This is a genomic window from Bradyrhizobium sp. HKCCYLRH1034 (assembly GCF_051168375.1).
GTDB lineage: Bacteria > Pseudomonadota > Alphaproteobacteria > Rhizobiales > Xanthobacteraceae > Bradyrhizobium.
Genome location: NZ_JBNPUW010000009.1, coordinates 54,665 through 167,047, shown reverse-complemented (window position 1 = coordinate 167,047; position 112,383 = coordinate 54,665). Strand labels below are relative to the sequence as shown.

Below are 112,383 nucleotides of genomic sequence, written 5' to 3'. Positions count from 1 at the left end.
GCCGAACACTTCATCGACTGCTTGCGCGCGGAGATGCGCGCGCTGGAGCCCGGCCGACGTCAGGTGGCCAAACCGGCGAAATCCGGTGGCGGCAAAAAATAACATGATGTTAGGTTCAGCCGATATTTGAGTAATTGTGTTAGCGAGCGGACGCGCTATCGTCTGCAACGAAATCCGCGCGTGCGGCGCTCGCACGTCACAGCAGCAAGAGACAAAAGCGAACGTGCCTGATCTTTCCGCGCTCAAAGCCCGAAAATTCCTGACCGGCTTGATCGGTGCCCCGATCGCGCATTCGGCCTCTCCCGCCATGCACGAGCACGCCGCGGCGGCGCTCGGCGTGCGCTGCCATTATCAGCTGATCGAGGTCGCCGGCGCGGATCGTGCCGGACTGGCGATGCTGCTGGAGGGCGTGCGCCGGCTCGGCTTTGCCGGCGTCAACGTGACCTATCCCTACAAGGAAGCCGTGGTCGAGCTGCTCGACGAGTTGGCGCCGAAGGCGGCGGCGATGGGCGCCGTGAATACCGTCGTCGTCCGCGACGGCCGGCTGATCGGCCACAACACCGATACCACCGGCTTCGAGCGCGCGGTGGCGCCGCTGGTCAGCCAGAGCCATCGCGGCGTCGTGGCGCTGATCGGGGCCGGCGGAGTCGGCAAGGCGATTGCCTTCGCACTTGCGAACCTCAAAGTCGCTGGGCTGCGAATCTATGACACCGAGCGGGCGCGCGCCGCGAAGCTCGCGAGCCTGCTGCCTGCCGGCACCACGGTGACTGTCGTCGACAGCGTCGAAGACGCGCTTCAGGGAGCGGTGGCTGTCGTCAACGGCACACCGATCGGGATGCTGCCGAACCGCGGTACGCCGGTGCCGGATCACTTGCTGCGTGCCGACCTCTGGGTCGCCGACGCGGTCTATTCTCCGCTCTGGACTCCGCTGCTGAAAGCCGCCAGGGCCAAGGGCGCTCAGGTCCTGCTCGGCCGCGAGCTCGCGATCTACCAGGCCGCGGACGCCTTCGAATTGTTCACCGGCCTTGTGCCTTCGACCGAGGCGATGGGGGCGGCCTTCGACAATCACATGGCGGAGAGATATCCGGCGGTTGACGCCGCCTGAGCCGACCGCCAATACGCGGCGGAACAAGTCGTTCAAGCAAGAAACGCAAACAAGCGTTTAGAGCAGAGGAGGAAACAACGTGAGATCGATCATCCTGGCCGGACTGTGCTCGGCCGTGCTGCTGTCCGGAGCCGCCTACGCGCAGTCCGGTGCCCCCATCAAGATCGCCAACGTCGCCGAGCTGTCCGGCGGTGGCGCGACCGTCGGCACCAACTGGAAGAACGGCATCGACCTCGCGGTCGAGGAGATCAACGCCAAGGGCGGCATTCTCGGCCGCAAGATCGAGGTGAGCCACGCCGACTCGCAGTCGAACCCCGGCGTCGCCCGTGCCCAGGTGCAGAAGGCGCTCGACGCCGAGCCCTATGTGCTGCTCGGGCCCGGCTATTCCGGATCGGTGAAGGTGACGGCGCCGCTGGCGGCCGAAGCCGGCATCACGCAGATCATGGGCGGCGAGGCGGCCGAGCTGACGCAGGCCGGCAACAAGTTCCTGTTCCGCACCTCGTTCGGCCAGCAATCGTCGATGCCGAAGGTCGCCAAGTACATCAACGACGAGATCAAGGCGAAGTCGGTGGCGGTGGTCTGGGTCAACAACGACTTCGGCCGCGGCGGACGCGACGTCATCACCAAGGAGTTCAACCGCCTTGGCATCAAGGTCGCGGCCGACCTGTCGACCGAAGCCGGCCAGGCCGACTTCGCCGCCGACGTCAGCAAGATCAAGGCGGCCGCGCCGGATGCCGTCTTCATCTATGTCAACGAGGAAGAGAGCGCGCGCATCCTCAAGGAGATCAAGCGCCAGGGCGTGACGGCGCCGCTGATCGGCGAGACCACGCTGGTCGGCCAGAAGGTCATCGAGCTCGCCGGTGATGCGGCCAACGGGGCTCGCGGCCATGTCGGCCTCACCACCGATGCGCCGGTCGAGGCCATCAAGGCGTTCCGCGACCGCTTCGTGAAGAAGTACAACTACGTGCCCGACCATAACGGCCTGAAGGGCTATCTCGCCATCTACATGGTCAAGGCCACGACCGAGAAGATGGGCAAGGTCGACTCCAAGGCGTTTGCCGATACGCTGCACGGCCTGACCATCAAGACATCGGCCGAGCCGAACATCCTGATGGACGTCACCTTCGACCAGAATGGCGACATCGATCGCCAGGGCTTCCTGGTCGAGGTGGTCGAAGGCAAGCAGGTCGTCAAGCAGGTGCTGCCGAAGCTCAACTGAGAACAACGGTCGACCGGCGGCGCCGGAGGGGATGCCAGTGCCGCCGTCACCCAAAGGCTTAGGGGGAAACGATGTCCAATCTGCTCGATCTGATCGTGGCGGGTCTCGCCACCGGCGCCATCTACGCGCTCGTTGCCGTCGGCTTCACCTTGCTGTGGCAGACCTCGCAGACCATCAACTTCGCCCAGGGCGAGTTCGTGATGCTGCCGGCCTTCCTGATGCTCGCGGTGATGCATCTCGGCGCGCCGTTCTGGCTCGCGGTTCTCGTCGGCATCCTGTTGTCGGCACTTCTGCTCGGTCTCGCCTTCAAGATGCTGCTGGTCGATCCGATGCTGCGGCATGGCGTGCTGCCGCTGGCGATCGCCACCATGGCGCTGGCGGTCGGGATCAAGGAGGCGGTGAAGCAGTTCTTCAGCGCCGAGGCCTCGCCTTTCCCTTCGATCGTGCCGGTAGGTGACGTCACCGTCCTGGGCCGGGCGATTTCGCTGCAGAGCCTCGGCGTGCTCGCCGTCGCGATCCTCGCGGTCATCGGATTGACCACGCTGTTGAACCGCACCTCGCTCGGCCATCAGATGCAGGCGGCCGCGCAGAATCCCACGGTGGCGCGCATCATCGGCGTGCCCGTCGAGCGTATGATCCTCCTGACCTTCCTGATCAATGCCGTGCTGGTCGCGCTGGCGTCGCTGCTGATCACGCCGATCTATCTCGCGAAGTTCTCTAGCGGCGAGGTGCTCGGGCAGGCGGCGTTCATCGCCGCGATCGTTGGCGGCTTCAACCAGGTGCGCGGTGCCATCGCCGGCGGTCTCCTGATCGGCGTCGTTGACAACCTCGCCGCGGCCTACGTCTCCACCCAGTATCGCGCCGCCGTTCCGATGGTGCTGCTGATCCTTGTCATCCTGTTCCGGCCGCAGGGCCTGCTCGGACGCGCCGAGGAGCGTACGGTATGAGCAAGCACAGCAGACTGCTTCTCGTCGCGCTGGCCGTCGTGGTCATTGCGGGTCTGATCATCATCCCGATGAACTTCAACCGCTACGGCCTGTACATCCTGAGCCAGTGGGCGGTGATGACCATCGCAGCGATGGGATTGAACCTTACGCTTGGCTACGCCGGGCAGGTGTCGCTGGCGCAGGGCGCCTTCGTCGGCATTGGCGCCTATGGGGCGGCGATCCTGACCACGCATGGCTGGCCGCTGATTGCCGCGCTCGGCCTCGTCATCGTGATCTGCTTCATCGTCGGCTGGCTCCTCGGCTATCCGGCGCTGCGCGTTCAGCATCACTATCTCGCCTTCGTCACGCTCGCGTTTTCGACGCTGGCGTTCCTGGTGTTCCGCAACGAGAGCTGGCTCACCAACGGCATCTACGGCATCAGCAACATTCCACGTCCCGACATCTTCGGCTTCCCGACCCGCAAGCCGCTGCCGTTCTACTATCTCTGTCTCGGCTCCCTCGGCCTCGTGACGCTCGCGATGTGGTGGCTGATCCGCTCGCCCTGGGGCCGCGCCTTCATGGCGCTGCGCGAAAATCCGATCCGGGCGCAATCGCTCGGCATCGACACGCGCCGCTATACGCTGATGGCGTTCGCGATCGGCTCGGTGCTCGGCGGCATCTCCGGCGTGCTCTATGCGCCGCTGACGCAATATGTCGATCCCGTACCGTTTAACCTGCAGCTCTCGCTCGACCTCCTGATGATGGTCATCGTCGGCGGGGCCGGCTTCATGCTGGGACCGTTCCTCGGCGCCATGATCGCGGTGCTGCTGCCGGAGTGGCTGCGCTTCGCGGAAGGCTATTATCTGATGCTCTATGCGGCCGCCGTGATCGTGCTGCTGATCTATTCGCCGAGCGGCATTCTCGGCATCCTCGACCGCTATCTCAGCTCACGGCGAACCCAGGCGGCGTCCGCGTTGCGGGCCGCGGCTCAGTCCAAGCTGGAGGCCGTGCGATGACCGCAGTTCTCGACGTACGCGACGTCAAGAAGAGCTTCGGCGGAATCACCGCCGTCAACGGCGTCAGCTTCGACGTGCACGAGGGCGAAATCCTCGGTCTCATCGGCCCCAACGGCTGCGGCAAGTCGACCTTGTTCAACTGCATCCTCGGCCAGCTGGTGCCGAGCGCGGGCGAGGTCAGGGTCGACGGCAAGCTCGTCACCGGCCAGCGCCCGTCCGAGCTGAACCGCCTCGGCGTCAGCCGCACATTTCAGCTGCTGCAGGTGTTCCCGAAACTGTCGGTGCGCGACAATCTGATCCTCGCGGGCCAGGAGCATCGCGGCGGCATGCTGTCGCGCCTGTTCGGCCCGTCGGATGCGGGGCTCACGGAGGCGGCCGATCAGATGATCGGCTTCTTCAAGCTTGAGCATCTCGCCAACGAGCCGGCCGGTGGCTTGTCCTATGGTCAGCAGAAGCTGCTCGATGCCGCCATGGCCTTCATGGGCGGCCCGCGGCTGGTGCTGCTCGACGAGCCTGCAGGCGGCGTCAACCCGACCATGCTGGGCGACCTCAAGGAGCGGCTGATCGCGATCAACCGCGAACGCCGCGCCACCTTCGTGGTGATCGAGCACAACATGGAGTTCGTGATGTCGCTGTGCTCGCGCGTCATGGTGATGGCGGAGGGCAAGGTGCTGGCGATCGGCAAGCCCGACGAGATCAGGGCCAACCCGGCCGTGATCGAAGCCTATCTCGGACATTGAGGAGACGGCGATGAGCGATCCCATTCTCGACGTCCAGAACCTCGTCGGCGGCTACGGCAAGATGACGATCCTCAACGGCACGACCTTCTCGGTGCCGGCGGGCTCGATCACCACCGTCATCGGTCCGAACGGCGCCGGCAAGTCGACCGTGTTCAAGGCGATCTTCGGCCTGCTCAAGCTGCGCGAAGGCAAGGTGGTCTTCAAGGGCCGCGACGTCACCGGCTTGAGCCAGCGCGCGCTGCTCGGCGCCGGCATCTGCTACATCCCGCAGGGCCGCAACATTTTCGGCGAGCTGTCGGTCCGTCACAATATCGAGCTCGGCGGCGTGGCCGCACCGCGCGAGTTCGATCTGGCCGCCCGTGTCGAGGCGGCGCTCGACGTCTTTCCCGTGCTGCGCAGGAAGGCGGACCGGCAGGCCTCGACCCTGTCAGGCGGCGAGCAGAAGCAGCTCGAAATCGCGCGCGGGCTTCTGCTCGAGCCGCAGCTCGTGCTGATCGACGAGCCCTCCATCGGCCTGTCGCCCTTGATGGTGCAGCAGACCTTCGACATGCTAAAACAATTGCGCGACCGCGGCGTCTCGGTGCTCCTGATCGAGCAGAATGCGCGCTCGGCGCTGGAGATCTCCGACTACGGCATCGTGCTCGAGCTCGGCCGCACCCGCATCATCGACAAGGCCGACCGCGTGCTGGCCGATCCGCGCATCGGCCAGCTGTTCCTGGGCGGCGCGATGGAGGAGACGGCGGCATGAACCAGCGCTCGATCGCAACGGTCTCCATCTCAGGCGCGCTCGACGAGAAGCTCAAGGCGATCGCCGCCGCCGGCTTCGATACGGTCGAGATCTTCGAGAACGATCTCGTCGCGTTCGGGATGCGGCCGCGCGAGATCGGGCAGATGTGCCGCGACCTCGGACTTGCGATCTGCGCCTATCAGCCGTTCCGCGATTTCGAGGGCATGCCGGAGCCGCAGCGCGCGCGCAACTTCATCCGCGCCGAGCGCAAGTTCGACCTGATGCAGGAACTCGGCACCGATCTGCTACTGATCTGCAGCAGCGTGTCGCCGGCCTCGCTCGGCGGCATCGACCGGGCCGCCGCCGATTTCCACGAGCTCGGCGAGCGCGCCGCGAAGCGCGGCTTGCGCGTCGGCTACGAGGCGCTGGCCTGGGGCCGCCACGTCCATGACTATCGCGATGCCTGGGAAATCGTCCGCCGCGCCGATCACAAGGCGATCGGCGTCATCCTCGACAGCTTTCATGCGCTGGCGCCGGCGCTGCCGACCAACGCGATCCGCGCGATTCCGGCCGACAAGATTTTCCTGGTGCAGCTTGCCGATGCGCCGAAGCTCGAACTGGATGTGCTGTCCTGGAGCCGGCATTTTCGCAGTTTTCCGGGGCAGGGCGATCTGCCGGTAGGCGCGTTCATGGAGGCGGTCGCCGCGACCGGCTATTTCGGGCCGCTGTCGCTGGAGATCTTCAACGATCAGTTCCGCGCCGGCTCGGCGCCGCGCACCGCGCTCGATGGCATGCGCTCGCTGCTGCTGTTGCAGGACGACCTCGCTGGAAAGACGCCGGCGTCATCGGCCGCGCGCTTCGAGCCTCGGGTCAAGAGCCACGGCATCGGCTTCGTCGAATTCGCGGTCAGCGAGGACAAAGCGGAGTCTCTGGCGAGACTGTTCGGACAGCTTGGCTTCCGCAAGACGGGGCGTCATCGCAGCAAGGCGGTGCAGCGCTGGTCCCAGGGCGCAATCGAGTTGGTGATCAACTGCGAGCCGGCCAGTTTTGCGCATTCACACTACGTCACGCATGGGGCTGGTGTCTGCGCGTTGGCGCTGGACGTCGACAGTGCCGCTCGTGCCATGGCGCGGGCGCAGTCCTTGAAGACGCGCACCTTCACCCAGCCGGTCGGGCCGGGCGAGCTGGAGATCCCGGCGATCCATGGTGTCGGCGGCAGCCTGCTGTACTTCCTGGATACCCACGGGCGGCACTGGGACGTCGATTTCGAAGCCGTCGCCAGCGACAAGAGCACCGACCGTCTCGTCGCGGTCGATCACATCGCCCAGTCGATGCCGCATGAGGAGATGCTGTCCTGGCTGCTGTTCTATGCCGGGCTGATCGACTTCTCCCGCCTGCCGCAGATGGAGATCGCCGATCCCAGAGGCCTCGTGCAGAGCCAGGCGATCGTCAACGGCGATCGCAGCCTGCGCTTCATCCTCAACGGCTCCACGGCGACGCGCACCTTGTCGTCGCGCTTCATCTCCGAGTTCTTCGGCTCCGGCGTCCAGCACATCGCGTTCTCCTGCGACGACATCTTCGCGGCCGTGGCCGAGATGCGCGCCCGTGGTGCCGGCTTCCTCGACATTCCCGACAACTATTACGACGATCTCGAAGCCAAGTATGATCTTGCGCCCGAGACGATCGCAGCGCTCCGTGCCAACGAGATCCTGTACGACCGCGACGGCGACGCCGAGTTCTTCCAAGTCTACACCCATATCTTCGAGGAGCGCTTCTTCTTCGAGATCGTGCAGCGGCGCAACTATCAGGGCTTCGGTGCGGCCAATGCCGCGATCCGGCTGGCCGCGCAGGCCCGCGAGGTACGGCCGGACGCGATGCCGCGGCTTTAGCTCAGGGCTCGGGCCGGATGCCGGGCAGGCCGACGATCTCCTCGGCGAGATAGTCGATCAGCAGCCGCACGCGCGCGATGCCGGCGCGCTCCGGGACGATCAGCATGTTGAGGGGAGTCGATGGCAGACGGTGGTCGGGCAGGATGACCGTCAGCCTGCCAGCCGCGATGAGGTCGTCGACCAGCCACGCATGGCTCCCGCCGATTCCGCGCCCGGACAGCACGGCCTCTCGAACCGCGAGTCCGTGATTGGTGCGGAAGCAGCCTCTGAACGGCACCTCATGGCGTTCTCCGTCGGGTCCCATGACGACGAGCGACTCGCTGCCCGCGACGTTGGTCATGCGGATGCCGTCATGCCCGATCAGCTCCTGCGGCGTGCGCGGCGTGCCGCGTTTCGCCAGATAGTCCGGCGAGGCGACAAGAAGCCGGTGCGAGTAGCCGAGCGACCGCAGCTTCAGAGAACTGTCGGTGAGCGGAGCGAGACGCAGTGCGATGTCGACACCCTCCCGCACGAGGTCGATGCGCTCGTCGGTCAAATTGAGATCGATCGCGATGTCCGGGTAGCGATCCTGGAACGCGAAGACGAGCCGCGTGATGTGCAGGATCCCGAAGGCCGCCGTACAGGAGATCCGGATCGTGCCGGCGGCGGCGCCACGCGCACCGCGTGCCTCGTCGCCGGCCTGGTCGATCAGGCGGAGGATCTGGACGCAGTTCGCGTAATAGCGGCTGCCTTCGTCGGTCAAGGTGACGCGCCGGGTGGTGCGGCTGAGCAGCGGCACGCCGATCGCATCCTCCAATTCCTGAAGGTGACGCGAGATGGTGGATTGGCCCAGCCCGAGCTCGCGCGCCACGGCCGACAGGCTGCCGCGCTCGGCAACCCGGACGAAGCTGCGCATGTTGATGAGGCTGATGCCTGACTTATCCATAAATCAGCATAATGTTATCGATATATGCCATATAGTGGATAGGTGGGCGCGCGTCTATGTTCCGGCTGTTCCAGCAAAGGGATCAAGGCCATGAATGTGCTGCTCGTCTCCGCCCACCCCGAACCCCGCTCGCTCAACGGCGCCCTACGCGACGTCGCGGTCGCCGAGCTCGAATCTCAAGGCCATCAGGTCAGGGTCTCGGATCTCTATGCGATCGGCTGGAAGGCGGCTGCGGATCGCGCCGACTTTCCGCAACTGCCGCCGGATGCGCGCCTCAACGTTGCCACCGCGTCGGGCGAGGCCTTCAAGACGCACACGCTCACTGACGACGTCAGGGCCGAGCAAGAGAAGCTCTTGTGGGCCGACGCGGTCATCCTGCAGTTCCCGCTGTGGTGGTTCACGATGCCCGCGATTCTCAAGGGCTGGGTCGACCGGGTGTATTCCTACGGCTTCACCTATGGCGTCGGCGAGCACAGCGACAAGCGCTGGGGCAACCGCTACGGCGAGGGTGTGTTTGCCGGCAAGCGCGCGATGCTGGTCGTGACCACCGGCGGCTGGGAGGAGCACTATTCGGCGCGCGGCATCAACGGGCCGATCGACGATCTGCTGTTTCCGATCAACCATGGCATCCTGTTCTATCCCGGCTTCGACGTGCTGCCGGCCTTCGTGGCGCACAAGGCAAGCCGGATCGACGAGGCCGGATTTGTTGAGATCGCTGACCGACTGCGCGCGCGGATGCGGACGCTGTTCACGGATCAGCCGATTCCGTACCGGCGGCAGAACCACGGCGACTATCTGATCCCGTCGATGCAGCTTCGTCCTGAGCTCGGCGCGCCGGACGCGCGCGGCTTCGCGCTGCATGTCGACGCCGCGCGCTGACGCGATGTGGTAGGTCGCGAACGCCGCCGCATAGGCCAGCGCGAACATGTAGAAGAAGGTGACAGCCATCCAGCGCCAGCTGCCGGTTTCTCGGCGGATGACGGCGAGCGTCGAGGCGCATTGCGGGGCGAAAATGTACCAGGCGAGCAGCGCCAGCGCCGTGGCGAGGCTCCATTTGCTGGCCAGCACCTGTCCGATCTGCTCGGCGGCCTCCTTGCCGCCTTCGATCGCATAGACGGTGCCGAGCGCGGCGACTGCGACTTCGCGGGCGGCCATGCCGGGTACCAGCGCCACCGCGATCTGCCAGTTGAAGCCGACCGGCGAGAGCAGGGGGGCGATCGCCTGGCCGATCATCGCCGCGAGGCTGTAATTGATCGCGGGCTCGGTCGCGCCCTCCGGCGGCTGCGGGAACGACGCCAGGAACCAGATCAGCACCATCATCGAGAAGATCGTGGTGCCGGCGCGCTGCAAGAACATCTTGGCGCGGGTGTAGACGCCGATCGCGATGCTGCGCAACCGCGGCATCTTGTAGTCCGGCAGCTCCAGCATGAACGGCGCCGGCTGGTAGTCGCGCATCAGGAAGAACTTGACCAGGAACGACACCAGCAGCGCGCTGATGATCCCGGCGGCGTAGAGCCCGAACATCACCAGGCCCTGCAGGTTGACCAGGCCCCAGATCTTGGTCGGCGGGATGAAGGCCGAAATGATCAGCGTATAGACCGGGATCCGCGCCGAGCAGGTCATCAGCGGCGCGATCAGGATCGTGGTGAGCCGGTCGCGCCGGTTGTCGATCACGCGCGTCGCCATGATGCCGGGAATGGCGCAGGCAAAGCTCGAGAGCAGCGGGATGAAGGCGCGGCCATGCAGCCCGGCGCCGCCCATGATGCGGTCCATCAGGAACGCCGCGCGCGCCATGTAGCCGAAATCTTCCAGGAGCAGGATGAACAGGAAGATGATGATGATCTGCGGCAGGAAGACGATGACGCTGCCGACGCCGGAGATCACCCCGTTCTGCAGGAAGCTCTGCAGCAGGCCTTCGGGAAGCTCGTCGTGAACGAGCTGGCCGAGCGCATCAAAAGCCGCCGATAGCACCTGCATCAGCGGCTGGGCCCAGGCGAACACCCCCTGAAACATCACGAACAGGATCGCCAGCAGGATCAGCAGGCCGCCGACCGGATGCAGCGCGATGGCATCGATCCGGGCGGTCCAGGTATCGGGCCGCTCGGGCAGGCTGACCGTCTCCGCGATGATACGGTCGGCCTCGCGCTGGGTGGCGCGCAGCTCCGGGACCGTGAGGGGACGCCAGGTGTTGGCGCGCTCTCCGGTGGCCGCGGCCGCCTGGGCCAGGAGCTCGTCGGTCAGCCGCAGCAGGTCGTCGGTGCCGCCCTTGCGCACGGCGATCGACGTCACGACCGGCACGCCCAGCGCCTGCGACAGCGCGGAGACGTCGACCGTTACGCCGCGCCGCTTGGCGATGTCGAACATGTTGAGCACGAGCGCCAGCGGCCGGCCGGTGCTCTTGAGCTCGAGCAGCAGCCGGATCGTCAACCTGAGGTTGGTGGAGTCGGCAACGCACAACACCAGGTCGGGCAGGACCTCGCCGGTGGCACGTCCCAGCACGAAATCCCTGGTGATTTCCTCGTCAGGGCTGCGACCGCGCAAGGAATAGGTGCCGGGCAGGTCGACCAGCGAGACCTGGCGGCCCTGCGGGGTGACGAAGGCGCCCTCTTTGCGCTCGACCGTGACCCCGGGATAGTTCGCGACCTTCTGGCGGCTTCCCGTCAGCGCGTTGAACAGCGAGGTCTTGCCGCTGTTGGGCGTACCCACCAGGGCCAGATGCAGCAGAGGGCTTTCCATGACGACGCTTTCCGCGCGGCCTATGCCACGATGACGGCCATGGCCTCGCGCCGGCGGACCGCGACGGTGATGTTGTCGACACGCACGGCGATCGGATCGCGCCCGACGATCCCCTCATGCAGGATTTCGACCCGGGCGCCCTCGACGAAGCCCAGTTCGATCAGCCGGCTCTCCAATTCGACGTCCGGCAGGGACGAGCTCGCGCCGCCCGCAGCCAGATGCTGGATTGTTCCGGTATAGCCTCGCCGGGCGAGACCGAGCGGCTGAGGCGGCCTTGTATCGCAAATTTCGCTCATAGCCTGTATTTTCAATCGCGTGCCAAGAGGTCAAGCGCGGCATGTTAAATGCCGCGGCATCTTAGAGCGATTTTAAACAGGCCGGGCGGATCGCCGTCTGATCTGCCTCAAGGAGCCGCGGCGGCTGCCGTGTGCCGGGTGTCCACCGCCGCCTTCGGCTCGAGGCCTGAAGACGCTGCGGCGCGGCTCTTGAAGTGGTCGAGCACGAACAGCCGGATCGCCGAGGACAGGTTGCCCTGCTGGCGATTGTTGTCGATCTCTCCGACCAGCTCGGACAGGGTCATGTTACGGAGACCCGAAATCTCCTTCATGCCGTTCCAGAAGGCCTCTTCGAGGCTGACGCTGGTCTTGTGGCCTGCGACCACGATTGAACGTTTTACGACGGGCGACTTCATCACGCGTCCTCGCCATTGATACGATGTTGATCGAGTAATTCGTTCGCGCGCTTGTCGCGTTGGGCGTCAGTTGCGCGTTCGGACTTCGTCCTGCCGAAGCGAGCGCGGTTGCTTTCGGCGACCTTCGCTTCCTGATCGCGCTCCACGCGCTTTCTGAAACGCTTCAAGTTGATGACATCACCCATGCTTGCTCCAATCATCTAAGCCATCGAACGTCGCGACGAGAGCATGCGCATTGCGCGGATGAGCCCAGGCGTTCTCCAGACAATCATGTCATCGCTCCCTGATAGTTCGATGGCCATTCGCGTCGTTGCGAGCGGGATTTGTTTACTCAACAAACGCAGCAGAACTTGTAGTCGAGAGTATCCTTTAGGGGTTAACAGCGAGAATTGCATCACCCCCCGTAGTACTACGGGGCTACCGCTACGCTCGCCCCGGCCTTGTCATCCTCTCGGGTTGAACGAGGCGGTCGAATTCGTCCTCGGAGACGAGACCGAGCCGCAAGGCCTCTTGTTTCAGCGTGGTGCCGCGCTGATGCGCTGATTTCGCGACCTTGGCAGCGTTGTCGTAGCCGATCTTCGGCGCAAGCGCTGTCACCAGCATCAGCGAGCGCTCCATCAGCTCGCGAATGCGAGCAGCGTCGGCCTGAATACCGGTTACGCAATGTTCGCTGAATGAACGTGCTGAATCACCTAGTAATTGTATGGACTGCATCATGCAATGTGAAAGCAATGGTTTGTAGACGTTCAGTTCGAAATGACCCTGACTGCCGCCCATGGTGATCGCCGTGTGATTGCCGAACACCTGGCAACACACCATCGTGAGCGCTTCGCACTGCGTCGGGTTCACCTTGCCCGGCATGATCGAGGAGCCCGGCTCGTTCTCCGGCAGGATCAATTCTCCCAATCCGGAGCGCGGGCCTGAGCCGAGGAAGCGGATGTCGTTAGCGATCTTGAACAGGCCGGCGGCCGCCGCATTCAGCGCACCATGGGTGTACACATAGGCGTCGTTGGACGCGAGCGCCTCGAATTTGTTGGCCGCGCTGGTGAAGGGCAGGCCGGTGATGTCGGCAACATGCTTGGCGAACAGCTTTGCGAACTTCGGATCCGCGTTCAGGCCGGTGCCCACGGCGGTGCCGCCCTGCGCCAGCGGCAGGAGATCCCGCGCCGCAATCTCGATTCTTGCGATCGCGCTCTCGACCTGCGCGGCGTAGCCGGAGAACTCCTGCCCCAGCGTGAGCGGCGTGGCGTCCTGGGTGTGGGTGCGGCCGATCTTGACGATGTCCGCGAACGCCTCCTGCTTGGCGCGCAATGCCGCCAGCAGCTCCGACAGCGCCGGCACCAGATGGCCCGAGATCGCGCGCGCTGCGGCGATGTGCATCGCGGTCGGGAACGAGTCGTTGGACGACTGGCTCATGTTGACGTGGTCGTTCGGATGAACGGGCTTCTTGGTGCCGCGCTCGCCCCCCAGCAGCTCGCTGGCGCGATTGGCGATCACCTCGTTGAGGTTCATGTTGCTCTGGGTGCCCGAGCCGGTCTGCCAGACGACCAGCGGAAAGTGGTCGTCGAGCTTGCCGTCGATGACCTCCTGCGCCGCTTGGACGATGGCGTCCGCCATGCGCGGCTCGAGCTGGCCGAGCTCGCGGTTGGTCTGGGCCGCGGCCATCTTCACCAGCGCAAGCGCGTGCACGATGCCGATCGGCATGCGGTCGTGGCCGATGCGGAAATTCTGACGGCTGCGCTCGGTCTGCGCGCCCCAATAGCGATCGGCGGCGACCTCGATCGGGCCGAAGCTGTCGGTCTCCGTGCGCGTCGCTCCGTGCGATGATGGATTTGCTGAATGTGCCATGAAGCATGCCCATGATTGGTGGTGAACCGGCGTCGACCGGTTCAAGCATGCTTCAATCTCGTGGTCCAACCGGCGTTCCGCGCGCGGCGAATGCGCCTACTTCTTGCGGAAACGGTCCAGGCGCACGACCTCGGCGCCTTCTCCCGGCGAGGCTGGCGGGAGCGGCTTGTCGTCGCTGGTCTCGGCCGGTGTCGCAGGCTGCGGACCGGCGATGGCCGATGGCGCCGGTGCGGCCGGCAGCTTCGGAGCTGGCGGCGTCTCGGCAATCGCCTCCGACGGCTCGAACTGCAGTCCGAATTGCACCGACGGATCGAAGAAGCTCTTGATCGCGTGGAACGGCACCACGAGGCGCTCAGGGATGCCGCCGAACGACAGGCCGACCTCGAACCGATCCTCCGAAACCACCAGATCCCAGAACTGGTGTTGCAGGATGATCGTCATCTCCTCCGGATATTGCGCGAGCAGCCGCGGCGACAGCTTCACGCCCTCGGCCTTGGACACGAAGGTGATGAAGAAATGATGCTCGCCCGGGAGACCATGGGCAGCAGCGTCGGTCAGCACCCGGCGCAGCACCCCGCGCAACGCGTCGCGCGCCAGCACATCGTATCGAATATGATCCGTCGCCATGATCGGTCCTGTATCGTGAGGGCTGCGCCCGACGTGTCGAGCGGCCGCGCCCGGCAGGCAGCAGCATTCCCGACTCGCGTCAGTCACATCGTACCCGGCATCGGTGCCGAGGTCAGCAGCCATGCCGGTCGATCGCCAGATATGGGAACGGGTAGAAGCTGGCGGAAGTCCGGTCAACGGAGGAATGAACGGATGACGCGCCAAAAAACTGGGGACAGCACGGCCCGCGACGGGGAGACCGGCCAAAGCGGGGCAAGTGAAAGTGGAGGCTTCTGTTGCCAGGTGCCTCCGAACCCCGCCTAACGGAGCTTAACCCGTTAGGACTTTAAGGTGGTCTTTCAAACTGCGTTACGCAGCCTGAGCAACCGGAGCAAAGTTGTCGTTGGCAACTATTGCAGTAGCCCGATAACGGCGGAACAATACCGGGAAAAAGCTCGCCCTTTACGCCCTCGTCGATCCTATTTCGCCCCCGCCAAAACCCATCCGTCGGTGGGCTTTGGTGGAGGCGCCGGGTACCGCCCCCGGGTCCGAATGGTTTATTTCGACGGCGATTTATTTCCATAGCCGGCAAGCCGGCACCCCCTATATAGGCCGCCGGCCGGCGGATGCACAGGGCCGAAACGCCGCGGCGCGCGACAAAAATGTGGGCGGCTGCTGGGAACCTCTGGTTCGACCTTGGCAGTCTGGTTTTCGTCCTCCTACAGTGCGGCATGCCTCCCGAAGCTGCGCAGGTTGCCTCTCCCGCTGCCGACATCGCCAGACACCCGCCCAGCCTCCGCACGCTCTTCTTCGCATTCGCGAAAATGTCGCTGTCGGGCTTCGGCGGCGTGCTGGTGTTCGCGCGGCGTGCGATCGTCGATGAGCATCACTGGATGACGGCGGAGGAGTTCAACGCGACCTTCGCGCTCTGTCATTTCCTGCCCGGACCGAACATCGTGAATTTCTCCGTGGTGTTCGGCGCGCGATTGCGCGGTGTCGCGGGTGGAATCGCTGCCTTTGCAGGCCTGCTCGGACCACCGATGCTGCTGATTACCTCTCTCGGTGCCATCTACGGTCATTTTGGACAAGCCGACACGTGGCGACGGGCGCTTGCAGGCGTGTCCTGCGTGGCCGTGGGTCTGCTGGCGTCGGTGGTGTTTCGCATGATCTCGCCGCTCCTGAAGAAGAGCGACGTGGCGGGCGTTGCCGTCGTGGCTGGCGTGTTCGTGGCGATCGGGCTGGCGCGCCTGCCGCTTCAGGAGGTTCTGCTGGTGGCCGTGCCGCTCAGCCTAGCCGTCACCTATGCCAAGACGCGGTCGGCACGATGAGCGGGGACGACAATCCGTTGTTCCAGCTGTTCTGGACCTTTGCGTTGATCTCGCTGTTTGCGGTTGGCGGCGCAGTGGCGGCGATTCCCGAACTGCAACGTGTTGCAGTCGAGGCCCGGCACTGGATGACGGACAAACAGTTCGCCGATCTGTTCGCACTCTCGCAATTGTCGCCCGGGCCCAACGTTCTGATCGTCACCCTGATCGGCTATTCGGTCGCAGGCGTGGCAGGTGCGGCGGTCGCGACGATCGCGATGTGCGGTCCCACCGCCGTGCTCTCCTATTTTGTCAGCCGCTGGCTCTCGAATGCGCGGGATGCGCGCTGGCCCGCCATGCTGCAGGCGACGCTGGTGCCGTTGTCGATCGGCTTGATGGCGGCGAGCGCATGGATTCTCGGTCAGGCTTCCGACCAGACGTGGCGGGCGTTCGCGCTGACGGTCCTTGCCGCAGTCGTTGCATCTATGACGCGACTCAATCCGCTCTGGCTGCTCGCCGCGGGCGGCTGTCTTGGTTTTGCTGGCCTTCTCTAGGGAAAGTCGCTAGGCAAAATAGAAGCGCGACCGGTTTGCTCCGGGCCGCCGAACGAAAACAGTGGCGGCCATCAAGGCCGATCGGGGAGGGCGAGGCATGGCCGAGACCACGGGCCAATTGTCGGGCGAAACGGCGGGCATGTCGGCCGCCCGCAGCGTGACCGGCGCATCGATCATTCTGGTCCTTGCCTTCGCGCCACAGATCATCGAACTGCTGATCGCCTTGGCCGGTCTTGTAGGTCCACTCTCCGGACGCGGTCCGCTGCAGGTCATTGGAGCCCATGCGTCGGCCTTGTCAATGGCGATCCCGAGCCTGGCGCAGCAATATGCCGCAAGCGGCAAGACCTCGCTGTCTTCCGATGTTCTGCTGGCTCTCATCTACACCTATCCGCTGATCGCGGTCGCGGTGTTCACATTCATGGTACGTCCACGCGCGCCGCAGGACTATTTCGGCGGCGTCGTGCTGATGGCGATCGCGCTGTTCGCGTTGTGGGCCTCCAGCGACCTGCAGGGCATGCGCGGCTTCTCGTTCGGTGCCGGAACTGCGCCGCGGATGTTCGGTCTGCTGCTGCTAGGGCTCGGAGCTGCCGTGGCCGTGATCGGCGTCGTGAGTGAAGGCGCGCAGCTTGCGACCTATCACTGGCGCGGACCGCTGTTCGTCTCGCTCGCGATCCTGACCTTCGCCGTCTCCATTCGCCCGCTCGGACTATTGGTCACGGGGCTTGCAAGCTTCCTGATCGCGGCGATCGGCAGCCCCGAGACGCGCTGGCGCGAGGCCCTGATCGTCGGCATCTGCCTGACCGGCGGCTGCGCGCTGCTGTTCCCCTACGTGCTGGGGTTGCCGATGCCGCTGTTGCCGCGTTTCCTTTTGCAGTGAGGGCGTGATGGATCTGTTTGCAAATCTCGCCCACGGTTTCGCCGTCGCGTTGTCGCCAATCAATCTGCTGATGTGCCTGATCGGCGCGCTGGTCGGCACGCTGGTCGGCGTTCTCCCGGGCATCGGGACCATCGCCACCGTCGCGATGTTGCTGCCGATCACCTTCGGCCTGCCGCCGGTCGGCGCGCTGATCATGCTGGCCGGCATCTACTACGGCGCCCAGTATGGCGGCTCGACGACGTCCATCCTGGTCAACATTCCCGGCGAGGCGACGTCGGTGGTGACCGCGCTCGACGGCTTCCAGATGGCGAAGCAGGGCCGTGCCGGTCCAGCGCTGGCGATTGCCGCGATCGGCTCATTCTTCGCCGGCTGCGTTGCCACCGTGCTGATTGCGATCCTCGGCGCGCCGTTGACCAAGCTCGCGCTGGCGTTCGGCCCGGCCGAGTATTTCTCGCTGATGGTGCTGGGCCTGATCTTCGCAGTCGTGCTGGCGAAGGGCTCGGTGCTGAAGGCGATCGCAATGATCGTGCTCGGCCTGCTGCTGTCGACGGTCGGCTCGGACATCGAGACCGGCGTCTCGCGCATGGCCTTCAATATTCCCGAGCTCGCCGACGGCCTGGGCTTTGCCACCGTCGCGATGGGCGTGTTCGGCTTTGCCGAGATCATTCGCAATCTCGATGCCGGCGCGGAGATGGACCGCGACCTCGTGCAGAAGAAGATCACCGGCCTGATGCCAACCAGGAAGGATCTTAAGGACTCCGCGCCGGCGATCCTGCGCGGCACGGTGCTCGGTTCAATCCTAGGCATCCTGCCGGGCGGAGGTGCGGTGATCGCCTCGTTCGCGGCCTATACGCTGGAGAAGAAGATCGCGCGAGATCCGTCGCGGTTCGGTCGCGGTGCGATCGAGGGCGTCGCGGCGCCGGAGAGCGCCAATAATGCGGCGGCGCAGACCTCTTTCATTCCGCTGCTGACGCTCGGCATTCCGCCGAATGCGGTCATGGCGCTGATGGTCGGCGCGATGACCATCCACGGCATCGTGCCGGGCCCGCAGGTGATGCAGAAGCAGCCCGATCTGGTCTGGGGCATGATCGCCTCGATGTGGATCGGTAATCTCATGCTGATCATCATCAACCTGCCGCTGGTCGGCATCTGGGTGCGGCTCTTGCGCGTGCCATACCGGCTGATGTTCCCGTCGATCGTGATCTTCTGCGCGATCGGCATCTATTCGGTCAACAACGCGCCGGTCGACGTCGTCCTGGCGGGCGCGTTCGGCCTCGTCGGCTACTGGCTGATCAAGCATGATTTCGAGCCGGCGCCGCTGTTGCTCGGCATGGTGCTGGGCCCGTTGATGGAGGAGAACCTGCGCCGGGCGCTGCTGATCTCGCGCGGCGACTGGTCGGTGTTCCTGACGCGGCCGCTGTCGGCCGTGCTGCTCGCGATCGCGGCGGGGCTGTTGGTGCTGGCGGTGCTGCCGACGTTGCGCCGCAAGCGCGACGAGGTCTTCGTGGAGAGCGAAGGCTGACCTGCGTCGGCGGACCGGACGCCGGAGGCGCTCGGGACGCTGGTGAAGGGCGAGATCGTCAAATGGTCCGCGGTCCTCAAGCACGCGAGCTGGGTACGGAACGGCCATGGATCGGGAGGGGGGGGGCGGAACGTGCGGTTCCGCCCTTGTCGTTTGCAGCGGTGGCCGACATTTTTCAGGGTATAATTAGCGGCCGGGCCGAGTCGAGGCTAGGGCCGGGCGATCCCTGTCGTTAAATTCGCCGCCTTCTGCGAAAGGCCGCCAGCGCGCACCATGCACCAGTATCACGACCTGCTCGAACGCATCCTGTCCGACGGCGCCGAGAAGCACGACCGCACCGGCACCGGCACGCTGTCGGTGTTCGGCCACCAGATGCGCTTCAACCTTGCGGCCGGCTTTCCGCTGGTGACCACCAAGCGGCTGCCGCTCAAGGCGATCGTGCACGAACTGCTGTGGTTCCTGAAGGGCGACACCAACATCAAATATCTGCACGACAACGGCGTCACCATCTGGGACGAGTGGGCCGACGCCAATGGCGATCTCGGCCCCGTCTACGGCTATCAGTGGCGCTCGTGGCCGACGCCGGACGGCGGTCATATCGACCAGATCACGAACGTGATCGACATGATCAGGCGCAATCCGGATTCGCGCCGGCTGATCGTGACGGCCTGGAACCCGGCCGACGTCGAGAAGATGGCGCTGCCGCCGTGCCACTGCCTGTTCCAGTTCTATGTCGTGAACGGCAGATTGTCGTGCCAGCTCTACCAGCGCTCGGCCGACGTCTTCCTCGGCGTGCCCTTCAACATCGCATCCTATGCGCTGCTGACGATGATGGCGGCGCAGGTGACGGGATTGAAGCCCGGCGAATTCGTGCACTCCTTCGGCGACGTGCATCTCTATTCCAACCATATCGAGCAGGCGCGGCTGCAGCTCACGCGCGCGCCCCGTCCGCTGCCGACCATGACGCTCAATCCGGACGTCAAGGACATCTTCGGCTTCCGCTACGAGGACTTCGCGCTCGCCGGCTACGATCCGCATCCGCATATCAAGGCCGAGGTCGCGGTCTGACGCATGCCGGTTTCGATCCGTAGCGCCCGGCCTGACGACATCGGAAGCGTATTCGCGCTGATCCGGGAGCTCGCCGACTACGAGAAGCTATCGCACGAGGTCGACGCGAGCGAGGCCGACATCGCCGGCGCGCTGTTCTGTGAGCACCCGACGCTGTTCTGCGATCTCGCCGAATGGAACGGCGCGGTGGCGGGCTTCGCGGTCTGGTTCGTCAACTTCTCCACGTTTGCCGGCAGGCCAGGGATCTATATCGAAGACCTGTTCGTGCGGCCGGCGTTTCGCCGCAATGGCATCGGCCAGGCCTTGCTCGGTCACCTCGCGCGGACCTGCGTCGAAAAGGGCTGGGCGCGGCTGCAATGGTCGGTGCTCGACTGGAATGCTCCTTCCATCACTTTCTACAAATCGCTCGGCGCCGAGCTCATGGACGAGTGGACGCTATGCAAGGTGACCGGCGAAGCTCTGGCTCAACTGGCGGAGAGGGCGCCGTGATCGAGATCGTGCTGATCGTCGCGGTCGCCGACAACGGCATCATCGGCGCCGCCGGTGCGATCCCGTGGCGGCAGAAGAGCGACATGCAGCGCTTCAAGGCGATGACCATGGGCCGCCCGATCGTGATGGGCCGCAAGACCTTCGTCTCGTTTCCGCGCCGGCCGCTGCCGGGCCGCACCAACATCGTCGTCACCCGCGATGCCGAGTTTCGCGCGCCGGGCGCGATCGTGACCCATACCGTCGATGAAGCGCTCGGCATCGCGCGTGGTGATGCGCTGCGGCGTTCAGCCGCGGAGATCGCGGTCATCGGAGGCACCGAGCTCTTTGCTGCGACGATGCCGGTCGCCGACCGGCTGGAGATCACCGAGGTGCATGCGAGCCCGCCTGGCGATACCGTGTTTCCGGCGATCGACCCGGCCCAATGGGAAGAGGTGGCGCGGGAGCGCCATGCCTCGGGGCCCGACGATCAGGCCGAATTCTCCTACGTCACCTATCGCCGGCGGCGGTGAGCGTTTCGCCGGTCGGATCGACGCGCCGGCCCCCTCAAGACCATCCGTTAATGATGAAGTCGCGCAGTTTGGCCGCGTGGCGGAGCTGAGGCCGCGGCAAACCGGCGCTTCCGGCCCTGTTTACATTGACAAAACCCGGTTCGGGCTTAGCTGGAGCGCTACGTTGTAAGGGGCGGGGCCGTCCCTTATAACCCGGCGACCGTCGGGGCCGGCGTTGGTGTACACTCAGCCTCTCGGAGGAGATCGATCGATGGCGTGGAAGAATCAGGGCGGAGGCCCGTGGGGTCAGGGTCCGAAGGGGCCCTGGGGCTCGGGACCGCAACCGGTCGGTCCAAGGCCGCCCGACCTGGAAGATCTTCTGCGGCGCGGCCAGGACCGGCTGCAGCAGTTCGTGCCGGGCGGCGGTTTCGGCACCGCGGGCGTGCTCCTGATCGTGCTCGGCGCCATCATCATCTGGCTCGCCTCCGGCATCTACCGCGTGCAGTCCGAGGAGCTCGGCGTCGTGCTGCGCTTCGGCAAATATGTCCGTGATGAGCAGCCGGGCCTGCGCTATCACCTGCCTTACCCGATCGAGACCGTGCTGCTGCCCAAGGCGCTGCGCGTCAACTCGATCTCGATCGGCATCACCGCCAATGACGATCCCGGCCGGCGCGGCCGCGGCGGTCGCGATGTCCCCGAGGAAAGCCTGATGCTGACCGGCGACGAGAACATCGTCGACGTCGACGTCACCGTGCTCTGGCGCATCAAGCCGAAGGGCGCGGCCGACTTCCTGTTCAACATCCAGAACCCCGAGGGCACCGTGAAGGCGGTGGCCGAGAGCGCGATGCGCGAGGTGATCGGCCGCTCCAACATCCAGCCGATCCTCACCGGTGCCCGCACCGTGATCGAGCAGAACGTGCAGGAACTGATGCAGAAGACGCTCGACAATTACGGCTCCGGAATCCAGATCACCCAGGTGCAGATGCAGAAGGTCGATCCGCCGGCCCAGGTGATCGAGGCATTCCGCGACGTCCAGGCGGCGCGTGCCGACCTCGAGCGTCTCCAGAACGAAGCCCAGACCTACGCCAACAAGGTGGTGCCGGATGCGCGCGGTCGTGCCGCGCAGATCCTGCAGGTCGCCGAGGGCTACAAGGAGCAGGCGATCGCCGAGGCCAAGGGCCAGAGCGCGCGCTTCCTCAAGGTCTATGACGAGTACAAGAAGGCGCCCGACGTGACCCGCGAACGGATCTATCTCGAGACCATGGAGCGCGTGCTCGGTGGCTCGGAGAAGCTCGTGCTCGACAGCGGCGCCACCGGCGGCCCCGTGCCGCTGCTGCCGCTCGGCGATCTCTTGCCGCGCCGTCCGGCGCCGGCCGCTCAGCAGGGAGGCGTCCGATGAGGTCCCCCGTTGCAGGCATCGTCGCGCTCGTCGCCGTGCTCGTGCTCGTCGTCATCGGCTACAGCTCGCTGTTCACCGTGAACCAGACCGAGCAGGCGCTGGTGGTGCGGTTCGGCAAGCCGGTCGACGTCGTCACGGAGCCCGGTCTGAACTTCAAGGCACCGTTCATCGACAACGTGATCTCGATCGACAAGCGCATCCTCGACCTCGAGAACCCCTCGCAGGAGGTGATCGCGTTCGACCAGAAGCGACTCGTGGTCGACGCCTTCGCGCGCTACAAGATCAAGAACGCGCTGCAGTTCTACCAGAGCGTCGGTTCGATCCAGACCGCCAACGTCCAGCTCGGCACGCTGCTGAACGCCGCGCTGCGCCGCGTGCTCGGCGAGGTCACCTTCACGCAAGTCGTGCGCGACGAGCGCGAGGCGCTGATGCGCAAGATCCGCGATCAGCTCGACAAGGAGGCCGACGCCTATGGCATCCAGGTGGTGGACGTCCGAATCCGTCGCGCCGACCTGCCGGAGGCCAACAGCCAGGCGGTTTACAACCGGATGAAGACCGAGCGGCAGCGCGAGGCCGAGGAGTTCCGGGCGCTCGGCGGCCAGAAGGCCCAGGAGATCAGGTCCAAGGCCGATCGCGAGGCCACCGTGATCGTCGCCGAGGCCAACTCGCAGGCGGAGCAGACCCGCGGCGCCGGCGATGCCGAACGCAACCGGCTGTTCGCCGAGGCCTACAGCAAGGACCGCGACTTCTTCGCTTTCTACCGCTCGATGGCGGCGTATGAGAACGGTCTGAAATCCGGCGACACCCGCTTCCTGCTGCGGCCCGATTCGGAGTTCTTCCGCTACTTCGCCAACCCCTCGGGGAAGCCGGCGGGGGAGACGCCGTCCACCGCCAGCTCGACGGCGGCCGTCGCGGTGCCGGCGCCCAAGCCCTGATGGCGCCTGCCTCGATGCCGGGGCCGTTGATCGGGGCGAATAAGAGTTGACATGGAGGGGGCGAAGCCGTTGCTTCGCCCCGTTACATATCAAGAAGATCGAACGGGAGGTCCGGGTCCGATGAGGTCCATTGCGTTTTCCGATTTCCTCATCGGATTAGGTATCCTGTTCGTGCTCGAAGGCCTGTTGTTCGCGGCCAGTCCGGAGTGGATGCGGCGGGCCATGAAGACCGCGATGACCACGCCCGACAACGTGCTGCGCGCAGTCGGCATCGGCTCGGCGGTGGCCGGCCTGGTCCTGATCTGGGTGATCCGGCGGCCGATCTGAGCGGTGGATTGTCGTGCGTTTGCGTGCCCCGTCGCACAGGAACGAGGCGCGACCGCTGCAATGACGGTCTGCTGCCCGGCCAACGCCATTGTGAGGCGATGGCTGCGCCATTTTGCCGTATTAGGTCGCCCTCAATGATGAATCTGCGGTCCGATCCGGCGTGCTTGCGTCCCCCGCCGGTTCCGGCGCACTGTAACAGTTGAATTTGCCGACTTTTCTGGAGATCCGCCCGATGACCGCAACCCTTGCTTTCAGCCGTCGACTGCGCCCGATCCTGACCGCGGCGGTCCTTGCCGCGGGCTGGGCGCTCGCGCCGGCCCCGGCCTCGGCGCGGGGGCCGGAGGGGATCGCCGATGTCGCCGAAAAGGTGATCGACGCCGTCGTCAACATCTCGACCTCGCAAACTGTCGAGCCCAAGGGCGGCTCGTCCGAGGGGCGGAACGCCAATCCGCAGGTGCCGCCCGGCTCGCCGTTCGAGGAGTTCTTCGACGATTTCTTCAAGAACCGCCGCGGCGGTCCGGGCGGCCGGGGCGGTGCCGACAACTCGCCGCGCCGCACCAACTCGCTGGGCTCGGGCTTCATCGTCGACGACTCGGGCGTTGTCGTCACCAACAACCACGTCATTGCCGATGCCGATGAGATCAACGTGATCCTCAACGACGGCACCAAGATCAAGGCCGAGCTGGTCGGCGTCGACAAGAAGACCGACCTTGCGGTGCTCAAGTTCAAGCCGCCGCGGCCGCTGACGGTGGTCAAGTTCGGCGACTCCGACAAGCTGCGGCTGGGCGACTGGGTGGTCGCGATCGGCAACCCGTTCAGTCTCGGCGGCACCGTCACCGCCGGCATCGTCTCGGCCAAGAACCGCGACATCTCGTCGGGGCCCTATGACAGCTACATCCAGACCGACGCCGCCATCAACCGCGGTAATTCCGGCGGCCCGCTGTTCAACCTCGAGGGCGAGGTCATCGGCGTCAACACGCTGATCATCTCGCCGTCGGGCGGCTCGATCGGCATCGGCTTCGCGGTGCCCTCGAAGACCGTGGCCGGCGTCGTCGACCAGTTGCGCCAGTTCGGCGAGCTGCGCCGCGGCTGGCTCGGCGTGCGCATCCAGGGCGTCACCGACGAGATCGCGGAGAGCCTCAACATCAAGCCGGCGCGCGGCGCGCTGGTCGCCGGCGTCGACGACAAGGGACCGGCCAAGCCGGCCGGCATCGAGCCGGGCGACGTCGTCGTCAAGTTCGACGGCCATGACATCAAGGAGCCGAAGGACCTGTCGCGCATCGTCGCCGACACCGCCGTCGGCAAGGAGGTCGACGTCATCGTCATCCGCAAGGGCCAGGAGCAGACGCTCAAGGTCAAGCTCGGCCGGCTCGAGGACACCGAGAAGGTGCAGCAGGCGGCGATCAAGAAGGACGAGCCGGCCGAGAAGCCGGTGACCCAGAAGGCGCTCGGGCTCGATCTCGCCGCGTTGTCGAAGGACCTGCGCGCCCGCTACAAGATCAAGGACAGCGTCAAGGGCGTCGTCGTCACCGGTGTTGACCAGGCCTCCGACGCCGCCGAGAAGCGGCTGTCGGCCGGCGACGTCATCGTCGAGGTCGCCCAGGAGGCGGTGACCTCGGGCGCCGATATCAAGAAGCGCGTCGACCAGCTCAAGAAGGACGGCAAGAAGTCGGTGCTGCTGCTCGTCTCCAACGCCGACGGCGAGCTGCGCTTCGTGGCGTTGAGCCTGCAGTAGGGCACGATGCAGTAGGGTGGGCAAAGGCGCGCCGTGAGGTGCGCCTGCTAAGGCGCTCTCTCCCGCGCCGCGCCCACCCATCCGGCTCCGAGCTCGCGGCACGGTGGTGGGCACGCTGCGCCTGCGGGCGCTGCTTTGCCCACCCTGCGGCAGCTCCACACTCCGCTGTCGTCCCGGCCTCGAGCCGGGACCATAGCCCCCAGGGAGCAGTTTGGGGCGGGCTGATCATTGGCTGTTTGCTCGTCACGACGGCCGCGGCGTATGGATCCCGGATCGGCGCCCCGACGCGCTGGCGCGCGCCGTGGCTTGTCCGGGACGACGACGGTTCGCAAGGCGAATTCACGGCTCAAACAGCGATCGACATAGCTTTGCAGTCTCGCGGCGCATCGCGCCCGAGGCCTGCGATCAGTTCGTCCCTCGCGAGAATGCAGAGGGCGCAGGGAATGCCGGGTGAAGGCCTCACCCATGGCCCGCCTGCGAAAAAAAATGCAGGCGGCAGGTACCACAGGCAAAGCCGATTCAACCGGCATTCCCTGCGCGACGGTCTTCACGCTTATACGCAGTCTCCCTGGTGCGCCGGGCTTGTTGGCCACCATTGTCCGCGCGGCGCTTCAGCGCCGTCGCGAACGTGACACCAGCATCGGGGTGTCAGGACGCTGCGACTTCACGTCCGCAAGCGATCGTTCGTCCGCGCCCTCGTGAGAAGACGCTGCGATCTCTCGCGGCCATCGCTCCCCGCCTCGCGTGTCGTGACGATCGCGCGCAACGCCCCTCCGCAGTGAGGCGGGATGCGCGGATACAATCATGAATTCCGTAAATACGCAAGGTAATTATTTTTATCAGAAGTTGGTGGCCGCCATCCGCGAACTCCCGGGAGCGCCGGCTCAGAGCGACCGCTGATTGACCCGCTGCGACAGCGCCTCGGCATTCTCCTTGCGCTCGGAATAGCGGTCGACCAGATAGTCGGCGCGGTCGCGCGTCAGCAGCGTGAACTTGACCAGCTCTTCCATCACGTCGACGAGGCGATCGTAATAGGGGGACGGCTTCATGCGGTCCGCGTCGTCGAACTCCGCGAAGGCCTTGGGCACCGAGGACTGGTTCGGAATGGTGATCAGGCGCATCCAGCGGCCGAGCACCCGAAGCTGATTGACCGCGTTGAACGACTGCGAGCCGCCAGAAACCTGCATCACCGCCAGCGTCTTGCCCTGCGTCGGCCGGACGGCGCCGAGCGACAGCGGGATCCAGTCGATCTGGGTCTTGATCACACCGGTCATCGCGCCGTGCCGCTCCGGCGAGCACCACACCATGCCTTCGCACCAGGTCACGAGATCGCGCAGCTCGCGGACCTTCGGATGGTCCGGCTCGGCGTCGTCGACCAGCGGCAAGCCGCGCGGATCGAAAGTCCGAGTCTCCGCGCCGAAGCGCACGAGAATGCGCGCCGCTTCCTCGGTCAGCAGCCGGCTGAACGAGCGTTGCCGGAGCGATCCGTAGAGCAGCAGGATTCGCGGAGGGTGGGAGGAGAGCGCAGGCTCCAGCAGCTTCGCGCGGTCGATGGCACGGAATGAGGTTTCGTCCAATTGAGGCATCGTGTCAGACAACGCGGTATCCTCCGGCAAAATGATCGGCGTTGGCCGTCCTCGTTCGCGATACGCCGGTACAAGCGCTCAGAACGCGATGTCCGCAGCGACGGCTTCGATGCCGGCCTTCGCGCAGATGTCGTCGTTGTCGCCTCCGGGCGCGCCGGATACGCCGATCGCTCCGACCTGCTGGCCAGCGGCCTCTATTGGCATGCCGCCGCCGACCATGACAACGCCGGGAACGTTGACGATGGCCCGCTCCGCGGCGTCCGGTCGTGCCAGCCGGGCTGCGAGCGTGCTCGTCGCCTCGCGCCAGCTCGCGGCCGTCCTCGCCTTGCCCGTCGCGGCCTCAAGGGTATGCCAGCCGGCGAAACGGTCGCGCAGGGTGACCAGCGCGAGCCCCGACGGATCGCTCACGGTCACGGCAGCCTGCCAGCCGCGTTTGCGGCACTCCGCGAGCGCCGCCTGTGCCGCTTTGAGCGCCGTGTCCGGCGCGATGATGCGCCGCGTCCACGTCGGTTCGTCGGCGCGCGCCACGACAGCCGGGCCGAGCAGGAGGACCGCTGCGAGCAGCGGACGCAACGCCATCACGCCGACAGCCATTTCGCCATGTCCTCGGCCTTCGGCAGCCCGCCCGCATGGACGACTTTGCCGTCGATCACCACGCCCGGCGTCGAGGCGATGCCGAACCGGGCGATGTCGGCGAAGTCCGTGATCTTTTCCAGCTCGATCTCGATGCCGAGCTTGCTTGCTTCAGAGGAGGCCATTGCTGCGGTCTGAACACAGCGCTTGCAGCCGGAGCCGAGAATCTTGACGTTCTTCATGGGGCTTGTCCTTTCATCAGAACAGGGCGTTGAAGAGATAGCCGACGGCGACGATGCCGGCGGCGACGACGCCCGCGAAGACAGCGATCAGCCGGAGCGTCAGCACCTTGCGCAGAATGAGCATCTCGGGAAACGAAAGCGCGATGACGCTCATCATGAAGGCGAGCACCGTTCCCAGCGCCGCACCCTTGCCGAGCAGCGCCTCGACGACCGGAATGATGCCCGCAGCGTTGGCGTACATCGGCACGCCGATCAGCACCACGGCCGGCACGGACCACCATTGGTCCTTGCCCATGATCGAGGCGAGCAGGTCGTTCGGGACATAGCCGTGAATGAATGCGCCCGCCGCGATGCCAATGATGATCCATGCCCAGACGCGGCCGACGATGTCGCGCACCGCATCGATCCCGGCCCGGATCCGATCGGCGGCGGTCGGCGAATCCGGCTGCAGATCCGCCTGTCCCGCGCGCACGTTGCGAACCCATGCCTCGAGCCAGCCTTCGAGATGCAGGCGTCCGATGATCCATCCCGCCACGATCGCGACCGCCAGGCCGAAGGCCAGATAGATCGCGGCGATCCTCCAGCCGACCAGCGCGAACAGCAGGCCGAGCGCGACCTCGTTCACCATTGGCGCCGCGATCAGGAACGAGAAGGTCACGCCGAGTGGGACGCCAGCCGAGACGAAGCCGACGAAGAGCGGCACCGCCGAGCACGAGCAGAAGGGAGTGAATACGCCGAGGATCGCAGCCGCGACATTGCCGAGGCCCTCGCGCTTGCCGGCGAGCAATGCGCGAGTTCGCTCGGCTGAAAAAAAGCTGCGCACGACGCCCATGCCGAACACGACCAGCGTCATCAGCATCAGGACCTTGGGCGCGTCGAACACGAAGAACCGCGCGGCTTCTTCCAGATGGCTGTCGCGGGACACCGGCAGCGACGATACCAGCCATGCCGAGAACGCTTCCAGCTGCCAGTAGACCGCGAACCACAATGCGATCGCAGCTGCCGTCGCGATGATCCAGATCACAGCCGATGCCGACCCGTCAGGATAGGTCGAAGCTTCGGTTTTCATGCTGCACTCCTGTTCGGCTCAGGCATGGCCGCCATGACGGCGTCGAGGATGGCGCGGCGATCGGGCGTCAGGTCAGGGCTCAGCCGATACCGGACCCACTGGGCGTCACGCCGGTCGATGACGAGACCGGCGGCCTTGAGGGCGGACATGTGCCGGCTCATGCGCGATGCGCTGGCTCGGAGCTGCCGCATGAGCTCGCAGACGCAGTGCTCGCCGCCGTCCCAAAGGATGCGCAGGGCGGCGAGACGAGTCGGCTCGGCCAGAGCGGCGAGCAGCGGGACGGGATCGGACATGGCGGCAATATATTCGTATTTTCGTATTTGCGCAATAGCGCATATAATGATTGCGGATGTGCGATTTGACCGGCAATCGGCGCGGCGCGTGGCGTCAGGCTGATAATGGCTGGTGATGCGTGGCCCGCGCGGCGACGCCCTGCGAGATCCCGGTTGGGAAATCGGGCGAGCCGGCTGGCGTCGGGTCAATTCACGCGCAGGATGGTCTTGCCGCCGGCGGCCGGAATGTGACTGTGCGGCTGGGCTCGACGACGCGGCCGCCGCGCCGGGTACGGAGGCGGAGAGCGTTGGCGTCGAAGACCCAATAGGTGCAGCGGGCCGGGCGTCTGGGCTGCCCGGCGCGGATGTCCGGGATCTTTACCACGCGCGACGCCACGCGTTATCTCGAACAGGGAGCGCGGCCTCGCTCGGCGAGACGCGCGCTACCTATCCGACGATGGGTTGCCCGCGTTGCCTAGTTGCGGACGCTGCCCACGGTGATCGGAGCGACGAGCGCAGCGCTGCGGTGGTGCTGGGTGAGCACGGCGAGCTGGTGCGGCGAGGCGGCGCTGTCGGCATTCACCGCAATGGTCTGCTGCGCGGCGGATGCACCGACGACGGAGAGTTGGTGCGGGGTGGCCGGCAGCGCGCCGACTTCGTAGCTCGGCAGCTCGCCGGCAACGGCGGCGCCGCTCAGCAGCGCGAGGGCAAGAAGAGAGCCGGGAATGATGTGCTTGATGGTCATCGGGAGGTCCTTCTGTGACGATGATCGATTGCATGGCCTGCAATCGCTTTCGCTTCCTTGGACACTCCCTAGCGTTGTCAGCTTTATATGCGCTGCAGCATGATTTGACAATTCATGGATTGGTGATGCGGTTAAAATGGCAGTTCGCGTCCCGCCTTGATGCGGAAGGCGAATGATCTGATTTGCGATCTGAAATGAGATTGGAATGGAGTTGCGTGCGAGTGCGCTGGATTGAAACAAAATCCTGATGATGCGCTGATCGAGAGCCGATGAAGGCAGGGCTTTGGTAACGGCTTTGCTTGGGCGGCGATTCGCACAGGAGCAATGCGATTGCGATCTTCGAGCGTTCGCAAAACCGCTGCCCTCGCAATGACGGGACCGCGGCTGCCCATGAACGCGTCCTCTCTCACAACCAGGGGAGGGCGCTGTATTGCGCAAAGGCTCGCGCGGCTATTGGCCTGCCGCGCGGCCGCAGTCTCGTCAGTCGACGAACTGATCGCGCGTGTAGCCCTGGGCATAGAGCAGGGCGGTGAGGTCGCCGTGGTCGATGCGGGCCGAGGCTGCGGCCGAGACCGCAGGCTTGGCGTGATAGGCGACGCCGAGACCGGCCGCCTCGATCATGCCGAGGTCGTTGGCGCCGTCGCCGACCGCCAGGGTGTCGATCTCGTCGAGATCGAACGCCTCGCGCAGCTCGATCAGGGTGGCGAGCTTGGCGTCGCGGCCGATGATCGGCTCGCGCACCTCGCCCGTGAGCTTGCCGCCATCGATGATGAGCTCGTTGGCGCGGTTCTCCTGGAAGCCGATCTTGGCCGCGATGGCGCTGGTGAACAGCGTGAAGCCGCCGGAGATCAGGCAGGTATAGGCGCCGTTGGCGCGCATGGTCATCACCAGATGACGGCCGCCCGGCGTCAGCTTGATGCGCTTGGTCAGGACTTCGTCGACGACGCTCACCGGCAGGTCCTTCAGCAATGCGACGCGTTCGCGCAACGCCGGCTCGAACGCGATCTCGCCGCGCATGGCGCGCTCGGTGATGGCGGCGACGCGCGGCTTCAGCCCGGCGAAATCGGCGAGTTCGTCGATGCATTCCTGCCCGATCATGGTGCTGTCCATGTCGGCGAGGAAAAGCTTCTTGCGCCTGACGGCTTCCGCCTGCACGACGATGTCGATCGGCATGTCGCCGCGCAGGTCGCGCAGACGCGCCTCGAGCTTGTGGACCTCGCCGTCGTGGGCGAAGGGGATGTCGATCGCGACCTCGTCGAACAGCCAGCGCGGCGTGCCCGGCGAGGGCAGAACGGCCAGGAAGGCCTCCACGATCGTGGTATCAAGCGCGGGATCGGCGGGATTGCAGATGAAGGTGGCGACGAGAGACATCAGGTGACTTTGCCAGGGATCAACAAAGCGGTGCTTATCGCAGGGCCGACCGCCAGCGGCAAGTCGGCGCTGGCGATGGAACTTGCGCAAAAAGCGGGCGGGGTCGTCATCAACACCGATTCCATGCAGGTCTACCGCGATCTGAGGGTGCTGACGGCAAGGCCGACCTGCGACGAAGAGGCCACCGTGCCGCACCGGCTCTACGGCCATGTCGATGCCAGCGTGAACTACTCGGCCGGCCATTATGTCCGGGATGCCGCGGAGATCCTGGGCGAGGTGCAACGGGCCGGGCGGCTGCCGATCTTTATCGGTGGCACTGGCCTGTATTTCAAGGCGCTGACATCAGGGCTGTCCGCGGTGCCGCCCGTGCCGGATGAGGTGCGCGACGCGGTGCGTCTCAGGCTCGATCGCGACGGCGTCGAGGCCTTGCATGCCGAGCTGGCGCGACGCGATCCGGCGGCGGCCGCGCGGCTGAACGTCCGCGACCGCGCCCGCGTGGCCCGGGCGCTGGAGGTGATCGAGGCGACGGGTCGGCCATTGGCCGACTGGCATGCCGAGGCCACTCCGCCGCTGCTGCCGGAGGGCAGCTATCGGGCGCTGTTCATCGCTCCGGAGCGCGAGGCGCTGTATGCGCGGATCGATGCACGGTTCGATCTGATGCTGGAGCGCGGCGCGGTGCAGGAGGTCGAGCGGCTGGCCGCGCGCGGCCTCGATCCGCTGCTGCCGGCGATGAAGGCCCACGGCGTGCCGGCGCTGATCCGCTATATCAGAGGGGAGATCACGCGGGAGGAGGCGGCCGCCATCGGCAAGGCCGACACCCGCCATTATGCCAAGCGGCAGTTCACCTGGTTTCGGCACCAACTGCCGGAGTTCGAGTGGATGAGCCCGGAGGCGGCGCGGGAGGGGATGGCAGCATTGAAAGATTTTTGATATCGTGATATCAATTAGATGGAGGCTCTTCTGATGGCTGACATCCTGATCCGCAAAGTGGACGACGCGACCAAGGAGCTGTTGCGACTTCGCGCCGAACGCCGTGGCAAGAGCTTGGAGGCTGACCTGAGGGAGACGTTGGAAAAGCTTGCTCGTGAGGAAGCGGAGTCGCCCGACGATATAGCGCCGTTTGGCAGCTGGCTCTTTGCCATCACGAGGCCGGGCGTCGACCTTGATGAGGAGCTCAAACTGCTCCGCGCCGCTCCGATCCGGTCGGTCGATTTCGAATGATCCTGCTCGATACCAACGTCATCTCAGAGGTGTTGAAGCTGGCGCCAGCGATGCAAGTGATCCGCTGGCTCGACGTCAACTTTGCGAATGCCGCGATATCGAGCATCACCATTCTCGAACTCGGCGCGGGTGTTGCGATGCTCGACGACGGACGGCGGAAAGACAGCCTCCAGAACGCGATCAGCCGGACGATCCGTCGCTTCGGAAGCCGGGTTTATGCATTCGACGCTGCCGCCGCCCAAGCCGCTGTTCAGCTGGTTGCAATAGCGCGAGCGCGCGGGTTGCCGCTGCAACAGATCCCGACGAAGCTCGCTGATCTGCAGATCGCCGGTATCGCGTCCGCCTATGGTCTTGACCTCGCAACGCGAAATGCTGGCGATTTCGCTGGGCTCGGGCTCTCGCTGATCAACCCTTGGAACCCCTAAGTCCGCGCGAGCGGTAGGCCCTTTGCGGCAGCGCTGGCCAAATTACCGCTCGCCGAACGGAAAATTCCGCGTTAACATCGCAAAATCGCGCTGACGGGCCGGCTTTGCCTTGACATTGGGGCATCGCCGGCTATGTTTCGCGCAACCTTTGGGAAGTTCGCTCGGCATCATGCGCAACTTTATTTCCATCCTCCTTATCGCCGTCGTACCCAGGCGCACCGCCGGGGATGGCTAGCGGCCATCCAAATTCCGAGCGGTGCGCAGGGCCTTCCAGGGCCCTTTTTTATTGCCTGGAAGCCAGCGATCCGACCGAAACGACCCTGACCCAAGTGATCAAAACCGACTGACCAAGACCGACTGACCAAGACCGACCAGCCGCTGACAGAAGCGATCCGGAGCCCACCATGACCGACAAGAGCCACGATCCGAACCAGATGACCGGCGCCGCGATGATCGTGCGCGCGCTCATCGACCACGGCGTGCAGCACCTCTTCGGCTATCCTGGCGGCGCGGTGCTTCCGATCTATGACGAGATCTTCCAGCAGAGCGAGGTCGAGCACATCCTGGTCCGCCACGAGCAGGGCGCTGGCCACGCCGCCGAAGGCTATGCGCGCTCGACCGGCAGGCCGGGCGTCGTGCTGGTGACCTCGGGCCCCGGCGCCACCAACATGGTGACGCCGCTGGCCGACGCGCTGATGGACTCGATCCCGCTGGTCTGCATCACCGGCCAGGTGCCGACGCATCTGATCGGCAACGACGCGTTCCAGGAGTGCGACACCGTCGGCATCACCCGGCCCTGCACCAAGCACAACTGGCTGGTCCGCAACGTCAACGATCTCGCCAAGGTGCTGCACGAGGCGTTCTATGTCGCGACCACGGGCCGTCCGGGACCGGTCGTCGTCGACGTGCCGAAGGACGTGCAGTTCGCGACCGGCACCTATCATCCGCCACGCAAGTCCGACGTCCACATCTCCTATTCGCCGCGCGTGAAGGGCGACGCGATGCAGATCCGCAAAGCCGTGGCGCTGCTGGCGGGCGCCAAGCGGCCGGTGATCTATTCCGGCGGCGGCGTCATCAATTCGGGGCCGGAGGCCTCGCGGCTGCTGCGCGAGCTGGTCGAGGTCACGGGCTTCCCGATCACCTCGACGCTGATGGGATTGGGCGCCTATCCGGCGTCGGGCACCAATTGGCTCGGCATGCTCGGCATGCACGGCACCTACGAGGCCAACATGGCGATGCATGATTGCGACGTCATGCTGTGCGTCGGCGCGCGCTTCGATGACCGCATCACCGGGCGCACCGATGCGTTCTCGCCCGGCTCGAAGAAGATCCACATCGACATCGATCCGTCCTCGATCAACAAGAACATCCGCGTCGACGTGCCGATCATCGGCGATTGCGGCGACGTGCTCGCCGACATCCTGCAGGTGTTCAGGGCCGAGGCGAAGAAGCCCGACATCAAGTCGTGGTGGCAGGAGATCGCCGTCTGGCGCGCGCGCAACTCGCTGGCCTACCGGCCGAACCGCGACGTCATCATGCCGCAATATGCGATCCAGCGGCTGTTCGAGCTGACGCGCGGCCGCGACACCTACATCACGACCGAGGTCGGCCAGCACCAGATGTGGGCGGCGCAGTTCTACGGCTTCGAGGAACCGCACCGCTGGATGACCTCGGGCGGTCTCGGCACCATGGGCTACGGCCTGCCGGCCGCGATCGGCGTCCAGGTCGCCCATCCCGACAGCCTCGTCATCGACATCGGCGGCGACGCCTCGGTGCAGATGACGATGCAGGAGATGTCGACGGCCGTGCAGTACGAGCTGCCGGTCAAGATCTTCATCCTCAACAACCAGTACATGGGCATGGTGCGGCAGTGGCAGCAGCTGCTGCACGGCAACCGCCTGTCGCACTCCTACTCGGAGGCGCTGCCGGATTTCGTCAAGCTCGCCGAGGCCTATGGCGGCGTCGGATTGCAGGTGAGCAAGCCCGGCGATCTCGACGGCGCGATCAAGGAGATGATCTCGGTCAAGAAGCCGGTGCTGTTCGACTGCCGCGTCGCGGCGCTCGAAAACTGCTTCCCGATGATTCCGTCGGGCAAGGCGCATAACGAGATGATCCTGCCGGCGGAGGCGAGCGATCCGGCCGCCGCGTTCGCGGGCGGCAAGGCGCTGGTGTGAGTCTGATAGGTTTGATGGTGCGGTGATGGCACGCGCGTCCGGCAGTCTCTCTCTTAACCTCTCCCCGCTTGCGGGGAGAGGTCGACGCGCAGCGTCGGGTGAGGGGGCCTCTCCACGCAGTCGGCCTCGCGGAGAATCTCCCTCTCCCCGCAAGCGGGGCGAGGGAGCTCATCTGCTTGCGCGGCCGCATTGTGCCCATGCGTCAGGGAGTTCTCATGTTCACCCTCGCTGAGCTCGAAGCCGCCCATGCCATCGTCGGCGCCGCGGTGCCGGCGACGCCGGCGCATGCGTGGCCGTTGCTGGCGGCGCGGCTGGGGACCGGGGTCGTCGTGAAGCACGAGAACCACACGCCGGTCGGCGCCTTCAAGGTGCGCGGCGGGCTGGTCTATGTCGACAACCTCAAGCGCACGCGGCCGGACGTCCGCGGCCTGATCACCGCGACGCGCGGCAATCATGGGCAGAGCGTCGCGTTTGCCGGCCGTCGCAACGGCCTGCCGGTGACGATCTACGTGCCGCGTGGCAACTCGGCCGAGAAGAACCGCGCGATGGCGGCGTTCGGCGCCGAGCTGATCGAGCACGGCAGCGACTTCCAAGAGGCGCGCGAGGAGGCCGGCCGCCATGCGGCGCGCGACGGCCTGCACATGGTGCCGTCGTTCCATCGCGATCTCGTGCGCGGCGTCGCGACCTACGCGCTGGAGCTGTTCCGCACGGCGCCCGACCTCGATGTGCTCTACGTCTCGATCGGGCAGGGCTCCGGCATCTGCGGCTGCATCCTGGCGCGCGATCTCTTGGGCTTGAAGACCGAGATCGTCGGCGTGCAGTCGACCGAGGCGCCGTCCTACGCGCTGTCGTTCGCCGCGCGGACGGTGGTGACGACCAACAGCGCCGACACCCATGCCGATGGTCTCGCGACGCGCAGCCCGGATGCGGATGCGCTCGCCATCATCCTGAAAGGCGCCTCGCGCATCGTGCAGGTCGGCGACGCCGAGATCGCCGAGGCCGTGCGCATTCTCTGGACCGACACCCACAATCTCGCCGAAGGTGCCGGCGCGGCACCGCTTGCGGCGGCCTTGCAGGAAAAGGGCAGGCTCGCCGGCAAGCGAGTCGGCCTGGTGCTCACGGGCGGCAACATCGATCTCGACCTGTTCAGGCGCTGGGTGCTGCCGGCGGCCACGCATGCCGAAGCGGGGGCCGCATGAGGAGCTCGCAACTCGCCACAAACACCGCTGTCATGCCCGGGCTTGACCCGCCTGCGCGGCCGAAGCCGCTTCGGCGCGGCAAAGGCCCGGGCATCCACGAACCGCGCGCTCGACGCTCGACGTGGAGGGCCGGGAGCGCAGACAAGTTTACGCAGTCTGCGCAAGGCAGACTGCTATGCCCGGCCATGACGGTTGAACTATCACGAGGACACCAATGAACCAGCCAGCGTCAGCCTATTTCCTCGAAGACCGTCACGATCCGAACGAGACGCACACGCTGGCGGTGCTGGTGCAGAACGAGCCGGGCGTGCTCGCGCGCGTCATCGGCCTGTTCTCGGGCCGCGGCTACAACATCGAGAGCCTCACCGTCTCCGAGACCGAGAGCCAGAAGCACCTCTCGCGCATCACCATCGTCACCACCGGCACGCCGATGGTGATCCAGCAGATCAAGCACCAGCTCGACCGCATGATCCCGGTCTACCGCGTCGTCGACATGACGCTGACCAAGCGCGCGATCGAGCGCGAGCTCGCGATGGTCAAGGTGCGCGGCACCGGCGAGCCGCGGGTCGAGGCGCTGCGGCTGGCGGATGCGTTCCGCGCCCGGGTGATCGACGCCACGACGGAAAGCTTCGTGTTCGAGATCACAGGCAATACCGACAAGATCACGCAATTCATCGATCTGATGCGTCCGCTCGGCCTGGTGGAAGTCGCCAGGACCGGCATTGCGGCGATCGGGCGGGGATCGGAAGGGATGTGAGCCATGCTGGCGCGCGACTGGTACTACAACGAACGCAACCGGATCGGGCTCGATCATGCCGTCGCCTCGATCTACGGCTCGGGCGATGATGCCGACGAGCGCGCGCGCGCTGCTCTGAAGATGCTCGGCGTCAAGCCGGGCTGGCGGGTGGCGGACATCGGCTGCGGCAACGGCGTGCTGGCGACCGAGGCGGCGCTGATGGGCGCCGTCGTCGACGCCATCGACATCTCGCCGGCGATGCTGGCGCTGACCCGGATCTACACCCGCGACCGCCGTACCGCGGTGCGGATGCATTCGGCGGGGCTGCTGTCGTTCGCCTATGAGCCGAACTCGTATGACCTGATCGCCAGCGAGTTCACGCTGCATCATCTGCCGGACTTCTGGAAGGCGGTGGCGCTGGCGCGCATCTTCGCGGCGCTGAAGCCGGGCGCACAGTTCTTCCTGCGCGACATCGTCTATGTCAGCATGCCCGACGGTGTCGAGCGCTCGGTCGAGCAGTGGGCGGATTTCAACATCAAGAACCACGACCTCGCCCGCGACAGCGTCATCACCCACATGCGCGACGAGAACTCGACCTTCGCCTGGGTGATGGAGCGCATGCTGGCCGAGGTCGGCTTCGTCACGGTCTCCGCCGACTACCATGCGCCGATGCACGCGACGTATGTGCTGCAGAAGCCGGCGGGGCAGGGCTAGGCGCTGATGTTCTTGTACGACGGTGAGGTGGCCACGCTGCCACCCTCCCCTGGAGGGGGAGGGTCGATCGCGCATGCAATGCGCGATCGGGGTGGGGTGGGCCGCCGCAAAAGCTCGCGCGTGGAGAGATCACCCCACCCCGCCTCACATCGTTGCTTCGCACGATGTGAGGCGACCCTCCCCCTCCAGGGGAGGTTGAAAAGTCGTCGTGTGGCAGGAGCTCATTAGATGTCCCAGCAGCTCCTCATCGCCTTTGTCACCTTCGCCTTCGTGATGGCGTTCACGCCCGGGCCGAACAACATCATGCTGCTGTCGTCGGGCGTGACCCATGGCTTCCGCCGCACGGTGCCGCACATGATGGGCGTCAGCTTCGGCTTCGCCTTCATGGTCGGCGCGGTCGGCTTCGGCCTCGCGACGGTGTTCATCCGCTATCCCCTGCTGCAGGACGTGCTGAAATATCTCGGCGCGGCCTATCTGATCTACCTCGCGGTCGCCATCGCCTTGTCAGGATCGGCCGAGCCTGGCGATGCCAAGCCGCGCGGCCCGATGTCGTTCTGGGGCGCGGCGCTGTTCCAATGGGTCAACGCCAAGGGCTGGGTGATGGTGATCAGCACCATCACCGCCTATGCCGCGATCGCCAGCTTTCCGGCCAACGTGGCGCTGCAGGTCGCGATCAGCTTCGTGATGGCGGTCGCCTCGACCATCACCTGGACCTTATTCGGCACCGCGCTGCGGCCGCTGCTCAGCTCCGAGCGCGCGGTCCGCGCCTTCAACATCCTGATGGCGGTGCTGCTCCTGGCCTCGCTCTATCCCGTGTTCATGGACGCATGAGGGAGACTGCCGCCATGCGAGATCGGGGTTTCCAAGCAGGGCCAAAATGCTCTAGACACGGGCCGGATTTCGTCCGGGCGCAGCCGCCCGTGCCTCACCCAAGCGTCTGACTTTCCAGCCAATTCCGGCCATCTCAAAGAGGAAACGACAATGCGTGTCTACTACGATCGCGACGCCGATCTGAACCTGATCAAGGGCAAGAAGGTCGTCATCGTCGGCTATGGCAGCCAGGGCCACGCCCACGCGCTCAACCTGAAGGATTCCGGCGTCAAGGACGTCGCGATCGCGCTGCGCAAGGGCTCGGCCTCCGCCAAGAAGGCCGAAGGCGCCGGCTTCAAGGTGATGGAAGTCGCCGAGGCCGCGAAGTGGGCCGACCTCGTGATGATGCTGACCCCGGACGAGCTGCAGGGCGACATCTACCGCGAGCACCTGCACGACAACATGAAGCAGGGCGCCGCGCTGGTGTTCGCGCACGGCCTCAACGTCCACTTCAACCTGCTCGATCCGCGCGCCGATCTCGACGTGCTGATGATCGCGCCGAAGGGCCCCGGCCACACCGTCCGCTCGGAGTACCAGCGCGGCGGCGGCGTGCCCTGCCTGATCGCGATCGCCAAGGACTCCTCGGGCAATGCCCATGACCTCGGCCTGTCCTACGCCTCGGCGATCGGCGGCGGCCGCGCCGGCATCATCGAGACCACGTTCAAGGAAGAGTGCGAGACCGACCTGTTCGGCGAACAGGCGGTGCTGTGCGGCGGCCTGGTCGAGCTGATCAAGGCCGGCTACGAGACGCTGACCGAGGCCGGCTACGCGCCGGAGATGGCCTATTTCGAGTGCCTGCACGAGGTCAAGCTGATCGTCGACCTGATCTATGAAGGCGGCATCGCCAACATGAACTACTCGATCTCCAACACCGCCGAATACGGCGAGTACGTCACCGGCCCGCGCATCATCACGCCGGAGACCAAGGCCGAGATGAAGCGCGTGCTCGACGACATCCAGTCAGGCCGCTTCGCGCGCGACTGGATGCTGGAGAACAAGGTCAACCAGACCTCGTTCAAGGCGACCCGCGCCAAGCTTGCCCAGCACCCGATCGAGGAAGTCGGCGCCCGCCTGCGCGACATGATGCCCTGGATCAAGAAGGGCGCGCTGGTCGACAAGTCGAAGAACTGAGGTCTTGCGGCGAAACCGAGAAATGAAAACGGCGGGCAGAGGCCCGCCGTTTCTGTTTGGGGTCGTTGAAGGCCCGCCGGCGCGTTCAGGACGCCGCGCGGCGCGACGCCACCGGCGTCAGCAGGCGGACGATCTCGCTGACGGCGACGAGGCCGACGAGCCAGGCGGCGCTGGTCAGGCCGAGGCGGGCGACGATCGGGAGCGCGAAGCTCGCGGCGCCGCCGAGTGCCGGCGTGGCGGCCAGCAGCACCAGCTCATAGGCGGCGTAGGCACTGAGGAGCGCGACAGCAAGCGCAACCGTCGCTGGTGCTGTGCGCAAGGTCGCCAGGGCCATGCGGGCCACAACGGTGGCGCTGAGCGCCGCGACGCCGATCATGGCGCCCCAGGCCAGGGTGTTGGCATCGACCGGATAGTGCAGGGCGCCGAAGCCGATGCCCTGGTTGACCAGCCAGGCGCCGAGCATCACCGGCAGCGCCGCGCGCAGCGGCAGCATGGCGGCGGCGATCACGGCGAAGGCCGCAAACGGCGTCGCGCAGGCGAACACGAAGCTTGCCAGCGCGCAGGCCCCTGTCAGCAGCGCGAAGCAGAACGCAGCGGCATGCCGTTGCGGAACGGGCGCGAGGCGAGCCTCGGAACCAGGCCGGGCGAGGACGTCGAGAGTCATGGAACATCTCCTTCTGTTGCGATTGTAGTCCATTTCGGCAGCTTCTGTCAGCCGCCGGGAGGTTGGTCGGCGGCGTCACTGCACGCCGAAGCTCGCCACCCGGATGCCGCCGAACACGCCGAAGCCCGGCGCGAGGAATCCGGTCGGGTTCTGGTAGTGATGGTTGAAGAGGTTGTCGATCCGGCCGAACAGCTTGACCTGGTCGGACAGCGCGTAGTCGCTGCGCAGGTTGACGACCGTATAGCCGGGCGCGACGAGGCCGGTGGTCATGCCGTCGCGGCTGACGTCGAGCCAGTCGCCGATGTGCAGCAGCGTCGCTGACAGCGTCAGCGCATCGATCGGCCCCCATGTCGCGGTGGCGCTCCATTTCTCCTTCGGCCGCCGCAACAGCTGCAGGCCGGTGGCCGCATCGACCGCGCGGGTGAACGTGTAGTCCGCACGCAGCGAGATCCGGTCGGTGAGATCAGCGGTCACGAAGCTCTCGGTGCCTTCGGTGGTCGCGAGGCCGACATTGGCGTAGGAGGTGAAGGTCGCGTTGAAATTGATCAAGTCGGTGATGCTGTTGTGGAAGTAGGTCGCGCCGAAGCGGAGACGATCGTCGAACAGCGGCTGCTCGAAGCCGGCGTCGTAGCCGGTGCTCTGCTCCGGCCGGAGGTTGGGATTGGCGAAGAAGTTGAACGCCGGAAAATCCTGGTGCAACTGGCTCAGGGTCGGCGCCTTGAAGCCGGTGCCGTAGCTCGCCTTCAGCTTGGTCTCGGTCACCGGCAGGATCACCGCCGGCGCGATCCGGTAGGTGCCATGGCCGCCGAACTGGTCGTTGACGTCGTTGCGCAGGCTCGCCACCACGAACCAGCGCTTCGCGAACTCGGTCTGCAACTCGACGAAGCCGGCCTTGCTGCCATTCTCGGCCGAGAGGTCGGCGGTCTTCAGCCGCTCGGTCTGCTGCTCCAGGCCGACGACGAGATTGTTATGCGGCGCCAGCTCGGTCACCGCGTGCCAGTCATACTTGATGCGCTCGCCGGTCGCGACCGCTGCCACCGGATTGCCAGCCGTCAGGTCGGACGACCGGTCGTTCACATAGTTGACGCCGAAGTAGTTCCGGATGCGGCCGCCGAGCAGCGACCACACGGCTTCCTGGCGTGTCGCAAGCTGGTGGACGGCGTGGTTGCTCTGGGCCGCGTCGGGAAAGCTCGGAAAGCCGCTGTCGCCGGTGAACAGCAGCGTCGCGTCGGTGTATCGAACCACCGAGTTCAGCGTCCAGGCCTCGTTGAGGTCGACGCCCAGCTTGGCCGAGGCGGTGACGTTGTCGTAGGCATTGCCGATGGCCTTCTGCCCCGCAGGCAGCAGCTGCCACGGGGTCACCGGAACGTCGCCGGCGTGCAGATGCGCGACATTGATCGCGTAGTTGACATTGTTTTGTGAGCCGCTGACGCCGGCTGACTGGTTGAAGGTCTTGAACGAGCCGCTCTCGACCGAGGCGGTCGCGCGCGCCGGGCCCTCGCCCTTGCGCGTGATCACCGAGATCACCCCGCCGATCGCATCCGAGCCGTAGAGCCCGCTCTGCGGCCCGCGCAGCACCTCGAACTGCTGGATGTCGGCGGCGAGCAGATGCGCGAAATCGAACGCGCCATTGCCGTTGGTGACATCGCCGACGTCGATGCCGTCGATGAAGAGCTTGGTGTGATTGGCGTTGGTGCCGCGCATGAAGACGTTGGTCTGGCCGCCCGGGCCGCCGGCCTGCACCACGTTCAATCCGGGGATCGTGCTCAGGATGTCCGGCACGGTGCGGGCCTGCTGCGCGGCGATGTCCTTGTCGGTCACCACGGTGATCGCATTCGCGACGTGGGCCACTGGCGTGACGACGCCGGTCGGGCTGACGGCGACGGGGGTTCCGGCTGGCGCGGCCGGCTTTGCCGCCGGCACCTGCTGATGCGGGGCGTTGCCGGTTCTGCGGGGGATGGCTGGTTTTTGAGCGATCGGCTCGCGCGGCGGGTCGACCTCAACCGGGGGCAGAAGGTCGGGGGAGGCGGATTGCTGCGCTGCTGTGGGCGAGGGGCCGAGCAGGGCGAATGACGAGAGGACGCAGAACGACGACAGAAGGGCGCGACTGCGCCTGGCATGGGGAACGGGGGACACGAGGAACCTCGGCATGACGTCAGTGGCACGTCACCGCGAACGAGGTCTCATGCAGCCCTTTGCAGGCCTGCCTGAAAACGATGCCAATAACGCCCCGACCGGCATCCTCGCGTGTGACCACGGCTGACGGCAGGTCTCCTGGCTCGCGGGTCGTCACCTCCACGTCGCCTTCCCGGGACCGAGATTTCCCAGTGGCCTTTGACGCGAGATTCGCCGCTTACAGTTGCGGGGGCAGCTGCGGCCTTCGGTCACGTCCCTTGCGAGACGCATCCGGCACCGCATTCCCTTTTGAGCCCCGGTCGAGGGGCACCGTCGCGATCACCGTAGGAGTGCGGACGCACCAAAGTCAATCCGGCGCCCGGCGATCTCCTGGCGATAACGCTGGCCGGTCGGCTCGGTGATGCCCGGCCGCCTGCGACAACCATAGCTGTCGTCCGTGCGAACGCAGGGACCCATAGCCACCGGCGGTCGTGTGGCGAAGGACGACGATCAAGACATTTTCCGCCAATTCACATCACGCGGTATGGGTCCCTGCGTTCGCAGGGACGACAGCGGAGTGCGAGTCGTTGCTGATGAGGATTGCGCCTTGTGAGCACCCGCTCACTTCTCGACCTTGTTGTGCACCATCCAGAATCGCAGCGTGCGCTGGGCGGTGTCGAGCGACAGGCGGCCGTAGTCGCGTTCCGCGAGCTTGAGCGTGTCGCTGTCGATGGCGTGCTTGATCGGCCGGTGGGTCAGGATTTTCGCCACCACCGACCAGGCCAGCCCGGCGGCACGGCAAGGGATCAGCACGATGTCGGTGCGCGGGCCTTCGAGCACCTTGGCCATCATCTCGGTCGGGACGTTGTTGAGCAGGCCGAGTGCGGCGGAAACCTCGCCGAAGCGGCGGGTTTCGGCGAAGAAGGCGATGGCGGCATCGTTGAGCTCGTTCAGCCCCTTCATGCGCTTGACGGCCTCTTCGGCCAGCGTGAAGTCGCGCCCGACCAGGCCGCCGTCGCTGCGCGCAACGTCGGCGATCGCCTTGAGGATCTTCTTGATCTCCTGTTGCAACGCCGGCGGCGCCGAGGCCATCAGCCTGGCGCGCACGGCTTCGGTCGCGCGGCGCAGGAGGTCGCGCAGGTGCTTGGTGGGCAGGTCGACGCGCAGCCCGATGATCTCGGACAATTCGTCGTCGTCCTCGGCATGCGCCATCATCCCGGAATAGCCGGACTCGGAGAAGCGCGCGGTCTGGTTGTTGGCGAGCTTGCGGATCACCCGGCGCTCGCCGCGGTCGACGATGATGTCGGTCACCGCCTCGGTCAGATGCGGACGGCTGGAGATCGCCATCAGGTGATCCTGGCCCTTGGTCGCCGCGACCTCCACCAACGTACGCTCGGTGAGCCGGCTCGAGTGCATCAGCACGTTCTCGGCCACCGAGATTTCGTCGTCGCGGGCGAGCTGCTGGATCAATTCGACGGGCGCGTAGTCGACCGGCGCGAGATGCTTGCTGAGCTCGGCCCGCGCGCGGGTCTCGACCCGCGAGACCAGCATGCACAGCACGTTGTCGAATACCTTGATCTGGTCCTCGCTGAGGCGTTCGCCGTCATGCAGGAACAGGTTGGTGACTTGGCGCAGCGTGTTGACGCGCTTCGCCGAGGTGCCGCTGCGGACGGCCTCTTCGAGTTCGGTGATGATGGAGTCTTCTGAAGGCGGAAGCTGTTCTGGCTGTGACACGATCGCGCTCGTTTGTCCCGGATTGCCGGAGCGACAGCAACGCGATTGTGATCCGCTGCAAGGCTTTCGGCCGGAGCAGTTTTCGGCACGGGCGATAACAATGCGTTAGGGGCCGAAGGCGTAGTACTCCGGAGAAACACGGATACGGAAAATTAAGACGATACATATAGGGGGGATGACGGGCTGGAGCCCGGTCTTCCGGAGATTCGCCGGACAGGCGATGGAATGAGGTGCGAACACCTCCCCGCAGACACGGCAACGACAGGCCAGCGAAGCGGAAAGGTTAATGATCTCATAAGGTCACAAACCTTCCTTCATCCAACTTGCTCGCTGCCCTAGATCTCACGTCAGCTGTCATCCTCCCAAGCCTTGAAACTTAAATCCCATTCTTGCCGCGGCCATTTTGCCGACGCGCCGTGCGATGCGTGGCGTCACCCGATGTTCCGGGGCAGGTTCGGCGGGCGATGACCTCGCGCGAAAAATCAGCGCCAGCATCCTGCCGCATCTCGTGCGATAATCGCCGCGCAAATCGTTGAGGTCACCATGAAATCCGTCGTCATCACCGGCGCATCCACCGGCATCGGGTTCGCCTGTTCGAAGCTCCTGCTCGCGCGCGGCTTTCGCGTGTTCGGCAGCGTTCGCAAGCAGGCCGACGCAGACCGTCTGCGCGGCGAGCTCGGCGCCAACTTCATGCCGCTGCTGTTCGACGTGACCGACGAGGCGGCGGTGAAGGCTGCCGCCGGCGAGGTGCGAGCGGCGCTCAAGGGCGAGACGCTCGCCGGTCTCGTCAACAATGCCGGTATCGCCGTCGCCGGTCCCGTGACGGAGCTGCCGATCGCGCAGTTCCGCCATCAGATGGAGGTCAACGTCATCGGCCCGGTCATCGCGACCCAGGCGTTCGCGCCGCTGCTCGGGGCCGATCCAGCCATGACGGGAGAGCGCGGCCGGATCGTGATGATCGGCTCAGTCGCGGGCCGCAACGGCAACCCGCTGATGGCGCCCTATTCGACCTCCAAGCATGCGGTCGAAGGGCTGTCCGAGAGCCTGCGCCGTGAGCTGATGCTGTTCGGGATCGACGTCATCGTCATCGCGCCGGGCGCGGTGAAGACGCCGATCTGGGCCAAGGCCGACGAAGTCGACCTGTCGCCGTATCAGGCCTCGCCGTTCTTCCCGGCGCTGCAGAAGATCCGCGCCTTCATGCTGCATCTCGGCCAGTCCGGGCTGCCGGCCGAGACCATCGCCGCGCGGGTGGCCGACGCCTTGACCTTGCCGGCGCCCAAGGTGCGCTACGAGATCGCGCCCGATGCCATGAGGCAATGGATCGTGCGGGTGCTTCCGAAACGGACCGTCGATCGCATGATCGCCAAGCGGCTCGGCCTGATGCCCGCGATCAGGCCCTGATGCCGGCGATGACGACCATCGGCAAGACCCAGGCGGAGCTGACCCGCCTGGTCGAGGAGGAACTTCGCGCGCAGCCGGGCTGCGAGACGGCACGTGTGCCGGCCGTTCATGCGCTCGACGTGCGCAGCGGCCGCAACTGGGAGATCCCGCACGTCGTTCTCGGCGACAGCCTGATCAGCGACGTCGACCGCGCCGTGATGAGCGTGCAGCGCCGGCTCGGGCGCGCATTTCACCTGATCGACGATCCGGTCACGGCGCCGGAAGCGGCAGCGACGCCGCAGGGCAACGCTGGCGACTCCTGACAATCCTTGCGGGGATGTAAGCCCTGCGGGCTCAGGTCAGCAGGCCCTGCCGCAGCGCCAGCCGCACCAGCTCGATGTCGCTGGCCACGCCGAGCTTGTCCTTGATCAGCGAGTGCAGGTTGGCGACCGTCTTCGGGCTGAGATGCAACGCTGACGCGATCTCGTCGGTGGTGCGTTCGGCGAGCAGCATCTGCATCACCTCGAACTCGCGCGCGGACAGGACGTCGGCGGCCGCGCGCTCGCCGGCGAGGCGGCTGAGCGCGAGCTCGTGATCGATGTCGGGGCTGATCGCGATGCGGCCTGCGAGCACGTCCATGACGGCGCGCACGAGCGTCTCCGGCGGGCTGCTCTTGGTGACATAGCCGCGGGCGCCGGCGCGGATCGCCTGCACCGCGAAGCCGGCATTCTCATGCATGGTGAAGACGAGGATGCGCGCGCCGCGATCCCATTGCCGGATGCGGCGGATGCCCTCGATGCCGCCGACGCCCGGCATGGTCAGGTCCATGATGACGAGATCGGGCCTGACCTCCTTGAACAGCCGGTAGGCTTCGGCGCCATCGGCGGCTTCGGCGACCACGCGCAGCCCCGGCTGCTTCTGCAGCATCGACCTGTAGCCCTCGCGGACCACGGCATGGTCGTCGACCAGCAGGATGGTGCCGGCGGGGGTCGTCATGCCGCACATGCCGTTTCCGGCTGGGTCGGCGCAGGCGAGAGGGCCGGGACCGGAATCTCGACGTGGAGGCGCGCGCCGCCGGAGGTGGCGGCGAAGCTCATCTGGCCTCCCATGGAGGCGACGCGCTCGCCCATGCCGAGCAGGCCCATGCCCGGCTTGTCGGGAGCTTCGCCGAGAAGACCGTCGTCTTCGACGGTGAGCAGGGTCGCGCTGACCGGCCCCTCCTGAAGCGTCAACTGCAACCGCACCCGCGTCGCGTCGGCGTGTTTGACGGCATTAGTGAGCGCCTCCTGCGCGATGCGGTAGATGTTGGTGGCGATGATGCCCGGCAGTCGGTCGACGTCGCCCGACAGGCTGATCTCGAAAACGGTGCGGCCGTGCTGGCGCCTGTTCCAGCCGGCGACGAGGCCCTCCAGGCTGCCGGCGAGGCCGAGCTCGTCGACATCAGGCGGGCGCAGCCGCATCAGCGCGCCGCGCAATTGCTCCATCATGTCGCTCGCGGTGCGCGCGATGCCGTCGCATTCGCCGACCAGAGCGGGGCAATCCTGCGCCGCGCTGTGACGGATCGATGCCGCGAGCGCCCGGATCGCCGCCAGCGACTGGCCGAATTCGTCATGCAGCTCGCGCGCCAGGTGGCGGCGCTCGTCGTCCTCCAAGGCGATCAGGCGCCGGGTCAATTCGCCGCGCTGGGCCAGCGCCGTCTCCAGCCCCTCGGCGAGCTGGTTGAAGGCAGCGCGGATCGCCGAGAGCTCGGCGAGGTCGAACGGCGGCAGCCGCGCCGACAGATCGTTGGCGGCGATCCGCTCCAGCCCGGCGCGGATCAGCCGGGTGGGGCGCAGCGCGCGGGCCAGCGCGGCGTAGGCCAGCGCGCACAGCAGCACCAGCGCCGTCCCGAGCACCGGCAGCAGCCGGCTGAGCTCGCGCCAGGCGTCCGCGGTCATGACGCCGGCGTCGATCCAGACGACGGCATCGCCCGTCGTTTCGTCGCGAAACCTGACCGGCCGTGCCGCTTCGCGGCCCGGATCGAACAGCCGCCGATACAGCATCGCGAAGGCGCGGGGCGGATCGTCCGCCTGCGCCTCGGCGCCGCCGCAGATGCGCTGCACGATCACGCCGTCGACGCCGCGATAGGCGATGCACAGGCCCGGTCGCATCGCCGCCGCCGCGACCGCATCGAGGTCGGGAAAGCCGGCCGGCGGACTGGCGACCCAATGCATCTTGCTTTGCTGCAATTGCAGCGTCCGGGCCGTGATCTCGGCGATCCGCTCATTGCGCACATGCACCGAGCGGTCGATGTCGAACAGCACATAGGCGCAGATCGCCGCGAAGCACAGCGCCGAGACCACCGAGATGCGCAGGGTCAGGCGGTATTTGAGGTCGTAGCGGGTCCACATCTTCGGTGTGTCCATGACAGCCCAGCCGGCCGGCATTTAACGGCAGAACCGTCCGGGCCAAAAGCGCCGCGGCCCGGTGGACGGTGCGGTCGTGAATTTTTCCCGTGCCGCGCCGGGACCGTGGCCGCTGCGGCGATGGCACGGCGGCGTCTAGCTTCCGACCGCAAGACATCGTTGCAGGGGGATCCCATGTCGAACCGTCGCGTCGTCCGTTGTCTCGTTCTCGCGCTTGCTTTCGCGGCCGGCCCGGTCCGCGCCGCCTCCGGCGATGTCCCGGCCGTGCTGGTCGACGATTTCAGCTATCTCGACACGTCCGGCGAGCCGGTCGATCAGACCGCCGCGCATCAGCGGCGGCTGGATGCATTCATCGCCGCGCTCCGCCGCGACGTCGCCGCCGACGCGCGGCTGCGGCCGGTCAGCCCGTCCTGCGCACCGTCCTGCCCGACCGATGCGTCCCCGGAGGCCCGGCTGCAGATGGCGGCCGCGGCCGGCGCCACCGTCGTGATCACCGGCGGAGTCCAGAAGCTCTCCACCCTGGTGCAGTGGACGCGCGCATCGGCCATCGACGTCACCTCCCATCGGGTTCTGTTCGACAAGATCTTCACCTTCCGCGGCGACAGTGACGAGGCCTGGCAGCGCGCCGAGATGTTCGTCTCGCGCCAGGTCCGTGACGCACTGGCGCCGCCGGAGCCGATCCGGCTGGCGCTGCTGCCGTTCGAGCTCGACGACACCAGCGCGGGCGCCGCGCTCGGCGAGACCGAATCCGACCAGAAGGGGCTGCGGGAGGCGACCGACGCGGTGCGGCAGCTGCTGGCGCAGTCCGGGCGCTATCGCCTGGTGGACGCGGCCGGCGAGATCAAGCCGGGGCAGCCGGTGCGTGAGTGCGACGATTGCGAGGCGCGGGCGGCCCGCGCGCTCGGCGCCCAGCAATCGCTGCTCGGCATCGTGAGACGGATCGGCCGCACCGAATACATCATCGGCTTTCGTGTCCGCCAGGCCGACAGTGGGACGCTCGTCGTCGCCGGTGACAGCGGATTGCGCCTCGGCGCCAATTATTTCTGGAGCCGCGGCGCGGTGCGTCTGGTGCGCGAGCGGCTGCTCGAGACCGGCCCCCAGAATTGAAAAAGGGCGAGGATCGGTACGCGAGGACGGCAGTGATGCCACCTCTCGTCGCGGCGCGAGACGACACGTCGCCCTCCGTGCAAATCCGGGCTGTTGTGATTTGTGACGATTTCATTACGGTCGGATGACAGGATAGCCTTCCTTGATCTGTCGGCATGCGCCGACGAAGGGCGCCTGCTTTCGATCGCCTGATGTCACTGACCCCGAACGACCAACCGATCACCACGCTCGCCGCGGCGAGCGCAACGCGCTCCGCGGCGGTCCGGCTGTCCGCCGTCGCCGCGCCGCATGTCGCGGCGCTGGCCCTGATGCTGCACACCGAGACCGATTTCGGCTCGCGGCTCGGCTTCGTGCTGGCCTGGGGCATCCTGAACTGCTTCTGGCTGGTGCTGCTGCGGCGGCCCGCGGTGTCCGGCGCGTTGGCGCTGACCATGGTCGTGGTGCTGGTGCTGCTGTCGCAGCTCAAGCACGCCGTGGTCCAGATGACGGCGAACTTCGTCGACGTGATGCTGATCGACCACGACAGCGCGGCGTTCCTGTTCACGATCTTCCCGAACCTGAAGCTGTCGGTGCTGGTGGCGGCCGCCGTCGTGCTGCCGCTGATGGGGCTGCTGTGGTGGGCGGATCCGTTCCGGATCGCGCGGCTGCCGGCGCTCGCCGGCAAGCTCGCCTGCCTCGCGGCGCTCACGCTGTATTCGCTCAACTGGCGCGACGAGGCCTGGCGCGGCTATTATGACGACGGCTATCTGTCGAAATTCGCCCGCTCCGGCGTCACGGCGGTGTCGGACTTCCTCGCCAACGGCTTCATGGAATCCGACGGCACGGCTGATCGAAGTCTGGCTGCCTTCGTCCCGGATTCCTGTCATCCGGCCGCGCGCCGGCCGAACATCGTGCTGATCCACGACGAATCCAGCTTCGACATCCGCTCGGCGCCAGGCATCAAGGTACCAGCGGGCTATGGCAGCCATTTCAAGTCGTTCGACGGCAAGGCGCGGCAGTTCATGGCCGAGAGCAATGGCGGACCGAGCTGGTTCACCGAGTACAACGTGCTCGCCGGCCTGTCGTCGCGCTCGTTCGGCCGCTTCGCCTATTTCGTGACCCGGATCGCGTCCGGCCGGGTCGAGCGCGGCCTGCCGCTGGCGCTGCGCAATTGCGGCTACGACACGGTGTCGCTCTATCCCGCGCAGGGCGCCTTCATGAGCGCGCGCAGCTTCCAGACCACGGTGGGCGTCGACCGCTTCCTCGACGCGCGCGATCTCGGCGCCAAGGGCGTCGAGCCCGACGGCTTCTTCTACGATGCCGCGCTCGATCTGATGCAGCACCGGCCGCGCGGAAAGCCGCTGTTCATGTTCGTCTATCTCGCCGCCAACCATTTCCCGTGGGAGACGACGTTCCGGCCCGACCTGACGCCGTCCTGGCGAGCGCCGGGCAATCTGCCTTCGATCGATGAGTATCTGCGCCGCCAGGCGATGAGCGCGACGGACTATCAGCGCTTCCTCGCCAGCCTGAAGAAGCGCTTCGGCGACCAGCCGTTCCTGATCGTGCGCTACGGCGATCACCAGCCGGAGTTCTCGCCGCACATTCTCGATCCCAAGCTCGACGAGGCCGGCATCGGCGAGAAGCTCGAAAGCTACGATCCGCGCTATTATCAGACCTATTACGCCGTCGATGCCGTCAATTTCGAGCCGCGCCAGAGCGCGGTCGTGATGGACCGGATCGACGCCGCCTATCTGCCGCTGGTCACCTTGGAGGCGGCCGGCATTCCGCTCGATCCGTCCTTCGCCGAGCAGAAGGACATCATGCTCCGCTGCAAGGGCGTGTTCTACGCCTGCGGCGACGGCGCCGAGGCGCGCCGGTTCAACCGCATGCTGATCGACGCCGAGCTGATCCGGGGGCTCTAGACTCTCACCGCCCGCGACGGGTCGGTGGCTTCACGGGATTGCGATCGATCCGTCATTCCATGGGAGGATTGTCGGGACGGCCGCGTTGGGCTACCCCGTGCGCTCCGTGTAAGCGAGAGGTTCGACATGTCTACATCCGTCAAGGAACTGATGGCCGCCGCCAACGCGGTGGTCCCCAAGATCGCGCCGGCTGAGGCGCAGGCGATGATCGGCAAGGGCAACACGCTCGTCCTCGACGTGCGCGATGCGCCGGAGATCGAGAAGACCGGCAAGATCGAAGGCGCGCACCACGTCTCGCGCGGCATGCTCGAATTCCGCGCCGATCCGGACTCGCCCTATCACGACAAGATTTTCAGCAAGGACAAGACCGTGATCCTGTATTGCGCCTCCGGTGGCCGCGCCGCGCTGGCGGGCAAGGCGCTGAAAGACCTTGGCTACGACAAGGTGTTCAACGTGGGCGGCTTCAAGGACTGGGCCGACAATGGCGGCGCGGTGGAGAAGCCGATCGAGCCGGGGATGTAAGCGTGCCCAGCTGATTGGTGCGGCGGTCGTTGCGCCAACCACCGCCGCCATTGCGAGCGAAGCGAAGCAATCCAGGGCTCCGCAGGGACTCTGGATTGCTTCGGCGCTCCGCGCCTCGCAATGACGTGCTGCAACGGCAGGGCTTACTTCGACATCTTGCTCCACAGCCAGCGCGCCACCGCCTGCGGCGAGGACTCCGCGTCACTGCCGGAGGCGCGCAGATTGGCCTGCTGCATGGTCGCGATGTCGATGCGGCCGAGCAGCGGTCGTAACGTATCCTGCAACGCGCGGTCCTCGGCACGCTTCGGCGACAGCAGCAGGATCGCGTCGTAAGGCGGGATCGCCTGCTTGGGATCGTCGAGCACGACGAGATCATATTTCGCGATCAGGCCGTCGCTGGTGTAGCCGGCGATGACGTCGACCTCGCCGGAGGCGGCCGCGGCATACATGAAGTCGGGCTGCATCTGGCGCTGGGCGCGGAAGGCGAGGCCATAGGCGTCGCGCAAGGCCGCCCATTCCGGGCGCGAGAAGAACTCGTAGTCGCCGGCGATCGACATGTCGCTGGCGTGGCGTGCGAGGTCGGCGATCGAGCGGATGCCGAGCGCCTCGGCCGTCTTGCGCGGCATCACCAGCGCGTAGGCATTCTCGAAGCCGAGCTCGCCGAGCAGGGTGACCTTGTCCTTGGCGAGATCCTGCTTCAGTGCATCGAGCAGCGCGGCGCGCGGCAACTGCTCCTTGTGGTGGAACTGGTTGGTCCACAGCGTGCCGGAGTAATCGACATAGGCGTCGATGTCGCCGTTCTTCAGTGCCTCATAGATCACGCTGGAGCCAAGCCCGGCACGTGTCGTCGCCGAGAGACCGGCTGCCTGCAGCCGCTCGCTGATCAAGGCCGACAGCACATATTGCTCGGTAAAGGTCTTGGCGCCGATCACGTAGCGCGCCGAGCCGCCGGCCAGCGAGGGCAGGAGACTCGCGCCGACCATGAGCGCGATGGTTGCGGTGCCAAGCCCGACACGGGCACGGCTGCGCCTGCGCAGGCCATCCTCGATCAGCGCCAGCAACTGATCGATGGCAAGCGCCAGCACGGCGGCGGCAATGCAGCCGAACACGACCAGCACCCAGTTCTGGGTCTGCAAACCTGCAAAGATGTAGTTGCCGAGCGAGGTCTGGCCGATCGGCGTCGACAAGGTCGCGGTGCCGATCACCCACACCGCAGCGGTGCGGATGCCGGCCATGATCACCGGCAGCGCCAGCGGCAGCTCCACCATCGTCAGCGCCTGGCGCTCGGTCATCCCGACGCCTTTGGCGGCCTCGATCAGGCTTGCGTCGACGCCGTTCAGCCCGGTGATGGTGTTGCGCAGCACCGGCAGCATCGAATAGAGCGCCAGCGCCAGCATGGCCGGCAGGAAGCCGAAGGCCGAGAACGAGAGCCCGAACCAGCGCAAGGTGAGTGCCGTCAGCGCCAGGAGCAGCGGATAGAACAGCGCCAGCAGAGCCAGTCCCGGCACCGTCTGCACCACGCTGGCGACGCCGAGCAGCAGATTGCGCAGGGCAGGGCGATTGCGCGCGAGCAGCGCCAGCGGAAAGCTCACGGCAAGGCCGAGCGCCAGCGCGGCGAGGCTCACGCGCAGATGGCTGCCGAGATAATCCGTGAGATGCGACAGCGCCTCGGTGAAGCGTGGATCGGACAGTGCGCTCATGCTGTGCCGCTTTCGGGCAGCAGCGCGGCCAGCCGCGCCGCCTGTCGGCGCGGCGTCGTCATCAGCTCCGTCACGTAGGGGTCGCGGCTGGCCGCGAGCTCGGCCGGCGTGCCGATCTCGATCAGGCGTCCGCCGCGCATCACCGCGATGCGGTCGGCGAGCAGCAGCGCCTCGGTGATGTCGTGCGTGATCATGATCGTGGTCAGAGCGAACTGCTCATGCAGGGCGCGGTAGTCGCTGCCGAGCGCATCACGCGTCAGCGGATCGAGCGCGCCGAACGGCTCGTCCATCAGCACGATCTTCGGCCGCGCCGCGAGCGCGCGGGCGACGCCGACGCGCTGGCGCTGGCCGCCCGAGAGCTCGTGCGGCAGCCGGTCGCGATGCGCCTTGCGGTCGAGCCGCACGAGGTCGAGCAGCTCGTCGACGCGGGCGGCGATCTCGTTCGCGGGCGTACCCAGCAGCCTGGGGGTGATGCCGATATTGGCGGCAACCGTCATGTGCGGAAACAGCGCCCCGTTCTGGAACACGGTGCCAACCCGGCGACGCAGGCTGACAGGATCGAGGCCGGCGATATCCTCGCCGGCAATCCGGATCGCGCCGCCGTCCAGCTCGATCAGGCGGTTGGTCAGCCGCAGCAATGTGGTCTTGCCCGAGCCGGAGCCGCCCACGATCGCCAGGAACTCACCCTCGGCGATCTCCAGCGAGACGCCGTCGACCGCGGTCACGGCGCCTGCCGGGCCGGGGAAACTCTTGCGGACGTTGGTGTAGACGATGAACGGCGTGCGCGGCATGCGGCCTTGCGGAATGTTGGCCTTAGGGTTGGCCTTAAGGTTGGCCTTGGGCTCAGTCAGACGACCTAGCACGTCCGGCCGCCGCGTTGAACTTCGCCGCGCAAGCGGCTAAGCCGTCCCGGCCATTCTCGGGGGAGGAACTTGGACGTGACGATGCCCACGGCCGCCGCGGTCGCGCTGGAGCGAACGACGGTGGCATTCCGTCTCGCCGGCGGACGCACCTACACCGCCGTCGAGACGGCGGATCTCAGCGTCGCCGATGGCGAGTTCGTCGCCATCGTCGGGCCGACCGGTTGCGGCAAATCCACCCTTCTCAACGTGGCGGCGGGACTGCTGAAGCCGGCCGCCGGCCATGTGCGCATCTTCGGCCAGCCTCTGGCCGGCCTCAATCGCGACGCCGGCTACCTGTTCCAGGCCGATGCGCTGTTCCCATGGAAGACCGCGCTGGAGAACGTCGCGATCGGGCTCGAGGTCGCGGGCACGCCGTCGAAGGATGCGGCCGCCAAGGCGCAGCAATGGCTGACCTCGGTCGGCCTCGGCGCATTCGGCAACCGCTATCCGCACATGCTGTCGGGCGGCCAGCGCAAGCGCGTGGGGCTCGCCCAGGTGCTGATCCGCAATCCGCGCATCATCCTGATGGACGAGCCGTTCGGGCCACTGGACGCGCAGACGCGGCAGATCATGGGCAATCTGCTGCTCGATCTCTGGAATGCCGACCGCAAGGCGGTGCTGTTCGTGACCCACGATCTCGAGGAGGCGATCGCGCTCGCCGACCGCGTCGTCATCATGTCGGCCGGTCCGGCCTCGCGCATCATCGGCGACTGGCGCGTGACCCTGCCGCGTCCGCGCGACATCTTCGAGGTGCGCATGAAGCACGAGTTCCACGAGCTGCATCGCGAGATCTGGCAGACGCTGAAGGCGGAGGTCGAGAAGACCTACAAGCAGGCGGAGGCGGTGTGATGGGAGCAGTGACTCGTTCGATCATGAGAGCCTCGCTGTTTCCACTTGGACAGTGCGCTCCCTCCCCCACAAGGGGGGAGGGAGCGGAGCGGCGTGCGCGGCTCGCGCTTTGTCTCTGTCACCACGGGCGCGGAGTAGCGTAATGTCGCGTCTCGGTCTGCTCGCGCTGCAATTGCTGGTCGCGGTCGTCGCGATTGCGCTCTGGCAACTGCTCGCCAGCGTGCCCGTGTTCGGGCGCATCTGGCTTCCGCCGTTCTTCTTCTCCAATCCGGTCGACGTGTTCGCGCAGGTGATCAAATGGTTCGCCACCGGGGCCATCTGGAAGCATCTCGCGATCACCTTGTGGGAGTCGATCCTGGCGTTCGCGATCGGCTCGCTCGGCGGCGTGCTGGTCGGCTTCTGGTTCGCGCGCAAGCCGCTGGTCGCCGCCGTGTTCGATCCCTACGTCAAGATGGCCAATGCGCTGCCGCGCGTGGTGCTGGCGCCGATCTTCACGCTGTGGCTGGGGCTCGGCATCTGGTCCAAGGTCGCGCTCGGCGTGACCTTGGTGTTCTTCATCGTGTTCTTCAACGTCTATCAGGGCGTGAAGGAGGTCTCGACCGTGGTGCGCGACAACGCCCGCATGCTCGGCATGAGCGAGCGGCAACTGATGCGCCACGTCTATTGGCCGTCGGCGCTGTCGTGGATGTTCTCGTCGCTGCACACGTCGGTCGGCTTCGCCGTCGTCGGCGCTGTCGTCGGCGAATATCTCGGCTCCGCGGCCGGCCTCGGCTATCTGATCCAGCAGGCCGAAGGCATCTTCGACGTCGCCGGCGTCTTCGCCGGCATGTTCGTGCTGTCGGCATTCGTCATCCTGATCGACATCTGCGTCACGCTTGTGGAGCGGCGGCTGCTGGTGTGGCGGCCTGACGCCGCCGAGGGCCGATGATCGCCGGGCTGCTGCGCCACCCACCGCTGTCGTCCCCGCGAAAGCGGGGACCCATAACCCCAGGGAGCGGTTTGGGGCAGGCGGGACGACCGATCTTTTCTCGCCGCGAGATCACGCGGTATGGGTCCCTGCGTTCGCAGGGACGACAGTGGAGTTTGGAGCGGCCTTTCTCTTCACACCACGCCGTCCTAATCTGATCGACAACATGAACGGAGGAAACGCATGAACAAGATCATCGGCCGGGTCACCGGCGCGCTGCTGGCGCTGACGTTGAGCACTGGTCTCGCCAGCGCTGCCACCAAGGTCACGATCGCAATCGGGGGCGGCGCCTGCCTGTGCTATCTGCCGACCGTGCTGGCCAAGCAGCTCGGCGAATACGAGAAGGCCGGGCTCGAGGTCGAGCTGGTCGACCTCAAGGGCGGCTCGGATGCGCTGAAGGCCGTGCTCGGCGGCAGCGCCGACGTCGTCTCCGGCTATTTCGATCACTGCGTCAATCTCGCGGCCAAGAAGCAGGAGATGCAGTCCTTCGTCGTCTACGACCGCTATCCCGGTCTCGTGCTGGTGGTGGCGCCGTCGCACAACAAGGAGATCAGCTCGGTCAAGGATCTCGCCGGCAAGAAGGTCGGCGTCAGCGCGCCGGGCTCCTCGACCGACTTCTTCCTGAAGTACATGCTGAAGAAGAACGGTCTCGATCCGTCGGGCACCGCGGTGATCGGCGTCGGTCTCGGCGCCACCGCGGTGGCCGCGATGGAGCAGGGCCAGATCGATGCGGCCGTCATGCTCGATCCCTCGGTCACCGTGCTGCAGGGCAAGCATCCGGACCTCAAGATCCTCAGCGATACCCGCACCCAGCACGACACGCTGGAGGTGTTCGGCGGCGAGTATCCCGGCGGCGCGCTGTATTCGACCGCGGCCTGGATCGCCGGCCATGACAAGGAGACGCAGGCGCTGACCAACGCCATCGTGGCGACGCTGGGCTGGATCCATTCGCACACTCCGGAGGAAATCATGGCGAAGATGCCGGAGGAACTCGTCGGCAAGGACAAGGCGCTGTATCTCGCGGCGCTCAAGAACACCATCCCGATGTACTCGCAGACCGGCAAGATGGATCCGAAGGGCGCCGACGCTGTGCTCGCCGTGTTCAGCACCGGCTCGCCCGATGTCGCCAAGGCCAATGTCGACGTCAGCAAGACCTTCACCAACAAGTTCGTTGAGCAGGCGAAGGGGGCGAAATAGCGGATGACGGACGTCGTCATCCACCGCGTCACCACGCTCGACCTCAAGGTCGAGCCGTGGGACTGGCCGTTCGCGAAACAGCGCCGCGACGACATCGCGGCGCATTTCGCCGAATGCCAGCGCGCCAGGCCGGGCCTGTGGAACGGCCGCGTGCTGCTCGGGCGCAACCCGCGCTTCGCGGATAGCCGGTTCACCGCGAGCTATTTCGAGACCGATTTCGCCAGCCTGCTGGCGTGGCGCGACTGGGGCTTTCCGGATCGCACCGCCTTCAACGGCTTCGGCATGGGCGCGCTGCGTGCCGCCGACGGCGCCTTCGTGCTCGGCGAGATGGGCGCGCATACCGCCAATGCCGGCCGGCTGTATTTTCCCGCCGGCACGCCGGATCTCGCCGACGTCAGCGACGGCGTGCTCGATCTCGCCGCCAACGTCGCGCGCGAGGTCGAGGAGGAGACGGGACTCGCGCCATCGGACTATCAGGCCGCGGCGCATTGGGACTGTGTCGTGACCGGCGCGTCGATCGCGCTGATGCGCGTGCTCGACGCCTCTGACATGGGCGAGGCTCTGCAGCGCCGCATCGAGGCCAACCTCGCGGCTCAGGACGAGCCGGAACTCTGCTCGATACGGCTGGTTCGAAGCCGGAATGATCTGACTGCGGCGATGCCGCGCTTCGTGACCGCCTTCCTCGAAACGCAATTCAGCCCCGGAGAGCCGTCCTCATGAGCAAGAAACCGCGCACGCTGGCCGATGAGCTCGATGGTTTCATCTCGCCGTTCCGGATCGATGGCGGGCACAAGTTTCACCTCAAATCGCACAAGACAAAGGTCAAGGGCGGCCTCGCCAAGGAGGAGGGCGAGGCGATCATCGAGCAGAATCGGACGCGGCTCGCCGATTTTCAGGAAAGGCTCTATGCACAGGACCGCTGGTCAGTGCTGGTGCTGCTGCAGGGCATGGACGCCTCCGGCAAGGACAGCGCGATCAAGAGCATCTTCGAGGGCGTCAATCCGCAGGGCTGCGAGGTCACCTCGTTCAAGCAGCCGACCTCCAAGGAGCTGGACCACGACTTCATGTGGCGCAGCGCCATCGCGCTCCCCGAGCGTGGCCGCATCGGCATCTTCAACCGTTCCTACTACGAGGAATGCCTGGTCACGCGGGTGCATCCGGAGATCCTCAAGGCCGAGAAGCTGCCGCCGAGGCTGGTCACCAAGAACATCTGGCGCGAGCGCTTCGAGGACATCTGCGCCTTCGAGCGTTACTTGTCGCGCAACGGCACCGTGATCCTGAAGTTCTTCCTCAACATCTCCAAGGAGGAGCAGCGCGCGCGCTTCCTCGACCGGCTGGAGGAGCCGGCGAAGAACTGGAAGTTCTCGATGGGCGACATCACCGAGCGCGCGAAGTGGCATCGCTACCAGGCGGTCTATCAGGACATCGTGCGCCACACCTCGACGCCCTACGCGCCGTGGCACGTCGTTCCGGCCGACCACAAATGGTTCGCCCGTGTCGTCATCGGCTCGACCATCGTCGCCGCGCTGGAAAGCCTGGATCTGCACTTCCCGCGCGTCGATGCCGGCTCGCGCGAGGAGTTCAAGGCGGTGCGCAAGGCGCTCGAGAGCGAAGCCAAGGGCGGGAAGAAAGGGTGAGGGCGTAAGGCGCGGGCTGAGGCGAGAAGCCGAGGTGCACCTGCACTCTCTCGTCATTCCGGGGCGCGCGCAGCGCGAGCCCGGAATCCATAACCCCGATCGCCTGCGAGGGAGCAAGGTCCGTGCAACAGCGCGCCGTTGTCACCAACGACCGCCTGTGGCGATGGATTCCGGGCTCGCGCTGCGCGCGCCCCGGAATGACGGCGGAGAGAGCGGTTGACCTGCGTTAGCTTCGAGCGTGAGACCTGAGCCTCACGCCGCGCCGGCTTGGCGCATCTCGTCGTCCACCGCGAGGAATCGCTGCGTGAAATCCGCCGCCGGCATCGGCTTGCCGAAGTGATAGCCTTGGCCCTGCTCGCAGCCGAGCCGCAGCAGGAACTCGGCCGTCGCCGCGTTCTCGATGCCCTCGGCGATCACGGACAGCCCGAGCTGCTTGCTCAGGCTGACCGTCGAGCCGACGATGGCCGCGTCGTCGGCCTGGGTCAGCACGTCGCGCACGAAGGAGCGGTCGATCTTCAGGCCGTCGAGCGGGAATTTCTTCAGGTAGCTCAGGCTCGCATAGCCGGTGCCGAAATCGTCGAACACCAGGCTGACGCCGAGCGCCTGCAGCCGGTTGAACGTCTGCAGCACGCCGGGTTCGTCGTGCAGCAGGATGTCCTCGGTGACTTCGAGCTCGAGCAGGCGCGGCGACAGGCCGGTCGACGTGAGCAGCTTGCTGACGAAGGCCGCGAGGTCGCCGGACTGGAACTGGGACGGCGAGAGGTTGACGCCGACGCGGATGTCGTGGCCGGCGAGCTGCCACTCCCGCGCCTGCCGGCAGGCGGTCGCCATGACCCAGGTCGCGACCGCCTCGGACAGATGCGAGGTGTTGACGACCGGAATGAAATCACCGGGAGGCACGAGGCCGCGCGTCGGGTGGCGCCAGCGGATCAGCGCCTCGGCGCCGATCACGCGGCCGCTCAACAGCTCCACTTGCGGCTGGTAGAACAGCTCGAATTCGTTCCGCTCGACGGCGAGCGCAAGCTCGGCCTCCAGCGTCAATCTCTGCTCGAGCTCGTAGCGGATGGCGCTCTCGAACAGCACGTGGCTGCCCCGCCGGTCCATCTTGGCGCGACAGAGGGCAAGGTGGGCATTGCTGAGCAGCTCGTCTGCCGAGTGCCCGCCCTCGGGATGCACCGCGATGCCGAGGGTGACCTTGACGCGCTGTTGGCGCGTGCCCGCGTCCAGCGGCGCCTCGAACAAATGCGACAGATGATCGGCGAGCTCGGCCACGGTGCCGCCGACGGCCGAGCAGGGAATGGCGACGGCGAACTCGTCGCCGCTGAGCCGGGCGACGCGGCCCATGCCGCCGATCTCGGTGCGGAGCCGGTCGGCCGCCGCGCGCAAGACACTGTCGCCGTAGGCATGGCCAAGCGTGTCGTTGATGCGCTGGAAGGCATCGAGCCCGATCACCAGCAGCGCGACCTGGTCGGCCGCGGCATCCGCGGTCTCGATCATGGCGGCGAGCTCGCTCTGCAGCGTGTTGCGGTTGACCAGGCCGGTCAGCGTGTCGTGCTCGGCGAGGTAACGAATGCGCTCCGCCTTGCGCTTGCGCACCGAGACGTCGCGCAGGATCACGCCATATTGCAGGCCGTCGGCGCCCTGCCAGGCGGAGAAGCTCGCCTCGACCGGAAACACCTCGCCGTCCTTGCGGCGGCCGTCGAACTCGATCGTGGCTCCGCCGGGCAGCAACGTCGCCGGCAGCGCCGCCTCCTGCTGCGGAAACAGGTCATGCGTATCGCTGCCGTCGGCGCGCAGGCGCGCGAAGGGCTGGCCGATGATCTCGTCGGCACCGTAGCCGAAGATCGCGACAGCGCCCGGATTCCACACCGTGATGCGCCGGTCGCGGTCGGTACAGACCAGCCCGTCGCCGATCGACATCGCGATTCGCTCGAAACGGCTCTCGGCGACGTGCCGCAGCAGGCCGCGGAAGTCGATCTCGTCGAGGGCCGTGGCAGCGAGATAGGCGACCAGCGCGATCTGCAGCAGCGAGGTGTCGAGCACCAGGGCGTAGCGGTCGTGCAGCAGCAGCGCCACGGCCTCGATCAGGACGCTGATCATGGCGATCAGCAGTGCGCGCCGCGCCGCCGAGAGGTGCCGCCAGCTCGCCAGCATGATGATGACGATCAGCAGCAGGCCGCCTACGGCGGCCGTCGTCGACGTCGACAGCAGGGTGCGGTGCTGAATGATGGACTCGGCCGCCAGCGCCTGCAGCATGACGCCGGGCAGAACGCGGCCGTTCGGCACGCTGTAGTAGTCACCGAGCTCGATGGCGGTCGCGCCGACGATCACCCGCTTGTCCTTGAGCCTGGACAGCGCCGCCGCGTCGCCGCGGACGACATCGACATACGACACCCGCGGCAGCGACGACAGATCGATGCCGTAGTCGACCAGGAAAGAGCTGTCCTTGACAGCATCGCTGCCGGCGAGGAACGCACCCATGGATTGCAGGAAGGTTTTCGCGCCGGCGGTCTCGCTATATTCGCCGAAAGCGTAGCTTCTGACGCGGCCATCGCGCGCCACTTCGATGTTCACGAAGGCCGACCATGCGAGCTGCTCGAACTGCGGCAGCGGCCGGTTGAGGTGAATGGCGGTGTCCTTCCCCGCCGCATCGAGCTGCCTGAAGGTCGGCAGCACGACCGAGCTCTTGGCATTCTGGAGCGCGGTCAGGAAGGCCTGATCGCCGGCCGCGTCGGACGGCGTGCTGAAATCCACGTCGAAGGCGACGTCGCGGACGCCGGCCCGCTGCAACTGCTCCAGCAGGCGCGCATGCTGGGTCCGCGGCCACGGCCAGACGCCGATGGCTTCGATCGAGCGCGGGTCGATCGCGACCACCGCGATCTCGCCGCTGGCGGGGCGATTGTCGAGGCGTAAGCGCAGGTCGACGAGGGCGTTGCTCAACAACTCGTGGCCGCCCGACAGGCCGACCGTCAGCAGCGCAACGACCACCAGAATATGCGGCATGAACCGCCTGAGCATGCCCTCTCCCGAATGTCTGCGTGCCACGTCGACGCCCGCGTTCGTGATCCCAACTTCATCCCGCTCCGACCGCAGAGCCATGGAACCCTGCAAGCCCGCGCTCCCCCATGACGACGCATGACGCAGGCGTTACGCTCGATCGGGACTCCCTAATTCTTGCTGTGGCCGTAAGCGTGGGCGTTGCCGTTGCCATGATTGCCATTGTCATGGTCGCCGCTGTTGCCGTTACCGTTGCCGCTATTTCCGTTACCGCGGTTACCGTTACCGCTGTTACCGTTGCCGCTGTTGCCCTGGCCGTTGTTGCCGTTGCCATTGCCGCCATTGTTGCCGCCGCGGCTGCCACCGTTGGCGTTGCCGTTGCCGGCGTCGCCATTTCCGGCGGCATTGGCGCTGGCGGATCCGCTTGGCGAACCGACCGCCGCGGTGACGGCGGCTGCGATCGAGGAATCTCCCGACGTGCCGCTTGCGGTGGCCGAGTTGCCAGTCGCATTGCCGCTGTTGCCGCGCGCTTCATTCCAGGCGGTGCTTCGCCCTCCACCGGCGGCCGGCGTGTGGGCGCCGTGGGCGAGGCCGCGTGTCGCCTTCTGGATGTTCAGGTTGACCTCGCCGATCGATGACGAGATCCGCACCACGCCGGGCTTCGCGCTGCCGAAGGCGGCCGCAGAATGCTGCTGAGCGGCGACCGTTGTACCGGGGCGCGCGGCCGAGCCGTCGGCGTTCAGCGCGTGGATCACGCTGCCCTTGGCCTCGCGCGGCGCCTGCAGGCCGTCGCGCGGCACCGGAACACGATCGATCGTGGAGGCGCGCGGGCGGCCCTGCTCGATCGGGCTGAAGGTGCCGGCGCCGGACAGGCTCAGGCCGGCGCGGCCGGTCGCAAAGGCGGTGGCGGCCTGACCGGGCATCACCTGGGCGATCTGGCCGGTCTTGAAATCCGACACCTGCACCTGGCCGCGGCTGACCTCGACCTTGGTGCTGCGGCCTGAGATCGTGACGCTGAACTGCGTGCCCTTGACCACGGCGGCGAGATAGGGCGTCTCGACCTCGAAATGCTGGACGTTGCGTTTCTCGACGTCGAGCAGGATCGAGCCGGCGCGCTGCAGGATGGTCGTCGCCATGCCGTCCTTGGGCGCGGCGGGCAGGCCGACCTCGGAGTTCGGCGCGATCACGATCGTCTCGGCGCCGCGGGTCAGGCGGACGCGGCCGGTCGGCCCGGTGCGGATCGTATCGCCTGGCTTCAGCGGGTCCTCGCGACCGAGCGAGACCTGCGCTGCGCCCTGGGTGGTGACCCAGACCTCACCGGACGATTTGCTCACCAGCCACGGCTCACCGTCGGCCGCGAATGCGGCCGGCATCGCACCGAAAAGGCACGCGGCGATCAGTCCCGGTATCAGGAAGCGCTTGGATGACATGGCACGAACTCGCATCGTTGGCGGCTTTTGAAACTAATCGAAATGTTTCAAGAGACCCTTAGGAGTTGCAGCCGTGTTTTCCTCACGCATTTACGCTTCGTTGACCTTAACAAACTAAAAACGAGGCATGCGCGCTGGTTGTGTCGACGGAACTGGGAGGACTGCGGGTTGGCGCGACTTCGCGGCCGTACCGCACGGCTCGCGACGGCTGCACGGAACCGCGATCGCCGCCGGCATTTCCCTGTCGGCGTTGCTGTTTGCAGCAACGGCCCATGCGCAGCAGGTCGGCCAGCCGAGCTTCGATCCGCGGCAGACCGAGCGATATTTCGACGAGCAGCAGTCGCGGTCGACGCAGCCGCCGCCGCGGCCGCGTGCGCCGCAATTCGCGCCCCAGGGCGGCGGCGATCGCAAGCCCTTGTTCACCATGCGCGGCGTCACGCTGACGGGGGCGTCCGCGCTGCCCGCCGAGCAGCTCGCCGCGAGCTATCAGCCCTATCTCGGCAAGCCGGTGTCGCAGGCCGACCTCGCGGCGATCACGACCGCGATCAGCGATCAGTACCGCGCCGCCGGCTACCATCTCAGCCGTGCGATCATACCGCCGCAGGACATCCATGATGGCCGGGTGCGCATCCAGATCATCGAAGGCAGCATCACCGAGGTGACCTTGAAGGGCGCCGGCGCGGAAGAGTTCGGCATCAGGCCGATGCTCGGCCCGGTGCTGGCCGAGCAGCCGTCCCGGCTCGCGACACTGGAGCGGCAGTTGCTGCTGATCAACGGCCGCGGCGGCGTCCGTCTGGTCGATTCCGCGCTGGAGGAGATCGGCGGCACCACCGGTCGGTTCCGCCTGGTGATCGAGCTGCAGACCTGGCACGTCTACGGCTTCGCTGGCGTCGACAATCTCGGCTCGTCGACCGTCGGTCCCTGGCAGAACTACGCCACGGCCGCCTTCAATTCCTATCTGCTGCCGGGCGACACGCTCACCGCCAACCTGTCGACGACGCCGGGAGATCCGCGCCAGCTCGCGTTCGGCCGGCTGTCCTATGAGGTGCCGGTCGGCACCGACGGCGCCTATGTCGGCGCCTCCGCGCTTTACAGCGAGGTCCGGCCGGGCGACCGGAGACGGCTGTTCAACGACAACACGGTGACCGAGACGCTCGAGCTGCGCGGCGGTATCGCGCCGATCCAGTCGCAGCGCGCCTCGCTGAAACTGAATCTCGCGGCCGCCTTCAGCGACGTGACCGAGCGCGACCTGTTCGGCATCTGGTATCGCGATCGCATCCGGACGCTGACCTTCACCGCCGACTACCGCTGGAAGGATGATGTCGGCGGCGACAGCTACCTGACGCTGGCCTACCGGCAGGGCCTGAACGCGTTCGGGGCGACGCCGCTCGACGATCCCCTCGCCTCGCGCGCCGGCGCCTCGCCGAGCTTCTCGGTCTTCAACGGCTGGTTCGCGCGCTATCAGACCTTGTCCGAGGCGTGGTCGCTGAAGCTCGCCGCCGCCGGCCAGCTCGCCTCGGGTCCGCTGTACAATTCGCAGCAGTTCTATCTCGGCGGCCTCGCCTATGGCCGCGGCTATGGCAGCGCCGAGATCAGCGGCGACAATGGCGTCGCCGGCACGTTCGAGGTCCGCTTCGAGCAGAAACCGAACTGGCAGTATCTCACGAGCTATCAGCTCTACAGCTTCTTCGATGCCGGGCTCGCCTGGAACGACGGCTTCCGGCCGTCCGACGGAGTGGCGCTGACCTCGGCGGGTGCCGGGGTGCGCTTTACCTTCCCGAACGACTGGCGCGCCGATCTCGGCGTCGCCGCGCCGCTCAGCTATCGCGCGCCGGGCAACACGACGCGCAGCGCGCGTCTGCTGTTGACGCTGTCGAGCGTGCTGAAGCTGTGCCCGCAGCGCGGGCAGGGGCCGTGCATTTGAGGACCTCGGCGGCGGTCAGACCGGCTTGCCTTGGCCGTGGAACAGCCGGCCCTTCTCGGTGATCAGCACGATGACGAGCGCGCTCGTCGTGCAGGCCAGGAAGCCCGCGGCGAACGGCAATGCCGTGCCGTCGAACGCCTGGCCGACGACGGCGCCGGCGGCCATGCCGAGCAGGGTCGTGATCGAGCCGTAGAGCGAAGACGCGGTGCCGGCATTGGCGCGCTGCGGCTCCATCGCCAGCGCTGTGAAGTTCGCGAACATCAGGCCGAACGAGAACATCATGCCGGCCGACAGCGTCATGAACAGCCACAGCGGCAGCATGCCGAGAACCGCCGCGCTGAAGCAGGCCAGCGCGATGACGACGCTGCCGACCAGCGCGCCGTGCGAGATCATGCGCATGCCGAGCCGGCCGACGAGGCGGGCGTTGAGGAAGCCGGCCACCGCGATGGTCACCGCGATCGCCGCGAAGGCGAGCGGGAAGTAGTGGCCGAGATGGTAGACGCCGGTGAACAGTTGCTGCGAAGACAGCACGTAGCCGAGCACGGCGCCGAAGATGCCGCTCGCGGCGAGCGCATAGCCCAGCGTCTGACGATTGGTGAGGGTGTTGCGGAAGGCCCCGACGATCTCTTTGACCGAGAACGGCTTGCGCTCGCTCTCCGGCAGCGTCTCGGGCAGCCGTGCGGCGGTCCACAGCAGCGTGACGATGCCGTACAAGGTCAGCACGACGAAGATGCCGCGCCACTGCGTCAGCAGCATCACCGCCTGGCCGAACGACGGCGCGATCACGGGAATGGCGATGAACACCATCATCGCCAGCGAGACGACGCTCGCCATGCGGCGGCCGGCATAGCAGTCGCGCACGATCGAGGTCGCGATCACCCGCGTCGCCGCGGTGCCGAGACCTTCCAGCGCGCGCGCCAGCAGCAGCATCTCGAAGGACGGCGCGGCGATCGCGAACAGGCTGGCGACCGCATACAGCACCATGCCGCCGATCAGCACCGGGCGCCGGCCGAAGCTGTCGGACAGCGGGCCGATCACGAACTGGCCGAGACCGAAGCCGATGACGAACGCCGTCAGCACCGTCTGCAGCCGGTTGGCGACGTCGATATGGAACGAGGCGCCGATGTTCGGCAGCGCCGGCAGCATCATGTCCATCGCCAGCGGATTGAGCGCCATGATCGCCGCGACCACGATGACGAATTCGGTGAAGCCCATCGGCCGGTGACGGACGATCTCGATGGTGTCGGCACTGGTATCAGCCAAGGCGCGGGCCTTCCATGGTGTTGAGAATGCGGGAGAGATCACCGATAAGTATCGGGTTTGCTGCGCCGCACAAGGCGTGTTTCGGAATGGCTGGTCACCGGCGCCGGCGCTTTCGCGATTGTGACCGGTTGTGACCCGCTGAAAATTGCGCCAGCGGCGACGCGATGGTAACGGCCGTGTGATCGACGTCCGGATCCAGGCCAGCATGAAGACCTACAAGATCGTCGTCTATGTCCCTGAAGCGGCGGGCGACGCCGTGCGCCGCGCGATGGGCGAGGCCGGCGCCGGCCGCATCGGCAATTACGACCACTGTTCGTTTACCGCGAAGGGCGTGGGCCGGTTTCGTCCGCTGGCAGGCGCCAACCCGGCCGTCGGCGCGGTCGGCCAGTTCGAGACGATCGAGGAGGAGCGCATCGAGACCGTCTGCGCCGAGGACCGGCTGAAAGCCGTGCTACAGGCGATCCGCGCTGCGCATCCCTATGAGGAGCCGGCGATCGATGTCTACCCGATCGAGGTGGTTGCGTTGCGATCCGCCGACAGTGCTTGATCTCATTGAGGAGCCGTTCGACTTTGTTGCGTCCCTGGTCATTTCAGCGTCGATTTCGCACTCGCTCCATTTGAGGTTCTCGGGCGCCCTTTGTGAGCTCAAGCAGGAGAGCCAGCTATCTTAGTTTGGCTTGTCAATCTGCCGCCTGATCTCGCCGATGAACGCCGCCAGATTCCGGTCGTCCGGCGTCATGATTGCGAGCCTTTCGGCGTAGCCCAGCGCCGCCCTTGCATCGCCTGCCCCGCGGCTGAGCGAAACCAGAGCGGACAGCACGTCCCTATCATTGGGATGGCTTTCCAGAGCTTCCTTTAGGACCGTCATTGCCTCGTCGGCTCGCCCGCCGGAATGCAGCGCCACCGCGTAGACATAGATATAGCGTGCGCGACCCGGTTCGAGTTCGGTTGCTCTGCGCAACTCGGCGAGCGCCTCGTCGTGCCGCTTCAGCCGGGTCAAGGTCAGGCCGAGTGCGTGATGCGCGGCCGCGTCGGTAGGTGATGCCGCAATTGCTCCGCGCAGAACGGTTTCTCCGTCGCCGTCGCGGCCAATTTGGCGATAGAGGTCGGCCAGATTGATGGCCGCCGCCGCATAGTGCGGGCTGAGCCTGAGGGCTGCCTTGTACTCGGTCTCTGCGTCCCCGGTCTGTCCGCGCAAGGCCAGGAAGTTTGCCAGTGCAGTGCGGGCCTCGGGCCGTTCGGCATTGGCGCGCTGCGCCGTGATGAATTCGTGTGCCGCCCGATCGAAGCGTGCGCGATCGGGCAGCGGCTGGCTTGCGGTCGGAACGGAAGCGAGCAGGGAGGCGACCCTGATCCGCACGCCACGCACGGGATCGGTGAGCAGCGGCGAAACCAGCGGCCAGATCTGGCCGGCAGGCACGTTTTCCAGCATGTCCAGCGCGCCGATCCGCACCATGGGATCGGGATCGGCCAGGCCTGCCCGTGCGGTCGCAATGTTCGCCGGAGCGATGCGCGAGGCGAGTTCGCCGAGCGCGCTCGCACGCGCCACGGCCGGCGCGTTCCTGTCCGCGGCCAGAAGGCCAAGCAGCGCGGCGGCGTCGGCCTGGTCGCTGCGTGCTGCGCGGAACGCGGGCCCATAGGTCTGGAAGCCCTTTCGGTCGGACCCGAACCATTGCTCGATCGCGGCGGCGGCCCATTGCGCCGGCTTGTCGCTGTGGCAGTCGTTGCAGGCGTTCGGGGTTCCCAACGTGACCGAAAGATCGGGTCGCGGAACGCGGAAGGCGTGATCGTGACGCAGGTCGATCTGCATATAAGTGCGCGCCGGCATGTGGCACGCCATGCAGGTCGGCGCCGGATCGGCGCCCGCGTGATGGCGATGCTTCGCATCGGCGTATTTTTCGGACGCATGGCATTGCAGGCAAACGCCTTCGCCGGAGACTCGGAGCTTTGCGCCGTGCGGCTCGTGACAATCGCTGCAGGTCACGCCGGCGGCAAACATCTTGCTCTGCTTGAACGGCGTATAGTTATAAGGCTCCTCCACATCGCGGATCTGGCCATCGGCATGATAAGTGGTCCGCGCCAGCGCCTCGACAATGTGGGTCTGGGACAGCGATTGACCGGGTGCCCAGTCCTCGCTGAAGCCGGCACGGCGCGCGTGGCATAGCCCGCACGTCTCGATCTCCTTTCGCAACGCGGCCGGCGCGGCTGAACGCGTCGCATTTCCGCTCCGCGGATCGATCGGCCAGGTGACGCCGCGCCGTTCGTCGAAACGGACCAGCAATCCCTTGCTCGGATCCTCGTGCTTGCCGAACGGCCACCAGCGTTGCTTGTCACGAGCCCAGGCGGCGTGGGCGGAGCCCTGACCGTGACAGGTCTCGCAACCGACGCTGATTTCCGCCCATGTCGTCGCGAAGCGATCCGTCGCGGCGTCGTAATGCTTGCGCACGCCGGTCGAGTGGCATTCCGCGCACATGAAGTTCCAGTTCTGGTTCAGCTTGGTCCAGTGCAGGACGTCGTCATGCTTGATCTCTTCCTCGGGATGGAGATGGAACCAGCGCTGGCCGCCTTTGTCCTTGGGCCGGCCGTCCCATGCGATCGGCAGCGCCTGGATGCGCCCATCTGGAAACTCGACGAGATATTGCTGCAGCGGATCGACACCGAACGTGTACTTCACCTCAAACACGGCAAGCTTGCCGTCGGGCCCGTCGGTTTCGACCATGAATTTTCCGCCATCGCGGAAGAGGCGGGAATGCACACCGAAGTAGTCGAAGCTCTTGTTGAAATCGCCGAGCACCGTCTTGTCGGTCGCGTGCGCCATCGCGGCCTTGTGCTGCGAAATATCCCATAATTTGGCTTCTGCCTGATGACAGCCGGCGCAGCTTTCGCTGCCCACATAGGTGGCGACGAATGAGGCCTGCGCCGTGGAGGCCGGTCCGTCGGCCTTGAGGAGATGAAAAACCATGCCGACCACCAGCACGAGCGCGATCGTGACCGCTACTGCTATCCAGATCGCGCGCCTGGAGAAGGCCGTTTCGCCGGAAGCAAGCCGATCCGCCGGCGCAGCCGGTGATGGGGCCGCGGCGGATCCCTTCCGCGGTCCCTTCGTGCCGGCTTTTGGCGGCCTGCGTGTCAACGCTTGTACCTCACGCCCCAAATTGGTCAGCTTGCGATCAAGCTGCTCCGTCGGTCATTTCCGCACATGCAGGAATGTCTGCCAAGGTCGCTTGACCTGCATCAAGGTGTGCCTCCCGGAGGGGCCGATGATGAGCTTTCCGATGGGAGGATGCCAAGATGAAATTATCAGTTGCCCTGACAGGGCTGTTGCTGGTGACGGGGTTCGTAGCCGCGAGCACCGAAAGGGCAAGTGCCGTGGTGTATTGTCAGTATGTCGAGTATCCCGTCGGCTGCGTCGTCAGGCCCGGCGTCGTGCTGCGGCCCCGCCCGGTGGCGCGCGCCGTGGTGGCCCCAGGCGTGCGCGTGCGGGGAACGCCGATGAATCGAGGCGGGCCGGTCAATCGCGTCGGCAGACGCTAGAATTATAGAATTATCGCTCTCCGCGAGCCGGTTGGGCCGGCCGAACGTCATTGCCCGCGCCGATGATCGCGGTTTGCGGGCAGGATCGTTCCGGCAGCGAGAAGCCGTGTCAATTGTCTCACTTGTCAATTGTCTCATCCAAAGGCAGTGATCATGAAGCGAATGAAGTTGGCTGCGTCGGTCCTGTCGTTGACGACGCTACTCGTGCTTCCAGCATTGGCCCAACAGTCGGCGCCGCCGAGTGCTGTGTTGCCGACCGAGCGATCGGTTCTGCCGATTCCTGAACCGCAGCCTCCACACAGCACCGTATTCGATGCGCGCGATGCGCCGCCGCCGCCGCGGTTTGAAGTCAAGGCGCCGGCCGGTGCACCCAATGTACTGATCGTGCTCATCGACGACATGGGCTTCGGCCAGTCGAGCGCATTTGGCGGCCCGATCAGGATGCCGACGGTCGACCGCCTCGCCAACGAGGGTCTCCGCTACAACGAGTTTCACACCACGGCGCTTTGTTCGCCGACCCGCGCGGCGCTGCTCAGCGGCCGCAACCATCACATGAACAATTTCGGTTCGATCGCGGAAACCGCGACGTCCTTCCCGGGACAGACCGGTCAGCGTCCCAACAATGTCGCGTCCGTCGCGGAGATGCTGCGGTTGAACGGCTACAGCACGGCGCATTTCGGCAAAAATCACGAGACCGCGGCATGGGAGGTCAGTCCCTCCGGCCCGACCGACCGCTGGCCGACGCGCCAGGGCTTCGACAAGTTCTATGGCTTCATGGGCGGCGAAACCAATCAATGGGCGCCGCTGATCTACGACGGCATGACCCAGGTCGAGCCGTCGACGGACCCGAACTATCATTTCATGACCGACATGACCGACAAGGCGATCGACTGGATGCGGTCGGAGAAATCGCTGACGCCGGACAAGCCGTTCTTCATGTATTTTGCACCCGGCGCCACCCATGCCCCGCATCAGGTGCCCAAAGAATGGATCGCCAAGTACAAGGGCAAGTTCGATCAGGGCTGGGACAAGCTGCGCGAGGAGACGTTGGCGCGGCAGATCAAGCTCGGCGTGGTGCCACCCGATACCAAGCTCGCCCCGAAGCCGGACGCCATCCAGGACTGGGACAAGCTGAGCGCTGACGAGAAGAAGCTGTTCGTGCGCCAGATGGAAGTATTCGCCGGATTTGGCGAATACACCGACACCGAGATCGGCCGCCTGATCGACGCCATCAAGGCAACGGGCCAACTCGACAATACGTTGATCTTCTACATCGTCGGCGACAACGGCGCGAGTGCCGAAGGCGGCGCGAACGGCCTGTACAACGAGATGACCTATTTCAATGGAGTGCAGGAAACCGTCCAGGACGTCTTGAAGCACTATGACGAACTCGGCGGTCCCAACACCTACGGCCATTACGCGGCCGGCTGGGCGGTCGCTGGCGACACTCCGTTTACCTGGACCAAGCAAGTGGCCTCGAGCTATGGCGGCACCCGCAATGGCATGGTCGTCCACTGGCCGAAGGGGATCGCGGCGAAAGGTGAGCTTCGTCCGCAGTGGCATCACGTCATCGACATCGTGCCGACCATTCTCGAAGCAGCGAAACTGCCCGAGCCCAAGAGCGTAAATGGAACGGTCCAGACTCCCATTGAAGGCGTAAGCATGGCCTACAGCTTTGCCGACGCCAAGGCGCCGAGCAGGCATGTGACGCAGTACTTCGAAATCTTCGGCAACCGCGCGATCTACAGCGATGGCTGGCTTGCCGGCACGGTGCACCGGGCGGCCTGGGAAACCAAGCCGCGGCGGCCGCTCCAGCAGGATATCTGGGAGCTTTACGATGCGCGATCGGACTTCAGCCTGAGCAACGATCTGGCTGCCAAAAATCCGGACAAGCTGAAGGAGATGCAGGAGCTGTTCCTGAAGGAAGCAGTGAAATACAACGTGCTGCCGCTCGACGACCGGACCCTGGAGCGCACCAACGCGGCGCTGGTCGGACGTCCCGACCTGATGGCCGGCCGCACCAGCCTGACGGTCTACGAAGGCATGATCGGGATGACGGAGAATGTCTTCATCAACCTGAAGAACCAATCGCACGCCATTACTGCCGATCTGGACATCCCGAAGGGCGGAGGCAATGGCGTCATCATCGCTCAAGCCGGACGGTTCGGTGGCTGGACCTTCTACCTGAAGGACGGAAAGCCGACCTACACGTATAATTTTCTCGGTCTGCAGCGATACACCGTAACCGCCAAGCAGGCTCTTCCGGCAGGCAAAGCCGCACTGCGCTTTGAGTTCGCTTATGACGGTGGCGGCCTGGGCCAGGGTGGCGTGGGTACGATCCTCGTGAACGGAAAGACCGTTGCGACCGGCCGGATCGAACGAACCCAATGCTGCTTCTACTCCGCGGACGAAGGCGCAGACGTCGGTGCCGATGAAGGCACGCCTGTTACCGAGGCCTACAAGGTGCCGTTCAAGTTCACAGGGAAGATCGGCAAGGTGACGATCGATCTAGTGGGTATGAAGAAGGCCGACAATGAAGAAGCCGTCCAAGCCCGCAAGGCAGCGGCTTTGAAGAAAGGACTGTCCGATTGATGCGCTCTTCGTGCTCGCCAGGTCAGTGATCGGTCCCTTGAGAAGGAGCGTGCAATGCAAATAGCCAATCTGGCGACGATCCTTCTGGCCTCAAGCTGAGGGGGGCCGTCGGGCAGAATGCAAGCACCGTGGAGCCGAGGTTCTCGGGTGGAAGTTCCGGATCAAGACGCTTGAGAAAGATCTGACCGAGGTACCCATAAGTGGCATCGCTACGATCATGTCGGACGAGTGTTTCAATGTCTACGACAAGACCGGACGGGGGATGAGCGACTACAAGCCGTAGTCGTCGACGACAACTCAGGCATGCCGCCTGAAATGGGAGCGTGGGGGGATTGCGATTGCAGCGCGATAGATCGGGACGCAGGTCCGGCTTCCTGCGATTGTGGCTGAGCGGCGTTTTCGCGTCCGCCGCGGTGGCTTCTTTTTCGCCTCTGGTCGCCCATGCCGATGAGAGCGGCATCTCGTTCTGGCTGCCGGGATTGTACGGTAGCCTCGCCGCAACGCCGGCCACGCCGGGCTGGTCGGTGGCTGCCATCTACTACCATACGAGCGTGGGTGCCTCAGGCGCGGCCGCGGCGTCGCGCGAGTTCCAGGTCGGACGATTTTCTCCAACCGTCAACATCGATCTCAATCTGGCTTTGCGTGGCCAGGCCGATCTGATGTTCATCGCGCCGACCTACACGTTTGCGACGCCCGTACTCGGCGGCCAGTTGTCGGCGACGCTGGCCAGCGTCTACGGCAGAAATTCCGCGAGCATCGCTGGTACGTTGACGACGGTTGCCGGTCCGATCGTCAGCACGCGCACCGGATTCCTCGAAGACGCACTCGTCTCTTACGGAGATCTCTATCCGACCGTGAAGCTGAAGTGGAATAACGGCGTCCACAACATCATGGTCTACGGCGCCGGCGATATTCCCGTCGGCGACTACAGTCGGAACCGGCTGGCCAACATCGGCATCGGTCACGGCGCCATCGACTTTGGCGGCGGCTACACTTATTTGAACCCGGCGACCGGCACGGAATTTTCAGCCGTCGGGGGCTTGACCTACAATTTCAAGAATCCCGATACCCGGTACCAGAGCGGCATCGATTTCCATCTCGACTGGGGCGTGTCGCAGTTCCTGTCGAAGCAGGTCTTCGTCGGTTTCGTTGGCTACGCCTATCAGCAGATTACCGACGACTTCGGTCAGCCCGCCGCTCTCGGCGGCTTCCGCTCGCGCGTCCTCGGCGTTGGCCCGCAGATCGGATATATTTTCCAGATCGGCAGCAATCAGGCGTTCCTGGGGCTGAAGGGATATGGCGAGTTCGACGCCGCCAACCGGCCGTCGGGCTGGAACACGTGGCTGACGTTCTCGATCTCGGAGGCCGCGCCCGCCAGCACGATTGCGCCGACTTGGCACAAAGTGTCGAAATAGAATAGAGAAGTATCGACCACCCGCATTGGACTGAATTCCGGCATTGTCATATCGGGTGGTTCCGCGGCGGTCCAGCACGTCCGTCGCTTCGGATCAAAGCGGGATCGAGCGACCGTTACCTACTCCGGATTGATGAGCACGTGTCCTAGCATGCGGGAGCTTCGTTTCACGTTGCGCGGCTTTCGCGCGGTTTTGGTTGCAGCGCTGCTGGCGCTGTCGGCCCATGCGGCATTTGCCGGCGACTCCGCGCCGGCCGATCAGATCTCGGCGTTTCGGCTCGCGCATGGCGAAGGCCGCGTGACGCGCGACGCGACGCTCGACCGCATCGCGATGGAGCAAGCGCGCGCGATGGCCGACAAGGACGATCTCAGCCACGAGGTGCTCGGTCCCTTCACCCGCCGTGTGGCTCCGTCGAAGGCCGGCCGTGCGGCCGAGAACATCGCCTATGGCTACGACAATTTCGACAAGACGCTGGGGCAGTGGATCAACTCGGCGGGGCACCGCAAGAACCTGCTGCTTCCCAAGGCGACCAAGGTCGGCATCGCCAGCGCAAAGAACGCCAGCGGCAAGCGGACCTATTGGGCGATGGTGATCGCGGGCGACTACGAGACCGACAGGCCGAAGGGCAAGGCCAAGGCCGTCGTCGCGCAGGCCGCGACCCGATCCGCGAAAGGCGACGCCAAGCCGGCGACGCGCTGGGGCGCCAAGCCGCCGGCGTCCGCCTCCAAGGACTGCCACCTCAGCATCAAGGTGATCGGTCTCTGCATCTGAGTGCGGGGATCGGTGGGCCTCGGCTGGACGCCACGCCTGCCGCGCGATCACGGCGTTGTGCGAACAGCGCACGTTGTCGGGGTGAGCTTTATCAGATATACAATCAATGGTTGTCTTTTGGGCAGCCACTATTGTGAAGATTTTTCATCTCATTTTGTAAGGAGACCATCATGGCAGTCATTGAGCAGACCTCGGCCACCAGCACCAATCCGCAGACCGTCTCGGCGTCCTACCAATGGTCGCTCACGTCCTACGAGGAGCAGGGCAATCTGTGGCTCAAGTGGAGCACGAACTCGCCGTTCCGCGCGCAGCAGGGGCAGATCTCCGTCTACAGCGGCAGCAGCTTCCCCTCCGATCCTCAGAAGGACCGCAAGGCCTGGTCGTGGGACAACGAGCACGGCGGCGGCTCGGGATGGGACACGGGCTTGCGCTACGGCTCCGACTGGCACTGCGCCTGGATCGCCGAGAAGAGCCCGAACGGGCCCTACGCCTACGTGGTCAAGCTCATCACCAAGGTCGCCTGAGCTGACGCGCGCAACCGTTAAAGGTGGGAGTCGCGAGCCCACGTGAGTCGCCGCGCTGAGACCTGTGCCTCAGCGCGGCTGCTTCTTCAGGTGCAGATAGCTGGGATCGAACTCGCCGATCGCGCATAGCCGCGTCCAGTCGTGCACCGTCAGCAGGCCGCTGCGGAAATCGACAGCGCGGCTGGCGCGCAGCTCGACCAGCGTGCGGTTGACCGTCGCGATCGCGATGCCCAGTGCCTCGCCGAGCTGCACCAGGCTGACCGGCAGCCGCAACTGATCGTGCCGGACATGGCCGAGCGCGCGGGCGCGATAGAACAGCTCGCAGAACATGTGCGCCATGCGCGCCGGCTTGCTCCGCGCGCTGTTGTTGGTGATGGCCTCGCGGAAGATCGACGCATCGATCAGCGTCTCGCGCCAGATCGCAAAGCCGAGCGTCGGCCGCCGGCTGATCGCGCGGGTCAGCTCCTTGTGCGCAACGCTCGCCACCACCGCCGGCCCGATCGCGCAGACGGCGTGATCCATGCAGTCGAGGAAGATCGACTGGGCGTCGGGCCAGTCACCGGGCATGTGAAAGGAGAGATACTGCCGCTGCCCGCCGGACAGCAGGTGATAGCGCGCCACCCATCCGGAGATCACGACGACGGAACGGTCCGGCTCGTCGCCCTGGCGGATGAGGTCCTCCTGATCGGCGAGCTCGCGCAAAGCGGAGCTGAAATTCCGGATCTCGGCGATGTCCTCGCCGGACAGTTTCGAATGCTCCCTGAGCTTGTTGGTGACGATCCGGTCCGCATCTATGAAAATCCTACCGTCCGGGCGGGGTTGTGTATCAAATGAGACGACGGAGCCGGCGTTACCGACTAAGGTCGTCGTCAGCAGATGCGGTCGAGGGTTGCCGGTCGCCGCATCGGGAGAACAGCTGTGCCCCACATCGCGTTCCTCAACCGGCTCCGCCGATTGTTCGGTGGCGCGGGGCCGCATATCGAGACCATCGCAGCCGCCCTTGCCGACGGCCGCATCAAGCAGCCGGCTCATCCGATGTCGGATCAGGAGCTGTCGCGCGCCATCCGCGAGTTCCAGAGCCGGCCGGCGTCGGAGGAGGCCTTGAAGAAGCTCGCTGAGCGGCTGGAGGCCGCCAAGCCCGACGGCCCCTCGTGACGGCCCTCATGACGATTTGACGGGATCCGGCTCCAGCAGGAACAGCATCAGCCGCACCAGTTCGTCCTCGAGCTCGCGTGTGCCGACGAGGCGATGTTCGCGCATGACGGCAGCCCGGATCGGGCCCAGCGCAGCGCGGACCAGGATGAAGCGGCGCGCGGCCGGCATCGCTTCACTCCGCAATCCCACCGTCGCGATCAGCCGTTCGGTCATGCGGTCCACCATCTCGTGCAGCGCCTTCTGCAGCTCCGCGTCGTTGCCCAACAGGACGAGAAGATAGCGCCGCACACGGTGACGGCCGGCGAACGGGGCGAAGCCCTGGCGCACCGCCGCGCGCACGATCGCCTCGCGTCCAAGCCCGCGATGCGCCTCCAGCGCCTCCCCGAACTCCGCCTCCTGTCGAGCGAACTCGCGCAGCACCAGCGCACGCAACAGTGAGGTCTTGTCCCTGAAATAGCTATAGAGCGTGCCGATCGAGAAGCCCGCGCGCTCGGCGATGGCGTTCGTGCTCAGGCCCTTGCCGCCGCCGCTCTGCAGAAGTTGAGCGGTTGCCTCGAAAATCACGTCGAGGGTCTGCCGCGTGCGCTTCTGCACCGGGGTTTTTCGAAGCATTTCAGGAGCTTGCTGCACGGTCTGGACCTCGGCTGGCGGACGGGCGAAATCGAGTAGGCGTTGCTGCCGGCTCGGGTTAGATCAGAGCCCGCATGCGGGCGGCCGGACACTGAGTGGATGTGCTCCGGACCGAGCCTGCTTGCGCCGGGCTGAACCTCATTTGAACGAAGGACTGATTGCCATGCTGCGCGTCGCATTCCCGTTTGTCACATTCGTCGCCGTCTCCCAATGTCTTCTGTCGCAGGCCGCGCTGGCCGGCAACCGCGCCGCCGCCGACAGCTGTGCCGCCAAGCTGTCGCCCGTGGCGAAGCAGATCTACGACGTCGCAGCTCCTGCCATCGGCCCGGACAGCGTCGTCAAGGACGTCATCGTCGAGCGTGTCAGGCCGCTGGTGATGGCCGGCAAGTTCGATCGCGACACCGCCCGCGCCAACGCCACGCCGGCCGGCGAATGCCTGGTGCTGCTCAAGTAGGTCGCGCCGCGCCCCGAAAGGTTTGGAGGCTGCGACAGGACATCACGCCGCAGCCTCCCGGCGCGGCGGTGTCCGGGGCAACCCGGCTTGGCAAGTTCAGCCGACTCGCGCATCACTCGCTGATGCTGGACCTTCTCTCCCGTCACTGGGTGGCCGGTGCCGTGTTCATGGCCGCAGCGCTGCTGGCGCTGGTACCGCTGCTGGCGGCCGACTGGCCGCTCGCGCTGCTGCTGATCTTCCTGCATTCGCCGGGCTACATGATCCACCAGGTCGAGGAGCACACCGGCGACCGCTTCCGCAGCTTCGTCAACAACGTGATGTTCGGCGGCCGCGAGGCGCTGACCACGATCGACGTGCTCTGGGTCAATTGCGGCGCGGTCTGGGGCATCGACCTGATTGCGCTCTACGTCGCCTGGATCGCCGGCCCGGCCTGGGCGCTGGTCGCGCCCTATCTGATGCTCGTCAACTCGCTCGGCCATATCGGCCCGGCGCTGCGCTTCCGTGGCTACAATCCCGGCCTCGTCACCGGCATCGTGCTGTTCATTCCGCTCGGCCTCGTGACGGTCCTCACCATCCCGGCGACGGCTGCCCAGCACGCCCTCGGCTTCTGCCTGTCGCTGCTGCTGCACGTCATCATCGCGGCCAACGCCATCCGGCGCGCGTCGCATGTCCGCGCCGTAGCCTGAGCGCCCGGCCTCACTCGCCGGGAACGAGCTGGACAGCGCGTGCCGACTGTGTCGGCCGCCGCAAGCGGCGCCGCGACAGATAGAGCAGCGTGCCCGTGACGGCGAACAGCGGCATCAGCGCGGCGGCGAGCATGAAGGCGAGCTGGCCGGGCCAGCCGAGAATGCTGCCGCGGTGGATATCCAGGATGCGGGCGAGCACGCGCTCGCCGGCGGTCTTGTCGGCGTAACGCTCGGCCGCGAGCAGCCGACCCGTCGCGCCGTCGATACGGAATTCGTCGCGCCGGCCGTCATGCGCCTCGCTCGGCCAGGCGCGCACGCGCACCGCCGCGCCGGCGCCCGCCGGCAAGGTGAGCTGCATCACCGCGAAGCGATCCCCGATCTGCTCACGCAACGTGGACCAGACCAGATCGAGCGCGGCAGGCTTTGCGTCCGCAGACCCGGAGCGGCCCTCGCGCGGAGCCTTGCCCGGCATCGGCGCTCCTGATGTCGCCGGCGCGAGCAGCCAGGTCAGGCCGTCCTTGTACCAGGCGTAGGAATAGGACAGCCCGGTCAGCGCGATCACCAGATACACCGGCAGCACCCATGTGCCGATCACGCTGTGCAGCGAGCGGTGCAGGCCGCGTCCGCTCAGTCCGAGCTGCGGCTTCAGCCAGAGTGCTGCGCTGCTCGCCCGGCGCGGCCAGCGCAGCACGACGCCCGTGATCAGCAGCACGACGAGGCCGAGCACCGCGGCGCCGGTGATCTGGCGGCCGGCGCCGTTGCCGTCGCCCGGCAGCAGCAGCCAGCGATGCAGCCTCCGCACGGTGGCGAAGAACGCCTCGCCGCGGGGCTCACCGAGCACGCGGCCGTCATAGGGATCGACCAGCAGCGAGGAGGGCCGGCCGCCATCCTCATTGCGCGCGAAGCGGACGCGCACGGCCGCCAGGGGATCGCGCGACAGCGTGATCGCCGAGACCTTGCCGAGCGCCGGATCAGCCTGCAGCCGCGCCACCAGCTCGGCGGGCGAAAGCGGCGCTTCCGTACGCGGCGCGACGTGGGACAGTTTGGCGTTGAGACCGGCCTGGATCTCGTCCTCGAAACCCATGATCGCGCCGGTGATGCCCATGAGGGAGAGGATCAGCGCGGCCGCAAGACCCAGGACAGAGTGGATCTGCAGCAGCGCTGGTTTGATGCGGAAGGACGTCACGCACGCTTCTCCTTGGCTCAGAACTTCATCGTCGCTGACAGCGACACCCGCCTCGCATCGCCGACCGCGACGGTCAGCGCGCTGTTGGCCGAGGGGTAGTAGACGTTATCGAACAGGTTCTTGACGTTGAGCTGGTAGATCACCGGCAGGTTATGGTGCCTGGTCTCGTAGCTCGCGAACACGTCGGCGACGACGTAGGACGGCAGCACGAAGCTGTTGGCGGCGTCGCCGGCCCGGTCGCCGACATAGCGCGCGCCGCCGCCGAGCCTGAGCTGGCCGGGCAACGCCGTGCCGAAATCGTAGACGAGGTAGAGCGAGGCGGTGTTGAGCGCGACGTTCTGCAGCCGGTTGCCGCGATAGACCGGGTCGTCCGTGACCCTGGCATCGGTGTAGCCGTAGCTGCCGATCATCGTCCAGTGCTCGGCGATCTTGCCGGTGACGTCGACCTCGGCGCCGCGCGAGCGCACCTTGCCGGCGGTGGTGTATTCGACGACGTTGCTGGCATTGGTCTGCGACACCAGCACGTTCTGCTTGTCGATGTCGTAGACCGCGACGGTGCCGGACAGCCTCTTGTCGAGATCGAACTTGAAGCCGGTCTCCCACGCCGTGCCTTGCTCCGGTGCGATGTTGGAGCCGAGCACCACGCCGCCGGTGAGCGGGGCGATGGTCGAGTTCGGCTTCAGGCTTTTGGTGTAGCTGGCGTAGAGCGACACCTGCTCGTTCAGCTTGAGGATGGCGCCGCCGAGCGGCAGCACGGTGTCGGCGGCGACGTTGGTATTGGCCTTGAACGGCCGGCCGCGGCCGGCGATCTGCTCGTAGTCCATGTAGCGGACGCCGCCGACGAAGGAGAGTTTGTCGGTGAGATGCAGCGTGTCCTGCACGAACAGCGAATACTGGCCGAGCTTGTCGGTCTGGTCGCTGTCGCTGGCCGAGACCAGCGTGCCGGGTTGGATCAGCCCGTAGACCGGGTTGTAGACATTGAACACGCTCGTGACCTTGTCGCGGATCAGGTCCTGGCGATAGATCGTGCGATATTGCGCGTCGCCGCCGAACAGCACCTCGTTGCGCAGGCCGCCGAGCCAGAAGGCGCCCTGGATGTAGGACGTGCCGTAGCTGACCCGGCTCAGCGAGCCCCAGGTGCCGTCGTTGCTGCGGGTCTCCTTGCCCTTCGCATCGATTGTGGTGATGCGCAGCTGGTTGGCGCTGGAGCTCTCGGTGTTGTAGCTGTAGGCCGCGGTGAGCTTCCAATCGTCGTTGAGCTTCTGCTCGACCGAGGCCTGGACCAGGTCGGACTGCCCCCATGTGTTGTTGAAGGGCTCGTCGAGCCGCCGCGTCGCGGGGATCGCGAGCGGTGCGCCATTTATGAAGGCGGTGCCGCGATCGAACGGGGCGATGAACTCGCGATGCTCGTAGTTGAGCTGGACCGTGGTCGTGTCGCCGTACCAGGCGAGCGACGGCGCCACCAGCATCTCGCGATGGCGGCCGAAATTGCGCCAGTAATCCTCGCTGACGCCGTAGCCGATGAAGCGATAGGCGAGGCCGCCGTCGCCGATCGGGCCGGTGACGTCGATCGTGCCGTCGGCGCCGGTTCTGTTGTTGGCATAGGCCGAGCCGAGCAGCGTCACCGAGCCGTGCTGATAAAGCTCGGGGCGCTTGCTGATGGTGTTGACGATGCCGCCGGGATCCATGATGCCGTAGAGCAGCGAGGCCGGGCCCTTCAGCACCTCGACGCTCTCCACCGCCGCATTGAGGCTGCGGCTCTGCACCAGCGGCATGCCGTTGCGCATGATCGAGCCGTCGCGGTTGTCGCCGAAGCCGCGCCGCATCACCGCGTCCTGCGTGCCGGCGAGCGTGTTGGCCTGGGTGACGCCGCTGATATTGGCGAGCGCGTCGTCGATGTTGCGCGGCAACTGGTCCCTGATCACCTGTTCGGGCACGACATTGACGGATTGCGCGGTGTCGAGCGGCGAGGCGCCGCTGCGCAGCGTGGTCGCGCTCGGCATGGCGCGGTAGTTGAGCTTGGCGGCGTTGAGCACTACGGCCTCTGCCGCGGCGCGTTCCGCGCGGGTCGGCATCGGCGGCGGCGGCATCGCGCGTCGTGACGGCAGCGCGCGCGCCTGGCGCTGCGGCGCGCTGGCGGCGCTCGCAGGCTTGCGCTTCGGCGCCGGCACGTCGACCGTCACCGGCGGCAGCGTCGCCTGCGCAAACACGGGAGAGGGGGACCAGAGGAGGTCTGCGGTCAGAGCACTCACGAGCGCAATCGCGCCACGCATCCCGGTACGAGCGCGCGCATCGCGCCGGCCTTCACACTTCGTCATCGTTCACGGCAATTCCACGTCGCACCGTTCGAGGGAACGGTCAGCTTGATGCGACGTCTAGCAACGCAGTGCAGCGAAAGACACAACGCGCCGGATTGAATTGCTCTAAGCCATGCGGTGTTGAATTGTTCTAATTGGTTCGGAGATGCGCAGGTCGCGGCGTCTCTGCGGCATTGCGCATTTGATGATCACGATCGACGCGGAGTGATTCATGATCGTGCACGATATGATGCGCGATAAGCGCTCCACCCAAGCCGCGGACGGAGCGCTGCTGGTCTCGTTTTCCGGGACTGCGTGTCGAGGACTCTCAACGCTTGGGACCGGTCGTTGATGCGCGCGCGGCCGAGTCTATTGTGCGGCGGCGAGTTCCAGCTCGGCCGGCTTGCCTGGTCCGATCAGCGGAATGTCCAGCGTGATGCGCGTGCCCTGCTGCGGCTGGCTGTCGAGCTCGATGCGGCCGCCGAGTGTGGATGCCACGAGGTTGAAGGCGATGTGCAGGCCGAGGCCGGCATTGCCCTTCTCGCGGCGCGTGGTGAAGAACGGGTCGAACACCCGCCCGCGAACCTGGTCGCGCATGCCGACGCCCTGATCGGCGCAGACGATGCGCACCGAATCATCGCCGGGCTGTGCGACCTCCACGGTGAGGACGCCGCTGATGTCGCCGGGATAGGCATGCGTCGCCGCATTGAAGGCGAGGATGCTGATGACCTGTCCGAGTGCACCGGGATAGCTGGTGAGCACGATGCCCTCCGGGCAGGAGAGCACGACCGTCAGGCCCTGGCGCGCCAGCAGCGGGCGGAGCTTGGCGACGTGATCGGTCATCCAGCTTTGCAGCTCGAAGGTTTGCAGCTCCTCGTTGGCCTGGTCGACGGCAACCTGTTTGAAGCTGTGTACCATCTCGGAGGCCCGGTGCAGGCTCTGCGTCGTCAGATGCAGGCCCTGCTGCAGCCGCGCCACGCCCCTCGCCAGATCCGAGCGCCGCACCGGGCCGCCGCCAAGCATGCGCGCGATCGCCTCGACGTCGTCTTCCATCGCCGTCGACGTGGTCAGCGCCAGCCCGAGCGGCGTGCTGACCTCGTGGCCGACACCGGCGACGAGCTGGCCGAGCGAGGCCAGCTTCTCCGCCTGCACCAGATGGGCCTGGGTCGCATGCAGATCGCGCAGCGAGGTCTCGGAGCGCTCCTTCTCCCGCTGCAGCGCCTCCGCGGTGCGGAACTGCTTGCGCGCCTGGTACTCGCGCGCGCCGACGGCATAGAGCGAGAGCAGGCAGGCATTGCCGACCAGCGAATGATCGATGAAGCGCAGGCCCGGCGGCAGCGGCTCGGTCGCGAGACTCTCGGCCACCGCCAGCGCGCTCCAGCTCGTCGCGCAGAAGATCGCGTAGGAGCCGGTGCGCAGCGGCAGCATGGTGGAGACGAACAGGATGACGATGATCATGCCGGCCGCGGAGTAGGTGAAGCCCGACGGCAGCACCCAGTAGATGGTCGGCAGCACGCAGCCGGGGATGACGCAATAAATGAGATGGATCGGCTCGGCCCATCGGCGCGCTGATGTCGACAGCAGCGCCGTCAGCGGCAGCAGCACCAGCACGGCGGTGCCGCCGCGGATCGCGAGCGTGGTCGGCACGATCTCGGGATAGAGCACCCAGTCCCACAGCGTGTAGCCGGCAAAGGTGAGGGCGCCGAGCAGCATCGCGATCTGCGTCCAGGCTGTGCTGCCGCGGACGTAATGGTCGACGAAACGCCGCTCCTCGACGGCATCCTCGAAACGGAGACCCAGCCGCTCCAGCAATCTCAACATTATGCCACCGCAATCGAAAAACGATCCCCCGCCGCGCCGGGCAGGGCCGGAGGCTTGGCGGGAAGGCAGACATACACGAGATGATCTGTTTGAGAAAACGACGGGAGATCGCATCCTCCGCCCGCGGCACGCAGAGCGCTATGAGAACTGTTCCAATTCTCGCCGTGCGGCATGTCTCCGCCCAGCCGAACGGAGCCGATCAGTGCTGCAGCATTCGCGCTCGACTTTCGTCAGGCTGCGCAGAGCCGCCGAGGACTCATGGCGCCGCATGACCCTCGACCACTACGTCCTTGCCGTAGCGGCCCTTCGTTCGGAACGTCACCTTGTCGCCGTCGAAGCTGAGCCGCCAATTGCGCTCCTCGCCCTGGCCAATGAACTGGGCGTCGATCACGAAGGTCGTGGCGTCGATCCAGCTGCCCTTCATGGCCCGGTAGGTGAAGGGCTGCCAGGGATGGGGCGGCGCGGTCTTGCGATAGAGGCCATCGAGGCCGATCGGGCTCTGCAGATGCACCGTGCCTCCGGCGCGGTCCCGCGAGGGGATGTCCCAGGTGACCTGCGGTTCCGGTCCCGTGAGGTCCAGCTTGATCGTGTTGATGCCGAGCGGGCCGGGCGGGAAGCTGTAGGTCTTGCCCGAGATGGAAGCCGCCATCTCCGGCACGGCTCCGACCGGGCCTCGCGTTTCCGTCGCGACCTCGCGGACATCAGCGGCGAGCGCGGCTGCCGCTTCCGGCGCCGCAGGCAGGGCGCTGTCAGATGTCACAGTCGCCGAAATGGTGTTGGCGAGCTTGCGGAATGGACAGAACTCGCGCGCGGTCATCACCGCCACGATGTCGCGGTCGGGCAGCACCATGATGACCTGGCAGTGGTAGCCGACCGCCATGAATACGTGTTTGTCCGGCAGGGCCCAGAACTGATCGGCGTAGGAGAGCCCCGGATCGAACTTCGCATTCATGCTGACGGTGGCGTGGTTGACGGCTTCGATCCAGTCCGGCGGCAGCAATTGCTGCTCGCCCCAGCGGCCGCGCCGCAGATAGAGGTAGCCGATCTTCGCCATGTCGCGCGGCTTCAGCGCCAGCCCGAAACCGCCGGCGGAAATTCCCTGGGCATCCTTGAACCAGGTGTGCTCGGTGATCCCGAGCGGCCCAAACAGCCTCTCCTTGGCGAAGTCCTCCGCGCTCTTGCCGGTGAGCTTCGTGACGATCGCGGAGAGCAGATGCGAGTTGCCGCTGTTGTAGTAGAACGTCTCGCCGGGCGCTTGCGCCATCGGCCTGTCGAGGATGTACTGCACCCAATCCGGACTCCGGCCCATCTCGTAGAGGGATGTCTCGGCGCCGCCGCTATAACCCTCGTCCCAGTCGAACCCGGAGGTCATGTTGAGCAGGTGCTGCACCGTGAGCGCCTGCTTGCGCGCGTCGACATTGTCGATCTTGCGGTCCTTGAAGAAGTCGAGCACCGGATGATCGAGACTGTCGAGCACGCCGTCCTTGAGCAGCATCGCAATCAGCGTCGAGACCACGGCTTTGGTCGCGGAATTGATGATGTGCGGCTCGTCGGCGTTGTACGGTGCATAGGACGCATCGAGCACGACCCGGCCGTGGCGCGCGATCAGCAGGCTGTCGAACCTCATCGCCTTACCGGAAGCGACGAGTTTTGCGAGGGCCGCCGAATCCATCCCTTCGTCCTCAGGCGTGGCGGTCGCCCAGTCGGATTGAGGAAAGCGGGCGAGGCTCAAGTCCTCGGCGAAGGCTGCGCTGGAGAAGAGCCGGGCCACCAGCAGCGCTGAGAACAACCAAAGTCCGGTCTTGAGACGCGCCATGTCGAATGTCTCCGATGAGCGACTTTCAGGTTATGGTATCAGAGGACCGCAATCCATCAAAGATTGTGTGATAGCCGGCGCGCACGTCGAAGAGCCGGCCCATTGCTCGGGCGTAGATTGAGATGAGGATTGAAGTGACCATGCAGGCCGGCATACTTCGACGTTTTCATGACGTTTTTCTTGGTGTTGCATTTGCCGTCGCGGCTCTGCTCACGGTCCTGGCGCGACCTGCTTCGGCCGAAGGCGAACGCGTGATCGCGGTGCCCGAGCTGCATGCGATGACGCCTGAGGCGGGAGATGATGCCGCCCTTCTGACGAGCGCGCTACGCGCGCGATTCCACGCAATGCCGTCGCTCCGGGTCGTCGAAGAGCCTGTCCCGATGGCAAGCCCAGGTCATCCGGATATTCTGCTGCCGCAATTCGAGAAATCGCGAGATCTGCACTTTGATCTCGTGCTGGTCGGCAATGCCGCGCTCCTCAGCGATGGCCGTCACAAAGTCTCGCTTCGGATTTGGGACGTCGAGAAGCAAACTCAACTCCTCGGGCAACAATACGTGTTTCGCGCATACCCCGGCCACGAGCAGGAGATTGCCAATGTAATCGGCGATGCGCTGGTCTCAGCCCTGTCGCAATAGGACTGGTGCTCATTCCGCCCAATACGCCCGCAGCGCGGCCGCGATGCTCTGCGGCCGCTCGACGATGCTCCAGTGGCCGGCGTCCGGCTCGACATGAAGCCGCGCGCCGTGCGCTTGCGCGAACCGGCTGAGCGTGTCGAGCGGCACGAACGGATCCTGTGTGCCCGAGATCACCAGTCCACGCCGCGGCAGCTGTTCGAGCCGCGCGATCCAGTCGCCCTTGAAGCACAGACCGTCGGCGGAGCGATACAGCGCGAGGATCGCCCGGCGCATCGGAGCCTGCCATGCCGTGGCTTCGCGCGCCGCCAGCTCCGATGGCAATCCGCTCTGCCGGAACATCCGTGCCATGGCAGCTTGCGACGACACCGCCATGAATATCTCGCCGAGCACGGGCGTATTCCAGATCCGCGCGATGCGATGTCCCCGATAGTCCGGATCGAGTGCGCCGCCAGCGACCGCCCAGGAGCGCACCAGCCCCGGCCGCAGCGATGCCGCGCGCAGCACCAGCAGCGCGCCCCAATCATGCCCGACCAGGTCGAGCGGCCCGACCGCCGCATGCTGCGCTTCCAGCAGCGCGACCAGCCAGTCGGCGTAGGCGTCCTTGGTGCAGGGGAAGCCCGGAGGTGCATCGCCGTCGAAGCCGGGCAGGGCAGGCACTGCCACGGTCTCGCCGAGCGCCGCGATCAGCGGGCCCCAGATTGCGGGCGTGTCCGGCACGCCGTGGACGAAGATGCGGTTTGTCATGAGGTCATGGTACCACACGCTCGATCTTCGTATTCGACGAAATTTCCTCTTTCCTTTTTTCAGAAAACGTGCTTCTCTACGTCATCCCGCCTCATCGAAGAGGGGCGTACGCGTCGTCACGATACGTGGAGTGCGGGGAGCGATGGCCGTGAGGCGCCGGTGGACGACCGGCGTTTTGCGGACGGCGAAGTCGTGTGGTCCTGGCCTCCCGATGCTGAGGTCAAGTTCGTGCCGTTGCGCGAAGCAGCGGTGCGGATGATGGGGGCAAGAAAGCCCGGTCCCCAGGGAGAGCGCGAAGTAAGCCGTAAAGCCGTTGCGCAGGGAAGGCCGGGATGTCCTGGCCGATCCTGTGGTTCCTGCCCCGTGCATTTTCTATCGCACGGGGGCCGCGGGTGTCGGCAGACGCCCGGTCTTCCCTGCACCCTCTGATGGAAGAGGGTACGATGCGGGTGAACAACTCGGGCACGGATGTGTCGCGGGAGCGTGAAATGCGTGCTGGTGCAGATGCCGACAACCACACCCTCACCGTCATCCCGGACAAGCGCGCGGTCACGCGTGCGCCGATCCGGGATCCATAACCCCAGGGAGATCTGCGAGGCAGGATGGCCGCTCCAGCTCGCCCAGCCAAATCCGCCGCGGCGTACGGATCCCGGGTCGGCGTTCACCAACGCTGGCGCGTTGGCGGCCTTGCCCGGGATGACACTGTTCATAGGGAGAGATTTATAGGGAGAGCGGCGCGGGACTGCCCGAATACGTCACCTCTCCTGACCATTATTCGGCGTTGCGAGACCCTCCCATTCCCAGTAAAAGCGCTGTCGAGGGCACCTCGGCAACAAACCGTCAACGGTTTTGCCGCACAGTTTTCGTGTTCTCGCAAAGGGTTTGGCAATGCTGATTCGCAGCGCAGAGATCGAGGCCATCGCCGGGGCAGACGCCCGGACGATCGCGCTCGCCGCGCTGCAGCCCGCCGACCTGATCGGCGCGATCGAGCTTCTGCTTCTTAGCTGCCCCTGAGGGCCGGCTGGGCGGGATGCGCCTGGGCACTCAGGGGGCTGCTTCGACACCGAAACACCCTTTAGCGCCTCTGGAAGCCACGCGCACCACCCGAAAAGTTCGAGGAAAGCAGATGTCCAATCCCGTTCAGTCCGACAAGGACCGCGTCGTCATTTTCGACACCACTTTGCGCGATGGCGAGCAGTGCCCCGGCGCCACCATGACGTTCGAGGAGAAGCTCAACATCGCCGCCATGCTGGACGGCATGGGCGTCGACATCATCGAGGCCGGCTTCCCGATCGCCTCCGACGGTGACTTCGAGGCCGTCAACGAGATCGCCAAGCGCACCCAGAACGCCGTGGTCTGCGGCCTGTCGCGCGCCGGCGCCAAGGACATCGACCGTTGCGCCGAGGCGATCCGCCCGGCCAGGCGCGGCCGCATCCACACCTTCCTGTCCACCTCGCCGGTGCACATGAAGTACAAGCTGCAGATGGACCCGCAGCAGGTCTACGAACTGGTGATCTCCTCGGTGACCCGCGCGCGCAACCACACCGACGACGTCGAATGGTCGTCCGAGGACGGCACCCGTACCGAGTTCGACTTCCTGTGCCGCTGCGTCGAGGCCGCGATCAGGGCCGGCGCGACCACCATCAACATTCCGGATACCGTCGGCTATGCCGTGCCGGAGGAGTATTACGACCTGTTCAAGCGCGTGCGCGAGAGCGTGCCGAACTCCGACAAGGCGATATTTTCGGTCCATTGCCACAACGATTTGGGCATGGCGGTCGCCAACTCGATGGCCGGCGTGCGCGCCGGCGCTCGCCAGATCGAATGCACCATCAACGGCATCGGCGAGCGCGCCGGCAATGCGGCCCTGGAAGAGGTCGTGATGGCGATGCGCGTGCGCAACGACAAGCTGCCGTACTGGAACAAGATCGACACCACGCAGCTCACCCACGCCTCCAAGGTGGTCTCGGCCGCGACCTCGTTCCCGGTGCAGTACAACAAGGCCATCGTCGGCCGCAATGCGTTCGCGCATGAGAGCGGCATCCATCAGGACGGCATGCTGAAGAACGCGCAGACCTACGAGATCATGCTGCCGGAGACGGTCGGCGTGAAGCAGACCTCGCTGGTGATGGGCAAGCATTCCGGCCGCCATGCCTTCATCCACAAGCTGGAGGAGATGGGCCACAAGCTGGCGGGCAACCAGGTCGAGGACGCCTTCGTCCGCTTCAAGGCTTTGGCCGACCGCAAGAAGCACATCTATGACGAGGACATCGAGGCGCTGATCGACGAGGGCATGGTGAGCGCCCATGACCGCATCAAGCTGCTGTCGCTGTCGGTGATTGCTGGCACCCGCGGCCCGCAGCGCGCCACCATGAAGCTCGACGTCGACGGCGTGACCAAGATCGAGGAGAGCGAGGGCAACGGGCCGGTCGATGCCGTCTTCAACTGCATCAAGTCGCTGGTGCCGCACGAGGCCAAGCTGGAATTGTACCAGGTCCATGCCGTGACCGAGGGCACCGATGCGCAGGCCGAGGTCTCGGTGCGGCTGTCGCAGGACGGCCGCTCGATGACCGCGCGCGCGGCGGATCCGGATACGCTGGTGGCCTCGGCCAAGGCCTATCTGGGGGCGCTCAACAAGCTGGTCATGAAGCGCCAGCGCGACGTGGCGCAGGGCGCGGGCGCCTCGGCTGCGGCTGCGAGCTGAGTTCACGATCGTCGGTTGGGGCCGAACCTTGCTTCGTCATTCCGGGGCGACGCGCAGCGTCGAACCCGGAATCCCGAGCTTGGCTTGCGCCCGCGCCAATAACCTTCGGATTTCGGGCTCAGCCGCTTGCGCGGCTGCCCCGGAATGACAGTCACCACCATTTTTGCGCTGCGGCATGGGAATCCCCGCCTCTGCGGCTAACGGTCAATGGCATTCCGGCCGTCGACCCGCTAACAATGTCCTTGGCATACAAAGCGGGGGCGTCATTGCAATGTCCCCCGAAACGTCGGGAGGACACCTTGCACTTCAAGTTTCGCCATGTGATCGCCACCGCCGCCTCGCTCGCGGTGCTCGCTCTGGCCGGTCCGGCCCTCGCCGCCGACAATCCGATCGTGATCAAGTTCAGCCACGTGGTGGCCTCGAACACCCCGAAGGGCCTCGCCGCCGACAAGTTCAAGGAGCTGGCCGAGAAATACACCGACGGCAAGGTCAAGGTCGAAGTCTATCCGAACTCGCAGCTCTACAAGGACAAGGAAGAGCTCGAGGCGCTGCAGCTCGGCGCGGTGCAGATGCTGGCGCCTTCGAACTCCAAGTTCGGCCCGATCGGCATCAAGGAATTCGAGGTGTTCGATCTGCCCTACATCCTGCCCGACCTCGCCACCCTGCGGAAGGTGACCGACGGCCCGCTCGGCACCAGGCTGCTGAAGCTGCTCGAGCCCAAGGGAATGATCGGGCTCGCCTACTGGGACAACGGCTTCAAGCAGATGAGCGCCAACAAGAAGCTCGTCGATCCCGCCGACTACAAGGGTCTGAAGTTCCGCATCCAGTCCTCGAAGGTGCTGGACGCGCAATTCCGCACCCTCGGCGCCATCCCGCAGGTGATGGCCTTCTCCGAAGTCTACCAGGCGCTGCAGACCGGCGTCGTCGACGGCCAGGAGAACACGCCCTCGAACATCTATACCCAGAAGATGCACGAGGTGCAGAAGTACATCACGCTGACCAATCACGGCTACATCGGCTACGTCGTGGTCGTGAACAAGAAGTTCTGGGACGGCCTGCCGCCGGATATCCGCGCCGCCTGCGAGAAGGCGATGAAGGAAGCGACCGCCTACGGCAACAACCAGTCGGCGAAGGAGAACGACGACGCGCTCGAGGAGATCCGCAAGTCCGGCAAGACCGAGCTGGTCAAGCTGACGCCGGCCCAGGACGAGGCGATGCGCAAGGCGATGATGCCGGTGTACAAGGACGTCGCGGGGCGCGTCGGCCAGCCGCTGATCGACGAGTTCCTGAAGGAGACGCGCGGCTCGACCAACTGATGGCGTGAGACGAGCGGTGCGCGGACAATGGCCCGCGCACCGAGGGGGCGAAGCACTCGGCGCGCAAGAAGGCAGACGGCGCAGCCAAGCGCCGCGGACGTTTTGATTGTGGGGGAGGGGACTTGGGCTTTTTGTTGCGCATCCTCGATCGGCTCGAGGAGATCCTGATCGCATTCCTGATCGCGGCGGCGACCTCGATCATCTTCGTGGCCGTGCTGCACCGCTATCTGGTCGGCGTGCCCTTCCTCTATCCCATCCTGTTTCCGATCGACCTGTCCTGGGCGCAGGAGCTCTGCATCTACATGTTCGTGTGGATGGCCAAGTTCGGCGCCGCCTACGGCGTGCGCACGGGCATCCATGTCGGCGTCGACGTCGTCGTCAACATGATGCGGCCATCGCTGCGCAAGGTGACCATCCTGTTCGGCCTGCTGTGCGGAGCGCTGTTCACCTCCATCATCGGCACGATGGGCGCCAAGTTCGTCTACGGCCTGTCGCAGACCGACCAGGTGACGCCCGACATGGAGCTGCCGAGCTGGCTGGTCTATCTCTGCATCCCGCTCGGCTCCTATCTGATGTGCTTCCGCTTCCTGCAGGTCGCCTGGCACTATCTCCGCCACGACGAGCTGCCGCACCATGATCATGCGGCCGTCGAGGGCATCGAGACGACGGGCGTGGAGGCCGCGCGATGAGCAGCCTCCTCATCTTCAGCCTGCTCATCTTCCTGATGCTGACGGGCATGCCGATCTCGATCGCGCTCGGCCTCACCGTGCTGTCGTTCGTGTTCTTCATGACGAACGTGCCGACCGAATCGGTCGCGCTGAAGCTGTTCACGGGCATCGACAATTTCGAGATCATGGCGATCCCGTTCTTCATCCTCGCCGGCAATTTCCTGACCCATGGCGGCGTCGCCCGAAGGATGATCAACTTCGCGACCTCGATGGTCGGGCACTGGTATGGCGGCCTCGGCCTTGCCGGCGTCGTGGCCTGTGCGCTGTTCGCCGCCGTCTCCGGCTCCTCGCCGGCGACCGTGATCGCGATCGGCTCGATCATGCTGCCGGCGATGGTCAAGCAGGGCTTTCCCAAGCGCTTTGGCGCCGGCGTCATCACGACGTCAGGCGCGCTCGGCATCCTGATCCCGCCCTCGATCGTGATGGTGGTCTATGCGGTCGCGACCGGCGGCAGCATCGCGCTCGATCCGGCCGGTCATCGCGTCTCCTCGGCCTCTGTCGGTCAGCTGTTCATCGCCGGGGTTATCCCCGGGCTGATGCTGGCGAGCCTGCTCGGCCTCACGACCTTCTACCGGGCCTGGAAGAACGACTATCCACGGATGCCGCGGGCGAGCTGGGCCGAGCGCTTCACGGCCTTCCGCAAATGCGTCTGGGGCCTGCTGCTGATCGTGATCGTGCTCGGCGGCATCTACACCGGCAAGTTCACGCCGACCGAGGCCGCGGCCGTCAGCGCCGTCTATGCCTTCGTCATCGCGGTGTTCGTCTATCGCGACATGTCGCTGAAGGACGTGCCGAAGGTGCTGCTCGGCTCGGCCAACATGAGCGCGATGATCCTCTACATCATCACCAATGCCGTGCTGTTCTCGTTCCTGATGGCCAATGAGAACATCCCGCAGCAGATCGCCAACTGGATGGCGGCGGCTGGCGTCAACTGGATCGTGTTCCTCTTGGTCGTCAACATCCTCCTGCTGCTCGCCGGCAACGTGATGGAGGCGACCTCGATCGTCTTGATCATGGCGCCGATCCTGTTCCCGGTCGCGGTCAAGCTCGGCATCCATCCGGTGCATCTGGGCATCCTGATGGTGGTCAACATGGAGGTCGGCATGTGCCACCCGCCCGTCGGGCTCAACCTCTACGTGGCCTCCGGCATCGCCAAGATGGGCATCACCGAACTGACCATCGCCGTCATGCCCTGGCTGCTGACGATGCTCGGCTTCCTCGCGCTCGTCACCTACGTGCCGGAAATCTCGCTGTGGTTGCCGCGCATGCTGGGGATGCTTTGAGGCGCGGCAACAAACTGAAACTGATTTGCAAAAACAGAAAGGTATTTGAAGCAATTACATCTTCGTAAGGTCGTACACTCTGTCCAAACTGTAAGTTGAAGGCGCGGAACGGCAGGCTCATGCTGATCCGAGTTTCCAAGGAGGTTGGCATGAGAAGGTTCACCATTGCCGCAGTCGCCGTGCTCGCCATCGCCGGCTCGACCGCGGTCTACGCCCAGCGCGGCTGGTTTCATGATCACATGCATCATGCGCGCATGAATCCGGAAGATCGCGCCGCCATGCTCGATGCGCGCATCGCTTCCGTCCATGCCGGCCTGAAGCTGACGGCGGACCAGGAGAAATTGTGGCCGCCGGTCGAGAGCGCGGTGCGCGATCTCGTCAAACTGCGATTCGATCGTGCCAACGCGCGGATGAAGGCAGCCGACGAGGCGCAGGACAAGGATGTCGATCCGGTGGCGCGGCTGCGCGAGCGTGCCGACACCATGGCGGTCACGGCGGATGCGATGAAGAAGGTCGCCGACGCCGCTGACCCGCTCTACAAGACGCTCGACGACGGCCAGAAGCGCCGGCTGTCGATGCTGACCCGGCCGATGGGGCGCATGATGGGACCGGACGGTCCGCGCCATCACCGCTGGATGGAGCGCGGCGAGGGCGGCATGGAGGATGGTCCGCGCTTCGGCGAGCATCGCTTCGGCCCGGGACCGATGGGCCACATGGGCTGGTCCGAGGAGGAACGCGAGTCCGGGCGGCTTTGACAGCCGTTTGACGATCCTTCTGATTTCATTTGGGGGAAAACCGCCGCCCGCCGGCGGTTTTTCTGCATCGAAAGTGCCGAAAAATGCTCAGGGATCGCTGGACATCCTGGAATCGCTTTGCTAAACGACCGGCTCTCGCGGAAGGCTTTCTCCGGATGCAAGATCCGGGCGCATAGCTCAGTTGGTAGAGCAGCTGACTCTTAATCAGCGGGTCCTAGGTTCGAGCCCTAGTGCGCCCACCAAGCCTTTCAAAGACTTATGCAGAAACACCGTCTGAGGTTGAAAAACTAACGGTTTTTCAGACGGTGTTTTTCGACAGTCTGCTCTCAATAGTTTGAAAGGCGAACCAGGGGACGTACGGCTAGCCAGCCGCGATCTTCGGTGGCGTCCAGCCTCAATGTCTTTGAACGTTGATTGGTGCCGTCGGGGTGCACCTCAGGCACCATGGCCGCGAGCGTTCGCTCCGACGTCCCAACTCTTGTCCTCTGGATCGGCGCCGACCAGCCGGTATGGGCGACACGGATCAGACGCCTGGGTGTCGGCACCTCGCGTCGTTTTTCCGCAACGACACAAGCGACCCTTCGCCATGACCTGTGGACCGTCTTGGAGCCAGAATGCGCCACTCGCGCGCGCGAGGTGGCCAATCAGATGACGCCGCCGAGCCGAAGCCTGACAGCTATCGTAGCGCTTCTCGAAGAGCTGGCCGCCACGCGCGCGTGATTCGCCGCCGGCCTGCTGATTGGCCCCAATTGCCACATCCCAATCTGCTCCCAATTCCTCGAAAAATCATGGACGAGCCGCCCACGAACTCACGGCGCGGAAAACCTCGCCTGGAACCCGCCCTGCGCTCCAGGCAAAGGGGATGTCAGGACAAGCTCGGCACCAACTCCGGAGGCGATGGCTTTTGCAATGGCGAGGCCCAATCCCGAGCCGTCGGCATCGGTGCTGCCACGCTCGAACGGACGAGACAAGCGTTCCAGCAACTCCGGCGGAACGGCTGTTCCCTCATTTGTAACGGTCAGCACGCCAGTGTTGGAAAGAGCTACAACGACTGGCGCGTGGGGCGCTCCGTGCTTGAGGCCGTTCTCGATGAGGTTGCGCGCTAGAATGGCAAAGGCATCTGTATCGATATCGAAAAGGACCGGCGTAGCAGGAATGTTGACGGCGAGCCGACCGGCCGCAGCCGGATCGCGCATCATCTCCCCGACGACCAGTTTCAAAACCGATGCGATATCCGTCGTCCCCTTGCCCTGAAGCCGTCCACCTTCCGCCTTCGCGAGCTGCATCAACTTTTCAGACAGTTGCGAAAGCCGCCGCAGCGCCACCTCGATCTGCTGGGCCCGGGTTCGGGCCGCGGTGTCCCTGGTCTCGGCGATGAGCCGTTGCGTCTGCGCGAGCGCGGCAGCCACCGGTGTCCGTAGTTCGTGCGCGGAATTGGCCGTGAAACTTCGCTCAGCTTCCAGCGCGCGTCGAAGCTTCTCCAGGAGGCCGTTCACGGCGTCGGCGATCGGTCCGATCTCGGAGGGCAGTCCCGCGGCTGGAACCGACGACAGATCGCCGGTGCCGCGCGCTTCAATGTCGCTTCGTAGGCGCCTGACCGGGGTCATCGAAACGCGCACGACGCCCCATACGGCGAGAAGACTGAGGGGAATGAGCAATCCCAACGGCCAGGCAAGCCCGAGGAGCGCCTGGTTCGCGACCTCGCGGCGATGTGTCAGCAGCTCCGCCACCGCGATCGTCATCGTGCCTCGCACTGCGGTGTCGAAGTAGATTCGATGGGTCGGGGTGTCGACAAACCCCATTCTGGAGAAAGGAGGAAAGATCGCGTCGTCGGCGCCGTGCGAGCGCAGCAGTACGGTGCCGCGCTCGTCACGGACCACATAAGTGAAGTACTCGTCGTGCTGCCTCAGCGTAGCGATACGCTGAGACGTGCCGTCTGCCTCACGGCCGAGGATCTCGAGCACCGCAAGTGGAAGAATCCGCTGAGCCGTTTCCTCGAGCGCGCTATCGAATACTTCGTTCATTTCGTGACGCAGCCTTTGGCCGGTCACGACGGCTGCAACGATCCAAAGGAGTGCGACGCCGAGCCCGAGCCACAGCGAGATCTGCCACTGCAGACTACGCGGGCCTTTCATGAGGCGGTTCCCAGCCGATAGCCGAGACCTCGCACGGTCTCAATGACGGCGTGTCCGAGCTTCTTGCGAAGCCGGCTGACATGGACCTCGATGGTGTTGCTCTCGATCTCCTCGCCGAAGGAATAGAGCCGTTCCTCGAGCAGCGATTTGGACAAGACCTGCCGTGGACGCTGTAAGAAAGCCTCGAGCAGCACCCATTCCCGCGCTGTCAGGGCGATGCTCTTTCCTGCACGCGTCATCGACCGAGCGGCCAGGTCGATCTGAAGATCGCCAATTCGGATGAGCGGGTTCGGATTGCCGGCATAACGGCGAGCGACGGCATTCAGCCGCGCCGTAAGCTCCGAGAGATCGAAGGGCTTGATCATGTAATCGTCTGCGCCGGCGTTGAGCCCTTCGATCCGGTCGGACAATTGATCAAGCGCCGTTAGGATGATGACCGGCGTCACGTCTCCCTTGGCGCGTCGATCGCGCAGCAGTCCGATACCGCGGCCGTCCGGCAGCATGAGATCCAGGAACAAGAGGTCATAGGCCGCGGTGCCAAGATATTCCCGTGCCGCATCCAAGCGGGTCACCCAGTCCACGGAATGGCCATCCGACACAATCTGGTCGCGTACTGCCGCCCCCAGAATCGTGTCGTCTTCGATCAGCAATATCCGCATCGGGTCATTCCGCGCACCCCGTCGACCTGTGAGGTTAGAGATAATCATAGAGGAGATTCTGACGTTGACCTGAAGCAAAAGTCGCGGCGTCTTCAGGTCAACGTCAGGAAACCGGCTCAAGAAGAAGGCAGGCAGGAGCCTTGAAGCGGGAGCAGGAGAACGTGAACAGGACAGTGTTGATTGCCGCCATTCTGCTGGGGGCGCTGACCCCCGGCATGGCGCTGGCCGATGATGACGATTGCAGCGCGCCCATGGCGCAATGGCAGCCGCGCGAAGCGGTCGAACAAATGGCGAAAGCGCGCGGCTGGACCGTGCGCAGAATCAAGATCGACGATGGATGCTATGAGATCAGGGGACAGGACGAAGGCGGTCGCGCCATCGAGGCAAAGGTTGATCCTGCATCTCTGGCTGTGATCCGCGTGAAGCAAAAACGCGGAGAGCACGACAAGGATCATGATGAAGGTGACCGAGACCGGCGAGGCGATCAGTCGGGACCAGGACGAGCAGCCGCGCCTACGGCGCCGCCCCCCAACGGACTTATTCAGGGCGGCACGACCCCCAAGGTCCAAGTTCAATAGCGGTCCGGAAGCGACGAGCATCTTGGGACGCAAAAGGCTGGCCCGACCGACGGACATCGCCTGAATCGAGCGAACGCGACATCGCGTTCTAGCGCGCCCCGCGTCGTGCGGGGCGTTTGCTTTTGCAGATAGCGCCAACCTGACGGTGACCTGAAGCAGAATCGGATCGGCCTTCAGGAGCACGTCAGCCGCGCCATTCAGTTATGGCGCGATAGAAACGCCACTGTCGGAGACAGAAATGAGATCGATGATTGCCGCCCTTGCCCTGACCACCGCGCTGACCGCCCCCGGGCTGGCCATGGCGCGACCCGTCACGTTGACCACGACGCTCAACAACTACGGCGGGAACGGCGCGTATTTGGCGCTCTACGTGACCGACGCGACCGGAGCTTACAAAGGCACGCTGTGGATGGCGGGCTCCAAGTCCAAATATTACAGCCATCTCAGCGGCTGGGAGCGCAGTTCTCGTGGAAACCTTGCCGATATCAACGGCATCACCGGCGCAAGCGTCGGAGCCGGCCGTACGCTGAAAATCACGCTCGATCTTGCGGATGCGCTCTTCGATGCGGGCTACAAGCTGCATATCGACGCCGCCGCCGAGGACATGCGCGACAGCCCGTCCGAGGTGGTCGTTCCGCTGACATCCGCGGGCGCGGGCCGGCCGCTGGCAGGGCGCACCTACATCCGCTCGTTCGCTTACGACATGTAGCCTTAGGATGGGTGTGATGCTGCGCTGGATTCATAGGGGCCTGGCCTTTGCCGTCATCCTGCCGCTGATGGTGCTTGTCCTGAGCGGAGCGGTGCTGTCGGTGATCCCGGCTTGGGAAAGAGCTGGTGCGATATCGCCAGACAGCATTAGCGTCGCCGACCTCGCCGGCCGGATCGCCCACAGATATCCTGGCGTCGAGCAGATCAAGCGACTGACCTCCGGCAAGGTCATCGCCTTCTACTCCGGAGCAGCGGGCCCGGCCGCGAGCGTGGTGGACCCTTCCAGCGGCAAGCCGGTTTCGGACTACGTGCGCTCCCCGTTCGAGCGCTGGATGACAAACCTGCACCGCTCGTTCTTTCTGAGCGATGGCGGACGCATGGCCGCAGGCGCGAGCGCATTCGCGATGCTTGTCCTGACGCTGTCAGGTCTGCAGATGACGGCCCGGCGCATGGGAGGGTGGCGGCACATTCTCGGCTGCTCCCGCGGCGGCGGCATGCAACGCCTGCATACCGATCTCGGTCGGCTGGTGGCCTTCGGGCTCGTGCTGTCGGCGATGACGGCGCTGTATCTGTCGCTCACGACGTTCGGACTGATCCCGGACGGCACGGCACAGGTGTCCGCATTTCCGAGCGTGACAAGCCGCGGCCAAGCTCTTCCGGTCGAGCAAATTCAGGCTTTGCGCGGCATCGATCTTTCCCAACTGCGTGAATTGACGTTTCCCAACCCCGCGAATCCGAACGATCTCTTCCAGCTAGCCACGGCTGCAGGCGAGGGCTACGTCGACCCGGTCAGTGGAGAGCTGCTGGGTTGGCAGGACAATTCGGTCACCCGGCAGATCTACGAATTCATCTACATGCTGCACACCGGGCAAGGGCTCTGGTGGCTTGGATTGCTGCTCGGCGTCAGCGCCCTCGGCGTGCCGCTGCTCGGGTTAAGCGGAGCCGTGGTGTGGTCGAGCAGGAAGCACGCTCACGCTCCCATCACCGACAACGTTCCCGCCCAAGATGCCGACACCGTGATCCTGGTCGGCAGCGAGGGCGGCAGCACATGGGGCTTCGCCCGCACGCTGCATGCCGCGCTGACGGCCAACGGGCACAGGATTCACGTCGCTCCGATGGACAGCTTGTTACGATCCTATCCGTCGACGCAGCGCATGTTCCTGCTGACGGCAACCTACGGCGACGGCGCAGCACCGGCGACGGCCGGCGCGTTCCTCAAACGCCTCGACGCGATCTCCGCGCCACTGCCTTTTCCGGTCGCAGTCCTCGGCTTCGGTGATCGGCAATTCCCGCAATTCTGTCAATTCGCCCGCGACGTCGAAGCGGCCCTGGCGCGCAAAGGCTCGAGATCGTTGATGCCGCTGGACACGATCGACCGCCAGTCCGGGCAAGAGTTTGCACGGTGGGGCGAGGCCCTGTCGGATGTCATGGGTGAAGACCTTGTGCTGATACATGTGCCGGAGCGGCCGCGTACTCATACGCTGACGCTCATCGAACGCGTCGATTACGGCGCGGAGGTGCAGGCGCCAACCTGTGTGCTGCGCTTCGCGCTGCCAAGAAGCGGCATGTTCGCGCGCCTCACAGGGCATGCCTGGCCGCGCTTCGCCGCAGGCGACTTGATCGCGATTCTGCCGCCGGACTGCAACTTGCCGCGCTACTATTCGTTGGCAAGTTCGACCCGTGATGGCTTCGTCGAAATCTGCGTCCGCAAGCGTCCGGGCGGACTTTGCTCCGGTCTGCTTCACGGCCTTCAGCCGGGCGACAGGGTCGAGGCCTTCTTGAAGGCAAACCCAGCTTTCCGTCCTTCACATGGACGAAAACCGGTGATCCTGATCGGCGCCGGCACCGGCATCGGTCCGCTGGCAGGATTTGTTCGTGCCAACGGCGGGCGCCGGCCGATGCATCTCTATTTCGGCGGGCGCGATCCTGCCTCGGACTTTCTTTATGAGCGCGAAATCGATGGCTGGCTGGGTGAGAAACGACTGACGAGCCTCACCACTGCCTTCTCGCGCGTGAAAGGCGGCGGCTATGTGCAGGATCGCCTGCGCGATGACGCCGATCGCCTGCGCGCACTCGTCGCCAACGGAGCGCAGGTCATGGTCTGTGGCGGGCGCGACATGGCAGCGGACGTCATGCAGGCGGTGGCGGACGTATTGGCGCCCCTCGGTCTGGATCCTGTCGCACTCAAAGCCCAAGGGAGGTATGTTGAAGATGTCTACTGACCTGCTCCGTCATGTATTGAGCGGCGCCACCATGGGAACGCGCTGGTCGGCGCTGCTCTATGCACCGCCGTCGACCGATCTTGCCGCGCTGGAAGCCGCATTGGCTCACGCCGTCGATTGCGTCGACCATCAGATGTCCACATGGAAGCCGGACAGCGACCTGATGCGTCTCAATGCAGCGTCGCCGGGCACCTGGGAATCCTTGCCGATTGAACTCATGCGGGTTTTGGAGCGGGGAGTTGCAATCGGACGCGCCTCGGGCGGCGCCTTTGACGTCGGCCTCGGAAGTCTCGTCAATGCCTGGGGTTTCGGACCTCCCAGTTCGGCGCCAGACGCGCAAGCGCTTCGCGCGGCTCTTCGCGAGCGGATGCCACCAACCCACACTGTTCTTGAACTGGATGTGCCGGGACGAAGGGCGCGCAAACATAGCCACTTCGCCCTCGATCTTTCGGGCATCGCCAAGGGTTTTGCCGTGGACGAGATGATGCGCGTGGTTGAGATCTTCGGCGTCTCCAATGCGCTGGTCGGGCTTGATGGAGAGTTGAAAGCGCGGGGCGCCAAGGCAGACGGAGCCTCGTGGCGCGCAGCGGTGGAAGCGCCTGACTATGAACGGCGCGGTCCGCTCGGCGTGATCGAATTGCGTGATGCGGCGGTCGCGACGTCGGGCGACTATCGGCGCTGGGTCGATATCGGGCGAAAGCGCCTCTCTCACACGATGGATCGATCGCGCGGCGGTCCGGTAGAAAACGGAATTGCGTCAGTTTCAGTCGTTGCCGCTAGCTGCATGGACGCCGATGCCTGGGCCACTGCGCTCATGGTTCTCGGTCCGGAGCAAGGCAAGGCGCTGGCGCAGAAGCAAGGACTGGATGCACTGCTCATCCAGCGGCAAAACGAGACGTTCTTGGAGATTCCTGTCGGTCCCTTGTTCTATGAGCCTCGGGGCGCGCGGCAGGAAATGAGCCCGTAAACCGGCAGACTCTCAATCACAAGCATTCCCGCGTTCTGGTCCGTGGCGATGGCGTCGGCCTTGGTGGCTCTCAGAAGGACCGGATCACACGCCGCTCAATCAGCGGGTTCTGGGTTCGCCCACCAAACCTTCATCGGTTTCTCCAGGGATCGATGCTCGGCCGAGCTCTTCCAGGGCCTGTCGCACCGACTCGACGAGGTCCAGCGCCACCGGCGAGGGACTGCGCTGCGGCGGGAACACCGCGGCGAATTCGAAATCGATGCGCGGCGTGAATGGCCGCATCACCACGCCCCGGCCGTCGAATTCGCGCGCGGTGAACGGATCGCAAATCGAGACGCCCAATCCCGACGACACCATCCCGCACATGATTTCCGACAGCGTCGTCTCGACCCGCAGCACGCGCCTGACATCCTCGCGATGGAAGATCTGATCGATCAGATGCCGGCTGGTGGAGCCTGACGAGAGCGAGATGAAGGTCTCCCCCTCGAAGTCGCGCGGCACCAAGATCGTCTTCGCGCAATGCGGATGGCCTGCGGGGAGAACGGCGACGCGCGGCAGCGCCGGCAGCTTGATGCTCGGCAGCCCGGCATGGGCGATCGGCACCTCGGCAAAGCCGACGTCGCATTGCGCGTTCAGCACCCAGTCGATCACGATCGGCGAGATCACGCCGAAGAACGCGAGGTTGAGGTTCGGCCGTTCCTGCAGGAAGTGGCCTGCGAGCCGCGGCAGATAGCCATTGGCGAGCGCGGGGAGCGCGGCAATGCGCAGCGTCCCGGTGCGCCGGCCACGGATCTCCTCAGCGGCCGCGGTGATGCGATCGAGCCCGACGAAGGAGCGCTCGACCTCCATGTAGAGCGCCGTCGCTGCCGCGGTCGGCACCAGGCCGGTGCCGCGGCGCTCGAACAACTCCATCTTGAGCAGCGCCTGCAGGTCGCGCAGCAGCCGGCTGACCGCCGGCTGGGTCACCGCCATCAGCTTGGCGGCTTCCGTCACACTGCCGCTCAGCATCATCGCCCGGAAGGCTTCGACCTGCCGCGAGTTGATCCGCGCCATACGTCCTCACATCCATAACATTCTCGTATGAATAGGGTGCCATTATTCATTGGACGATCAAAGACTCTGCTGCGATCTTTTTTGGCAGGGTGAGGGAAGGCTCGTTTTTTAGGCTCTTCAGCTCCGGGTTTCTGGGGTGCGGATGCCATCGGGCAAGCCGATCTCCCTGGGGCGGTTTTTTAATACCGTCTCGTATCCAAGATGATGGAGATCGGTCCGATGAAGCACCCTAAACTCCTGATGGCGGTCGGCGTCGCCGTCCTGGCCTCTGCCTCGCAGGTCTGGGCTCAGCAGAAGACGCTCTATGTCGCCGGCTATGGCGGCTCGTTCGAGAAGACGATCCGCGAGGAGGTGATCCCGCCGTTCGAGCAGGCCAACGGCGTCAAGGTCGAATACGTCGCTGGCAACTCCACCGACACCCTCGCCAAGCTGCAGGCGCAGAAGGGCAACCAGCAGATCGACGTCGCGATCGTCGATGACGGCCCGATGTACCAGGCGATCCAGCTCGGCTTCTGCGACAAGGTCACCGGACTGCCCGGCGATCTGCTGGAGGTCGCGCGCTTCAAGGACGACAAGGCGATCGCCATTGGCCTCGTCGCCACCGGCCTGATGTACAACAAGAAGGTGTTTGCCGAGAAAGGCTGGGCCGCGCCGACCTCGTGGAACGATCTCAAGGATCCGAAATACAAGCAGCTGCTCGTCATTCCGCCGATCAACAACACCTACGGCCTCAACGTGCTCCTGATGCTGGCGAAGATGAACGGCGGCAGCGAGAGCAATGTCGATGCCGGTTTCAAGATCTTCAAGAATGACATCAATCCCAACGTGCTGGCCTACGAGCCGTCGCCCGGCAAGATGACCGAGCTGTTCCAATCGGGGCAGGCGGTCATCGCGGTGTGGGGCAGCGGTCGCGTGCAGAGCTTTGCCAACACCGGCTTCCCGGTCGATTTCGTCTATCCGAAAGAAGGGGCCGTGAGCCTGCTGACGACGGCGTGTCCGATCGCCAAGCTGTCGGTCTCGCCGCTGGCCTCGAGCTTCATCAAGCTGCTGCTCGATCCGAAGATCCAGCTCACGATGCTGAAGGAATATGGCTATGGCCCGGTCGTGAAGTCCGTCGTGGTCCCCGAGGGCGTGGGCGCGATGGCGCCGATCGGCGAACGCGCCGCCAAGGTCTATGCGCCCGATTGGACCGTGGTCAACGAAAAGCGCGAGGAATGGACCAAGCGCTGGAATCGCGAGGTCGAACGCTGACTGGTCGTTTGTTGCGAGCCTCTCGTTGACGACGGTGTTCTCCCTTCCCCGCAGGGGGGAAGGGAAGTGCACCGTGCGCGGGGCGCCAGTATTCCTCGCCCATCTGGATCCAAAGCATGTCCTTCCTCGAGATCGATCGCGTCGGCAAATCTTTCGGCCCCAACGCGGCCGTCGAAGAGTTCAGCCTCGGCGTCGCCAAGGGCGAGTTCATCTCGTTCCTCGGCCCCTCGGGCTGCGGCAAGACCACCACGTTGCAGATGATCGCGGGCTTCCTCGATCCCTCACACGGCGCGATCCGCCTCGAGGGCAGGGACCTCGTCGCAGTGCCACCGGCGAAGCGCGGCCTCGGCATCGTGTTCCAGAGCTACGCGCTGTTTCCTCACATGACCGCGGCCGAGAACGTCGCGTTCGGCCTGGAGATGCGCAAAGTCGCGCGCAAGGAACGCGAGGAGCGCGTGCGATCGGCGCTCGCGCTGGTCGGCCTCGCCGGCTATGAGGACCGTCATCCCCGCCGCATGTCCGGCGGCCAGCAGCAGCGCGTTGCGCTCGCGCGCGCGCTGGTGATCCGGCCGAGCCTGCTGCTGCTCGATGAGCCCCTGTCCAACCTCGATGCGCGCCTGCGCGAGGACATGCAGATCGAGCTGCGCCAGATCCAGCGCGATCTCGGCACCACGACCATCCTCGTCACCCATGACCAGATCGAGGCGATGTCGCTGTCCGACCGCATCGTCGTGATGAGCAAAGGCAGGATCGAGCAGATCGGCACGCCGCAGCAGGTCTACGAGCAGCCGGCTTCCGCCTTCGTCGCGCAGTTTCTCGGCAAGACCAACGAGTTTGCTGCGACCGTGGACCACACCGGGGGGCAGGCCAGACTGGTCGCGGGATCGTGGAGTGCGCCGGCGCCGGCCGGCGTGGCCGGCTCCGTAGCCGTCAGCGTCCGGCCCGAGCGCATCAACTTCGGCGACGCCGGGCTTGCAGGGCGCATCACGAGCCGCATCTTCCAGGGCAATCACTGGCTGTTCCAATGCGACACCGAATGCGGGCCCGCCATCGTAATCCGGCAGAATGACGGCCAGCCGCAGCCGGAGCAGGGCGCAGCGGTGCATCTCGTCTGGCAGGTCTCGGACATGAGCCTGCGCGCTGCGAAGGCTGCAGCATGAGCGCGACCGTCGCGTCCAACTCGTCGGAGACGCGCGCCGGCCTTTCGCTGGCGCTGCCGGCCTTGATGCTGTTCCTGGGCGTCGTCGTGATCCCGTTGGCGATGACCGTGATGCTGTCGTTCCACGATTGGGGCCAGTACAAGGGCATCGAGCCGGTCTTCATCCTGAAGAACTGGCGCGAGATCGTGGACGATCCCTACTACGCGGAGATGTTCTGGCGCACCTTCCGCGTCGCGGTGCTGGCGACCTTGATCACGGCGGTGTTCGGCGTACCGGAGGCCTATATCCTCAACCGCATGCAGGGGCCGTGGAAGGGTCTCTTCCTGCTGGTGATCATCGGCCCGCTGCTGATCTCGGTCGTTGCGCGCACCCTCGGCTGGGCGCTCCTGTTCGGCGGTAACAACGGGCTCGCCAACAAGCTCCTGATGACATCAGGCCTGATCGAGTCACCAATCAGGTTCATGTTCACCGAGACCGGCATGGTGATCGCGCTGGCGCATGCGATGATGCCGTTCATGGTGCTCGCGGTGTGGACCGCGCTGCAGCGGCTCGATCCGCAGGTCGAGAATGCGGCGCTGTCGCTGGGGGCAAGCTCGCTGACGGTGGTCCGCCGCATCGTGCTGCCGCAGATCATGCCGGGCGTGCTGTCGGGCGCCATCATCGTATTCTCGCTGTCCGCCAGCGCGTTCGCGACGCCGGCGATCATCGGCGGCCGCAGGCTCAAGGTCGCGGCGACGCTCGCCTATGACGAATTCCTCAATACGTTGAACTGGCCGCTCGGCGCCGCGGTCGCCGTGCTGCTGCTGATCGCGCTCGTCCTGATCGTCGTCGGCTCCAACGCGCTGATCGAGCGCCGCTATCAGGAGGTGTTCCGATGAGCCGGAACGGCCCTCTGGCGCTGATCTTCCATGCCGTGTTCGTCGTCTTCATGGTGGCGCCGATCGTCGTCGTGTGCTGGGTTGCGCTCACGCCCGAAGGTTTTCTGTCGATCCCGATCACCAGCTTCTCGCTGCGCTGGTTCAGGGCGCTCGCCGACTATCCGGAATTCGTCCACGCCTTCGGCGTGAGCCTGTGGCTCGGCGCGCTGTCCTCGTGCGTGGCGCTCTTGTTCGCGGTGCCGGCGGCGCTGGCGATCAGCCGCTATCGCTTCCGCGGCCGTGACGCGCTGTCGGCGCTGTTCCTGTCGCCCTTGATGATCCCGCACGTCGTGCTCGGCATCGCCTTCCTGCGCTTCTTCACGTCGGTCGGCATCGGCGGCACCTTCGTGGCGCTGGTGATCGCCCATGTCGTCGTGGTGTTTCCGTTCGCGCTGCGGCTGACGCTTGCGGCCGCGACCGGCATGGACCGGTCGATCGAGATGGCCGCGGTCTCGCTCGGTGCCGACGGCTGGACCATGTTTCGCCGCGTCACCTTGCCCGCGATCCTGCCTGGCATCGTGAGCGGCTGGATGCTCGCCTTCATCCAGTCGTTCGACGATCTGACCATGACCGTGTTCCTGGCGACGCCCGGCACCGAGACCTTGCCGGTGCGCATGTTCCTCTACATCCAGGACAACATCGATCCGCTGGTGACGTCGGTGTCGGCCAGCGTCATCGCCATCACCATGACCGTCCTGATCGTGCTCGATCGCGTCTATGGCCTCGACCGCGTGCTCACTGCCAAAGGCGGCGACGCAGGACGATAGGAGATACTACGATGAGAGACTATGACGTCGCCGTCGTCGGCGGCGGCCTGCTCGGCTCTGCGATTGCCTGGGGGCTCGGCCGGCTCGGTCAGCGCGTCGCCGTGCTCGACGAGGGCGACATCGCCAAGCGTGCCTCGCGCGCCAACTTCGCGCTGGTGTGGGTGCAGAGCAAGGGCCTGGGCATGCCGGCCTACACCGGCTGGACGGTGCGCGGCTCCAAGGCGTGGCCGAAGCTCGCCGAGGAGCTGAAGGCGCAGACCGGTCTCGACGTGGTGCTGCAGCAGAACGGCGGCTTTCATCTCACCCTCGGCGAGGCCGAGTACGAGCAGCGCACCCAGCTCGTCGCGCGCATGCACAACCAGGTCGGCGCCGCCGACTATCAGATGGAGATGCTGCCGGCGTCCGAGGTGAAGAAGATGCTGCCGCTGATCGGCCCGGAGGTCTCGGGCGGCAGCTTCTGCCCCTATGACGGTCACGTGAATTCGCTGCGCACCTTCCGCGCCCTGCACGTCGGCATGAAGCAGTTCGGCGTCGACTATCTGCCGGAGCGTGCGGTCGGTGCGATCGCGCTGGACGGCAATGAGTTCAGGCTGACGACGGCGCAAGGCGAGATCCGCGCGGCGAAGGTCGTGCTCGCGGCGGGAAATGCCAACCAGACCCTGGCGCCGATGGTCGGGCTGTCGGCGCCGATGGGGCCGACGCGCGGCCAGATCGTCGTGACCGAGCGCACGATGCCGTTCCTGCCGCATCCGTTGACCACGATCCGCCAGACAGACGAGGGCACGGTGATGATCGGCGACAGCAAGGAGGACGAGCTCGACGACCGCGTGCAGAACTTTTCCGTCAACGCGGTCATGGCCGATCGCGCCCAGCGCACCTTCCCGCATCTGGCGCGGCTCAACGTCGTCAGGAGCTGGACCGGCATCCGCGTGATGCCGAAGGACGGCTTCCCGATCTACGAGCAGTCGGAGAGCCACCCGGGCGCCTTCGTCGCCTGCTGCCATTCCGGCGTGACGCTCGCGGCGAACCACGCTTTCGACATCGCGCGCATGGTCAAGGACGGCGCGCTCGAGCCGGAGCTGGTCGGTGCATTCACAGCCAGCCGCTTCGACAGCAAAGCGGGAGCGGGCGGCAGTGGCTACTACTGAGGGATGACGGCGCAAGGCGCCATGGAGACGATGATGTTCAAACGAACTGAGGGTGATGCGAGGGGATCGGTGACGATCCATGTCGGGGGCCAGCCGATTGCCGCGCGCGAGGGTGACTCCGTGTCGGCGGCGCTGCTCGCCTCCGGCCTCGACGTCCGGCGCGCCACCGCGGTCAGCGGCGCAAGGCGCCTGCCTTATTGCATGATGGGCGTGTGCTTCGACTGCCTCGTCACCATCGATGGAGTCGGTAACCGGCAAGGCTGTCTCGTGCCTGTCGCCGAGGGCATGCAGATCGAAGTCCAGAAGGGCAAGCGGGAGATCGGCAAATGAGCGCCGCGCCGAAGCATGATGAATATGACGCCGTGGTGATCGGCGCCGGTCCTGCGGGCCTCGCTGCTGCAGAGATGACGGCTGGCGCCGCTCTGTCGACGCTGCTGCTCGACGAGAACGCCGGCCCCGGCGGCCAGGTCTGGCGTGCGATCGATGCGACGCCTCTGAAGAGCGAAGCGCTGCTCGGCGCGGACTATTGGTCCGGCAAGCAGCTCGTGAAAGCCGCGCGCGACAGCGGTGCGGAGATCATTCATCGCGCCACGGTGTGGAGCCTCGACCGCAATCTCGAGATCGGCGTCTCGGTGGCCGGCGGCTCGGCCTTCATCAAGGCCAAGCGGGTCATCATCGCGACCGGAGCGCAGGAGCGTCCGTTCCCGATTCCCGGCTGGACCCTGCCCGGCGTGATGACCGCGGGCGCGGCGCAGACGATGTTGAAATCCTCCGGCCTCGTGCCTGACGGCCCGACGATTTTGGCCGGGCAGGGGCCGCTGCTGTGGCTGCTCGCGGCGCAGATCCTGCGCCTCGGCGGCCGCATCGATCGCATTCTCGACACCACCCAGCGCGCCAACTACATCGCGGCGCTGCCTCATGCCCTCGCGTTCCTGACCTCGCCCTATTTCGGCAAGGGGCTCGCGATGATGCGCGAGGTGCGCGCGAAGGTGCGCGTCACCAGCGGCGTGACCGAACTCGTGGCAGAGGGCGAGGGCAAGCTCTCGGCGGTCAGCTACGCCACAGCGGGCGGCAAGCGCGAGACGCTGGCGGCCGAGTTGCTGCTGCTGCATCAGGGCGTGATCCCCAATGTGAATCTCGCGATGGCTGCCGGCGTCGAGCATCGCTGGAACGAGCTGCAGCTGTGCTGGACTCCGGTGCTGGATGCCCTAGGTAACAGCTCCATTCCCGGCATCGCCATTGCCGGCGATGGCGCCGGCATTGGCGGTGCGCAGGCGGCCGTGGTGCGCGGCCGGCGGGCGGCCGGGGATGCGATCAAGGCGCTTCGCCCGCACGCAAAGGTCATCGATAGGTCTGCGGAGCTGGCCCGCGCCGAGCGCGGCAGGACCTTCCTCGACGTTCTGTTCCAGCCGGCAAAGCAGTTCCGTATCCCGCAAGGCGACACCATCGTATGCCGCTGCGAGGAGATCACCGCCAAGGACGTGCTCGACTCCGTCGCGATCGGCGCCACCGGGCCGAACCAGCTCAAGGCCTATCGCCGCACCGGCATGGGGCCGTGCCAGGGGCGGCTGTGTGGCCTCACCGTCACCGAGCTGATGGCCGAGGCGCGCGGCAAGACCCCGCAGGAGATCGGCTACTACCGGCTGCGCGCGCCGGTGAAGCCGATCATGCTGTCGGAGCTCGCAGGCCTGCCGAAGACCGAAGAGGCCACCAAGGCCGTGGTGCGCGGATGACGGTGAAGACGGATGCCATCATCGTGGGTGGTGGCATTCACGGCTGCTCCACCGCGCTGCATCTGTGCCTGGCAGGGCTCAAGCCCGTGCTGATCGAGAAGGACTATGCCGGCCGTCACGCCTCCGGTGTCAATGCCGGCGGCGTGCGCCAGCTCGCGCGCGACGTCGCGGAGATTCCGCTGTCGATCCGCTCGATGGGCATCTGGGAGAACATCAGCGACCTGGTCGATGATGATTGCGGCTTCGAAAGCTTCGGCCAGGTGCTGGTCGCCGAGAACGACGCGGAGCTCGACGCCTGTCGCGCCCGCGTCGCCGATCTCAACGCACGCGGCTTCAGCCATGAGGAGCTGATCGACGGTACGGAATTGCGTCGCCTTGTGCCGGCGGTGGCGGAGAGCTGTCCGGGCGGCGTGGTGTCGCGGCGCGACGGCGCGGCGCAGCCCGCGCGCACCACGACGGCGTTCCGCCGCAAGGCGGAGCAGCTCGGCGCGCTCATTCGCGAGGGCGTGGCCGCGACGAACATCCGCAAGGACGGCAAGCTCTGGCATGTCGACGTCGGCTCCGAGAGCTTTGCCGCGCCGGTGCTTGTCAATGCCGCCGGGGCCTGGGCCGGCCGCATTGCGGAACAGTGCGGCGAGCCGGTGCCGGTCGAGACCATCGCGCCGATGCTGATGATCACGTCGCCCGTCGCGCACTTCATCGATCCCGTCGTCATCCTGCGCGGCCGCAAGCTGTCGTTCAAGCAGTTCCCCAACGGCACGGTGCTGATCGGCGGGGGCCATCTTGCAACGCCCGACCAGGACCGCAACGAGACCGTGCTCGACTGGCGCAAGCTGTCGGAGAGCGCGCGCACCGTCGCGGAGCTGTTCGCGGTGATGCGCCGCGCGACCATCGTGCGCGCCTGGGCCGGCATCGAGGCGCGCATGCGCGACGACATTCCGGTGTTCGGGCCGAGCGCCGTTCACGACGGGCTGTATCACCAGTTCGGCTTCTCGGCGCACGGCTTCCAGCTCGGCCCCGGCGCCGGCGCGGTGATGGCCGAGCTCATCGCGCACGGCGGCACCCAGACGCGCATCGGCGATCTCAGCATCGCGCGCTTTCAGAACTCCATCCCTTCACCATCCACATGAGGACATGATGACCATCACCCGCAAGATCCGCTCCGCCATCCACCACCGCATCGTCGAGGCCAACGGCTTCGTCTTCATCGGCGGCACCATCGCCGACGATACCTCGGTGTCGATGGGCGACCAGACCCGCAACATCCTCGGCAAGATCGACGGCTTCCTGAAGGAAGCTGGCACCGACAGGTCGCGCGTCGTCTCCGGCCAGATCTTCGTCACCGACCTGTCGAAGAAGAAGGAGATGGATGCGGCCTGGACTGCGTTCTTCGGCGACGACCTGCCGGTTCGCGCCACGGTCGGCGTCTCCGATCTCGGCGGCGGCGCGCTGATCGAGATCGTGGTCGCGGCCGTCAAGGGTTGAGCATCGCGCCGCATCGAGCGGTCAATCGATCACGCGCGGGGCTCGCTCCGCGCGTGATTTGCTTTTCGGTCCAATTCGATCGAACATGAGCCTGTCCGTCCACCGCACGCGCCGAAAGCCGACATCATGAATGAAGAGCGTAGCCTGCCGCGTCCATCTGCTGGCCTGAAGGCAGTGTTCGCTCACATCGAGAATCAAAAGCAGGATTTCCTGGCCCGCGTGATGGACTATGTCCGGCATCCCTCGATCAGCGCTCATAACATCGGCATCACCGAGGTCGCCGCACTGCTGGTCGCCATGCTGCAGGAGATGGGCCTCGACGCCGAGACGATCGCGACCGCCGGGCATCCGATGGTGCTCGGACGCTGGCAGAAGAAGCCGGGCGCACCTACCGTGCTGCTCTACGGGCACTACGACGTGCAGCCGCCGGATCCGCTGGAGCTGTGGCTGAGCCCGCCGTTCGAGCCGACCATCCGCGATGGGCGCATCTATGCCCGCGGCATCGGCGACAACAAGGGGCAGCATTTCGCGCAGCTCATGGCGATCGAATCCCATCTCCGAGTGCATGGCGAGCTGCCCTGCAATGTGATCTTTCTGCTCGAAGGCGAGGAGGAGATCGGCAGCCCGCGCATCGCCGATTTCGTCGCTGAGCATCGCGATGGGCTGAAGGCCGATTTCGTCGTCACCGCGGACGGGCCGATGCACCCCTCGGGGCGGCCGACCATGACCTATGGCGTGCGCGGCATGTGCTCGTTCGAGCTGCGCGCGAAGCACGCCAGCCGCGACGTGCATTCCGGCAACCTCGGCGGCATCGTGCCGAATCCGATCTGGACGTTGGTCCACCTGCTCGGGACGATGAAGAATGCCGCGGGCGAGATCACCATCGAGGGGCTGCATGACGCAATCGTGCCGCCGAGCGAGCTGGACATTGCTGCCGTGAAGCGCCTGCCGCTGGACCTCGATGCCGCCAAGGCGAGCCTCGGTCTCAGCCATCTCGATGCGCCGCCCGACCGCGGCTACTACGAACGTCTGATGTTCCATCCGACGCTGACCATCAACGGCTTGCACGGCGGTTATGGCGGACCGGGCAGCAAGACCGTGCTGCCCTGCGAGGCCTTCGCCAAATGCGACATCCGCCTGGTCGAGGCGATGACGCCGGACGACGTGTTGGCGAAGGTGGAGGCGCATGTGAAGCGCCATGCGCCGGAGGTGGAGTTCATCCGGCGCGGCGGCATGCTGCCGTCGCGCGTGCCGCTCGATTCGCCCTTTGGCGCGATCGTGCGCGATGCCATCGCGCTCGCGCATGGCCTTACACCGCTCGAATTCCCGTGCACCGGCGGCAGTCTGCCGGACTACGTCTTCACCAAGCTCCTCGGCATTCCCGCCTTCGTCGTTCCCTATGCGAATGCCGACGAGGCCAATCACGCGCCCAACGAGAACATGACGATCGACTGCTTCTACAATGGCATCCGCACCGGTGCGGCACTGCTCGACCGCGTCGGCGCGCGCGTGCGCTGATGCCGGCGGAACGGCCATCACGATTCCGCGTGCAGTGCGGGAGGCGTCATCGAGCAGCCACGAACGGATGGCAAGCACACGGTCGTCCGCCGCCTTGCGGGTGAATCGGCCGCACGCGGCGAGATCGCGCATGGATTAACGCAGTTGATATCGCCTAGTCTCGGAAGGGATTAGTAATCGCCGCTTCAGGGCTCGGAGCTGCCACATGCACGACCCCGTTGACCAGCCGAGTGATTCGGCAAGTTCCGCTTTCCCTTGCGCGCGCGATCAGCGCAGCGCTCCGGAACACCCCGCCGCGGTTCCTGTGATCCAGCTCGACCACGCGCCAGCAATCGAGCCTGCGCCCAATGTCGATGAGGCTGCACAAAGCCCTGGCGCTCTCGGTCGGAAACGAACCGATGACGCGCATCTTGTCACACCAACCATGTGGCGCTGAGAAGGTCCCGCTCTTGGCGGCGATCGAACATGCGATGTTCGGCGACGAGTTCCTGAAGAACACCTTCGCCAACAACATTCGAGACTTTTGAGATCGCCACCTACAAGTCGCGGCTCGCATTGTGCCGTGCCGCCGGTGTCGAGGAGGGTTCGCGCGCCCCGCGAGCAGTCGTTGCAGGAGGAGGACCGATGGCAGGGTGGGTCGACTCCAATGCCGAGAAGGTCACGGAATTTGTTGGGTATGAGGAGCGTCAGGCGGCGTAACCTGGCGGTATCTCGGTCGGGATATGGAACCCGTCAGCGCGATGACAACCTCCGGTATCATCCGGATACCCACGACTCTCCTGATCTAGTAAGTAAAAACTAGCCCTTCTTGGGGCGTTTCCTCCCTGGACTTGGGCCGCCTGCACTTCGTGTGTCGGCGGCCTCTTTCTTTCAGGGGGGTGGGGTGGT

108 protein-coding genes, 1 tRNA gene, 1 other RNA gene, 1 pseudogene and 1 riboswitch (1 of these 112 running past the window's edge) are annotated in these 112,383 nt (G+C 65.7%); of the genes and pseudogenes, 74 read left to right on the top strand and 37 right to left on the bottom strand.

Going from position 1 to position 112,383, the window contains the following annotated elements:
* The 8 genes from ACQR0W_RS22345 to ACQR0W_RS22310 form a co-directional block, all read left to right on the top strand.
* Positions 1–102, top strand: partial view of a LysR family transcriptional regulator gene (locus ACQR0W_RS22345; RefSeq protein WP_315713383.1) — the end only. 840 nt of this gene lie to the left of the window's left edge; the window shows 102 of its 942 coding nt (coding positions 841–942); the start codon falls outside the window, past its left edge; its stop codon occupies positions 100–102.
* 121 nt (positions 103–223) lie between these two features.
* The gene (locus ACQR0W_RS22340) at positions 224–1,105 is read left to right on the top strand and encodes a shikimate dehydrogenase (RefSeq protein WP_316169795.1); all 882 of its coding nucleotides are present in this window, start codon (positions 224–226) and stop codon (positions 1,103–1,105) included.
* Between the two features lie 79 nt (positions 1,106–1,184).
* The gene (locus tag ACQR0W_RS22335) at positions 1,185–2,324 is read left to right on the top strand and encodes an ABC transporter substrate-binding protein (protein ID WP_315713381.1); all 1,140 of its coding nucleotides are present in this window, start codon (positions 1,185–1,187) and stop codon (positions 2,322–2,324) included.
* A 71-nt stretch (positions 2,325–2,395) separates the two neighbouring features.
* Positions 2,396–3,271, top strand: coding sequence for a branched-chain amino acid ABC transporter permease (locus tag ACQR0W_RS22330; RefSeq protein WP_315713380.1), 876 nt, complete (start codon positions 2,396–2,398; stop codon positions 3,269–3,271).
* On the top strand, positions 3,268–4,266 hold the full coding sequence (locus ACQR0W_RS22325) for a branched-chain amino acid ABC transporter permease (protein ID WP_316169794.1): 999 nt from the start codon (positions 3,268–3,270) through the stop codon (positions 4,264–4,266). The genes ACQR0W_RS22330 and ACQR0W_RS22325 overlap by 4 nt, the downstream gene beginning before the upstream one ends.
* Entirely contained in the window at positions 4,263–5,006 is a 744-nt protein-coding gene (locus ACQR0W_RS22320; protein WP_316169793.1) for an ABC transporter ATP-binding protein, read from the top strand. Before ACQR0W_RS22325 ends, ACQR0W_RS22320 begins: the two co-directional genes overlap by 4 nt.
* A gap of 10 nt (positions 5,007–5,016) precedes the next feature.
* Positions 5,017–5,754, top strand: a complete 738-nt coding sequence (locus ACQR0W_RS22315) for an ABC transporter ATP-binding protein (RefSeq protein ID WP_315713377.1) — start codon at positions 5,017–5,019, stop codon at positions 5,752–5,754.
* Positions 5,751–7,622 (top strand): bifunctional sugar phosphate isomerase/epimerase/4-hydroxyphenylpyruvate dioxygenase family protein, encoded by a 1,872-nt coding sequence (locus ACQR0W_RS22310; RefSeq protein WP_315713376.1) that lies wholly within the window; start codon positions 5,751–5,753, stop codon positions 7,620–7,622. The genes ACQR0W_RS22315 and ACQR0W_RS22310 overlap by 4 nt, the downstream gene beginning before the upstream one ends.
* 1 nt (position 7,623) lies before the next feature.
* On the opposite strand, the gene ACQR0W_RS22305 is transcribed toward ACQR0W_RS22310, so the two are convergent.
* On the bottom strand, positions 7,624–8,547 hold the full coding sequence (locus tag ACQR0W_RS22305; RefSeq protein WP_316169792.1) for a LysR family transcriptional regulator: 924 nt from the start codon (positions 8,545–8,547) through the stop codon (positions 7,624–7,626).
* A gap of 90 nt (positions 8,548–8,637) precedes the next feature.
* Here ACQR0W_RS22305 and ACQR0W_RS22300 point away from each other — a divergent pair, with 90 nt between their 5' ends.
* Positions 8,638–9,426, top strand: a complete 789-nt coding sequence (locus ACQR0W_RS22300; protein WP_316187339.1) for an NAD(P)H-dependent oxidoreductase — start codon at positions 8,638–8,640, stop codon at positions 9,424–9,426.
* Here ACQR0W_RS22300 and feoB read toward each other — a convergent pair.
* From feoB to ssrA, 7 genes and pseudogenes are all read right to left on the bottom strand, one after another.
* Positions 9,415–11,283: pseudogene (gene feoB, locus ACQR0W_RS22295) on the bottom strand (ferrous iron transporter B); the annotation flags it as partial. The gene ACQR0W_RS22300 and the pseudogene feoB overlap by 12 nt on opposite strands.
* A 20-nt stretch (positions 11,284–11,303) precedes the next feature.
* Positions 11,304–11,579, bottom strand: a complete 276-nt coding sequence (locus ACQR0W_RS22290; RefSeq protein WP_315713372.1) for a FeoA family protein — start codon at positions 11,577–11,579, stop codon at positions 11,304–11,306.
* A 107-nt stretch (positions 11,580–11,686) separates the two neighbouring features.
* The gene (locus tag ACQR0W_RS22285) at positions 11,687–11,974 is read right to left on the bottom strand and encodes a ribbon-helix-helix domain-containing protein (RefSeq protein WP_315713371.1); all 288 of its coding nucleotides are present in this window, start codon (positions 11,972–11,974) and stop codon (positions 11,687–11,689) included.
* The gene (locus tag ACQR0W_RS22280) at positions 11,974–12,159 is read right to left on the bottom strand and encodes a DUF4169 family protein (protein WP_315713370.1); all 186 of its coding nucleotides are present in this window, start codon (positions 12,157–12,159) and stop codon (positions 11,974–11,976) included. Before ACQR0W_RS22280 ends, ACQR0W_RS22285 begins: the two co-directional genes overlap by 1 nt.
* A gap of 238 nt (positions 12,160–12,397) precedes the next feature.
* Positions 12,398–13,822, bottom strand: coding sequence for a class II fumarate hydratase (gene fumC, locus ACQR0W_RS22275; RefSeq protein WP_315713369.1), 1,425 nt, complete (start codon positions 13,820–13,822; stop codon positions 12,398–12,400).
* 96 nt (positions 13,823–13,918) lie between these two features.
* The gene (locus ACQR0W_RS22270) at positions 13,919–14,449 is read right to left on the bottom strand and encodes an SspB family protein (protein ID WP_315752475.1); all 531 of its coding nucleotides are present in this window, start codon (positions 14,447–14,449) and stop codon (positions 13,919–13,921) included.
* A gap of 261 nt (positions 14,450–14,710) precedes the next feature.
* Positions 14,711–15,065, bottom strand: a transfer-messenger RNA (tmRNA) gene (gene ssrA, locus ACQR0W_RS22265).
* A 94-nt stretch (positions 15,066–15,159) separates the two neighbouring features.
* On the opposite strand from ssrA, the gene ACQR0W_RS22260 reads away from it, so the two are divergent.
* The 11 genes from ACQR0W_RS22260 to ACQR0W_RS22210 all read left to right on the top strand — a co-directional run bounded on the left by ACQR0W_RS22260 (position 15,160) and on the right by ACQR0W_RS22210 (position 25,126).
* Positions 15,160–15,756, top strand: coding sequence for a chromate transporter (locus tag ACQR0W_RS22260; RefSeq protein WP_315713652.1), 597 nt, complete (start codon positions 15,160–15,162; stop codon positions 15,754–15,756).
* Positions 15,753–16,286, top strand: a complete 534-nt coding sequence (locus ACQR0W_RS22255; protein WP_315713367.1) for a chromate transporter — start codon at positions 15,753–15,755, stop codon at positions 16,284–16,286. Before ACQR0W_RS22260 ends, ACQR0W_RS22255 begins: the two co-directional genes overlap by 4 nt.
* A 97-nt stretch (positions 16,287–16,383) precedes the next feature.
* Positions 16,384–17,163 carry a tripartite tricarboxylate transporter TctB family protein gene (locus ACQR0W_RS22250; RefSeq protein ID WP_315713366.1) on the top strand — a complete coding sequence of 260 codons (780 nt, stop codon included), beginning with the start codon at positions 16,384–16,386 and terminating at the stop codon, positions 17,161–17,163.
* 7 nt (positions 17,164–17,170) lie between these two features.
* Positions 17,171–18,685 carry a tripartite tricarboxylate transporter permease gene (locus tag ACQR0W_RS22245; RefSeq protein WP_315825245.1) on the top strand — a complete coding sequence of 505 codons (1,515 nt, stop codon included), beginning with the start codon at positions 17,171–17,173 and terminating at the stop codon, positions 18,683–18,685.
* Positions 18,686–18,958: 273 nt separating this feature from the next.
* Positions 18,959–19,753 (top strand): thymidylate synthase, encoded by a 795-nt coding sequence (locus tag ACQR0W_RS22240; RefSeq protein ID WP_315713364.1) that lies wholly within the window; start codon positions 18,959–18,961, stop codon positions 19,751–19,753.
* Positions 19,754–19,756: 3 nt separating this feature from the next.
* Positions 19,757–20,242 (top strand): GNAT family N-acetyltransferase, encoded by a 486-nt coding sequence (locus ACQR0W_RS22235; RefSeq protein ID WP_316169791.1) that lies wholly within the window; start codon positions 19,757–19,759, stop codon positions 20,240–20,242.
* The gene (locus ACQR0W_RS22230) at positions 20,239–20,751 is read left to right on the top strand and encodes a dihydrofolate reductase (RefSeq protein WP_315752478.1); all 513 of its coding nucleotides are present in this window, start codon (positions 20,239–20,241) and stop codon (positions 20,749–20,751) included. Before ACQR0W_RS22235 ends, ACQR0W_RS22230 begins: the two co-directional genes overlap by 4 nt.
* 250 nt (positions 20,752–21,001) lie before the next feature.
* Complete coding sequence (hflK, locus tag ACQR0W_RS22225; protein WP_315713361.1) at positions 21,002–22,129, top strand: FtsH protease activity modulator HflK; 1,128 nt, start codon at positions 21,002–21,004, stop codon at positions 22,127–22,129.
* Positions 22,126–23,064, top strand: coding sequence for a protease modulator HflC (gene hflC, locus ACQR0W_RS22220; protein ID WP_315825243.1), 939 nt, complete (start codon positions 22,126–22,128; stop codon positions 23,062–23,064). The genes hflK and hflC overlap by 4 nt, the downstream gene beginning before the upstream one ends.
* A gap of 120 nt (positions 23,065–23,184) precedes the next feature.
* Positions 23,185–23,391 carry a DUF2065 domain-containing protein gene (locus ACQR0W_RS22215; RefSeq protein ID WP_315713359.1) on the top strand — a complete coding sequence of 69 codons (207 nt, stop codon included), beginning with the start codon at positions 23,185–23,187 and terminating at the stop codon, positions 23,389–23,391.
* Positions 23,392–23,623: 232 nt separating this feature from the next.
* Entirely contained in the window at positions 23,624–25,126 is a 1,503-nt protein-coding gene (locus ACQR0W_RS22210) for a Do family serine endopeptidase (protein ID WP_315752480.1), read from the top strand.
* Between the two features lie 884 nt (positions 25,127–26,010).
* Here the strand turns inward: ACQR0W_RS22210 and arsH are convergent.
* The 6 genes from arsH to ACQR0W_RS22180 all read right to left on the bottom strand — a co-directional run bounded on the left by arsH (position 26,011) and on the right by ACQR0W_RS22180 (position 29,613).
* A complete protein-coding gene (gene arsH, locus ACQR0W_RS22205) occupies positions 26,011–26,712 on the bottom strand; it encodes an arsenical resistance protein ArsH (protein WP_315769259.1) in 702 nt (233 codons plus the stop codon).
* A gap of 78 nt (positions 26,713–26,790) precedes the next feature.
* A complete protein-coding gene (locus tag ACQR0W_RS22200) occupies positions 26,791–27,306 on the bottom strand; it encodes a GlcG/HbpS family heme-binding protein (RefSeq protein ID WP_315752734.1) in 516 nt (171 codons plus the stop codon).
* Positions 27,291–27,527 (bottom strand): thioredoxin family protein, encoded by a 237-nt coding sequence (locus ACQR0W_RS22195; RefSeq protein WP_315713355.1) that lies wholly within the window; start codon positions 27,525–27,527, stop codon positions 27,291–27,293. The genes ACQR0W_RS22200 and ACQR0W_RS22195 overlap by 16 nt, the downstream gene beginning before the upstream one ends.
* Positions 27,528–27,543: 16 nt before the next feature.
* Positions 27,544–28,596, bottom strand: coding sequence for a permease (locus tag ACQR0W_RS22190; RefSeq protein ID WP_315769109.1), 1,053 nt, complete (start codon positions 28,594–28,596; stop codon positions 27,544–27,546).
* A complete protein-coding gene (locus ACQR0W_RS22185; protein WP_315713353.1) occupies positions 28,593–28,889 on the bottom strand; it encodes an ArsR/SmtB family transcription factor in 297 nt (98 codons plus the stop codon). The genes ACQR0W_RS22190 and ACQR0W_RS22185 overlap by 4 nt, the downstream gene beginning before the upstream one ends.
* 454 nt (positions 28,890–29,343) lie before the next feature.
* On the bottom strand, positions 29,344–29,613 hold the full coding sequence (locus tag ACQR0W_RS22180; protein WP_315769108.1) for a hypothetical protein: 270 nt from the start codon (positions 29,611–29,613) through the stop codon (positions 29,344–29,346).
* Between the two features lie 14 nt (positions 29,614–29,627).
* On the opposite strand from ACQR0W_RS22180, the gene ACQR0W_RS22175 reads away from it, so the two are divergent.
* Positions 29,628–29,789 carry a hypothetical protein gene (locus tag ACQR0W_RS22175; protein WP_315769106.1) on the top strand — a complete coding sequence of 54 codons (162 nt, stop codon included), beginning with the start codon at positions 29,628–29,630 and terminating at the stop codon, positions 29,787–29,789.
* A 304-nt stretch (positions 29,790–30,093) separates the two neighbouring features.
* On the opposite strand, the gene serB is transcribed toward ACQR0W_RS22175, so the two are convergent.
* Complete coding sequence (gene serB / locus ACQR0W_RS22170) at positions 30,094–30,984, bottom strand: phosphoserine phosphatase SerB (protein WP_315752739.1); 891 nt, start codon at positions 30,982–30,984, stop codon at positions 30,094–30,096.
* A 3-nt stretch (positions 30,985–30,987) separates the two neighbouring features.
* On the opposite strand from serB, the gene miaA reads away from it, so the two are divergent.
* The 9 genes from miaA (at position 30,988) to ilvC (ending at position 39,454) form a co-directional block, all read left to right on the top strand.
* Complete coding sequence (gene miaA, locus ACQR0W_RS22165; protein ID WP_316169790.1) at positions 30,988–31,914, top strand: tRNA (adenosine(37)-N6)-dimethylallyltransferase MiaA; 927 nt, start codon at positions 30,988–30,990, stop codon at positions 31,912–31,914.
* A 33-nt stretch (positions 31,915–31,947) separates the two neighbouring features.
* Entirely contained in the window at positions 31,948–32,205 is a 258-nt protein-coding gene (locus tag ACQR0W_RS22160) for a FitA-like ribbon-helix-helix domain-containing protein (RefSeq protein WP_315713349.1), read from the top strand.
* Complete coding sequence (locus tag ACQR0W_RS22155; RefSeq protein WP_315713348.1) at positions 32,202–32,630, top strand: PIN domain-containing protein; 429 nt, start codon at positions 32,202–32,204, stop codon at positions 32,628–32,630. Before ACQR0W_RS22160 ends, ACQR0W_RS22155 begins: the two co-directional genes overlap by 4 nt.
* A gap of 404 nt (positions 32,631–33,034) precedes the next feature.
* Positions 33,035–34,804 carry an acetolactate synthase 3 large subunit gene (locus tag ACQR0W_RS22150; protein ID WP_315713347.1) on the top strand — a complete coding sequence of 590 codons (1,770 nt, stop codon included), beginning with the start codon at positions 33,035–33,037 and terminating at the stop codon, positions 34,802–34,804.
* 215 nt (positions 34,805–35,019) lie between these two features.
* Entirely contained in the window at positions 35,020–36,003 is a 984-nt protein-coding gene (locus ACQR0W_RS22145) for a threonine dehydratase (RefSeq protein WP_316169789.1), read from the top strand.
* A 214-nt stretch (positions 36,004–36,217) separates the two neighbouring features.
* Positions 36,218–36,760 carry an acetolactate synthase small subunit gene (gene ilvN, locus ACQR0W_RS22140; protein WP_315713345.1) on the top strand — a complete coding sequence of 181 codons (543 nt, stop codon included), beginning with the start codon at positions 36,218–36,220 and terminating at the stop codon, positions 36,758–36,760.
* A 3-nt stretch (positions 36,761–36,763) separates the two neighbouring features.
* The gene (locus tag ACQR0W_RS22135; protein WP_315825240.1) at positions 36,764–37,453 is read left to right on the top strand and encodes a class I SAM-dependent methyltransferase; all 690 of its coding nucleotides are present in this window, start codon (positions 36,764–36,766) and stop codon (positions 37,451–37,453) included.
* 228 nt (positions 37,454–37,681) lie between these two features.
* Positions 37,682–38,284, top strand: a complete 603-nt coding sequence (locus ACQR0W_RS22130) for a LysE family translocator (RefSeq protein ID WP_316174231.1) — start codon at positions 37,682–37,684, stop codon at positions 38,282–38,284.
* Positions 38,285–38,434: 150 nt separating this feature from the next.
* Entirely contained in the window at positions 38,435–39,454 is a 1,020-nt protein-coding gene (gene ilvC / locus ACQR0W_RS22125) for a ketol-acid reductoisomerase (RefSeq protein WP_315713342.1), read from the top strand.
* Between the two features lie 85 nt (positions 39,455–39,539).
* On the opposite strand, the gene ACQR0W_RS22120 is transcribed toward ilvC, so the two are convergent.
* From ACQR0W_RS22120 to ACQR0W_RS22110, 3 genes are all read right to left on the bottom strand, one after another.
* Positions 39,540–40,118 (bottom strand): hypothetical protein, encoded by a 579-nt coding sequence (locus ACQR0W_RS22120; protein ID WP_315825239.1) that lies wholly within the window; start codon positions 40,116–40,118, stop codon positions 39,540–39,542.
* Between the two features lie 75 nt (positions 40,119–40,193).
* Positions 40,194–42,269, bottom strand: a complete 2,076-nt coding sequence (locus tag ACQR0W_RS22115) for a TonB-dependent receptor plug domain-containing protein (RefSeq protein WP_316174230.1) — start codon at positions 42,267–42,269, stop codon at positions 40,194–40,196.
* 96 nt (positions 42,270–42,365) lie between these two features.
* Positions 42,366–42,583, bottom strand: a riboswitch (cobalamin riboswitch).
* Positions 42,584–42,854: 271 nt separating this feature from the next.
* Positions 42,855–43,967, bottom strand: a complete 1,113-nt coding sequence (locus ACQR0W_RS22110; RefSeq protein WP_316187041.1) for a DUF2336 domain-containing protein — start codon at positions 43,965–43,967, stop codon at positions 42,855–42,857.
* 543 nt (positions 43,968–44,510) lie between these two features.
* On the opposite strand from ACQR0W_RS22110, the gene ACQR0W_RS22105 reads away from it, so the two are divergent.
* Both ACQR0W_RS22105 and ACQR0W_RS22100 read left to right on the top strand, forming a co-directional pair.
* A complete protein-coding gene (locus tag ACQR0W_RS22105) occupies positions 44,511–45,368 on the top strand; it encodes an SDR family oxidoreductase (protein ID WP_316187040.1) in 858 nt (285 codons plus the stop codon).
* Positions 45,368–45,670 carry a hypothetical protein gene (locus ACQR0W_RS22100; RefSeq protein WP_315825236.1) on the top strand — a complete coding sequence of 101 codons (303 nt, stop codon included), beginning with the start codon at positions 45,368–45,370 and terminating at the stop codon, positions 45,668–45,670. Before ACQR0W_RS22105 ends, ACQR0W_RS22100 begins: the two co-directional genes overlap by 1 nt.
* Before the next feature lie 31 nt (positions 45,671–45,701).
* Here ACQR0W_RS22100 and ACQR0W_RS22095 read toward each other — a convergent pair whose 3' ends face one another.
* Positions 45,702–46,343 carry a response regulator transcription factor gene (locus ACQR0W_RS22095; RefSeq protein WP_315713335.1) on the bottom strand — a complete coding sequence of 214 codons (642 nt, stop codon included), beginning with the start codon at positions 46,341–46,343 and terminating at the stop codon, positions 45,702–45,704.
* The gene (locus ACQR0W_RS22090) at positions 46,340–47,737 is read right to left on the bottom strand and encodes a histidine kinase (protein WP_316169870.1); all 1,398 of its coding nucleotides are present in this window, start codon (positions 47,735–47,737) and stop codon (positions 46,340–46,342) included. The genes ACQR0W_RS22095 and ACQR0W_RS22090 overlap by 4 nt, the downstream gene beginning before the upstream one ends.
* 189 nt (positions 47,738–47,926) lie before the next feature.
* Between ACQR0W_RS22090 and ACQR0W_RS22085 the strand changes: the two genes are divergently transcribed.
* From ACQR0W_RS22085 to ACQR0W_RS22075, 3 genes are all read left to right on the top strand, one after another.
* Positions 47,927–48,859 carry a DUF2380 domain-containing protein gene (locus ACQR0W_RS22085; RefSeq protein ID WP_316169785.1) on the top strand — a complete coding sequence of 311 codons (933 nt, stop codon included), beginning with the start codon at positions 47,927–47,929 and terminating at the stop codon, positions 48,857–48,859.
* A 191-nt stretch (positions 48,860–49,050) separates the two neighbouring features.
* Positions 49,051–50,760 carry a sulfatase-like hydrolase/transferase gene (locus tag ACQR0W_RS22080; RefSeq protein WP_315713333.1) on the top strand — a complete coding sequence of 570 codons (1,710 nt, stop codon included), beginning with the start codon at positions 49,051–49,053 and terminating at the stop codon, positions 50,758–50,760.
* A 126-nt stretch (positions 50,761–50,886) separates the two neighbouring features.
* Positions 50,887–51,282 carry a rhodanese-like domain-containing protein gene (locus ACQR0W_RS22075; RefSeq protein WP_316169784.1) on the top strand — a complete coding sequence of 132 codons (396 nt, stop codon included), beginning with the start codon at positions 50,887–50,889 and terminating at the stop codon, positions 51,280–51,282.
* Positions 51,283–51,425: 143 nt separating this feature from the next.
* Here the strand turns inward: ACQR0W_RS22075 and ACQR0W_RS22070 are convergent, their stop codons facing one another.
* Both ACQR0W_RS22070 and ACQR0W_RS22065 read right to left on the bottom strand, forming a co-directional pair.
* Positions 51,426–52,982, bottom strand: coding sequence for a glycine betaine ABC transporter substrate-binding protein (locus ACQR0W_RS22070; protein WP_316169783.1), 1,557 nt, complete (start codon positions 52,980–52,982; stop codon positions 51,426–51,428).
* On the bottom strand, positions 52,979–53,773 hold the full coding sequence (locus tag ACQR0W_RS22065) for an ATP-binding cassette domain-containing protein (RefSeq protein ID WP_316169869.1): 795 nt from the start codon (positions 53,771–53,773) through the stop codon (positions 52,979–52,981). The genes ACQR0W_RS22070 and ACQR0W_RS22065 overlap by 4 nt, the downstream gene beginning before the upstream one ends.
* A gap of 153 nt (positions 53,774–53,926) precedes the next feature.
* On the opposite strand from ACQR0W_RS22065, the gene ACQR0W_RS22060 reads away from it, so the two are divergent.
* From ACQR0W_RS22060 to ACQR0W_RS22040, 5 genes are all read left to right on the top strand, one after another.
* Positions 53,927–54,733: an ABC transporter ATP-binding protein gene (locus ACQR0W_RS22060; RefSeq protein WP_409997663.1), complete on the top strand. Its 807-nt coding sequence runs from the start codon at positions 53,927–53,929 to the stop codon at positions 54,731–54,733.
* A gap of 142 nt (positions 54,734–54,875) precedes the next feature.
* The gene (locus ACQR0W_RS22055; protein ID WP_315713329.1) at positions 54,876–55,661 is read left to right on the top strand and encodes an ABC transporter permease; all 786 of its coding nucleotides are present in this window, start codon (positions 54,876–54,878) and stop codon (positions 55,659–55,661) included.
* 222 nt (positions 55,662–55,883) lie between these two features.
* Entirely contained in the window at positions 55,884–56,897 is a 1,014-nt protein-coding gene (locus ACQR0W_RS22050) for an ABC transporter substrate-binding protein (RefSeq protein ID WP_315769076.1), read from the top strand.
* A gap of 3 nt (positions 56,898–56,900) precedes the next feature.
* The gene (locus ACQR0W_RS22045; protein ID WP_315713325.1) at positions 56,901–57,617 is read left to right on the top strand and encodes an NUDIX hydrolase; all 717 of its coding nucleotides are present in this window, start codon (positions 56,901–56,903) and stop codon (positions 57,615–57,617) included.
* Positions 57,614–58,534 carry a polyphosphate kinase 2 family protein gene (locus tag ACQR0W_RS22040; RefSeq protein WP_315713323.1) on the top strand — a complete coding sequence of 307 codons (921 nt, stop codon included), beginning with the start codon at positions 57,614–57,616 and terminating at the stop codon, positions 58,532–58,534. The genes ACQR0W_RS22045 and ACQR0W_RS22040 overlap by 4 nt, the downstream gene beginning before the upstream one ends.
* A gap of 252 nt (positions 58,535–58,786) precedes the next feature.
* On the opposite strand, the gene ACQR0W_RS22035 is transcribed toward ACQR0W_RS22040, so the two are convergent.
* Together ACQR0W_RS22035 and ACQR0W_RS22030 are read right to left on the bottom strand one after the other, a co-directional pair.
* The gene (locus ACQR0W_RS22035; RefSeq protein WP_316187038.1) at positions 58,787–61,552 is read right to left on the bottom strand and encodes an EAL domain-containing protein; all 2,766 of its coding nucleotides are present in this window, start codon (positions 61,550–61,552) and stop codon (positions 58,787–58,789) included.
* Positions 61,553–61,701: 149 nt separating this feature from the next.
* Complete coding sequence (locus ACQR0W_RS22030; protein WP_316165999.1) at positions 61,702–62,961, bottom strand: FecR family protein; 1,260 nt, start codon at positions 62,959–62,961, stop codon at positions 61,702–61,704.
* 127 nt (positions 62,962–63,088) lie between these two features.
* Between ACQR0W_RS22030 and ACQR0W_RS22025 the strand changes: the two genes are divergently transcribed.
* Positions 63,089–64,885 carry a ShlB/FhaC/HecB family hemolysin secretion/activation protein gene (locus tag ACQR0W_RS22025; protein ID WP_315825226.1) on the top strand — a complete coding sequence of 599 codons (1,797 nt, stop codon included), beginning with the start codon at positions 63,089–63,091 and terminating at the stop codon, positions 64,883–64,885.
* Positions 64,886–64,900: 15 nt separating this feature from the next.
* Here the strand turns inward: ACQR0W_RS22025 and ACQR0W_RS22020 are convergent, their stop codons facing one another.
* Positions 64,901–66,148 carry a multidrug effflux MFS transporter gene (locus ACQR0W_RS22020; protein WP_315825225.1) on the bottom strand — a complete coding sequence of 416 codons (1,248 nt, stop codon included), beginning with the start codon at positions 66,146–66,148 and terminating at the stop codon, positions 64,901–64,903.
* Positions 66,149–66,353: 205 nt separating this feature from the next.
* Here ACQR0W_RS22020 and ACQR0W_RS22015 point away from each other — a divergent pair, with 205 nt between their 5' ends.
* Positions 66,354–66,695 carry a hypothetical protein gene (locus ACQR0W_RS22015; protein WP_316187035.1) on the top strand — a complete coding sequence of 114 codons (342 nt, stop codon included), beginning with the start codon at positions 66,354–66,356 and terminating at the stop codon, positions 66,693–66,695.
* A gap of 120 nt (positions 66,696–66,815) precedes the next feature.
* Here the strand turns inward: ACQR0W_RS22015 and ACQR0W_RS22010 are convergent, their stop codons facing one another.
* Entirely contained in the window at positions 66,816–69,125 is a 2,310-nt protein-coding gene (locus ACQR0W_RS22010; RefSeq protein ID WP_434840761.1) for a tetratricopeptide repeat protein, read from the bottom strand.
* A 314-nt stretch (positions 69,126–69,439) separates the two neighbouring features.
* On the opposite strand from ACQR0W_RS22010, the gene ACQR0W_RS22005 reads away from it, so the two are divergent.
* Positions 69,440–69,682: a hypothetical protein gene (locus ACQR0W_RS22005; protein WP_315713314.1), complete on the top strand. Its 243-nt coding sequence runs from the start codon at positions 69,440–69,442 to the stop codon at positions 69,680–69,682.
* Between the two features lie 134 nt (positions 69,683–69,816).
* Here the strand turns inward: ACQR0W_RS22005 and ACQR0W_RS22000 are convergent, their stop codons facing one another.
* A complete protein-coding gene (locus tag ACQR0W_RS22000) occupies positions 69,817–70,074 on the bottom strand; it encodes a hypothetical protein (RefSeq protein ID WP_434840760.1) in 258 nt (85 codons plus the stop codon).
* Here ACQR0W_RS22000 and ACQR0W_RS21995 point away from each other — a divergent pair.
* From ACQR0W_RS21995 to ACQR0W_RS21980, 4 genes are all read left to right on the top strand, one after another.
* The gene (locus ACQR0W_RS21995; RefSeq protein ID WP_434840759.1) at positions 70,067–72,274 is read left to right on the top strand and encodes an arylsulfatase; all 2,208 of its coding nucleotides are present in this window, start codon (positions 70,067–70,069) and stop codon (positions 72,272–72,274) included. The two genes, ACQR0W_RS22000 and ACQR0W_RS21995, sit on opposite strands and share 8 nt — an antisense overlap.
* Positions 72,275–72,654: 380 nt before the next feature.
* On the top strand, positions 72,655–73,689 hold the full coding sequence (locus tag ACQR0W_RS21990; protein ID WP_434840758.1) for a SphA family protein: 1,035 nt from the start codon (positions 72,655–72,657) through the stop codon (positions 73,687–73,689).
* Positions 73,690–73,839: 150 nt separating this feature from the next.
* The gene (locus tag ACQR0W_RS21985; protein ID WP_315769061.1) at positions 73,840–74,460 is read left to right on the top strand and encodes a CAP domain-containing protein; all 621 of its coding nucleotides are present in this window, start codon (positions 73,840–73,842) and stop codon (positions 74,458–74,460) included.
* A gap of 170 nt (positions 74,461–74,630) precedes the next feature.
* Positions 74,631–74,984 (top strand): hypothetical protein, encoded by a 354-nt coding sequence (locus ACQR0W_RS21980; protein WP_315713304.1) that lies wholly within the window; start codon positions 74,631–74,633, stop codon positions 74,982–74,984.
* 69 nt (positions 74,985–75,053) lie between these two features.
* On the opposite strand, the gene ACQR0W_RS21975 is transcribed toward ACQR0W_RS21980, so the two are convergent.
* On the bottom strand, positions 75,054–75,779 hold the full coding sequence (locus ACQR0W_RS21975) for a Crp/Fnr family transcriptional regulator (RefSeq protein ID WP_315825221.1): 726 nt from the start codon (positions 75,777–75,779) through the stop codon (positions 75,054–75,056).
* 123 nt (positions 75,780–75,902) lie between these two features.
* On the opposite strand from ACQR0W_RS21975, the gene ACQR0W_RS21970 reads away from it, so the two are divergent.
* Entirely contained in the window at positions 75,903–76,139 is a 237-nt protein-coding gene (locus tag ACQR0W_RS21970) for a hypothetical protein (RefSeq protein ID WP_315825220.1), read from the top strand.
* Between the two features lie 6 nt (positions 76,140–76,145).
* Here the strand turns inward: ACQR0W_RS21970 and ACQR0W_RS21965 are convergent, their stop codons facing one another.
* Complete coding sequence (locus tag ACQR0W_RS21965) at positions 76,146–76,751, bottom strand: TetR/AcrR family transcriptional regulator (RefSeq protein WP_316187031.1); 606 nt, start codon at positions 76,749–76,751, stop codon at positions 76,146–76,148.
* A gap of 181 nt (positions 76,752–76,932) precedes the next feature.
* Between ACQR0W_RS21965 and ACQR0W_RS21960 the strand changes: the two genes are divergently transcribed.
* Both ACQR0W_RS21960 and ACQR0W_RS21955 read left to right on the top strand, forming a co-directional pair.
* Positions 76,933–77,223: a hypothetical protein gene (locus tag ACQR0W_RS21960; RefSeq protein WP_315713297.1), complete on the top strand. Its 291-nt coding sequence runs from the start codon at positions 76,933–76,935 to the stop codon at positions 77,221–77,223.
* A gap of 122 nt (positions 77,224–77,345) precedes the next feature.
* Positions 77,346–77,909, top strand: coding sequence for an HXXEE domain-containing protein (locus tag ACQR0W_RS21955; protein WP_316187043.1), 564 nt, complete (start codon positions 77,346–77,348; stop codon positions 77,907–77,909).
* A 10-nt stretch (positions 77,910–77,919) separates the two neighbouring features.
* Here ACQR0W_RS21955 and ACQR0W_RS21950 read toward each other — a convergent pair whose 3' ends face one another.
* The 4 genes from ACQR0W_RS21950 to ACQR0W_RS21935 form a co-directional block, all read right to left on the bottom strand.
* Positions 77,920–79,095, bottom strand: coding sequence for a PepSY-associated TM helix domain-containing protein (locus tag ACQR0W_RS21950; protein ID WP_316187030.1), 1,176 nt, complete (start codon positions 79,093–79,095; stop codon positions 77,920–77,922).
* 17 nt (positions 79,096–79,112) lie between these two features.
* Positions 79,113–81,413 (bottom strand): TonB-dependent siderophore receptor, encoded by a 2,301-nt coding sequence (locus ACQR0W_RS21945; RefSeq protein ID WP_316174210.1) that lies wholly within the window; start codon positions 81,411–81,413, stop codon positions 79,113–79,115.
* A gap of 348 nt (positions 81,414–81,761) precedes the next feature.
* Positions 81,762–83,213, bottom strand: coding sequence for a sensor histidine kinase (locus ACQR0W_RS21940; protein ID WP_316174208.1), 1,452 nt, complete (start codon positions 83,211–83,213; stop codon positions 81,762–81,764).
* A 256-nt stretch (positions 83,214–83,469) separates the two neighbouring features.
* Positions 83,470–85,029 carry a serine hydrolase domain-containing protein gene (locus ACQR0W_RS21935; RefSeq protein ID WP_316174207.1) on the bottom strand — a complete coding sequence of 520 codons (1,560 nt, stop codon included), beginning with the start codon at positions 85,027–85,029 and terminating at the stop codon, positions 83,470–83,472.
* Between the two features lie 134 nt (positions 85,030–85,163).
* Between ACQR0W_RS21935 and ACQR0W_RS21930 the strand changes: the two genes are divergently transcribed.
* Entirely contained in the window at positions 85,164–85,664 is a 501-nt protein-coding gene (locus ACQR0W_RS21930; protein ID WP_409999194.1) for a hypothetical protein, read from the top strand.
* A 9-nt stretch (positions 85,665–85,673) separates the two neighbouring features.
* Here ACQR0W_RS21930 and ACQR0W_RS21925 read toward each other — a convergent pair whose 3' ends face one another.
* Positions 85,674–86,408, bottom strand: a complete 735-nt coding sequence (locus ACQR0W_RS21925) for an alpha/beta fold hydrolase (protein WP_316174205.1) — start codon at positions 86,406–86,408, stop codon at positions 85,674–85,676.
* Between the two features lie 332 nt (positions 86,409–86,740).
* Here ACQR0W_RS21925 and ACQR0W_RS21920 point away from each other — a divergent pair, with 332 nt between their 5' ends.
* The 8 genes from ACQR0W_RS21920 to ACQR0W_RS21885 all read left to right on the top strand — a co-directional run bounded on the left by ACQR0W_RS21920 (position 86,741) and on the right by ACQR0W_RS21885 (position 93,436).
* Entirely contained in the window at positions 86,741–86,986 is a 246-nt protein-coding gene (locus tag ACQR0W_RS21920; protein ID WP_315752770.1) for a hypothetical protein, read from the top strand.
* A 310-nt stretch (positions 86,987–87,296) separates the two neighbouring features.
* Complete coding sequence (locus ACQR0W_RS21915; protein WP_284423887.1) at positions 87,297–87,422, top strand: hypothetical protein; 126 nt, start codon at positions 87,297–87,299, stop codon at positions 87,420–87,422.
* Positions 87,423–87,534: 112 nt separating this feature from the next.
* A complete protein-coding gene (locus ACQR0W_RS21910; RefSeq protein ID WP_316187029.1) occupies positions 87,535–89,112 on the top strand; it encodes a 2-isopropylmalate synthase in 1,578 nt (525 codons plus the stop codon).
* 299 nt (positions 89,113–89,411) lie between these two features.
* Positions 89,412–90,428 (top strand): TRAP transporter substrate-binding protein, encoded by a 1,017-nt coding sequence (locus ACQR0W_RS21905; protein WP_315713282.1) that lies wholly within the window; start codon positions 89,412–89,414, stop codon positions 90,426–90,428.
* Between the two features lie 122 nt (positions 90,429–90,550).
* Complete coding sequence (locus ACQR0W_RS21900; protein WP_315713280.1) at positions 90,551–91,117, top strand: TRAP transporter small permease; 567 nt, start codon at positions 90,551–90,553, stop codon at positions 91,115–91,117.
* Positions 91,114–92,439, top strand: coding sequence for a TRAP transporter large permease (locus ACQR0W_RS21895; protein ID WP_315769041.1), 1,326 nt, complete (start codon positions 91,114–91,116; stop codon positions 92,437–92,439). Before ACQR0W_RS21900 ends, ACQR0W_RS21895 begins: the two co-directional genes overlap by 4 nt.
* A 149-nt stretch (positions 92,440–92,588) precedes the next feature.
* The gene (locus ACQR0W_RS21890) at positions 92,589–93,194 is read left to right on the top strand and encodes a Spy/CpxP family protein refolding chaperone (RefSeq protein WP_316169774.1); all 606 of its coding nucleotides are present in this window, start codon (positions 92,589–92,591) and stop codon (positions 93,192–93,194) included.
* Positions 93,195–93,360: 166 nt separating this feature from the next.
* Positions 93,361–93,436: transfer RNA gene (locus tag ACQR0W_RS21885), tRNA-Lys, on the top strand.
* Positions 93,437–94,003: 567 nt separating this feature from the next.
* On the opposite strand, the gene ACQR0W_RS21880 is transcribed toward ACQR0W_RS21885, so the two are convergent.
* Together ACQR0W_RS21880 and ACQR0W_RS21875 are read right to left on the bottom strand one after the other, a co-directional pair.
* On the bottom strand, positions 94,004–95,329 hold the full coding sequence (locus ACQR0W_RS21880; protein ID WP_315752775.1) for an ATP-binding protein: 1,326 nt from the start codon (positions 95,327–95,329) through the stop codon (positions 94,004–94,006).
* On the bottom strand, positions 95,326–95,988 hold the full coding sequence (locus tag ACQR0W_RS21875) for a response regulator transcription factor (protein WP_316169773.1): 663 nt from the start codon (positions 95,986–95,988) through the stop codon (positions 95,326–95,328). The genes ACQR0W_RS21880 and ACQR0W_RS21875 overlap by 4 nt, the downstream gene beginning before the upstream one ends.
* 140 nt (positions 95,989–96,128) lie before the next feature.
* Here ACQR0W_RS21875 and ACQR0W_RS21870 point away from each other — a divergent pair, with 140 nt between their 5' ends.
* The 4 genes from ACQR0W_RS21870 (at position 96,129) to ACQR0W_RS21855 (ending at position 100,463) form a co-directional block, all read left to right on the top strand.
* On the top strand, positions 96,129–96,566 hold the full coding sequence (locus tag ACQR0W_RS21870) for a PepSY domain-containing protein (RefSeq protein WP_316194980.1): 438 nt from the start codon (positions 96,129–96,131) through the stop codon (positions 96,564–96,566).
* 238 nt (positions 96,567–96,804) lie between these two features.
* Entirely contained in the window at positions 96,805–97,275 is a 471-nt protein-coding gene (locus ACQR0W_RS21865; RefSeq protein WP_315752777.1) for a DUF2271 domain-containing protein, read from the top strand.
* A gap of 16 nt (positions 97,276–97,291) precedes the next feature.
* Positions 97,292–99,496, top strand: a complete 2,205-nt coding sequence (locus ACQR0W_RS21860) for a PepSY domain-containing protein (protein ID WP_316169771.1) — start codon at positions 97,292–97,294, stop codon at positions 99,494–99,496.
* Entirely contained in the window at positions 99,477–100,463 is a 987-nt protein-coding gene (locus tag ACQR0W_RS21855) for an FAD:protein FMN transferase (RefSeq protein WP_316169770.1), read from the top strand. The genes ACQR0W_RS21860 and ACQR0W_RS21855 overlap by 20 nt, the downstream gene beginning before the upstream one ends.
* Before the next feature lie 99 nt (positions 100,464–100,562).
* Here ACQR0W_RS21855 and ACQR0W_RS21850 read toward each other — a convergent pair whose 3' ends face one another.
* Positions 100,563–101,516, bottom strand: a complete 954-nt coding sequence (locus ACQR0W_RS21850; RefSeq protein WP_316174198.1) for a LysR substrate-binding domain-containing protein — start codon at positions 101,514–101,516, stop codon at positions 100,563–100,565.
* A 219-nt stretch (positions 101,517–101,735) separates the two neighbouring features.
* Here ACQR0W_RS21850 and ACQR0W_RS21845 point away from each other — a divergent pair, with 219 nt between their 5' ends.
* From ACQR0W_RS21845 to ACQR0W_RS21795, 11 genes are all read left to right on the top strand, one after another.
* Positions 101,736–102,767: an ABC transporter substrate-binding protein gene (locus ACQR0W_RS21845; RefSeq protein ID WP_316235146.1), complete on the top strand. Its 1,032-nt coding sequence runs from the start codon at positions 101,736–101,738 to the stop codon at positions 102,765–102,767.
* Between the two features lie 116 nt (positions 102,768–102,883).
* Entirely contained in the window at positions 102,884–103,927 is a 1,044-nt protein-coding gene (locus tag ACQR0W_RS21840; RefSeq protein ID WP_316166023.1) for an ABC transporter ATP-binding protein, read from the top strand.
* Positions 103,924–104,805 (top strand): ABC transporter permease, encoded by an 882-nt coding sequence (locus tag ACQR0W_RS21835; RefSeq protein ID WP_315752784.1) that lies wholly within the window; start codon positions 103,924–103,926, stop codon positions 104,803–104,805. The genes ACQR0W_RS21840 and ACQR0W_RS21835 overlap by 4 nt, the downstream gene beginning before the upstream one ends.
* On the top strand, positions 104,802–105,611 hold the full coding sequence (locus tag ACQR0W_RS21830; RefSeq protein WP_316187025.1) for an ABC transporter permease: 810 nt from the start codon (positions 104,802–104,804) through the stop codon (positions 105,609–105,611). The genes ACQR0W_RS21835 and ACQR0W_RS21830 overlap by 4 nt, the downstream gene beginning before the upstream one ends.
* 11 nt (positions 105,612–105,622) lie before the next feature.
* A complete protein-coding gene (locus tag ACQR0W_RS21825; protein WP_316187024.1) occupies positions 105,623–106,759 on the top strand; it encodes an NAD(P)/FAD-dependent oxidoreductase in 1,137 nt (378 codons plus the stop codon).
* Between the two features lie 33 nt (positions 106,760–106,792).
* Positions 106,793–107,089 carry a (2Fe-2S)-binding protein gene (locus ACQR0W_RS21820; protein WP_315752789.1) on the top strand — a complete coding sequence of 99 codons (297 nt, stop codon included), beginning with the start codon at positions 106,793–106,795 and terminating at the stop codon, positions 107,087–107,089.
* Entirely contained in the window at positions 107,086–108,492 is a 1,407-nt protein-coding gene (locus ACQR0W_RS21815) for an NAD(P)/FAD-dependent oxidoreductase (protein WP_316187023.1), read from the top strand. Before ACQR0W_RS21820 ends, ACQR0W_RS21815 begins: the two co-directional genes overlap by 4 nt.
* Entirely contained in the window at positions 108,489–109,622 is a 1,134-nt protein-coding gene (locus ACQR0W_RS21810) for an NAD(P)/FAD-dependent oxidoreductase (protein ID WP_316187022.1), read from the top strand. Before ACQR0W_RS21815 ends, ACQR0W_RS21810 begins: the two co-directional genes overlap by 4 nt.
* A 7-nt stretch (positions 109,623–109,629) precedes the next feature.
* Positions 109,630–109,977, top strand: coding sequence for a RidA family protein (locus tag ACQR0W_RS21805; RefSeq protein WP_316187021.1), 348 nt, complete (start codon positions 109,630–109,632; stop codon positions 109,975–109,977).
* A 126-nt stretch (positions 109,978–110,103) separates the two neighbouring features.
* Complete coding sequence (locus tag ACQR0W_RS21800) at positions 110,104–111,495, top strand: M20/M25/M40 family metallo-hydrolase (RefSeq protein ID WP_316187020.1); 1,392 nt, start codon at positions 110,104–110,106, stop codon at positions 111,493–111,495.
* Between the two features lie 347 nt (positions 111,496–111,842).
* Positions 111,843–112,022, top strand: a complete 180-nt coding sequence (locus tag ACQR0W_RS21795; RefSeq protein WP_316174186.1) for a hypothetical protein — start codon at positions 111,843–111,845, stop codon at positions 112,020–112,022.
* Positions 112,023–112,383: the final 361 nt, after the last annotated feature.

Bases quoted from the DNA above. Each gene is read 5' to 3' on its own strand.
- ACQR0W_RS22325 (WP_316169794.1), top strand. From the start codon at position 3,268: ATGAGCAAGCACAGCAGACTGCTTCTCGTCGCGCTGGCCGTCGTGGTC.
- ACQR0W_RS22080 (WP_315713333.1), top strand. From the start codon at position 49,051: ATGTCACTGACCCCGAACGACCAACCGATCACCACGCTCGCCGCGGCG.
- ACQR0W_RS22070 (WP_316169783.1), bottom strand. From the start codon at position 52,982: ATGAGCGCACTGTCCGATCCACGCTTCACCGAGGCGCTGTCGCATCTC.
- ACQR0W_RS22040 (WP_315713323.1), top strand. From the start codon at position 57,614: ATGAGCAAGAAACCGCGCACGCTGGCCGATGAGCTCGATGGTTTCATC.
- ACQR0W_RS22150 (WP_315713347.1), top strand. From the start codon at position 33,035: ATGACCGACAAGAGCCACGATCCGAACCAGATGACCGGCGCCGCGATG.
- ACQR0W_RS21960 (WP_315713297.1), top strand. From the start codon at position 76,933: ATGCTGCGCGTCGCATTCCCGTTTGTCACATTCGTCGCCGTCTCCCAA.
- ACQR0W_RS22055 (WP_315713329.1), top strand. From the start codon at position 54,876: ATGTCGCGTCTCGGTCTGCTCGCGCTGCAATTGCTGGTCGCGGTCGTC.
- ACQR0W_RS21940 (WP_316174208.1), bottom strand. From the start codon at position 83,213: ATGTTGAGATTGCTGGAGCGGCTGGGTCTCCGTTTCGAGGATGCCGTC.
- ACQR0W_RS22060 (WP_409997663.1), top strand. From the start codon at position 53,927: ATGCCCACGGCCGCCGCGGTCGCGCTGGAGCGAACGACGGTGGCATTC.
- ACQR0W_RS21810 (WP_316187022.1), top strand. From the start codon at position 108,489: ATGACGGTGAAGACGGATGCCATCATCGTGGGTGGTGGCATTCACGGC.
- hflK (WP_315713361.1), top strand. From the start codon at position 21,002: ATGGCGTGGAAGAATCAGGGCGGAGGCCCGTGGGGTCAGGGTCCGAAG.
- ACQR0W_RS22105 (WP_316187040.1), top strand. From the start codon at position 44,511: ATGAAATCCGTCGTCATCACCGGCGCATCCACCGGCATCGGGTTCGCC.
- ACQR0W_RS21920 (WP_315752770.1), top strand. From the start codon at position 86,741: ATGTCCTGGCCGATCCTGTGGTTCCTGCCCCGTGCATTTTCTATCGCA.
- ACQR0W_RS21805 (WP_316187021.1), top strand. From the start codon at position 109,630: ATGACCATCACCCGCAAGATCCGCTCCGCCATCCACCACCGCATCGTC.
- ACQR0W_RS22005 (WP_315713314.1), top strand. From the start codon at position 69,440: ATGAAATTATCAGTTGCCCTGACAGGGCTGTTGCTGGTGACGGGGTTC.
- ACQR0W_RS21925 (WP_316174205.1), bottom strand. From the start codon at position 86,408: ATGACAAACCGCATCTTCGTCCACGGCGTGCCGGACACGCCCGCAATC.
- ACQR0W_RS21840 (WP_316166023.1), top strand. From the start codon at position 102,884: ATGTCCTTCCTCGAGATCGATCGCGTCGGCAAATCTTTCGGCCCCAAC.
- ACQR0W_RS22135 (WP_315825240.1), top strand. From the start codon at position 36,764: ATGCTGGCGCGCGACTGGTACTACAACGAACGCAACCGGATCGGGCTC.
- ACQR0W_RS22065 (WP_316169869.1), bottom strand. From the start codon at position 53,773: ATGCCGCGCACGCCGTTCATCGTCTACACCAACGTCCGCAAGAGTTTC.
- ACQR0W_RS21795 (WP_316174186.1), top strand. From the start codon at position 111,843: ATGTCGATGAGGCTGCACAAAGCCCTGGCGCTCTCGGTCGGAAACGAA.
- ACQR0W_RS22090 (WP_316169870.1), bottom strand. From the start codon at position 47,737: ATGTGGACCCGCTACGACCTCAAATACCGCCTGACCCTGCGCATCTCG.
- ACQR0W_RS22115 (WP_316174230.1), bottom strand. From the start codon at position 42,269: ATGCCGAGGTTCCTCGTGTCCCCCGTTCCCCATGCCAGGCGCAGTCGC.
- ACQR0W_RS21895 (WP_315769041.1), top strand. From the start codon at position 91,114: ATGAGCAGCCTCCTCATCTTCAGCCTGCTCATCTTCCTGATGCTGACG.
- ACQR0W_RS21815 (WP_316187023.1), top strand. From the start codon at position 107,086: ATGAGCGCCGCGCCGAAGCATGATGAATATGACGCCGTGGTGATCGGC.
- ACQR0W_RS22245 (WP_315825245.1), top strand. From the start codon at position 17,171: ATGGATCTGTTTGCAAATCTCGCCCACGGTTTCGCCGTCGCGTTGTCG.
- ACQR0W_RS21980 (WP_315713304.1), top strand. From the start codon at position 74,631: ATGGCAGTCATTGAGCAGACCTCGGCCACCAGCACCAATCCGCAGACC.
- ACQR0W_RS21800 (WP_316187020.1), top strand. From the start codon at position 110,104: ATGAATGAAGAGCGTAGCCTGCCGCGTCCATCTGCTGGCCTGAAGGCA.
- ACQR0W_RS22250 (WP_315713366.1), top strand. From the start codon at position 16,384: ATGGCCGAGACCACGGGCCAATTGTCGGGCGAAACGGCGGGCATGTCG.
- ACQR0W_RS22100 (WP_315825236.1), top strand. From the start codon at position 45,368: ATGCCGGCGATGACGACCATCGGCAAGACCCAGGCGGAGCTGACCCGC.
- fumC (WP_315713369.1), bottom strand. From the start codon at position 13,822: ATGGCACATTCAGCAAATCCATCATCGCACGGAGCGACGCGCACGGAG.
- ACQR0W_RS22095 (WP_315713335.1), bottom strand. From the start codon at position 46,343: ATGACGACCCCCGCCGGCACCATCCTGCTGGTCGACGACCATGCCGTG.
- ACQR0W_RS21850 (WP_316174198.1), bottom strand. From the start codon at position 101,516: ATGGCGCGGATCAACTCGCGGCAGGTCGAAGCCTTCCGGGCGATGATG.
- ACQR0W_RS21985 (WP_315769061.1), top strand. From the start codon at position 73,840: ATGCGGGAGCTTCGTTTCACGTTGCGCGGCTTTCGCGCGGTTTTGGTT.
- ACQR0W_RS22050 (WP_315769076.1), top strand. From the start codon at position 55,884: ATGAACAAGATCATCGGCCGGGTCACCGGCGCGCTGCTGGCGCTGACG.
- ACQR0W_RS22315 (WP_315713377.1), top strand. From the start codon at position 5,017: ATGAGCGATCCCATTCTCGACGTCCAGAACCTCGTCGGCGGCTACGGC.
- ilvN (WP_315713345.1), top strand. From the start codon at position 36,218: ATGAACCAGCCAGCGTCAGCCTATTTCCTCGAAGACCGTCACGATCCG.
- ACQR0W_RS22255 (WP_315713367.1), top strand. From the start codon at position 15,753: ATGAGCGGGGACGACAATCCGTTGTTCCAGCTGTTCTGGACCTTTGCG.
- ACQR0W_RS21865 (WP_315752777.1), top strand. From the start codon at position 96,805: ATGAGATCGATGATTGCCGCCCTTGCCCTGACCACCGCGCTGACCGCC.
- ACQR0W_RS22300 (WP_316187339.1), top strand. From the start codon at position 8,638: ATGAATGTGCTGCTCGTCTCCGCCCACCCCGAACCCCGCTCGCTCAAC.
- ACQR0W_RS21890 (WP_316169774.1), top strand. From the start codon at position 92,589: ATGAGAAGGTTCACCATTGCCGCAGTCGCCGTGCTCGCCATCGCCGGC.
- ACQR0W_RS22145 (WP_316169789.1), top strand. From the start codon at position 35,020: ATGTTCACCCTCGCTGAGCTCGAAGCCGCCCATGCCATCGTCGGCGCC.
- ACQR0W_RS21820 (WP_315752789.1), top strand. From the start codon at position 106,793: ATGTTCAAACGAACTGAGGGTGATGCGAGGGGATCGGTGACGATCCAT.
- ACQR0W_RS22270 (WP_315752475.1), bottom strand. From the start codon at position 14,449: ATGGCGACGGATCATATTCGATACGATGTGCTGGCGCGCGACGCGTTG.
- ACQR0W_RS22045 (WP_315713325.1), top strand. From the start codon at position 56,901: ATGACGGACGTCGTCATCCACCGCGTCACCACGCTCGACCTCAAGGTC.
- ACQR0W_RS22235 (WP_316169791.1), top strand. From the start codon at position 19,757: ATGCCGGTTTCGATCCGTAGCGCCCGGCCTGACGACATCGGAAGCGTA.
- ACQR0W_RS22190 (WP_315769109.1), bottom strand. From the start codon at position 28,596: ATGAAAACCGAAGCTTCGACCTATCCTGACGGGTCGGCATCGGCTGTG.
- ACQR0W_RS21880 (WP_315752775.1), bottom strand. From the start codon at position 95,329: ATGAAAGGCCCGCGTAGTCTGCAGTGGCAGATCTCGCTGTGGCTCGGG.
- ACQR0W_RS22015 (WP_316187035.1), top strand. From the start codon at position 66,354: ATGAAGACCTACAAGATCGTCGTCTATGTCCCTGAAGCGGCGGGCGAC.
- ilvC (WP_315713342.1), top strand. From the start codon at position 38,435: ATGCGTGTCTACTACGATCGCGACGCCGATCTGAACCTGATCAAGGGC.
- ACQR0W_RS21945 (WP_316174210.1), bottom strand. From the start codon at position 81,413: ATGACGAAGTGTGAAGGCCGGCGCGATGCGCGCGCTCGTACCGGGATG.
- ACQR0W_RS22155 (WP_315713348.1), top strand. From the start codon at position 32,202: ATGATCCTGCTCGATACCAACGTCATCTCAGAGGTGTTGAAGCTGGCG.
- ACQR0W_RS21855 (WP_316169770.1), top strand. From the start codon at position 99,477: ATGTTGAAGATGTCTACTGACCTGCTCCGTCATGTATTGAGCGGCGCC.
- ACQR0W_RS22210 (WP_315752480.1), top strand. From the start codon at position 23,624: ATGACCGCAACCCTTGCTTTCAGCCGTCGACTGCGCCCGATCCTGACC.
- ACQR0W_RS21955 (WP_316187043.1), top strand. From the start codon at position 77,346: ATGCTGGACCTTCTCTCCCGTCACTGGGTGGCCGGTGCCGTGTTCATG.
- ACQR0W_RS21835 (WP_315752784.1), top strand. From the start codon at position 103,924: ATGAGCGCGACCGTCGCGTCCAACTCGTCGGAGACGCGCGCCGGCCTT.
- ACQR0W_RS22000 (WP_434840760.1), bottom strand. From the start codon at position 70,074: ATGAGCACGATCAGTACATTGGGTGCACCGGCCGGCGCCTTGACTTCA.
- ACQR0W_RS22185 (WP_315713353.1), bottom strand. From the start codon at position 28,889: ATGTCCGATCCCGTCCCGCTGCTCGCCGCTCTGGCCGAGCCGACTCGT.
- ACQR0W_RS22290 (WP_315713372.1), bottom strand. From the start codon at position 11,579: ATGAGCGAAATTTGCGATACAAGGCCGCCTCAGCCGCTCGGTCTCGCC.
- ACQR0W_RS21935 (WP_316174207.1), bottom strand. From the start codon at position 85,029: ATGGCGCGTCTCAAGACCGGACTTTGGTTGTTCTCAGCGCTGCTGGTG.
- ACQR0W_RS22180 (WP_315769108.1), bottom strand. From the start codon at position 29,613: ATGACCATCAAGCACATCATTCCCGGCTCTCTTCTTGCCCTCGCGCTG.
- ACQR0W_RS21915 (WP_284423887.1), top strand. From the start codon at position 87,297: ATGCTGATTCGCAGCGCAGAGATCGAGGCCATCGCCGGGGCAGACGCC.
- ACQR0W_RS22310 (WP_315713376.1), top strand. From the start codon at position 5,751: ATGAACCAGCGCTCGATCGCAACGGTCTCCATCTCAGGCGCGCTCGAC.
- ACQR0W_RS22320 (WP_316169793.1), top strand. From the start codon at position 4,263: ATGACCGCAGTTCTCGACGTACGCGACGTCAAGAAGAGCTTCGGCGGA.
- ACQR0W_RS22120 (WP_315825239.1), bottom strand. From the start codon at position 40,118: ATGACTCTCGACGTCCTCGCCCGGCCTGGTTCCGAGGCTCGCCTCGCG.
- ACQR0W_RS22200 (WP_315752734.1), bottom strand. From the start codon at position 27,306: ATGGCTGTCGGCGTGATGGCGTTGCGTCCGCTGCTCGCAGCGGTCCTC.
- ACQR0W_RS22215 (WP_315713359.1), top strand. From the start codon at position 23,185: ATGAGGTCCATTGCGTTTTCCGATTTCCTCATCGGATTAGGTATCCTG.
- ACQR0W_RS21845 (WP_316235146.1), top strand. From the start codon at position 101,736: ATGAAGCACCCTAAACTCCTGATGGCGGTCGGCGTCGCCGTCCTGGCC.
- ACQR0W_RS22030 (WP_316165999.1), bottom strand. From the start codon at position 62,961: ATGTCATCCAAGCGCTTCCTGATACCGGGACTGATCGCCGCGTGCCTT.
- ACQR0W_RS21910 (WP_316187029.1), top strand. From the start codon at position 87,535: ATGTCCAATCCCGTTCAGTCCGACAAGGACCGCGTCGTCATTTTCGAC.
- ACQR0W_RS21830 (WP_316187025.1), top strand. From the start codon at position 104,802: ATGAGCCGGAACGGCCCTCTGGCGCTGATCTTCCATGCCGTGTTCGTC.
- ACQR0W_RS22195 (WP_315713355.1), bottom strand. From the start codon at position 27,527: ATGAAGAACGTCAAGATTCTCGGCTCCGGCTGCAAGCGCTGTGTTCAG.
- ACQR0W_RS22025 (WP_315825226.1), top strand. From the start codon at position 63,089: ATGCGCGCTGGTTGTGTCGACGGAACTGGGAGGACTGCGGGTTGGCGC.
- ACQR0W_RS21875 (WP_316169773.1), bottom strand. From the start codon at position 95,988: ATGCGGATATTGCTGATCGAAGACGACACGATTCTGGGGGCGGCAGTA.
- ACQR0W_RS22035 (WP_316187038.1), bottom strand. From the start codon at position 61,552: ATGCTCAGGCGGTTCATGCCGCATATTCTGGTGGTCGTTGCGCTGCTG.
- ACQR0W_RS22305 (WP_316169792.1), bottom strand. From the start codon at position 8,547: ATGGATAAGTCAGGCATCAGCCTCATCAACATGCGCAGCTTCGTCCGG.
- ACQR0W_RS22085 (WP_316169785.1), top strand. From the start codon at position 47,927: ATGTCGAACCGTCGCGTCGTCCGTTGTCTCGTTCTCGCGCTTGCTTTC.
- ACQR0W_RS22240 (WP_315713364.1), top strand. From the start codon at position 18,959: ATGCACCAGTATCACGACCTGCTCGAACGCATCCTGTCCGACGGCGCC.
- ACQR0W_RS22285 (WP_315713371.1), bottom strand. From the start codon at position 11,974: ATGAAGTCGCCCGTCGTAAAACGTTCAATCGTGGTCGCAGGCCACAAG.
- arsH (WP_315769259.1), bottom strand. From the start codon at position 26,712: ATGCCTCAATTGGACGAAACCTCATTCCGTGCCATCGACCGCGCGAAG.
- ACQR0W_RS22160 (WP_315713349.1), top strand. From the start codon at position 31,948: ATGGCTGACATCCTGATCCGCAAAGTGGACGACGCGACCAAGGAGCTG.
- ACQR0W_RS21825 (WP_316187024.1), top strand. From the start codon at position 105,623: ATGAGAGACTATGACGTCGCCGTCGTCGGCGGCGGCCTGCTCGGCTCT.
- ACQR0W_RS22330 (WP_315713380.1), top strand. From the start codon at position 2,396: ATGTCCAATCTGCTCGATCTGATCGTGGCGGGTCTCGCCACCGGCGCC.
- ACQR0W_RS22280 (WP_315713370.1), bottom strand. From the start codon at position 12,159: ATGGGTGATGTCATCAACTTGAAGCGTTTCAGAAAGCGCGTGGAGCGC.
- ACQR0W_RS22075 (WP_316169784.1), top strand. From the start codon at position 50,887: ATGTCTACATCCGTCAAGGAACTGATGGCCGCCGCCAACGCGGTGGTC.
- ACQR0W_RS21860 (WP_316169771.1), top strand. From the start codon at position 97,292: ATGCTGCGCTGGATTCATAGGGGCCTGGCCTTTGCCGTCATCCTGCCG.
- ACQR0W_RS21965 (WP_316187031.1), bottom strand. From the start codon at position 76,751: ATGCTTCGAAAAACCCCGGTGCAGAAGCGCACGCGGCAGACCCTCGAC.
- ACQR0W_RS22260 (WP_315713652.1), top strand. From the start codon at position 15,160: ATGCCTCCCGAAGCTGCGCAGGTTGCCTCTCCCGCTGCCGACATCGCC.
- ACQR0W_RS22130 (WP_316174231.1), top strand. From the start codon at position 37,682: ATGTCCCAGCAGCTCCTCATCGCCTTTGTCACCTTCGCCTTCGTGATG.
- serB (WP_315752739.1), bottom strand. From the start codon at position 30,984: ATGTCTCTCGTCGCCACCTTCATCTGCAATCCCGCCGATCCCGCGCTT.
- hflC (WP_315825243.1), top strand. From the start codon at position 22,126: ATGAGGTCCCCCGTTGCAGGCATCGTCGCGCTCGTCGCCGTGCTCGTG.